Here is a 115,343-nt window from a genome sequence, read left to right on the forward strand (position 1 = left end):
ACAGCACGCCAAGATCACCAGCAGCTCTTCCCCGACCGGAGAGCGGTGATTAGGGTGTTGCGATGCCTATGGATCACTTCGCCTGGTCGTCGATCGCCGCCGAGGGCTTCCCCTTTCCTGAAGGCGTTCCGGCATCCCGGCTCAGTGATGAGCTGTCAGTCATGCTGGTCTCCCCTGACCCCAAGGTCCGCGATGATCAGGCGTATACCGCCGCCGCGCACTGGATAGACGAAGGCCATCTCGATGAGGTCCTGGAGGACCTTGGAGACACGGCCGCGGGTCGCTTCAAGCATCCCGAGATACAGGCGCGGACGTTCGCGCCGCTCGTCTTGCGATGCGTGCTGGCACGCGCAGTGGAAGCGCCCGGCGCCGCGCCGAAGGCCGCCGCTGAGCGTTGGTATGCCCCCTTCACCGCCTGGTATCCGGCTGAGAGCGACACCCGTGGCTGGGACGACTCCCTGGGCTGGCTGCACGCCGTCGCGCATGGCGCCGACGCGGCCGCGGCGTTCGCGCAGGCGTTGCCGGGTCGGCGCGCGGAGTTGCTGGAGCTGTGTGCCCGCCGGATGACGGCTGCGGTCGACTACCGGTATGTACAGCTGGAGGATGCCCGTCTGGCCCGTGCGATCGGCCGCATCCTGCTCGTGCCCGGCCTGTCGGCTGAGCAGGCCACGGGGTGGCTGAGCGTGGTGACCAAGGCGCTGGAGGCCGGCGGTTACGGTCCGGTGCCTCCGTGGGCGTTCAACACGATTGCGACCCTGCAGTCGCTGCATCTGCATCTGACCCGCGGCCTTGCCGAGGGAGGGGTTCCTTCCCACGCTGCCGTCGTTGCCGAGGAAGTGGCCGCCATCCTCCGCCTGCCCTATCACTGGCTCGCGTGACAGGGACCGCAAGCTGGTTCCGGGCTACCGATGATCCCGGCATGCTGCCGCCGGAGAAAGACAAGTCCGCGCAGTTCAGCGTCCATCTCGTCGCGACATCACGCCGCGAATCTCAGTAACAGCAGGAGGGCGTGCGCGGGCTGTTCGGAGGTGTGCGCATGCGTGGTGGCCGGCCCAGCGCCCTTCTGCACACCCGTGCCGTACGGAAGATGTCGATGGTTCGTCATCGGCCATGTGTTTCGGCGCCCGGCCCGCTGGTCGTCTACCGCCCCATGCCGGGCCGTCCCCCGGCGCGGCAGTGAAGATCTCGCTCCTCGATCTCGAATCGGTGAATCCTCAACTGATCAGGCGTCAGCAGCATCAACCGGCTTATAGCCTGCCGATCCATCTCATCCCTGGGGGGATCATGACGGACACCATGCCGCCGCTGCCCGACACTCCGCCGCTCCCGGCTCAGCCGCCCGCGCCGCCCCGCAGAGGCCTCAGTGCGGCCGCCGCCGGCCTCCTCGGACTGGCAGCCGGGGCCGGCCTGACGGGCGCCGTCTGGGGCATCACCGCCACCACCGGCACAGGGCCCGGCACGTTCACGCTCCATGGAGCCTTCGCCCTCACCGAGGACGCCTCCGACAACGGCAGCGGCTGCCAGGGCACCGGCGGTTACGACGACATCGCGGAGGGAACCTCCGTCACCGTGTACGGAGCAGACGGAGACGTCATCGCCACCGGCCACCTCGGCGACAGCAAGTCCCCCAGCTACGGCACCTGCACCTTCGACGTCTCCGTGCCCGACGTCCCCAAGGGCGAGAAGTTCTACAAGGTCGAGGTCAGTCACCGCGGCACTCTGCAACTCACCGCGGAAGAAGCCCAGAACGGCGAATTCGCCGGCACCCTCGGATAAACCACACCCCCACCCGGCCGGCCCACGCATCCCTGCCGCCCCCACCCGCGGCGGCGGCAGGGATGCGCCGCGGACGGTGCGCCCGCACCGATCTCCCCTCACCACGTGCGGGCCCTGCGTGCCGGTCAGGGGTTTCCGGGACTGCCCGCCAGGCCCAATGGCCCGTCCCCCTGCCAGGTTCGGCGGTATCGAGGGCCTGCCCCACACGATGCGGACAGCCGCCAGACCGTCACCGGCGGACAGAACGCAGGCACGTGCTGGGCGGCGACGGAGGGCATACAGCCCTCGGGCGCGTACCGCCGCGACGACGCGCAGCGCCCGACATAATGGGAGTAATGGCAGCCGGCCCACCGCCCCACGCTTCGTCCCAGACACCGGACCTGTCCGGCGCGTACGCCGACGATCTCACGCTCTACCGGGCGAAGTTCGTTCAGCGCCTGCCGACATCGCTGGAGGAATTGGACGGACCGGCCCAGGGGGTCGTTCAGCTGCCGCTGCACATGGCCTGGTCCGGGCTGAGCGCCTACGACCTGGGCAAGCCGCGCCAGCGCATGGGCCTGTACCGCACCGTCCTGCACGAAGGCCTGCGCGAGGACCTGCCCCGCTACCTCAACCAGGAACTCCTCCTGCAGATGTGGCCCCTCCTGCGCACCCTCGCCGGCCGCACCGTGCGCACGGTGCGCACGGTGCGGGAAGACACCTTTCCCCAGCTCGCCGCCCGGGCCCGGGCAGCCGCGTGAGGGACATGCCGCAGCTGCACACCCGGCTCCTGGCGGATGTGATCGACCTCGGCTCCCCCTAGCAGCGAATCGAGCGCAGTAAGGTCCGACCACACTGCGCTGTCGGACCGCGCCGTCCGTCGCAGATCCCGCGCAGGAAGGACTATGCGCAGCTCCCGAAGCCTACTGCTGCCGCCTCTCCGGCGGCGTCCGCAGCACCATCGCAGCCGGTACGACGAAGTCGCGCATCCGCCGGCGGCTATCTGGTGCGGGCTGTGGTGAGGCGTCCCTGTTGCTGGGCCTGGTTGCGCACGTCGCGCAGGGACAGCCGCAGGCCGTCGGTGGTGGTGATGTGCCAGAAGGTCATGCCGGTGCAGCGGCGGGTGCCGCAGACGGTTTTCCCGGCCTCGTCCGCGCTGGTGAAGCGGTCGCCGCTGGGCAGGGTGATGACTCCGTCGGCGTCGACGGTGGCCGTGTGGTGCCGGCCCGCGTGGTCGGCTTCGATACGGGTGCCAGGTGCCAGGATGTCCTGGCGCATCAGGCGGGCCAGGTCGGTGCGCAGCGGGCGGCGGCGTGGTGCGGGTGCCGCAGTGGCCGGCGTGGTCGGGGGTGGTGGGCCGGCGGGTGCCTGGAAGGCGGGTGGGTGCAGGCCGAGGCGGTGGGGGTCCCAGATGCGCAGGCACAGGCGGCGGTAGAGTTCGCCGCGGATCTCGACGGCCTGCCCCATCGTGGCGTTGCCCAGTTCCCGGAAGTGGCCTTCGATGTCGTTGTCCGCGATGAACCGTCGCAGGGCGGGGTGGTTCTTGCGGTAGTCGGGGGCGAGGATCGCGGCCAGGGCGTTTTCGCGGGCGTAGTGGCGGCGTTTGGTCTCCAGGGGCAGGTCGTTGTAGCTGGCGTTGTCGCTGCGGCGCAGCAGGACCAGCACGCCCAGGCGGGCGCGCCAGGCGCGGAAGGTGGCCTCGTCGGGGGCGTCGTGGGGGACGTGGCGTTCGGGGTGGTTGGCGTAGAGGTGCTCGATCTGCCAGTGGCGTTCGGCGCCGAGGTAGCCGGCGCTGAGGTCGGTTCTGCCCAGGCCGGTTTCGACGTAGGCGGTCAGGCGGGCCAGGAGGTAGCGCACCTGGGCCTTGGTGTTGCCGCGCATGCCGAAGGTGACGACCTGCTGGAAGGTGGTGTCGGGCAGTTCGGCCGAGAGCACACCGGCGACGTCCGCGGTGGTGGCGCAGCGGCGCAGGCGCGGGATGAGGCGGTGGATGTCGTGGTGGAAGTCCTTGGCCTGGACGGGTTCGTCGTTGAGGATGCGCTCGACATAGAGGCGGTCCAGGAAGTTGGCGATCAGGGCCGCTTTCTGCTTGGCGGGTGTGTCCGTGTCGTGAGGCTGGATCGCCGCCAGGATCATCGCCATCTGGCCGCCGAGGCCGTTGGTGTCGTTGTAGTAGAGCGCAGACAGTCCCTGGTCGGGATAGGGGCGTTTGCAGGCCTCAAGGAAGGTGCGGTGGTGGCCGGCCAGCCGCAGCAGGTCCTCGACGAAGCGGAAGTAGTCGTCCGGGTGGCGCAGTCCGATGCGCTCGCGGTGCTTGCGTACCCAGATGTGCAGCGCGGCGTCGATCTCCGGCCCGTCCCCGGTGTCGCTGTCCCCGTCGAGGTCGGCGTAGCGGGCCAGGAGGGCGGCTTTGAGGAAGGTGCGGGGGGCGTCGGTGTCGTCGCGGACGCTGGTGAGTTCGGCGAGCATGCGGCGCCATTGTTCGTTGAGTTTCTCCTCGTCCCTGCGCGCGTTCGACAGCAGGAAGCTCTTGACCAGGTCGACCGGGGTCAGGCGGGCGCCGCGGTCGTTCATCGACTCGAAGATGCGGAAACCGCTGTCGCGGCTGGGTGCGCGGATGCCGACCAGCACGACCTTCGACAGCAGCCAGTCCACGAACTGCGGACAGTGCTCCGCCTCCAGCCGCTCCTCCAGCAGATCGGCGATCTGCCGGCTGCGCTCGTGCAGGTTGCGCACCGACAGCGAGGCCTGCGGCGGCAGTTCGTAGGACCGGTCGCGGTAGAGGGCCTCCAGCGCGTCCTGGCGCTCGTCGATGTCGAGGCGGAACATCAGGCGGTTGCCGGGGCCGAAGTCGGTGATGACCCGCTCCAGTTTGCTCACCGCGTCGCGCTGCCTCCACTCGACCGCGGCCCGGAACAAGTGCAGGAACAGTAGGTGCAGCGTGGTGAAGCGCTGCTGGCCGTCCACCAGGAACCGCTCGCTGTCAGACTGCTGGACGTAGACGAACGGGCCGAGGAAGAACGCCTCCGCGTCCCCGCTGTGCAGCCGGCCCTGGCCCAGGAGTGTCTCGAAGGCCTCGAACAGATCCTCCACCAGCGTGCTGACGTCCTGCGCCGACCACGCGTACTCCCGCTGGTAGTACTCGATCTGATAGCGGGCCTGCCCGAACAGCTCCTTCAGATCAAACGTGTCGCCCTGGATCATCCCAGCCGCCACCACACCTCACCCCCGAGCAGATGCCTGTGCGCCCCAACTCGTCCTGCTCCGTAGGCATTTACCCAGCGTAGGCAGTCACGCAACCCACCAGACCCACACCAGCACCCGGCCGATCCCCCGAACAGCCACGCTCGGCGGGGCAGGGCTTACTGCAGCAGCCCAACTCCACACCAACAACGCGGAGCTGTCCTGACTCCTGGACCGCGGACGGACAGCGCGCAGGAGGACCTGGCCGACAGCCGCCCCTGTCCAGGGGCCGGGGAACCCGGCATCGCCGCGTGAGCCTCTGAGCGATCCGCAGGACGTTGCCCAGGCACATGAGGGGCTCTCGCCTGGCCTCAGCAGCGAAGCTCAGAGGGCGGGAAACCCTTGCACCCCTTGGAGGTCTGCGCCGTCGAGGTTCGCCTGCGTGAGCCTTGCATCCGTGAGGTCTGCGTCCTCAAGGATCGCGTCGGCCAGGTTCGACCCCACGAGGTCGACACGGGTCAGGTTCGCTCTCCACAGATTGGAGTGCGAAAGATCCGCACCGGTCAATTCCGCGTCTGTGAGGTCGGCTTGGGCAAGGTCCGCGCCATGAAGGTCCGCACCGGCAAGGTCGGCGCCACCGAGATTCGCTTCCGCAAGATCGATGCGCCGGTCGGGGTGGTCATGGGTGACGTCGCGGCGGCCGACCACGCTGACCGCCGCCTGTACGTCCGCCCGGAGTCTGGGTCTGCCCCCTTGGCCAGGCCGGGGTGAAGGTACCGAGGGCGTGGCCAGGGGCGGGGTTTCGCGCACGAAAGCGGTGAGGACCTCCATCACGGTGGCATGATCGCGGGCCGAGTCGCGGGCGATGCGTTCGAGTGCGTAGATGCCGCCCAGCCGGATGGCCAGTTCGGGCGAGCCGAGTTGCTCGATCGCCTTGGTGTAGCGGTCGGCGACGTGCCCCTGCTCCGCGAGAGCCAGCGTTCTCTGGCTCACTTCGTAGGTGCGCCGCGCGGTGTCGGCGTTGCGGGCGGTGTAGTACACGGCCACCAGCGCCGCCACCCCGGTGGCCATGGTCAACGCGCGGCCCCGGATCGCGTCCAGCAGCTCGGCGCGCTCCTTGCCGCTGACTCCGGTGACGCCGTCGACGTGTTCCAGTACCCAGCCTGCCCCGGGGCCGAGGAGCCACAAGAGGCCCCCGAACAGGAGCAGGCCCGCTGTCGCCAAGGCCACCTTGGGCCGCGTACGAACATAGGCGACCGCTCGCGATCCCCCAACCCGTGCTCGGAGTGGCCGAGCCAACCGCGATCTCACATCCCAACAGTGACCCGCTCTCGGCGATCAGGCACCTAACTCCCATGAACCGACGGCGAACTGTCACCGTTCCACGGTCTGCGGGAACGGGCCATGTCCCGAGACGCCCTGTCGGCCAACTCAACGTTCTCCAGGCAGGAGGTGTACCTGGAACCGCCTCAGGAGGCACTTCCCCGCAGCTCCACACTGATGTCGAGACCGGGCTGGCCGGCTATCTCTGAGCAAAGTGGCCAACTGCCCTTGAAAGCAGCCCGGTTACCAGCGGTCTTGCCGCCGCTTTGGCCAACTATCGCTGAAGGTCACACTTGTTCGGACGTGCTGTTTCAACGCCGCTGCGACAACACTGAGGCTCTGCCGGTGAGTGCGGATACCCTCACCTGCTCGGCAAACCGCTCGTCAGCGGGGAGTGCTTGCCGAATACGTTCGGCGAAGGCAGCGCGTTCGTCCGGTCCGGGCAACTGGTCGGCGGAAATTGCCGAGCAGACTCCGCCGAACAACTGATCGAAGGTCAGTTCACCACTGTATTCGACTACGATTTCCCGCACATCGACGAAGCCCGCGGACTCCAGCGCCTGCGCATACCTCAGCCGGTCGCGGCTGCTGGTGCCGCAGGATGCTTCCAGCGCGGTTCCCAGCCACTCTTCCAGGCAGCCACGCAGGGCTCGGGACCATGCGCTGTCCTGCAGCCACAGCGGCGTTCCGTTCGAAATCACCGCGATACCTCCGCCTGCGCGGAGCAGCGGCGACACAGCACGGAAGAGTTCTTCGTGCTGCATCCAGTGAAGAGCCTGTCCGATCACCGTCAGCGCCAGCGACCGCTCTCCCATCAGCGTTCTCAGCGCCGGAACGTCGGTGTCGGCGCCAAGGATCCAGGTCGCGTTCCTGATTCCCTGGTCGCGGGCTGCAACGCTGGCCAGCCGCAGCATGTCCGGCTCGGGGTCCACTCCCACCACGGAACGAACCCGGGAAGCGAAAGGAAGGGCAAGCTGGCCAGTGCCACACCCCAAGTCGAGTACGACATCGGCTTCGGACAACTCGAAGACTTCCTACAAGGCGTCGAAGACCTCGGAGGGGTACCCGCGCCGGAACTCTGCGTAGTACTCGGCCACTGCGCCACTGAATCCCACCGTCATGTCCCCACCCTGCCGGGTATCCGCCACACCGGGAACCTCTCGCACCCGATGATCGCTATCCGCTGAACCTGAGACAGACCCCGGACGACCCGAGCCGGCTCACGCCTCCCCCAAGGTCATGTGCTGCCCAGCCGTGTCTACGACGCCCCGGCGCTTCGCGCCCGGGGAATGCTCTCCGCTGGGGCGTCCGAGTGACATCGAAGGTCACCGATATTCCAGGCCTCACGGGCCCTCGGATGACATCCGAGTTCATTGACAAACGACACTCGTTGAGAGCGATGCAGCCAACTGGGGTTATGGACGTGGTCAGCACCGCCGCGGTACCGATCGGCGAGCGGTTCGCCTTCTGGCGCGAGGTGAACGCGAAGCTCTGGGGTGCCCTACGACGTACGCTGCGAACCGGAACTGGAAAGCGGATTTCGGGCACGTCCTCGACCGGGCCCGTGACCTACACCGGGCCGAACTCGTCGAACTCCTCACCCAGCCCCGCCGTCGGTAGGCCTGCCCAGCCAGGACTGGCAACGGAGTTGATCGGGGGCAGCAGATTGTCGCCGGGCCACAGGGAAGATCCTGCTTCCGCCCAGGCCAGTTGCCAGCCGACCTCGACGAGAACCTCGATCCGGTCGGTGGGCCCGTACGCCCGATGCCCTCCAGCCGTCGGGCCGACGGCTCGGACCTCGCTGCAGGGGCCGGCACACATCAGAGCACGGGAGATGTCCGGCAGTCCCAGACCGAGGGCGTCGCAGTCACGGTCGCGGACGAGCTGCAGCAGGTCTTCGGTGACGCCCTCCCAGTCCCCGACCTCCATCCAGCGCGCGCCGCCGTCCAGTTCGTGGGTGAGCGTGGACAGCGGCACGATTTCGCCCGGCCGACGGCCGTGGACGAGGCAGTGGTGGATGCGGGCGCCGTCGGGCTGCCGTACACGCGGGTGCAGCAGGGAGGCGGCCGACACCACAGTGGTGTTGATCTCCCGGGCGGCGGCCGGGTAGTAGGGGGCGTGCGCGAACAGCAGGTAGACGTTGGGGACGGCCTGGCTGGGGTCGGGATGAGGCATGAGGAAGGTTCCTTTCTGCGGCGGCGGGGTCGGTGCGTGAGGGGGTACCGGAGGAGTCGTCGTCCGGGCGCCTGCCGAATGCGGGACCACGGTCCGCGCGGGGGCGGTTGCACGGTTCCCGCCGGGGATGTTGTCGCCTGCGGCGGGCGTGAGGATCTGGGCGACCTGGTGGGCGAGTTGGAGCATCAGTTGCTCGCGGGCGATGAGGTCGGCGGAGGCCGCGCGGGTGTCCTGGGTCTGGAGCAGGCCGGCGGCGTCCCACAGCAGCTGCCGGCCGACCTCGGCCGAGCGGCGCACCTCGTGGCGGTCGCTGCCGGCGGCGGCCCGGAGGAGACCGGTGTGCCAGGCGGCGAGGCGCTGCAGGTACCCGGTGGCAGCTGCTCCTTGTGTGACCCGGACACGCCGTCGGGCGCACATGTCGAGCCGGTCGGGCAGATGGTCGGCGAGCAGCGGGGCCAGCAGCGCCAGGGCAACGGCGATGCCGAGGGGTACTCCGCGGGCGATCGCGCCGACGGCGGCGAAGCATCCGATGACGGCGACCACGACGGCGCAGTAGCGCAGCGAGCCACGGCTCGTTGCGTGCAGGGCCATGCGGCCGGCCGGGCGCCGGGCGAGCCAGCGGGCCGCCAGGCGGTCCGCCCAGGTCGCGGCGGGCGGGAGAACACCGATCCGGTGGGGCTGCTCAGGCATGCTGCCGTCGGCGGGAACCGTCCAGGCCAGCCAGCCCCAGCCGGTGCGCTCGTGCACCAGGTAGGGCTCGTCGGCCGCGCTGGAGGATCCGGTGCCGTCCGCGATCCGCACCGTCTGCAGGGCGCAGGAGCGTTCCGCGTCCCAGCGGGCCGGGTTGTCGGCGAAGGGCCGCAGGCGTGCCGCGGCCGGGGGCGGTGTGCGCAGCGGGTCCGTCATGAGGTGCTTCCTTCCATCAGGTCGGTCGAGGCGGAGGTGCACGTGGTGCAGCGGCCGTCGCCGTCGGGGCGGGCGCGCCGTGGGGTGGGGCCCGGGCAGGTACGGCAGGGCGGCCAGCCGAGGCAGGCCGGGCAGCAGTCCTCACCGGGAGCGGTTGCGGGTACACCGCAGCCGGCGCATTCGACGAGGGCGCGGTAGGTGAGGGCCTCGGGCACGGTGCGGGCGGCGGACCCCGCCGACGACCTTCCGGTGTCCGCCGTCGCGAGCGGCTCGCCGAACGCCGGCTCGGTGTGGTTGTCCGCCGCGGTGGTGGGCGGCGGGTAGGCCTGGGCGGCGCGGAGGCGGGCGGCGATGATCGCGCCGACCGTGGTGCGCACCGGGTGCGGCAGAGGCCTGCCGGTGATGACGTGGCGCAGCTGCTCGCGGCTCCAGCCGGCCTCCGGCATCACGGTCGCGACGCGGCCCTGGCCGGTCAACGCCTTCCCGGTCAGCAGCAACTCGGGGCACGCCGCCCCGAGTTCGAGCAGCAGTTGGATCCCCGGGTGCATCTCATCCGCCACGGGCGCTGCCGGAGCGGATGCCGGCGTGCGTACCGCCCGTCCCGCTGCCCGTCCCGCTGTCCGCGACGCTTCGCTGCGGCATGGACGGAGGGGTCTGGTGTTCTGCTGGTCGGTCTTCTTAACGATGGTGTTCTTAGTGCGGGGATCAGCCAACGCAGGCTCAGCCAATCCTGGAAAACCCGACTCTGGTGGTGCACTGGGGTGTTGCAGGGCGGGCAGGTCGGTGATGACGTACAGCGCCTGGCCGAGCGTGCCGTCGGGGTTGCGCTCGCGGGTGCGGTAGAGGAATCCGTTCCGCTCCAGCTGGTGAAGCCCTGTGGTGACGGCGTCGACGCCCTCGCGGCCGCGGCGCACCAGTTCGGCGACGGTGACCTGCCAGCCGTCCCGGTGGGTGGAGACGTACCCGAAGATCCCCTTCGACTTGAAGGACAACTCGCTGTCCCGGAACAGGCCGTTGGCGATCTGCGTGTACCCATCGGCCGCCATTACGCCCCGGCGGATCCCCGCGCCAAAGCCGCGGTGGTGTTCGTCTTCGATGGCGAGGCCGGAGGTGGCCTCCGGCAGTGCCGCGTTGAGGGTGGCGGGGTGGTCGGTGATCGAGTAGACGATCTCGCCGAGTGTTCCGTTCGGGCGGCGCAGGCGTTCGCGGATGAGGTAGCCGTGCCGCTCCAGTTCCGTCAGGCCGGCGCGGACCGCCTCGCGTCCGTCGGGGCCTACGGAGACGAGGTGGGCGAGAGTGACCTGCCAGCCGTCGCGGTGGGTGGAGACGTACCCGAAGATCCCCTTCGATTTGTAGGACAGCCGGCTGTCCCGGAACAGGCCGTTGGCGATCTGCGTGAACTGATCGGCCGCCATCACGCCCCGGCGGACTCCTGCCCCGAAGCGGCTCACCGCGGTGTCTCCGAGGTGGGCCGGGTCCGGTGTCCGGGGCAGCGCTCCGCGCCCGCCGGGACGGGGCGGGTGGCGGGCCCGGGTGCGCGGCCGTGCGTGTCTTCCATGGCGTCAGCTCATCCGCCGGCCCCGACCAGACCGGCGGCCATGGGCCCCGACCATCGGTCACGATCCGGCAACGCGGCGCCTGGCTGCCGTGGTGGGGCTCGTGGTCGGGCCGACCACGCATCGTCAGCCGGGTACACCGTCGCGCCGAGGTCCCGATTGCGCAGCCTCGGAACGGTGTTGCGCAACCGGGCTGCGCAACCGGCCGGGGATCGTGCGCAGTCGCCGCGCGCGGTGTGGCTGCGCAACCGGCCCGCGAATTCTGATCTACGGCTGCGCAGGGTGCGGGCGGCGCACTGCGCAGGTGCCCCACGAGGTCCGGGTGCCCTCTGTCTGCGCATCGGTGTGTGGGGGCTGTTGTCCGTGGGGTGTGTGGTCGCCCAGCCTCGGCCCGGGGACCGTGGGCGGACGCGATGTCCAATCCCCGGTCAGCCCGTGGTCGGGCTCGTGGTCGGGCCGACCATGAGCCCGACCACGGGGTTCGTGTCTCCATCGTGACCGTGGTCGGGGTCTTGTGGTCGGTGGTCGGGTCGGGGTCGGCGGGTTTCCTCAAGTCAGCAAGCACACCTTCTGACCTGGGAGTTTGACCATGTCTCCTGGCAAGCAGGCCTCAGAGAGCGAGGCTGCAGCTCCGATGGCGGCCGGCGCCCGTCTGGAAGCGATGCGGCGCCGTGTGCGCCTCTCGCGCCTGGCGGTGTGGACCGTCATCGCGGCCGGCCCCGTCGCCCTGGCCGTCGCCGTCGCCTCCACCCCGACCACGGTCGAGGCGGCCACCCCGGACACGCCCGCCTCCGTGCGCACTGTGGCGGCCGCCGCCGAACCGGGCGGCTATGCGCAGGTGTTCGTCAGTGCGTGGTTGCGCAGCAGCGCGGACGACGAGACGAGTGCGCAGGCGCGGCTTGCGCAGTCGCTCGCGCCCGGCGTCGAACTGCCGGACCCGGCCGCGGGCGCGCAGCCGGCTCCGCTGTCCGTGACGGCGGTGCGCAGTGCGCAGCGCTCCGGCGGTGCGTGGTCGGTGACGGTGGCTGCGCAGTACGCCGACGGGTCGGTGCGCTACTACGCGGTGCCGGTTGTTGCCGGCGGGGCGGGGGCCTCGTTCGCGGTGACCGGTGCGCCGGGTGTGGTGGCGGGTCCGGACCACATCGAGGCGGCGAAGTCGCCGTACGGCGTGAGCGTCCCTGACGGTGATCTGTCGTCCGCGCTCGGGGAGTTCTTCGCCGCCTACCTGACCGGTTCCGGAGAGGTGAACCGCTACCTCGCTCCCGGCGTGACGCTGTCGGCCGTCTCCCCCGCCCCGTACGCGTCGGTGTCCGTCCAGCAGATCTCCGCCGCCGAACAGACGGCGGCCGCCGAGCAGGTACCGGCCGACGGCACGACGGTACGTGTCCTCGTCCAGGTGGAGACCCGGGACACCGGCGGCCGGTGGCCGCTGGCATACGAACTCACCCTCCGGGCCCGCTCTGGCCGGTGGGAAGTTGCCGCGCTGGAATCCGGAGAGTCCGGGACCGCTCAGATCGGCGGTGCGCGGTGAACACGGTGCACAGCGTGCTGCTCGCCGGGCTGCTCAAAGACTCCGGCAACAGCTGGATCAGCATGTTCAAGGAGTGGGCGACCAACGGCCTGCAGGCCGGTCTGGTCTGCCTGGTCGTCGCGACCATGATCCAAAAGTTCAGTCTCAAAGCCGGGATCGGCGCCCTGCTGCTGATGGTCATCGCGCTGGGGCTCTACAACTCCCGCAACGACCTGGCGAACATGTTCCAGGACGAGGTGAAGAACCCGTCCAACGGCGCACCCACCGTCCCCGCCATCGTCCAGTCCCAGCTCCCGGCCGTCCGGGACCACTCGCCCAGTACGGAAGACCGGCTGTGACCGCGGCCGCTCCCGCGCGGGTGGGACGCTTCTACACCACCGCCCGCCGCCACCCCTGGGTACTGGGCAAGGTCGCCGACTGGCGCATCCCCCTCGGCCCGTACACGCCCGCACAGATCACGCTCGCCGTCATCGGCGGCTTCCTCCTCGTCAAAACCATCGCGTGGTGGTCGTGGACGGGGCCGGTCCCGATCGCGGCCTGGCTGCTGGCGATCTGGACCGTGCGCCGCCCGAAGATCCGGGGGCGTGCCCCGATGCAAGCAGCCCTGGGCTGGCTGCTGCTCGGCCGGCAGCCGCGCGGAGGGCGGATCGGCGGCCGCGCCGCCCGCGACCGCGCCGCGCACCCCCTGCTCGGCGGCTTCACCATCGAGGGCCCGCCCGCACCCGCTACCGGCGGCGCACCGTCTCGCGCGGCTGTACAGCGCACCACCCGGTCACCGCACGCGAGCACCGCTGCCGCCCGCTCCTCTGCACGCCGCCGCACGGAGCCGGCTGCGCCGGTGGGTCCGGTGTCGGGTGTGCAGCAGCTGCTCGCCCTCACCACGCAGGGCGGGGGTGTGCGGTGAGGGTGCCGATCCGTCACATCGCCGGACACCTCCTCTGGTCGACGCACGGCAGCGTGTGGGCGATCTACCGGCTCCACCCCGGCCCGGACGCCCGCGGCCGCAGCGAGGAAACCGTGCAGGGCACCTACGTACCCGCCGCGGTCCGCGACGAACAACTCGCCAGGATCACCCACCTGATCCGCTCCCTGTCCGGGGCTCCCCGCCTGTTCGGGCTGTGCGCACAGGTCGACCCGGGGGAGATCGCCCTGCGCATGATCGAGGGCATCGAGCCGGCCGACACGTCCCCACACGGCGGTCCGCATCCGTGGGTGGAGAACGTCGACGCCACGCTGGATCTGCTGGACGGTCAGGAGATGCACCGCCGCACCCTGTGGCTGGCGGTCCCCCTGGAGACCGAGAGCGCCGGCCTGCGGGTGTCGGCGTCGCTCGGCGTGATGTGGGCGGAACTGTCCCCGGCGCTGGGCATGCGGCCGGCTCCCGTGGCGCGGCGTGAGGTGACCGCGTATCGCGAGCAGGCCTCCCGGGTCCAGTCCGCGCTCGCCGGCGGTATCGCCTTCCGCCCCGCCCGCCCGGCCGAGATCGTGTGGATGATCCAGCACGCCCTCCATCGCGGCCTTGCTGAGCCGCTGCTGGCCGAGGCCGAAGCGAGCGAGCTGTACGGAGGGCAGATCCGTGAGGGGGTGCTGCACTCCCCCAGCTACGCCGACCTCGGCCAAGTACGCCTCCAGGAAGGCGGTATCGACCCCGGACTCGACGACACCAACGGCATCGACGACCTGGGGCGTGCCGGACAGATAACGCGGTCGGGCCGCACAGCCTGGTGGCGGCTGAAGGCGGCCTCCCCGCTGCGGCGGCGCTGGCTTCAGGTCGAATCCGACATCGGGGTGGGCTACCAGGCGCAGTTGGCGCTGGCCGAGTGCCCGCCCGCCGTCAGCCAGGACGCCGCCGACCTTTTCGCCCAGCTGGAAAGCCTGGACTTTCCCGTCGACTACACCATCGACCTCACCCTGGTGCCCGCAGAGAAGGCGCGAGATCAAGTACGGCGCAAGAAGAACGAGTTGATCGACCAGGCCGACCAGTACGACGCCCGCCCCACCGGCATGCCCGCCTCCCTCTCCGAGGCCGCACGGGATCTCGGCGAGCTGGACGCCCGCCTCTCCCGCACCAGCGTGGAGGTCGAGGTGCAGTCGGTGACCGTACTGACGGTGTGGGGACCGACCGCCGCCGTCTGCGACGCCCGCGCCCGGGCCCTGGCCGCGCGGCTCGGCGGCGCCGACTACCGGGCCGTCCGCCCGGCCGGTCTCCAGGAGGCCCTGTTCACCCTCGGCCTGCCCGGCACCGTACGGCCGGGCGTGGTGCGGGAGTTCACCCAGCACCAGGTCTCCGAGGACTGGGCACTGGGCGGCGCCTTCACCGCTTGTGAGGTCGGCGACCCGGGCGGCATGTTCCTCGGGATCGACCTCGACTCGGGCACCACCCGCCCCGTCATGATCAACGTGGCGGATGCGCCGAAGCAGGACGCGTCCGCGTCGATGGGCATCGTCGGCGACCTGGGCGCGGGCAAGTCCGTGCTGCAGAAGCTGATCGCGGAGGCGGTGTGGGCGCGCGGCGGCTGCGCGATCTGCATCGACCGCACCCCGGTCCGCGAGTGGGCTGCTTTCGCCCGGACCGCGGCGAAGGGACGCGTCCAGATCGTCGACGCCGCCCGGGCCGAGGTCTCCATCGACCCGCTGCGCATGTTCACCGGCCCCGAGGGCCGGCACTACGCCCTGTCCTACCTCACCCTGCAGCTCGGCATCGGCCCGATGAGCACCAACGGCGAGGTCCTGCACCACGCCGTCGAGCAGGCTGCCAGCGGCGAGCAGCCGTCCATGCACCGCGTCCTTCAGGTCCTCGACCAGATGGCCACGAGCGAGGTGGGGAAGCGGCAGGACGCGGCCGCCACGCTCGCCGGTCTCCTCCGAGTCGTGGCCACCAACACCTTGGCCCGGATGGTGTTCGACCCCACGCTGCCACCGGTGCGGCTGGACGCCTCCAGTACCTCCGACATGATCGTCATCACCACGACCGGCCTGAAGCTGCCGCCGAAGGCGGCGTTCGACAATCCAGAGGTTCTCCTCCAGCAGCCACTGGAGGCCCTGATCGGTCGTGCGGTGCTCTACCTGATCGCCGCGATCGCCCGCCAGACAGCGTTCGAGGACCCCGAACGGTTCACCGCGGTGGTCGCGGACGAGTTGTACTGGCTCACCTCGTCGGCCGAGGGCACCGCCCTGGTCCACGAGATCCTCCACGACGGCCGCAAGCACGGCGCGGGCCTGCTCGCCGCATCCCACGACGCCGAAGAACTCGGCCCCGACCGCGGCCTCATGGCCTACCGCGCGCTCGCCCGCACCACCGACCGCGAACGCGCCCGCCGCGGCCTGGAGTTCGTCGGCCTCGACCCGCACGACCCGGAGCTGCTGCGGCTGGTGACCACCGGCCTGTCCCCCGTCGGACGCAAGGGCCGCGAGGGCGAGTTCCTGCTGGCCTGCCCGCGACAGAACACCGGCCGGGTGAAAGCCGTCATCCCCCGCATCGCGCGCATCGAGTCGTCCATCACCACCACGCCGGGACACCGCCCCAGCAGCGCCTCCCACCACACGGGTTCAGCGGCCAAGCCGCTCGCCGGTGAGGCCGTCGCCCGTCCGAAGGAACACATTCAATGATCTCCGCTTCCTGGGACCGCTCCCGTCGTATCCGTGCGGCTGTGGCCGTCCTCACCGTGATTGCCGTGACCGTCGGCGTGCTCGTCCTGGCCCTCGGGGTGGGCGTGCCGGATGGATGGTGGCCGCACACCGGGCAGGCCTTCGCGTCCAGTTCACCGTCGACGCACGATGATCCGTGCCGGCTGATCGTGGGACGGGCCAAGGCGTACTGCGAGCGCGGCACCACGACCACCGCCTCGGCCGAGCACCACAGCGGGGCTTCGGCAGCATGGCGACTGCTGTCGGTCGGCGCGGGCCTGACCGGTCTCATCGTGTGGCGGCTGCGCAGCGCCTCCGGTCAGAGGCGGCGCTGACATGTGGCGTCCAGACCGCGGCACCCTGCGCTCGACCGGGTTCGTCCTGCTGCTCACCGGCGTGTTCGTGATGGTCAACACCCAGGTCGTGTACGCGGCGAGCAGCAGCAGCGAGACGGGAGATCTCCTCGCCCCGCTGAACATCACCTCCTCCGAGGGCGTGCCGATCAACGGCTACGACCTGAATGCCGAGGGCGGCTCCATCCTCGACTTCAAGGGCCAGACCCTCGCCTTCGCGTTGTCGGGCTTGTTCACCGTGATCCGTCTGCTGGTCGGGCTGGCCGGCTGGTCGGCCGAACTCGCTTTCCGCTTCCCGCTGTTGAAGATCCTGAACCACCCGGCTCAGAAGGTCGCCGACGCCTACGACCATGTCGTCGTCGACACCCTCGGGCTGAAAGGGCTGCTGCTGGCCTGGGGTTTTGTCTTCGCCGGTTTCATGATCGTGCGCGGTCGGGTCGGCCGCGGGCTGGGCGAGATCTTCCTGACCCTGCTGATCGGTGCGCTGGCCGCCTCCACGTTCGTGCGCCCTGACTACCTCCTCGGCCAGGACGGGCCGCTCGGCCAGGCGCAGCAGGTGGCCGCTTCCGTCGCGCAGCAGAGTGTCAACTCCTACGACTGGGGCGGGAAGATCGCCTCCACGGACCCCTGCGCGGGATTGGCCGGCAACGCCGAGCTCACGTGTCTGCAACGGGAGGACGAGGCGCCCGTCTCCGCGGCAGAGGTGGCCCGCCCCTTGCAGGACTCGATCACCAACGCGCTGATCGTCAAGCCTTTCATGTTGCTGGAGTACGGGCGCATCCTCGACCCGGGCAAGGCCTCTGACCGCAAGGCGTACGCCGTCCATCTGAAGTGGGTCACCGGCGGATACCTGCCGAACCCGGACTGGACCCCTTCCGACGAGGCGAAGCACGCCTGCAGGCTCCTCATCGGCGATGCGAAGGACATCTGCGAGAAGGATCACGACAAGGCGTGGCTCGGTTCGGACGGCGACTCGAATCTCCCGCCGCTCACCTCCGGCAGCGAACTCCTGGACACCTCCTCCCCTGCGCTCGTCACCGACGAGGACCGTTCGTTCTCCCTGTTCCTGGACGACATGAAGAAGGCGGGTCCGGTCGGCAAGGCGTGCGCGGCCTACGCCCAGAAGCCCACCTGGTGGCGGGTCGGCGGTGCCGGACTGCTGCTGGTCGCCGCGCTGTTCATCTGCGGCATGCTGCTGTCCGCCGCCATCGTCCTGCTCGGCACTCAGGGCATCTGCGCTGGGGCAGCGGCCGCCGGCGGTGTCACCTTCATCGCGGGCATGCTGCCCGGGCCACCGCGCCAGAGCGTGTGGAAATGGTTGTCGGTGTGGGGGATCTCGATCCTCGCGCTCGAAGCGGAATGCGCGTTCATCCCGTTCTTCGGCATCGCCGTCGACGCCACCATCACCAACGGCCCCGACCTCATGGTCGAGCGGATCCTGCTGATCGACGTGCTGGCGATCGCCGGCGCGGCCGGGCACCGCCGCATGCTGAGCGGCATCACCTCCTTCGGCCGGCGCTCGGCGATGCGGATGCGCTACGCCAAGGTCGGCGGCACGCACCTGCCCGGTGACACCTCCGAGCTCGGTGCGGCCCTCGCGATGAACTCCCCTGCCGCGATGGGTGGTTACGGTGGTGGGCTGCGCATGTTCGCCGGTGGCGGGGGCGGCCGGTTCGGGCTGCTCGGCACCCGCTACCGGCTGCTGGGCGCGCTCACCTCCCTGGCCGACGGCGTCGGCATGCCGATGGACACCGGCGGGATGCTCGCTGACGCCACCGCCGAAGCCGGACGCGGTCTCGCCCCGCTCACCGCCGCGGCAGTCGTCGGCGGTCTGGGGGCACGCCTCGGGCTGCAGGGCTCCCACTGGCTGCTGATCGGCAGGCGGCCGGACAGAGAGCAGCTGGCCAGGTGGCGCAGGCTCACCGCAGCGGGCGGACCGCAAGACGGCGGCCCGCCGCCCGGCGGACCAGGAGGTCCGGGCGGTCCGGGCGGGGGGCCGCGCAGGCCCGGCGGCCCGCCCGACCGGTACCGCAACGACCAGGGCCAGATCGTCAACCCCACCACCGGGCAGGTGCTGCACGACCAGAACACCGACCGCACCCTGCTCTCGACGCGCGCCCACAACCGGCTGGTCCGCTTCCGCGGCTACCGCATCCTCAACCGCGGCGGCCGGGCCGCGTACGGAGGGACGGTCGGGCTGCCGGCCAGCGTCCGCCGCGCCCGCGAGGGCGGCTCGCGCTACACCCAGGACGCACAGCAGCAGGTACGGGTGTGGGCCAACACCGTGCGCGAGGACGCCCGCGTCTGGGGCGACACCGGCCGGCACGTGGCCCGGGCCATGCGGGACGCCGACGACAGGGGCGGCGCAGGACCCTTCAGCGGCCGCCGCCTGCCCGTTGGACGGCCGACACCACCAGGCGGCACGCCCCGGCCGGCTCCTCCCCGTCCAGCCCCCGCCCCCGCACGGCCCGCACGACCGGCGGCCACCACGCCACCGCCCCCACGCCGGAGCGGTCCTGCACCCACGCCCCGGTCCGATCCCGGCGGGGCCGCTCTTCCCGGCGGCGGAAGTCCGCGTAGCCAGACGCGTGAGGAGGCGCGGGCCCGGATGCAGGAGCTGATGCGGCGGACCGCGCCCGACGCGGAACGCCGGCGACAGGAGCGGGCCCGCCGGCGCAACGAGGACGGTGAGGACGAGTGAGCGAGCCCGGGCATCGAACGAAACGGATCAGGCGGTGGGCGTGTGTGATCGCGCTGTTGATGTTCGCCGCCGTGTGCTGCGCCGCCCCGGTGTCGGACGCGATCGGCGCCTACGCGGCGCTGAGGACGGGGGTGAGCGACGACGGCGGGATCGCCGAGGGCGGCAGTGCCGCGGACATCCCGGCGCGCATGCTCACCGCCTACAAGAAGGCCGTCCAGCAGATCGGCCGGTACGTGCCCAGGTGTCAGGGCATGCGCTGGCCGATCCTGGCCGGGATCGCCAAGGTCGAGTCCAACCACGCCACCGGTCACAACATCGCCGACAACGGCGACATCCGCCCGAAGATCTACGGAGTCCTCCTCAACGGCTCCGGTACCGGCGGCAACACCAGCGCCGTCGCGGACACCGACGGCGGCAAATGGGACGGCACCGCGAGTGGGGAGCGTGCCGTCGGGCCGTTTCAGTTCCTGCCCTCCACCTGGGAGTCGACCGGCAAGGACGGCAACGGCGACAAGGTCGCGGACCCGCACAACGCCGATGACGCCGCGCTCGGCGCCGCCGTCTACCTGTGCGGAGGCGGACGTGAACTCACCCAGAGTTCGCAGCTGAAGGCCGCGATCCTGCAGTACAACCACTCGGATGCGTACGTCACGGACGTGCTCGGGTGGATCGACCAGTACACGGCGGCCGCCAAGGACCCGGACCTGAAGAACGTCACGGGCACCGTCCGCACCGTCATCGAGGCGGCACTCTCCCAGCGAGGTGTCCCCTACTCCTGGGGCGGCGGCAACGCGAACGGCACGTCCTACGGCGTCTGTTGCTCGCCGAGCGGCAAGAGCGGCACGAGCGTCAAGGGCTTCGACTGCTCCGGGCTGACCCAGTACGCCTACGCGAGGGCCGGTATCCGTCTGCCGCGCGTCGCGGCCGCCCAGGCCGGTGCCGGTCAGCGGATCCCCGCCGGCCTCGGCCCGCTCGTACTCAAGCCCGGGGACCTGGTCTTCTTCGCCACCGCTCCCGGGCGTGATTCCACGATCTATCACGTCGGGATCTACCTGGGCAGCGGACAGATGGTCAACGCCGCCCGCCCGGGCACCGTCGTGCGCCTGGACGCCGTCAGCACCATGTCCGGCTACGCGGGGGGAGCACGATTGCTGTGACCACCGCCCCGCGCTCGCCGCGTCTTCTGTTGTTGAGCGCCGCCGTGCTCGCCGTCGCCGGCATCGCCCTGCTGGGCATGCCGCACGGTCAGGAACCCCGGGCCACGACGACGACGGAAGCGACCGTCGCTCGCGCCGCCACGGATCCGTCGTCTGCGACCGCGGTGCCTCCTGCCGGCAAGCCGACCGCCGGCACGTCTCCCGCAACGGCGCCCGCCACATCGGCCCCCTCGGCCGTCGAGTCCGCTCTGCCGCCGCACGGCGAGGGCGCGGCCGGCGACCCGGCCGTCCAGCGGAACCTGGAGACGGCCTGGCCCAGCGACCTTCCCGCCGCCGACGAGCGGGGGTTGCTCCCCGCCGGCCGGGCACTGCTGCGCGCGGACGCCACCGGCATCGGCCGCACCCAGTGGCCCACGGTCTTCCCCGACTCGGGCGGGGCGGTGGCCCCGGCGTTCGCCACCGCCGGTTTCCGTATCCAGGCCGCGATCGCCCGCCGCGACCACAGCCCCGACAAGGCAGTGGTCCATCTCGTGTGGGCCGGCACCGACCGCGGCGGCACCTTCACCGACCTCCGCATCACCGACTGGCACTTCACCCGCACCGCCAAGAAAGGAACACCAAGGTGGACTCCGCAGCCCCGCACCTGACCAGCCGGGCCGACGAGACGGCTGCCGGTCAAGTCCTCGGCCTGCTCACCGGCCTGATCGACACCGTCGACTGGCTCTACCACCACTGGTATCTACTCGCCCTGGCCATCGCCACCTGCTGGGGCGTGGGCGAACTGGTGGTCCGCCGGCTCGCGGAGCGGGCCTCGGCGGAGCGGATGGCCTTGGAGCTTATCTCCAACCGGCACTTCGACCCGGGCCTGGAGGAGATCTTCCGGCGCGGCGTCCAGCTCGCCCGCGCGTCCACAGCGATGCCCTGGTGGGCGCCCCGCCGGGCGAAGACCGTGCAGATCCGGCTGCGCGCGGACGGCAGTACCCCGCTGCGCTACCGCGTCGAAGGCCCGGTCGGCGGTGAACGGCTGCTGTCCATCACCCCGTTCGGCCCGGACATCACCGTCAACCGGGCCCGCCCGATCGTCGATGAGCCCCGGACGCACACTGTGCGGGCCGAGTTCATCCTGCGCGGCAAGCTCATCTCTCCGCTGCGCGAGGTGCCGCTCGCCCCCGACCCGCTCCAGCCGCTCGTCGACGCCGTGTCCGACCTCCGCGCCGAGCTCGGCGACCTCGCCGAGATCCGCCTCGACATCCAGCGCGCCCCGAAGTGGGCCCTGCGGGCACGCCGCCTGCAGCTGATGAGCGCCGCGCGCCGGTCCGAACGAAGGGAGGCCCAGCGGGCGGCGCACTGGCTGCGGCAGGACGCCAGCGGCATCGAGGACTCCTGGGGCGGACAGTTGCAGCAGCTCCTCAGCGACCGCCCCGGATCAGGCGCCGGCCGACGGCTGGTGATGCCGCCCGTACCCCGCCGAGTGGAGCCGACGGAGGCGCTGGGCAAACTCGCCGAGGACGACCACCTCGTCCGGGTGCAGCTCCTCGTGATGTGCGCCTCCAACATCGAGGGCCGCGCGCAGGCCCGACTCTCCCAACTCCAGGCCGCCCTCGACGTGTTCGGCGGCCGCTCACGGTGGTCCCTGCGCGGATGGCGGCTGGGACCGTGGCGGATCGGCGCCGACCACTGGCCCACCCGCCGTGGTTTCGAGCGCCGCTGGAACCTGGGGCACTGCCAGCCCCCGCGCGCGAACTGGGTCCGGCTGGAGGAACTGACCGGCCTGCTCAAGCCCCCGACCGTCAACTGCCGTCTGCCGGTGCTCGCCGGGGACCTGCCCACCTTCCAATTCGGCGACCCCGAACTCCTGCTGCAGGGCATCTACCGCGGCCCCGACGGCCGACAGCGGCTCGTTGCCACCTATGCCGAGGAAACCCTCTTCGAGGTCGGGACGGGCAAAGCCGGCGGCGGCAAGACCGAGCGGGCCCTGGCACAGGCAATCGCCTGGGCACACGCCGGCGGAGGACTGGTCTTCGTCGACCCGCACCGCGACTCCTGGCCGCGGTCTCTGCCGTTCCTCGCCCACGACCACCTGATGCCGCGGATCGCACTGGTCGACCTCAACGGCCTCGGCCCCAACCCGCAGGTCAGTTCCTGGAATCCGCTCGGCATGCACCACGGCCAGGCGGCACACGAAGTCGTCGAAGCGATCACCGACGCCTACGCCTCCGCACTGGCCTGGGACGACGCGACCGCTCCGCGCGCACTCACCATCCTCACCGCCACGCTCACCGTCCTGGTCGCCGTCAACGAGGCGGCCTGCCAGGCCGGCCGGCCCGAGGACCAGGCCACGATCTTCCACGTCCGGGCCCTGCTCACCGACGCGGCGTTCCGCACCGCGGCGCTCGCCGCGGTGGCGGACCGGCTGGACGAGGAAACCCGCGCGTGGTGGAAGGTGGTCTTCCCGACCCTGCCGCCCGACGCGTTCGCCGTGGTCCTCAACCCTCTCGCACGCCTGGCCGCCAACCCGGTCACCCGCGCCTTCCTCGGCCAGCCGGCCGGCGTCTACAACATCCGCGCGGCGATGGACTCCAGAATGATCGTGTGGGTGTGCCCGGGAGGCAACGGGCCCACCGACCGCCTCCTGACCGCACTGCTCGCCCGCGATCTGCTGCGGGCCGCACGCTCCCGACGTGACACCCCCGAACACCGGCGGGTGCCGTTCCGCCCGTACTTCGACGAACTGATCACCCTGACCGGCGCGGCCCCGGAGACCATCGCCGCGATGTTCGAGGACCTGCGCAAGTACCGCTGCCACGTCCACGGCATGACCCAACTGCTGTCCCGCCTGCCCACCCCGGTCCGGCTGTCCCTGGTACAGAACGCGTCCACGCTGGCCACCACCGCCGGGTCGACATCCGCGATCGCGCCGATCACCGCGGAGTGGGGCGACAACCCGAGCCCGGACCGGGTCGCCACCATGGAGCGCTTCGAGCACTTCGTCTCCATGAACGTGCGCGGCCATCGCGTCGGGCCCATCCAGTTGCGCGGACCGCACCTCGACGACGTCTTCGCCGCCCAGGCACGCCCGAACAACGTCCCCGCGCTCGAACGGGCCGCCCAGGCGAACGCCGGGGCTCTCCCCCTGGACCACCTCACCGCTCGCGCGGCCGGGCAGCTCGGCCGCGTCACCGCCTTCCTCACCGCACACACCCCTGCCGGCGCCGCCGTCCACCTGTCGAAGGACAACGAATGGAACTGACCATGGAACGAACCACCGCCCAGCCCACGGACCGTACGACGGCGGGCTTCACGCCCAGCCCCGTGGAGCCTCTCGTCCATCAGCTCCTGGCCACGCTCGCCCAGCACCGCATGGCCTCCACCCGTCAACTCCACGTCCTGCTGCGGCCCGACCGCTCCCGCCAGTCAGTCTCCGAGCGCCTGAACCAGCTGCTCGGCGAACGCCTGGTCGACTTCGTCGAACTGCCCCGGTCCAACCGCACCCGGGTCTGGTACCTCACACCGAAGGGCGCCCGCCTGACGAGGGGCTGGCCCGCGCTGCGCGGCCGCCCGCCGTATCCGATCACCTCGGCCACGGCCGCCTCGCTGAAGACCCCGCACACCCTGACCGTGCTGCGCACCCACCTGGAGTTCGTCGCCGATGCCCGCCGGCGCGGCGACGAACACGGTCACCTCGACTGGACACTGGAGGTGTTCCACGCGATCGGCGACGGCGAGAAAGCCGTGGCCGACGCGTTCCTGCACCACACCCTCGTCGACGGCCGACAGCGGCGGAAACTGCGGGCGTTCGTCGAGGTCGACCGGGCCACCATGAGCAGCGAGCGCCTCGCGGCCAAGCTGATCGAGTACGCACGGCTGTGGTCCTACGAACCACAGCCGGTCGGCCGGCGCCGGCAGCAGACCGGGCCCGGCCGGCTGCGCTGGTACCCCGTCTTCCCCCGCGTCCTGTTCGTCCTGACCGGCGCCGGACGCCAGGCGATGGACAACCGGATCAACGACCTCAAGGCCATGACCGCCCACCACCCGCTCGTGGCCGACCTCGCCCGCGAGGTCCCGCTCGGAGCCGTCGTCCTGGAAGAGCTCGAACAGCACGGCGCCACCTGCGACGTGTGGACGCCACTGGCCGGCGGCAGCTCGCGTCCATGGACCGAGCTGTGACACCCCATCACGCCCGAGGCCGAATGTCGCAGCTCTGCAACCACCACAGAAACCGCTTGAAACTTTGCTCACGCGAAGCAATAGTTTACTACTGCACAGCGCGGCGTCAGCGTGAACAGGCCGCGTGTGCACCGAACTTAGGGGAAGTCGGATGACATCAGCTCCTGGCGACATTCGCAGCAACGAACTGTGCGCCGTCAGCACGTGGCCCGTCTCGGCCCAGGCCGTCACACACATCGGAAGCGCCTGCGTGGTCGAGGGGACCGGCGACTTCGACCCGGCCGATCTGCAACTGGTGCGCCGCCAGTTCCCGGACCGGCTCGTCACCCTCGACGGCAACGTGATCACCGTATGGCCGCCGCCCACACCCGCCCCGTGAACCCACTCCCCCTCCGAACAAAGACCACCCCGGCATACCGGGACCGGGCACCGCAACCAGCTCACCCCAGGACCGCTTCACGGAAAGGACGCACCTCATGAGCACATGGATCACCGCAGCGCCCGGCAGGCACCTGGCCACACTGACGCTCACAGCCGGGCTGGGCCTCGGAGTCGCCGGCTGTTCGGACGGCGGACCCCAGCAGGACCTCCTGGCGGCCGCGTCAGGGTCCAGCGAGGCCTCTCCCCACGAGCAACTGGTCCGGACCGGCGAGGCGCTGGCCGATCTCCAGGGGCAGAACGGTCTGTCACTGACGATCACGTCGGCCGAACGGGACCCGTCCATGTACCTCACCGTCCGCGGCGACCTGAAGAACGACGGAGCCGAAACAGCCGTCGTCCCCGCCGAGTTGCGCGGCGACGAACTCGCCGTCCTCAGAACTGGACCGTCACTGGCCGGGGCCACCGTGACCGACTTCGGCCGGCACAAGCGCTACTACGTCCTGCGCGACACGAGCGGCCACCCCCTCACCACGACCGGCCTGTCCACACTGAAAGCCGGCGAGAGCGTCCACGTCTTCATGCAGTTCCCCGCACCGCCCACGACGACAAACACGGTCGGTTTCCAACTGCCCCTGTTCGACACCGCGACCATCAAGATCTCCGAATGAGGTGAGAGACCGCATGCGCCCGATCCGATCCCGCTTCACGGCCCCGCTCTTCGCTCTCACCCTCCTGGGCGCGGCCCTCAACGTGGCCGCAGGCGGCATCCAGCAGGCAGCCGCCGGCCCGTACCAGAGCGGCCCGGGCCTCGCGCTGCGCGGCGGTGCGACGCTCGCCCCGCCCAGGATTCTCGATCTCGGTTCGGACCCTGTCGCCATCAGTCAGGTGGTCGGAGACCAGGACGGCTCCGAACGGCGCCAGAACACGAACGCGGAGGTGACATACGAACTCCAGACAGAGGTGCTGTTCGCCAAGGACAGCGCCCGGCCGAGCAGCTCGGCGCAGTCCCACATCGCCGCGATCACCAGGGAGATCAACCATCAGCGGCCAGCATTGGTCCGCGTCTCCGGCTTCACCGACGATCTCGGTCCCTCCGCCCACGGCGACCTGCTGTCCCGACAGCGGGCCCAAGCCGTGCAGACCGTCCTGGCCGACGGGCTCCCGCCAACGGTCAGCTTCGCAACCCGGGGATTCGGCGAGCGGCATCCGATCGCCTCCAACACCACAGAGGCCGGCCGGAGAGAGAACCGGCGCGTCGAGATCTCATTCCAGCCAACAGGAAGATGACCCATGCAGCACCAAACGCAGTGCACGCCAGACCGTCCGCAGGCAGAACGAGCGAATACACAGCACACAAGTTCCGAAAGCGACCAGATGCGACCAGAGTTAATTGAGTCAACTCGATCAGGCTACCGGGAAGTCCGCTGGCATATGCGTAACCTTGCGGCCACGCAAACGCATCACCACAGCTCGACCAGGCCGCAGGCTGCGCATGGACATTACAGAGCCCGGTGCTGCGGTCTCCACGCATCGCGTTCGTACGGGGAGACAACGTGACACGAGAAGACCGACGCATGCCATGGCTCACCACTGTTCGCATCCGAAACCGCGTAACAGCGCTCTTGATCGCTGGCAGCCTGGTCGCGCTTGCCGGTTGCAACGACAACAAAATCTCGTCGCAAGACAATGCCAAGAACACAGCGTCGGCATCGACTCCAGCTTCATCAACACCGGATGCTTCGTCGGCCTCCCCCAGCGTGGACCCAGGAGCCCCGATCGTAGCGGCGTATCGGCACTACTGGGACGAAAAGGTCGCCGCGTACGCGAAGGCCAGCGTTCAGGGGACGCAGCTGAAGAAGTACGCCGTTGCCGATGCCTACGCCGCCGCCGAGACGGAAGTGAACTCGCTTAAGGCCAAAGGGCTCGTGGCCACTGGTCGGCCCACTCTGTCGCCCAAGGTCACGTCCGTCGACACCAACCGCAAAGTGCCGCAGGGTTCCCTGACCGATTGCACAGACGTCTCGCAGTGGAAGCTGGTGAAAGCCTCCACTGACCAGGAAGTCGCGCTGCCCAAGGGCCGCCGGACGAAGTACGTCACCAATGCCGTCGCAGAGAAGTGGTACGGCCAGTGGGTGATCGTCAAAGTGACGCCGGAGGACCAGGCATGCTGAAGCGTCCCGCCGCCATCAGCCTCATGGCCGCCGCCTTAGTGGCTGCAGGCTCGGCCTCCGCTCATGCGGGCGATGACCCCAACATCAGCACTGGCAACTGCGACCTGATGTCGTTTTGTGTAGGCGTGGGCACCGATGGCCACGACGGCAAGAACAGCCAGGGCACTGGGAAGGGACACAACGCCTCGAACGGCGGCAAGAAGTCCGACTGCACGGTGCGGCGTATGGCCCCCCAGCCGCCCCCGGGCAGTCTCTTTTACCCAGGCGAAGGAAAGATCGCCTATGAACGAGCCTGCACTGGCGGAGGCACCACCTTCTTCGGAGCAGCCCCGGGCGCCAATGTGCCAGCCGTAGACCCCGCTGTCCTTGCGCAGCAAGCCGTGGACAAGATGAAGCTCGCTGGACCCGACGTCGTCAGTCCACGCGCGGCCGGCAAATACACCGTCGGCGTCCCGGTATGGATGTGGGTCAACCAGAGCGCCACCACATACGGGCCGAACTCGGCATCAGCAACGGCAGGCGGTGTAACCGTCACTGCTACTGCGCAGGTGTCCCTGATCGTGTGGCACATGGGTGACGGTACGACGGTGACGTGCACTGGCCCCGGAACGCCCTATGCGGCGTCCGCCGGTATGGCCGAGTCGCCGACCTGCGGACACATGTACTCCACGACGTCGGCCAGTCAGGCGTCCGGCAAGTACAAGTTGACCGCCACTTCGACGTGGACGATCAACTGGCAGGTCGCCGGAGGCGGCCAGACGGGCCAGCTCACCGAGAACCGACAGACCCAGACGCAGGTGGCGATCGGCGAACTCCAGGTCGTCAGGTAACGCCACCGGAAGGGATGCAGCTTGAGCAAGACCCAAGAACGCACAGGGACAACCAGCGCGAGCGGAGTCCCCCAGCAAGGGCAGGTGGCCGCACCGGTCGCTCCGCCGAGAGTGTCGGCCCGCAGGCGCCGGCCGGGCGTGATTGCCCTGTCGCTGGCGCTGATCGCCGCCGGTGGAGCGGGTGTTGCGGTCCTGCTGCTGCAGGTGGGCCACCGCACGGAGGTGGTCACCGTGGTCCGCGACGTCCAGGTCGGCCAGGTCCTCACCGAACAGGATCTGGGGACGGCCTCGATCTCCCTGGACCCGGCGGTGAAGGCCGTCCACGCGGATGACGTGAAGGCGGTGGTGGGCAAGCGGGCGGCCGTGGAGCTGCAGCCCGGCTCGCTGCTGACGCCGTCTCAGGTGACCAAGGACTCTCTGGTAAAGGCCGGTGAGCAACTAGTGCCGATCGGGCTCAAGCCCGAACAGGTTCCCGCCACCAGTCTGGTGCCCGGCCAGAGAGTCGAGCTGGTCCACGTTCCCGCGCAGGGCGACACGGACACCGACAAGACATCCACCGCTCCGGAGACGATCACCGGACGCGTCGTGAAGGCCTCCAAGGCCGCCCCTGGCACCGGGATTGTGGTCGTCGACGTCGCGACCTCCGCCACCGACGGCCCGACCGTCGCCGCGTGGGTGTCGGCGAGCGCACTGCGCCTGGTCCTCACCGCTCCGGACGGCAACTGATGGCCGTCATCGCCCTGGCCGGCTGCCCCGGAGCACCCGGGGTGACGACCACTGCGCTCGCCCTGCTGCTGTCGTGGCCGCTGGAGCCGGGCCGGAAGATGATCCTGGCCGAGTGCGACCCGGACGGCGGGGCCGTCCTGCACGGACTGCTCCAGGGCACGCTCGGCGACCGGCACGGGCTGCGCAACCTCTCGGTGGCCGCCCGCAAGGGCGAGTTCGGCGATGCCTTCTGGCGCCAGCTGATCGCCCTGAACGGCAAGGACGGCAAGGACGGACAACCCGAGTCACCACGTGACCGAATCCTGCTGCCCGGCATCACCGACCCCGCCCAGGCGGCGAGCCTGGGCTCGGTGTGGAAGGGTCTGGCGTCCATGTTCCGGGGCATTGAGACCGACCACGGCCACGACGTCCTCATCGATCTCGGCCGCAGCGGCGCCTTCGGTCTTTCCGGGGTGCTGGCCGAGCAGGCGGATGCCGTAATCGTGGTGGTGCGCAACACTCTGCGCTGCCTGCAGGCTGCGCAGGCCCGGGTGACGGCACTGGAGGAACGCGTCGGGGACGTCGGCCTGTTGGTGATCGACGAAGGCCCCTACCCGGCGGGCGAGGTCCAGCAAGTACTCCAGGTTCCGGTCGTGGCTACCTTGCCGCATGCGCCGGAGGACGCCCGGGTGCTGTCCGACGGCGCCGAACAGCCCCGCCGCTTCACCAAGTCACCGCTGATGAAGGCCGCCCGCACGAGCAGCGCCCTCCTGATGCAGCGAGCCGCCGTACGCCGCTCCCGCCTCGATCAGCGCCGCGCCTTCGCCGGCGGGGAGGCGAACCGTGGACGCTAAGCCTCTGCACCCCGATCCCTCCGTCACTCCCTTGCCCGGCCGCCCTCAGCAGACGTACCGGACTCCGGCCGGAACCGCCTCAAGTGTGCACGCGGTCGGCGCAGCAGCACCGCAGGTCACCGTCGACTACCAGGCCGCCCGGGACATCGCGGCCCAGGTCGCCCGGCAGCGTGAGGAGTTGCTGAAGAGAGTCCCGAGCATGGACCGGGCCAGCGAGGAGCAGCGCTGCCTGGACTGGATCAACGAGGCGGTCGCGCTCTGGTCGGACGCGCACGCGATGACACCGTACGAGGACGGGGCGCTGCGGCGTGCCGTCTACGACCGGCTCTACCGGGCTGGGCGGCTGCAGCCGTATCTGGACGACGAGCGGGTCGAGGACATCATCATCCAGGGCCCGGACGAGGTGTGGCTCGACTACGGCGACGGCGAACGCCGCATGGTCGGCCCGATCGCGGACTCGGAAGAAGAACTCCTCGAACTGCTCAGGGAGTTGGCCCGCGACTCCGGGCACAACGAGCGCACTATCTCCACCGCGAACCCCACCCTCGCCCTCTCGCTGCCGGACGGCTCCCGTCTGCAGGCGATCACCGGGCTCGGCCCGATGACGTATGCGGTCATCCGCCGCCACCGGGTCTCCCACGCAGGCCTTGACGATCTGGTGCGGCTGGGCACGATCGACCCGATCCTGCGGGAGTTCCTCGGCGCCTGCGTCCGCGCGGAGAAGAACGTCCTGATCGCGGGCAGGCAGAAAGCCGGGAAAACCACACTTTTGCGGGCGATGCTCAAGGAGTTCGACCCGGACTGCCGCTTCGCCACCATCCAGACCGAGGACGAACTGTTCGCCCACAACAACGGCTACCACCGCCAGGTCGTCTCCCTGGTCGGGCGCGAGTCCAACGGAGAGAAGGACGTCACCGGCCGCGGCGCGGGCGAGTTCAACCTGCTGGACCTGATGCATCCCGCGCTGCGGATGTCGCTGGAGCGGATCGTGGTCGGTGAGGTCCGCGGCCCCGAAGTCGTCGCCATGATGCAGGCGTTGACGAACGGGTCGGGCGGCAACCTGTGCACCATCCACGCGCGTCGCCCCGACATCGTCTTCGACCGGATCGCCGAGCTATATGCGCTCGCCCAGGGCAACCTGTCCGAACAGCTCGCCTACCGGCAGACCGCCAACGGCCTGGACTTCATCGTATTCCTCGACATGACGGACGAGACGCAGATCGGCGGCTCCCGGCACCGCTACGTCTCCCACGTCCTGGAGGTGACCGGGCTCGGCGAGTCCGGTCGCCCGGCCACCAACGAGATCTTCGCTCCCGGAAGGGAGTTCGGGGAGCTGCGCGCGGTGCCGCGCATGGACCCGGGCTGCGTGGATGACCTGCGCCGCGTGGGCTTCGACTCCGGCCTGCTCCAACTGCCCTACGGGGCCTGGGAGCAGCCGCTCGCCCTGAAGGTGGAGGCCGGCCGGTGATCCTGTTGTGGGCACTGCTCAGTGGCATGGCCGTCATCGGCGGACTGATCGGCGTCATCGCCGGTGTAGTGGGGACGTCGGCGCCGCGCCGGGCCCCGCTGCGCGAGCGGTGGAAGGCGATGCGCGGCGGCACGGAGCAGGGCGAGGGGGTCCGGCTGCGACGACGCACGCTGACCGTCGCGGCGCTGGTGGTGTTCGTGGCCGTGTGGCTGCTCTCCGGGAATTTCGTGGCCGGTGCGGTGGTGGGTGCGGCGGTGGTCGGGGTGCCATGGCTGATCTCGCCGGCGCAGATCGCGCAGGAGCGTATCGGGCAGTTGGAGGCGCTGAGCGAGTGGACGCAGCGGCTGGCCGGGCTGCTGCGGCTGGGCATGGGACTGGAACAGGCGATGATCACCAGTCGTCGGGGTGCCCCGGAGGAGCTGGCCGGGCAGATCGTCAACCTCTCCGACCGGCTGCGCCTGGGATGGCGTCCCGAGGAGGCGCTCCGCGCGTTCGCCGACGAGCTCGACGACATCACCGCCGACAAGGTGGCGGCCGCGCTGATCCTCTCGGTCAACGACCGCGGCCCGGGCCTCGCCCAGGGCCTGGAGGACCTGGCGGCCACCGTCCGCGACGAGGTCGCCGGCAAGCGGAAGGTCGAGGCAGACCGCGCCAAGAGCCGGACGACCGTACGGTGGATGACCCTCATCACTCTGGGCATCGTCGTCGCCGGATTCTTCGTGCCGTCCTTCACCCGCCCCTACAACACCCTGCTGGGACAACTGGTGTTGGCGTTCCTGACCGCCGGATTCATCGCCACGCTCGCCCTGATGCGCTCGCTGGGCACCTTCCGGCACATCGCCCGATTCCTGATCGCCGACGCGCGCAGCACCGTCCGCCTGCCCACACCCGCTCCAGAACCGGCCGGGGAACGCGCGCAAGGAGTCACACAGTGAGCCTGCTCCCCGTCCTAGCGGCCGGAGGCACCGTGGGCGCCGGCGTCGCCCTCCTGGTGCGTGAACTGCTGCAGCCGCAGCCCGCGTTGGCGGCAGCCCTTCGGCGCACCGGCCCCGCGAGCCTGAGCATGCCGGAGCCGGAGCTGGATCAGGAGGAACGGTGGGGCAGGTGGCTGCTGGCCCGCATAGAGCACCTGCCCGGCGTCCGGATCCCCACCAAGAACCTTGCCCTGCTCGGTCAGGGGCCCGGCCAGTTCATGCTGAGGAAGACCGCGCTCGCCGCGCTCGGTCTGCTCTGCCCCGTGCTGGTGTCCGTCCCGTGGATCATCGCGGGCGTCTCCCTGCCCTTCTACGTGCCCGCGGCCGCCGGACTCGCCATCGCTGCCCTGTTGTTCATCACGCCTGACCTCGCCGTGCGCGACCAGGCCAAGCGGGCACGGGAGGAGTTCGCCCACGCCCTGTCCGCCTACCTGGACCTGGTGGCGCTGAAGCGGGCCGCGGACGCCGGGCCTGCCGAGGCCCTGGAGAAGGCCGCTGCTGTCGGGCGGGGCTGGCCGTTTCTGTATCTGCAGGGCGCGTTGCGCCGGGCCCGGCTGGAGAAGATCCCGCCGTACCAGGCACTGTCCGAACTCGCCGACGAGTACGACCTGCCCGTCCTGACGGACGTCGCCGACATCATGCGCGGCTCGGCCACCGACGGCGCCGCCGTCTACAAGGCCCTGCGGGCCCGCACTGCCGCACTCAACACCGAACTCCTTGCAGACCAGGCTGCCGAGGCCAACGCCGCCAGCGAGAAGATGACCGCCCCCGGCGCTCTCCTCGCCGTCTTGGTCATGTTGTTGATGGCTTTCCCTGCAGTGATCCGCATGCTCACCGTCTGACCTGTCTCGCCCATCGCACTCGCTGAATCTGTTGGAGGAGCACGCCCGATGAAGTACACCGCATTCCGGTCCTACCGCGCCGCCCGCTGGCTGGCCACGCGCATGGAGGAGGCCTCCCGTCAGCCGGACCGTGGCGATATCAGCATCACCACCGTCATCATCTGGGTTGCCGCCGTCGGAGGCGCCCTGGCGATCGCCGGCACGATCGCCGTAGTGATCGCGAAGTACAACCTGAGCCTGAGCGGGATCTGATGCCGAGCGGCGCCCGTATCCGGGCCTGGTGGGACGGGCGGCGCTGGGGTGATGACCGCGGCGACGCCTCGATCCAGATGGCGATCGTCTTCCCGGTCATCCTGCTCACCACTATTGCCGTCATCCAGGCCTCCATGTGGTACTACGCCCGGGAGATCGCCCTGACCGCCGCCCGCGAAGGCCTCACCGCGGCGCGCGCCTACCAGGCGTCCCCCGCAGACGGTACGGCCCGCGCGCAGGAGGTCCTCGCCCGGAGTGCGGGAGACAGCCTGCGCGGCTACGGCGTCACGGCCACCAGCGACGGACAACGCGTGCGCGTCCAGGTGTCCGGTACGGCCCTGTCGATGATCCCGGGCCTGTCAGGCCTCACGATCACGCAGTCGGCGTCGGGTCCCGTCGAACGCTGGACGACGGCAGGGGGGTGAATCCGTTGCGCATCTGGGCTCGTTGGAAGCGGCCGGCCGGCCGGGACGAGGGCAGTGTCGCGATCGAGGCCGCCATCGTCCTCCCGCCGCTGATCATGTTCCTGTGTCTGGCGATCGCCGGCGGACGCCTCGTCATGTCCGGCGCGAAAATCGACGCGGCGGCCGAGGACGCGGCGCGCGAGGCGTCCATCCACCGCACCGCGGCCGCCGCCCAGGACGCCGCGCACGCGGCCGCCCTCGAGTCTCTGGACGATCAGGGCATCAAGTGCGCATCCGCCAGCGTCAGCGTGAACACGGGCGGGCTCAACGTGCCCGTCGGGCAGGTGGGAACGGTCACCGTGACCGTGAACTGCACCGTCAACCTGTCCGATCTTCTACTGCCAGGTGTGCCCGGCGCCAGGACGCTGACATCGACGGCGACGTCGGTCGTCGATCAGTACCGGCAGCGGGGGGACTGATGATCGCGTGGCTGGCAGCCAGGTACCGGGAGCGGTGGGACGACCGGGGCGGTATCACGATCTTCGTGGCCGTGTGTGTGGTCGCGCTGATCGGCATCATCGGGATCTCCGTCGACGGTGGCAGCAAGATGCGTGCCACCGAACGCGCCGACTACATCGCCGGTGAGGCCGCCCGGGCCGGCGGGCAGGCCATTGACCCGGCCCAGGCCATCACCGGCAAGGCGATCGTGGTCGACCCGCAGGACGCCCAAGCCGCGGCCCAGGCCTATCTCCGCTCGGCCGGCGCCACGGGATCAGTCAGCGTGTCCGGGGACGGCAAGACGCTCAGCGTCACGATCACCGACAGCTATGCCACGAAGTTCCTGCCCGTGGTCGGGATTGGCAGTCTCGCGGTGACCGGCCACGGCGAAGCGACTCTTCTGCACGGCGTCACCGCACCTGAAGGAAACTGAATGCGCACTCCCCACTCCCTCGCGGCAGCTCGTTCCCTCCCGGCCCGGATCGTCACCGCGGCGGGCAGTCTGCTGGTCCTGGCCGGCGCGGTCGCCGGGCTGCCGCTGCTGCTGGCCTGGGTGACCCCCATCTTGTGGGCGTCCAGCCGCGACGACCTCGCCCACTTGCTGGACCGGCAGGACACCGGCGGGGCGTTCCTGCTGCTGCTCGTCGCCGTGGGATGGATCGGGTGGGTGCAGTTCGCGTTCTGTGCCGTACGGGAGTTGAGCGCGCAATTGCGCGGCCTGTCCTGGCACGCTCCGCGCGGGCTGGGGGCCTCGCAGCGCGCCGCGGCCGTCCTGATCGGCGGGATCCTGGTGCTGCTGCCCACCGGTTCCGCGTTGGCCACCCCCGCACAGGCCGCACCCAGTGCCACGGCCGTCCAACTGCCGGGTCAGGTACGCACGGAGAGCCCGGACGCGGACCGTGCGACGGCGGCCAGCGATAGCACGCAGGATGCGACGTACACGGTGCGGGAGGTACGGCCGGCGGAGAGCCTGTGGAGCATCGCCGAGAAGGAACTCGGAGACGGCGAGCGGTGGCGGGAGATCGCCGCCCTCAACGAGGGCCGCACCATGGCGGGCGGCGAGGTCTTCCGCGCGAACAGCTTCCTGCAGCCCGGCTGGCAGCTCAAGATGCCCCACGCCGACTCCACGGCAGAAGGCTTCCATGCGCAGTTGGGCGACGACGCCCCGGCTGTCGCCGACGAAAGTGAGCATGTCGTCACGGTCCACTCGGGCGACTACCTGTCGAAGATCGCGGAGAAGGAGCTCGGCGACGGCAACGAGTGGCCGAAGCTGTACGCGGCCAGCCGCGGCAAGGCTCAGCCCGGCGGGCTGCCCGCCATCACCGACCCGGATGAGGTCTTCGCGGGCCAGGAAGTCACGGTGCCCCGCGTCCAGGCCGACCAGCACGCACCGCCGCGCGACAGTGGCGACGGTGAGAAGGCGGGCAGCCAGGAGGCCACTCCCCCGGCCACCCAGACGCCCGGGGGTCAGAAGCCGGGCGATGCCGCAAGGGATGAGCAGGCTCCGACGCCGGGAACCACCACGGCGCCCGCTCCGGAGTCCACGCCGTCCAGCATCCCGAGCAGCCGTCCCGCCGAGCACCCCGGCCAGGAGCAGTCTCCTTCCGCGACGTCCACGCCCAGCACGAGCTCTGCTCCCTCTGCTGCCTCGCCGTCAGCGTCGTCCGAGGCATCGAGCTCCACTGCCTCCTCCCCCGCCGCCACAGCGTCCGCGACGCCCGTGCCGCCTGCGCCGAGCAGTCCGCTGAACCTGCGCACCGTGCTCGGCGCCGGCGCACTGCTGGCGGCCGCCATCACCGGCGCTCTGGCCCTGCGCAGGACGCTGCAGCGCCGCCGCCGCAAACCGGGCGAGACGATCGCCATCGCGCCGGAACCGTCATCGGCCGAGGCCCAGTTGGCGGCGGCCGCCGAACCCGGCGGCGCTGTTCGCCTGGACGTGGCCCTGCGCACGATGTCCCACCAGGCGGCCCAGGACGAGGCGGACCTGCCGGCGCTGCGGGCCGCGCGGATCGGTGCGCACGCGGTGGAGGTGCTGCCCGAAGATCTCGCTCACAAGCCGCTGGCGCCCTTCACCTCCGGGAAGGCCGGCTGGTGGGTCCTGGCCGACGGCGCCGATCTCCTGGACGAGGAGACGGCCCGTCAGGTGCCGGCTCCGTATCCGGGGCTGGCCACGATCGGCAGCACCGAGGCGGGCGACCTGGTTCTACTCAACCTTGCCCGCGCGCAGGCGGTACTTCTGGACGGCAACCCGGTCCACATCACCGAGGTGTGCGTCTCGATCGCCCTGGAACTCGGGATGAGCCCGTGGGCGAGCGACATCGAGGTCGTCGCCGTCGGGTTCGGTGAGGATCTGCCCCGCCTGCTGCCCACCGCACGGATCGCGCACATGCGGCAGCCCGCGCACGCGCTGCGCGATCTGGGCGAGCGGCTGCTGGAGGCGCACCAGTTGCCCGAGACAAGTCATCAGCCCTATCTGCTGCTGTGCGCATCCTCGTTCGACACGGACACGGCCTGGCAATTCGCCGAGGCCATCGACAAGGCCGCAGCACTGCCCGTCACCCTGATCGCGCCGGCGAGTACCACGGCCGCGCACTTCCCCGAAGCAGAGATCCTCAACGCCTCACTCAGCACACCCCAGCCCCTCGACTCCGTCGGTGCCGACATCACCGTGCAGCGCCTGGAACACGCCGCCTACCAGCAGATCACTGACGCGCTGGCGTTGTCCGCCCAGTCGGCCCACCCGGCCGAGGGGCCCTGGCAGGACGTGCCGGACGAGCCCGACACCGTGGAAACACCCCAGCAGACCACACCCTCAAAGTCCCCGGCCACCCCCGCGGCCGACGACGCCACCACGAGCCCTCCCGTGACGCTGGCAGCGGACAGCGACAGCGGCTTCTTCCCGGCACTGCTAGCCGCCACCACCGACCCATCCACACTCCGACTGCTGCCCACCGCCGGCACGCCGCCTCAGACCAAGGCCGACGAATCGGGTGCCAACTCAGCGGTGTCCTGCGCCGTCCAGGTCCCAGCGACTGACGACCGGGGCGGCGGTGACGGAGCCCCCGTGCCGGAGACCAAGGAGGACTGCGAGGTTCATGACCTGCACGCGCCCGAGATTCGGGTGCTGGGTCCGGTCCACGTGACCGGCGTCGAACACACCGGCCACGGCCCGCGGATGGCACAGCTCGCCGCACTGCTGCACTTTCGGCCCGGCCGGGGCGCCGATGTCCTGTGCTCCGATATGGATCCCATCAGCCCCTGGTCGACCGCCACCCTCAACGCCCGGATGCAGGGACTGCGGGGCGCGTTGGGCAACGACTCCGCTGGCAACCCCTACGTGCCGCGCCGCAAGGCCGGCGACGACCCCTACCGAATCTCCCCCGCCGTGCGCTGCGACTGGAGCCGCTTCCTGCAACTCGTCGAACGCGCCCTGCCGTTGGGACCGCCCGGCCTGGCCGATCTGGAGAAGGCGCTCACTCTGGTGCGGGGTCGGCCGTTCGGCGGCCGCCCCCTGCCATGGGCGGAGCCCTACCAGCAGGAAATGATCACGCGCATCGTCGACGTGGCACACACCGTGGTCACCTACCGCACTCCCGCGGGCCCGCACCACGATCTCAGCGCGGCTCGCCAGGCCGTCGCGACCGGCCTCGAGGTCGACGACACGGCGGAGCTGCTGTACAGGGACTGGCTCCGGATCGAGCACGCGGCAGGTAACCGGCAGGGACTGCACACCGCCATCACCCGTGTCCAGCAGGTGAACCGAGCACTGGACTGCTCACTGGAGCCGGAAACCGAACAACTCATCAACGGCCTCCTCGGCCTACCGCACCCCGACCGGACGCAGCAGTGATGACCACGACCCGACCGGCACCACCGCCCTCATCGCCGACCTACATACCCCCACCAGCCTCTCCTACCAGGCCCAGCCCCAAGCCGGGACAGGGACCGGCCGACGATGCAGCGCAGGCCGACGTCCTCCCACCAGAGCCACGCAGTGCCCCGGCCGCCCTCAGCCGCACCCAGCGAGGACTCATCGGTGTGGTCGTCTCCGGTGGGATGGTCATCGCCGGTATCGGCTTCGCCGGTTCGTACGCCGCCGTGCGCGAGCTCGCCCTGAAGAAGGGCTTCGGGAACTTCGCGTACGTCTTCCCGATCGGCATCGACGCGGGCATCTGTGTCCTGCTCGCCCTCGATCTGCTCCTGACCTGGATCAGGATCCCCTTCCCGCTGCTGCGCCAGACGGCATGGCTGCTGACGGTCGCGACGATCGCGTTCAACGGCGCCGCGGCCTGGCCCGATCCGCTCGGTGTCGGCATGCACGCGGTGATCCCGATCCTGTTCGTGGTCTCGGTGGAGGCGGCCCGGCACGCGATCGGCCGCATCGCCGACATCACGGCCGACAAGCACATGGAGGGCGTCCGGCTCACCCGCTGGCTGCTCTCCCCCATCCCGACGTTCCTGCTCTGGCGCCGCATGAAGCTCTGGGAGCTGCGCTCCTACGAGCAGGTCATCAAGCTGGAGCAGGACCGCCTCGTCTACCAGGCCCGCCTGCACTCCCGCTTCGGCCGCGCCTGGCGCCGCAAAGCCCCGGTCGAGTCCATCATGCCGCTGCGCCTGGCCCGCTACGGCATCCCCCTCTCCCAGAGCACCCCCACCGGCTTCACCACCACCGACATCGAACCCGAACTCCAACCCCCCACATCACAGTTGGAGGCCATTCCCCCCAACAGCACGGTCCCGGTCGACCCCGCCTCGGACAGGTCCGTCACTCAGACAACCCCACCAGAGGCGACGGCACTGCGAGGAGAACAAGTTCCCGGGCCCGAGGACGAGGACAACACGCCTCCCCAACAGCTCCAGCACGTCCAACAATCCAGACCTGACACGAGTTCGCGGTCCTCCGGCATACGGCAGATGGCCGCCCACGACCGCTGCTACAGCCCCGGGGAAAAGGACACTCTGACGGAGGACGCCCACGAGCGCGAAGAGCGGGAGCAAAAGCAACACCGAGAGCAGGAGCAGATGCGCGACGAACCGACCGTCGTAAACACCGGCTTGGACGAAACAGCGTTCGCCGCCACTCTCTCCCGCGCCGCCGCAGAACCACATCAGCCCGGACATTCCCTGCCCGTGGACGCCGTGTCCCAGCCACGACATACGCAGCCCCCGGCCTCCGGCCAGGAACCAGAACCCAACACCCCCGTGCCGCCTACCGGGTTGACGCACGGCCAGTCAACGTCAGGCAACGAGACAGCGCCCCCACGGCACAGCCTCACGCCTGTCGACCGCTACTACCTGGCCTGGCAGAACCTCCACCAACAACTGCACAAGGAACCAGACGCGGCCCAACTGTCCGCATGCCTCGCCACCCAGGGCATCCTCGACCGCAACAACCAGCCCCTCAGGCCCAAGACACTCGCCCGCTACTTCCTACAGTTCCGGATCTACACCATCTGGGCCCAACACCGAGCCCTCGACGACCATCCAGCCCCCGACCACGTTGCCAAAGACCTCGCAAGACACGGCATCACAGCCCAGTACAACCAACCCATCCACACCAACGACCTCGAAAAACACCACCACACCTTCGAACACCGGTGGCAAGCCCTCACCCACCAGGATGCCCGCCGCGAAGATCGTCGCGGGACCATCCCCGCGGGCGCGGGGAGCACACGGCGCCCGTCTTCCGCTTGACGGTCTTCCAGGGACCATCCCCGCAGGTGCGGGGAGCACTGCCCCGACAACCCGAACATGACCAGCCAGTGGGGACCATCCCCGCGGGTGCGGGGAGCACGCCTGTTCGCCGGAGCCGCCGAACATCAGCGTGGGACCATCCCCACGGGTGCGGGGAGCACCCGGCGGTGACGGCCACGAGCACCTTGAGCCAGGGACCATCCCCGCGGGTGCGGGGAGCACGCCGCGGCCTGGCCCATGAACTGCTGGGCCATGGGACCATCCCCGCGGGTGCGGGGAGCACATCACGGCGTCGGCCGCGTTCTTCGCCATCATGGGACCATCCCCGCGGGTGCGGGGAGCACGAATCGACCGTGTGATGGGTCTTGTATTGGCCGGGACCATCCCCGCGGGTGCGGGGAGCACGCCGCTCGGCATCAGATCCCGCTCAGGTTTCCGGGACCATCCCCGCGGGTGCGGGGAGCACCCGGCCATTCAACGAGCCCCCGGTGCCGTCCTGGGACCATCCCCGCGGGTGCGGGGAGCACGTCACTCGTTACCGTAACGCGTGACGATAGACGGGACCATCCCCGCGGGTGCGGGGAGCACGGTGTAGAGCATTTGGTGCCTCCGTCGTTGTCGGGACCATCCCCGCGGGTGCGGGGAGCACTCGTGAATTTCCCTGCTGGCCTGGCCGTCCACGGGACCATCCCCGCGGGTGCGGGGAGCACCATCTCTCTGAACCTCAACGAACCGGAAGCTGGGGACCATCCCCGCGGGTGCGGGGAGCACGACTACCGCGAGGCGATGGGCCTGGACGGCAAGGGACCATCCCCGCGGGTGCGGGGAGCGCAGGGCGGCTTCGTATCCGCGGAGTGCGTCGACGGGACCATCCCCGCGGGTGCGGGGAGCGCTTCCTCGAGCAAGTTCGGCCGGCAGGTAGCTGGGGACCATCCCCGCGGGTGCGGGGAGCGCGGAAGCCGGGGGTGTTGCCCATCCGCTGCCTGGGGACCATCCCCGCGGGTGCGGGGAGCGCCAGGTCGTTCGTGGTCGGCGTGTTTGTTATTCGGGACCATCCCCGCGGGTGCGGGGAGCGCTCCCTTGGGCCGACCCTGGGGGCGCCGGTTGGGGGACCATCCCCGCGGGTGCGGGGAGCGCGGGAAGAAGCCGACACGCTCTGAACCGTCGACGGGACCATCCCCGCGGGTGCGGGGAGCGCACTTCTCGACCTGCTGCTTTACCCGTGACCTACTGGCTTCTCTAGCACTTGCACTGGTTCCGGCATCTGCCGCATATCCCGCTTATTGGTCCTCAGCTCTTCATGAAGCGACGCCGTTTGGCGGCGTTGCTCCAGCCGGGTTTGGGCGTGTTGTTGGTGGAGGGAGTGTTGGGGTCGGGGCGGCGAATAAGGGTCAGGCCCTCGTGGTCGATTGGGTGCCAACTGTGGTCGTGGGTGCGGAAGGTGAAGCCCTGTTCGTTGTTGGTGGTGTGGGCGAGGAGGGCGCGGCCCTGTCCGGCGTATTGCTGGACTTCGTTCCAGAGGGCGTCTCGGATGCGGGCGGAGGGGTTGCCGATGAAGACGCCGGCGGAGATTTCGAGGAGCCAGCGGGTGAGGAACCCGCGTAGTCCAGGCGGGCAGTTGGTGAGGACGATCACGGTCACCAGGGCACCGCCTCCACGTCACTCGCGTCCGCGCCCCCGTAGTTGTATCCCGAGGCCACTTCCTGGCCTCGGTCGCTCTGGAGCGTGACGCGGTCCTGTTCTTCGTCGGCGCGGTGGGCGTCCGTGCCGGTGGTGTCCGACACGAGGAGGCCCTTGATGTCGTCAACGCAGCGGTCCAGCAGGGATGTTGCGTTGATGCGGTCTCGTAGGGCGCGGCGGGTGCGGGCGCCGACGTCCTCTTCGTCTTCCGCGGCGATGTCGAAGGCGAGGGGGATGCCGATCTCGGTTTTGTACAGGTCGGCGATGTCGAGGACGAAGGAGAGTTCGTGGCCGGAGTGGACGAAGCCGAGTGCGGGGGTGCAGCCGAGGGAGGCGACGACGGCGTGGGCGATGCCGTACATGCATTGTGCGGCGGCGGTCACGGCCTGGTTGACGGGGTCGCCGCTGGTGAAGTCGCCGGGGGTGTATTTGCGGCCTCGCCAGGGGATGCCGGTGCGGGCGGCGTGTTCGCGGTAGCAGTCCTTGACGCGTCGGCCTTCGCGGCCCAGGAGTTCTTGCCGGGTGAGTCCGGCGGGGTCTTCGTCGGGAAAGCGCAGGCGGTACATGGCGCGTGCGACGGCGAGGCGGGTGCGGGGGTTGGCCCATTTCAGGGCCTGGGCCTCGGCGAGTGCGGAGGAGCGGGTCAGTGCGCGGCCGCTGGCGTAGTAGCGCACTGCGTTCTCGCCGACCCAGGCGACGGCTGCTCCGGTCTCGCCGAGGACGCTCATCGCCTGGTGGGTGATGCGTGTGCCGGGGCCTAGGAGGAGGGTGCCGATGGTGGCGGAGGGGATGTGGGTGGTGCCGTCGGCGTCCTCGGCGGTGATGGCGTTGGCGTCCCGGTGGACGGTGCAGCGTTCGAGGTAGATGAAGGAGAGGCGCTCGCTGGTGCGGGTGAGGTGGCGTGGGGTGAGGGCGGCGCGGCGGCCGACGGTGCTCACGGGGTGCGCTCACTTGTGGTGGGGAGTGGGGCGAGGGTCATCAGTCCGCAGCCGTAGGCCTTGGCCTTGCCGAGGCCCTGGGCGAGGGTGCGGCGCAGCAGGTCGGGGTCGGTGATCTGGAGGCGGCCGTCGAAGGTGACGGCGACCAGGGTGACCGGCTTGCGTCCGGGCGTGTTGTCGCTGCGGGACTTGGCGAAGGACAGGTTGCGCTGGTCGCGGACGGTGAGTTCGTAGCGGTCGCCGTGGTGGACGGCCTTGTGGTGCGTGGTGCCGCCGGGCAGCAGTCGCTTGGTGTCGGGTTTTTCGCAGATGCGGAATCCGCAGCGTTCCTGGCGGTCGAGGAGCCATGCCATCTGATGGACCGGGGTGAGGTGGGCGGTCCTTTTGATCGGTTCGTCGTCCTTGCGGCGGATGTGGTGCAACGGGTTGGCGGTGAGCCGAAACGCCCAGGTGGTGTCCCGGCTGAGGCGGTCGAGGAAGGGGGCGTAGGGCCGGGTCTGCCAGCCGGGTTTGTCCGGGTCGGCCGCCGCGGCGGCCGGCCATCCGGCCTGTTCGACGAGGTGGGTCAGGTCGGGGCGGTCGGGACTGACCACGTACAGGAAGACCTCGGCGGCGGCGTTGTGGTCCAGGCGCCACAGCACCCGCGGGCCCTCGGACGGCGGGGCCGGGTCGGCCGAGGTCGTGGGCAGGATGTGGGGGAACGACGACATCACGGCTGCGTGCAGGGACTGGGGGGAGGCGAGGAGGCGCCGGGCGCCGGGGCGCCTGGTGTTGATACGGAAGCGGGACAGGTACATCAGGCGCTCTCCTCCAAAGCGGCGAACGGGTCGTGCCGGGGTACGGACCTGGGTGTCGAGGCGGTCCTGGCGCTGGGGTTGGGCACCTCTACGGTCGTGGTGACCACGGTGCGCAGGGCGTGTTGGCGGTGTTCGGCGGCGAAGCTGAGGGGCTGGTCGCGCAGCAGGTCGGCGTCGGGTTCGCCGGGACGGGCTTCGCGCAGCACGGTCAGGGAGACGGTCGCGTCGCGGCGGCGCTGTGTGCGGTACCAGGCGGAGGCCTGCCAGGGCTCCGCCTGGAGTGCCTGGGCGAGGTCGGTGCCGTGGTGCAGGCCGAGGCGGACCGGGTGGGCCGGTGGGCAGGAGCGTCGGCCGAGGTAGGGCGCGTGGACGGGGTGGTGCAGGGCGGCGTCGAGTTCGTCGAGGAGTGCGTCCTCGCCCTCGACCGCGGCGACGAATGCGGCGTCGGCGAGGTAGTAACGCTCGGACAGCGGCATCGACTTGCCGGTGTCGGCGTGGTGGGCGGTCTGGAAGTCCCGGATCCGGGTGCCGGGTTGGTCGATGCGGACGCCGAAGCGGAGCTGGGCCAGGTGGGCGAGTGTCTCGTCGTCGCCGCGGTCCATGCCTCGGGCCGCGGCGAGCATGCCGATCACGCCGCTCTTGGTGGGGGCGGACTCGGTGGTGCGGCGGGCGAACCGGGCGGAGGCCCCCCATGCTTGCAGGGGGCCTGCCAGCCGCAGGGTCAGCACGCTCATGCGGGCTTGTCCATGCGCTCGGCCACGGCCTGGCCGACCGTCTCGACGAGGGCGGAGAGGCTGGGGGTCTCCTGGCCGATGCCGGCGAGCTTGTCGGTGGCGGCTCCCACGCGCAGGACCCAGGTCAGGGTGGACTGCTCATCGCCGTAGGCCCGTTCGATCTCGGGGATGTACTCGGCCAGGCGGGTAGAGGCCTCGCGCAGATGTCCGCCGCCCGCTTCGGCGCTCACCGGTTCTTCGAAGGCGGCGACGAAGCTGATGGGCCGGGTGGTGCGGAGTTTGACGACGACGGCGTCCGGCAGGGTGTGGTGCCCGAACGTGTTGATTTTTCCCTTGGGCAGGGAGGCGACGAAGGCGTGCACGAACGCCTCGACGGCGCGGCGGACGGGGGTGGTGACGGGTTCGTCATCGCGCAGTCCTTCGCCGAGGTTGGCGGCGAGCTGGTGCACGCTGACGGCGGCGTAGCGGTAGAGGGTCGCGGAGTTGAAGTCGACCGTTCCGATCATTCCGGCGCCGGTCTCGGCGTCGGTGTTCTTGTCGTCGACGGCCGTGTAGTAGTCGGACTCGTTGTCCACGCGGTGCACGCTGATGGCGTGGGCGACCTGGGTGGCTGCGTCGACGTTGAAGTCGGTCGAGTCGGCGACCATGCGCCCGAACAGGGCGATGTCGACGGAGTGGCGGGTGTCCGCGATCTGTTTGGCGCGCGCCTTGTTGTCCTTGTCCTTCAGGTACGCCGTGATGTCGGCGGCGCCTTCGATCGCGAGCGCGGCCAGGCCGTCGAGCTGCCGGGCACTGAGGAACATCAGATACTTGGACTGCGGCGCCACCTCCTCCACCTTCTCGCCCGCCGCTTCGGCTTTCGCCGTGCGCGCTTTGCGCTCCGGTACCACCATCTTCGAGCCGGTGGCCGTCTCGATCACCTCGACCGCCAGCAACAGCGCGTCAGCGTCCTTGATCGACGCGTCGAGAGTGGTGATGCGGTCCGCGAGAATCTCTGCGACCTTCTTCGTCCTCACGCCCAGTTCGCTCGGGTCGAGCAGGTTCTCGGCGCCGAAGTACTCGCGGGTGACACGCTTCCAGGCCTGGCTGGAGACCCTGGCCCGCGGGATGCCGCCGTAGACGGCCGACTTCGGGGCGCCGGTGTCATCGCGGTTGAGGTTGCTGGGCGGCACGGTCTGCAGGGCGTGCACGTCGAGGAAGATGCGGTTCACGAGGCGTCCTTGGTCGTGTCGGAGTCAGAAGCAGGGCCTGTGGCGGGAGTTGATCCGGCCCGGTCACCGGGATCGGGCTCGGAGTCCTTGGCCGGGCGGTAGGCGTGGAAGGAGCGGCCCCATGCGCGGCGTACGTCGTCCCGGCCGCCCGGCCGCTGCCAGTGGCACAACTGCCCGGCGAGCAGGGCGTAGTCGAGGGGAATGTCCTCGCGGCGCAGGAGCAGCACGATCTCCCGCAGCCGTTGTGCCAGTGAGGGAAGGTCCGGGGCGTGGCCGGCGCGGACGAGGCGTTTGAGGATCGTCTCGTCGATGTCCCCCTTGGGCATGAGCCGGCGGACGGCGGATCCCAGACCGGTGGGTGCGTCCTTGCGGTCGGTGCGGTGCATGCCGGTTCCGCGGGACTGCTGGTGCAGGGCCCACAGGGTCAGAGCGACGTGCACGGCGTCTTCGGCACGGGCCAAGTCGTCCTCGCGCGGGGGCAGTCCGCCCTCGTGCGTCGGGTCGTGCAGGGGGCCGGTGTCGATCAGTCCCCACAGGTCCGGAACCTGGTGGACGTCCTTGCCGGCACCGCGGCGCAGCCGGGCCAGGGCCGCCACCGCGCGCGGCTGGTCGCTCAAGTAGCCCCGCTGCAGGCCGTTGATGTTCGTGGCGGTGATCTGCCCGACCCGTTCCGGAAGAGCGACGAAGGTGGGAGTGGTCACGAGCGTGCCCTATCTGTGGGGAGTCCTGCGTCGGCTGCGTCGGAGTCGGTGCCGGAAGGCTGCTGCTCGTCGGCCTCGGGACCGGCAGAGTCCGAAAGGCCCAGGGCGTCGCCGAGCCGATACCGGAACCACCCTTCGGCGTAGGCGGAGTTGAACCACACGGCACCCTTGGGGGTAGTCACGATGCGGCCCTCCCACGCGGCGTCTCCAGCCTCGGCCAGCAGCTCGTCGCCGAGCCGGCGGATGATGCGACGGGTCCGGCGTCGCCAGAGCGTGCGCTGCTCGTCGGGGTCCGCGGCATCGGCCAGCGTGCGCAGCCAGAGGCGGTACGGATCGTCCAGGGCCGCGAAGCCGCGTTCGCGGGCCCTGCTGCGGGGCCCGTCCGTCTGCGTGCCGGCGGCCCGCGCCAGGTCGGTGGCGAGGTCTCCGAGAACGGTGACGGCGCGCTCGGCGTCCCCCACTGCGTCGATCGCCTGCTGCGCGTACTCCCGGTCCTGACGGTGCAGCAGCAGGACCGCCATGGCCAGGTGGTCGTCGACGATCTCGTCGATCACCGACTGCTGGGTGCCGTACACCGCGCCGACCACCCGCGTCCGGATCAGGAACCCGCGGGGCAGTTCTCCCTCGGTGACCAGCCGGGCGACCCACTCCAGGATCCCGGGACGCAGCGCGGACGCGGCCTGCGCCCCCTGGCCGGCGACCTCCCGCTCAGCAATCAGCGAGGCCAGACCGCGCCACACGGCCCGCGAGGGATCGTGCTCCCGGGGCAGGTAGACCAGAGCCTCGCCGCGCTTCTTCTCCTGCGCCTTGCTGCGCCGCCACGCGGTCATGGGCTCGCGCGTGTGCAGGTTGTGCGCGGTGAGCGGGTCACCGTAGCCGAGGACGACGCCCTGGGCGCCATGCTCGTCGAAGTGAAGCCGCAGCCGGCGCGTCTGCCAGGTGTACAGATCCCGTACGCCCGAGGGGTGCCGATCCGCAGCGGCTGTGGAACCGCACGGCTCGCGTCGCCAGGCCGGACGGTCGTCGCCGTCGATGCGCACCCCGGTGGTGTCCGCGGCGACCAGGTTGAGCAGCAGCGTCTCGCGCAGGGTGTCGCCCTCGACGAAGACCCCGCCCAGGGCGCCCGCCCAGCCCACCCCGAGCGGGTACACCTTGCCGTTCTTGGCACGGGCGTCGCCGACGGTGCCGGTCTTGATGCCTGAGGTGTCGTAGGCGTGGGCGTGCACCACCCAGCGGGCGGCCTCCGCGAAGGCGAGCCGGTCCACCGCAGGCATCCGGGAGGTGAAGAACGGATCCCCGTTGGGGACGTCGGCGACGATCCGGTTCAGCGAGAACACCTCGTCGCGCGCTGTGCGCAAATCCGCCACCTGGAAGAACGGGGTACGCGGATGCAGCAGGTCGAACCGGCCGAGGTGCGTATCGAAGTACGCCGGGAGCGGCGCGAAGCAGTCGTCGTCCGCCCACAGCTCCGCCCAATCCTCGGTGTCACGCGGGCCGTCCAGGGCGTCGTGGACCACGGCCAGCAGCAGCCGCAGCAGGGCGAACTCCTGGGTGGGCACATCGCCGACGATCCGGCGCAGGCCGTGGGCCTGGGCGAACACTTCCCGCAGGGACAACTCGTCCGACGTGCCGTCCCGCCGCAGAACCGGGATCCAGGGCCGCGAAGTCAGGTCGAACGATAACGGGCCGTTCGCACGACTTTCACTGGTGTCAGACACGCGTCACCTCAAGGCCGTCGGAGGGGCTGTAGCGGAGTTGGAACCCTGCCAGACGGGTCTGACAATCGGCGTCCAGCGCGAGAATCAGCTGGCCGGCCAGCCAGTGACTGTCCTTCACCTGCCAGGCGGGAACGTAGAGTTCCTCCAGCTCGGCGATGGCGCGGTCCATCACCTCCGCATACGAGAACTGGGTCGGCAGCCGCAGCCCGCAGGCCGCCGCTGCTCTCGCCGCCCCAGGCGCGGGAGGCCGGTCCAGGGGTAGCTCCAGGCCGGCCTTGTCCGGGGCGATCCAGTCCACGGTGGCCAGCGACCCGTCGGGGCGCCGCTGCACGACCACGACCTCCAGACTCTCCCTGCTGTCACGGACCTGGGCCCGGCCCGCACGCGTGTCGTCCGCGTCCCCCACCCCGGCCGCCACCCAGCCGATCAGCGCGCGCCCCGGCCGGCCCACCGCGTCCAGCCGGAACGCACCGGCCCGCTCGGCCTGGTCCTTGCGATGCTCCTCGTACCGCTGCCACGCCGCGTCCATCGCCTCCGCCCAGCCGGCCGGAGCGGCCGCGCCTTCCGTATACGCGCTCTGCACCAACGGGCTGATGTCCTGCGGCAGCCGCACCGGCCGACGCGGACCGTCGAGGTGCTCCAGCAGGACAGCGGCCGAGCGCAACAGCCCATAAGCGCCGTACACGGCAACAGAGCCCCGTACCGGAACCGGCACCTGCCCCGTCCAGTCGACGCCGGTCACCAGGCAGCGCGCCGTACGCAGTCGCCGTGGACGCTCCACCTGGCCCTCGCCCCGTTCATGGCGGTGCAGACGCCCCATGCGCTGCAGCAACAGGTCGACCGGGCACAGATCGCTCACCAGCAGGTCGAAGTCGACGTCCAAGGACTGCTCGGCCACCTGGCTGGCCACCACGACATGCGGTCCGCGCGGACGCTCCCGGCTCTTGCCCGGCGGCCCGAACCGGGCGAGCAGACCGGCATCGTTCGCCGCCCGGTCCACGTCGATGAAGCGCGAATGGGCGACCGTCACGGCGTCGTCGCCGAACCGCTCACGCAAAACCCGCGCCGTCTCCAGAACGCGGTTGACGGTGTTGCGCACCACCAACGCGCAGCCCCCGCCCTCCAGTTCGACGGCCAGCCGGTCCGCCAGGACACCGAGGTCGTCATCGAAGCGCTCCAGATGAACCGATGTCCCGCGGGCCGATGTCTGCGGGCACTCGACGACAGGGGCGCCGCCCGGCGCCACCACGGTCAGCAGCGGATAGGCGTCCGCCTGCGCCACCGCCTCGAACTCCTCGACACCGACGGCGCTTTCGACGCCCGCATACGCTTCGGCCAACTGCCGCCTGCGCCCGGCGGGCAGCGTCGCCGACAACACCACCACCGGCACCCGGTAGGCCCCCAGCCACGACAGCACCCGGTCCAGATAGGCACTCATGTACGTGTCGTAGGCGTGCGCCTCGTCGATCACCACGACCTTTCCCGCAACAGCCAGGTGCCGCAGCGCCAGATGCCGGCTCTTCAGCCCCGCGAACAGCAACTGGTCGACCGTGCCCACGACGAACGACGACAACATCGCCTTCTTACGCCCCCGCAACCACGCGTGCGCCACGAGTTCGGCCGACGCGACCCGCTTCTCATCCGCAGGCCGCCAAGGACGTTCTTCCCCATCCACCTCGACGGCGGCGATCCGCTGCGCGCCCTTGCGCATCAGATCCGCGTAGTCGTCGTTGAGAGCCGCCTTCGAATGCGCCAGCAACGCCGACAGCCGCGTGCCGTCCGCCGCAGGAAGCCGCTTCAGCCAGTCCAGCAGCCGCGGAAACATCGCATTGCCCGTGGCCATCGTCGGCAGCGCGAAGAACACCCCGCCCGCACCCGCCCGTGCCGCGAACACCTCCGCCACCGCCAGCGCCGCCTCCGTCTTCCCCTCCCCCATCGGCGCCTCGATCACCATCAGCCCCGGGACAGACATCCTGCGCGCCAGCCGGACCGCCGCCTCCTGCACCGGCCGCACCACGGCCCCCGGCGGCAGGTCGAACCGCGTACCGAACAACTCCCCCACGTCCGCCGGTGGTTCCTCGGCGTGCCACGGCCCGGGCAGGCGAAGCCCTTCCCACGCAGCCGCCACCCGCTCGGCACCCGAGCGATGAACCGCCTGCGGAAAATACGGAAACAGATCAGGGTTGCTGGCGATCCAGTCGGCAACGATCACCAGCGCCGACAGCAGCACCTGCACCGGCTGCGGCAGCTTTACCGCCTGCCACACCGCAAGCCGCTCCCGCACACCGAACTCATCGGCGCACGCGTCCAACAACTCCTCCTGCACCCGCCGCCACAACGCCCGGCTCGCCCCCGGCGTCCGCAACAGATGAGGGCGGTCGTCCAGACCTTTCAGCTGCCCGTGGGCGGGCATCACACCGTGATGCCCGCCCACCACCACCGCGAACTGAGCCGACTGCCGCCCCGCCCAGCCGTGCCGCTCCTCCAGCCACTGCGCCAACAGCACCTGCCCGGCCATGCCGTGCGGAGCCAACCGTCGGTCCGGCCCGAACTGCCGCCGCGTCCTCATCTCCAGACCCTGCGCACGCATCACATCGGCGAGCTGGTCGACCTGGCACGCGAACGCCGGCGTCGCCTTGCCGATGTCGTGCACACCCGCCAGCCACACCGCCAGCCGCCGGCCATCCCGCTCACCACCCGGCAACGCCCCGGATATCAAAGCCCGTACGTTCGCGGGCAGCCACCGGTCCCACAACAGCCCCGCCACGGCAGCGCTGTCGTCCATGTGCCGCCACAACGGCAACCAGCCCTCACTGTCCCGGTCATGCTTCGCCCACACCGACCGCACCGGCCCCACAAGCCGATCCCCCAACCCGCACTCCCCGTCACCCGCCATCCCAGATACATACAGGCCGATACCGCCCGCCAACTCCCCCTTCGGCAAACCCGACTCCCACCGCGACCGGAATTCCCCGGCTCCACACACCGGTGGGCTTGCCGTCGTACAATCCGCTGTCGGCCCACGAGTTGACGACCAACAACCAACAGATCCACACCCCATGACCGAAATGACCGACTCGGTGAAAGTCCCTCAGAACCACGCTCGACAGCCATGACACTGCAGGTCACCGAGTCTGCTCCCCGCACCCGCGGGGTTGGTCCCTACATCCGCTACGTCCGAGCACTTCAGACCGGCTGCTCCCCGCACCCGCGGGGTTGGTCCCGGGTAACGCACGGCAAGGGCGACCAGGTGGTGGCTGCTCCCCGCACCCGCGGGGTTGGTCCCAGACCTGGCGGGTCTTCGAGGCCGTCGACTACCTGCTCCCCGCACCCGCGGGGTTGGTCCCCTGCGGTAGAACAGGCCCTCGTGCATCGCCTTCTGCTCCCCGCACCCGCGGGGTTGGTCCCTACAACAGCGCGCCGTACCGCACCACGACCCTCTGCTCCCCGCACCCGCGGGGTTGGTCCCTCCGCCTGCTCACCCAGATCCAGAGACGCCGTCTGCTCCCCGCACCCGCGGGGTTGGTCCCATGTGCAAGAACCTGTCGATCGCCGTCCAGGACTGCTCCCCGCACCCGCGGGGTTGGTCCCGACATCGTTGATGCCCTTCTGCTTCGCCTCGGCTGCTCCCCGCACCCGCGGGGTTGGTCCCGATCAGCGACCTCGAGGCGTGGCTCACCCCCGCTGCTCCCCGCACCCGCGGGGTTGGTCCCTACGAGGACATCGAGACCTCCGGCACCGACCTCTGCTCCCCGCACCCGCGGGGTTGGTCCCTCCCCAGTCCAGGGCGGGGTGCTGACGGTGCGCTGCTCCCCGCACCCGCGGGGTTGGTCCCAGGCTGATCTGTGTCATCGCCACCGCCTTTTCCTGCTCCCCGCACCCGCGGGGTTGGTCCCTCCGGTCCCGTGCTCCCCGCACCCGCGGGGATCTGCTCCCCGCACCCGCGGGGTTGGTCCCCGAAGAGATGGGACACCGCCGTGAGCCACGGACTGCTCCCCGCACCCGCGGGGTTGGTCCCGACACCCCACCTGCGCACCCGCCCTCGAGACCCTGCTCCCCGCACCCGCGGGGTTGGTCCCTGGGCGTCGCTGCGCCGGTTGCTGCCGGGGTCCTGCTCCCCGCACCCGCGGGGTTGGTCCCACCCCTGGCGGGCTGCCGCTCACCGCGACGGCCTGCTCCCCGCACCCGCGGGGTTGGTCCCAACAGCAAGACAGCGACGATCTTCTGCGTACGCTGCTCCCCGCACCCGCGGGGTTGGTCCCTCGCGGATGCAGCCCGGGTAGAGGCAGTTCCGCTGCTCCCCGCACCCGCGGGGTTGGTCCTCCGCCGGACAGATCCAGTGGGGCGGCCTCGTCCTGCTCCCCGCACCCGCGGGGTTGGTCCCGTCATCGTGCTGCTCACGCTGCTACCTTCTTCCTGCTCCCCGCACCCGCGGTGTTGGTCCCAACATGCGCGGCAAGGTCTCCGGCCTCCAGACCTGCTCCCCGCACCCGCGGGGTTGGTCCCGCAACGACAGCTAGGACCGAAGAGGCCCAGGACTGCTCCCCGCACCCGCGGGGTTGGTCCCGTCAACCGCAAGCTCGCCAAGGACGCGCTCGACTGCTCCCCGCACCCGCGGGGTTGGTCCCGTCAACCGCAAGCTCGCCAAGGACGCGCTCGACTGCTCCCCGCACCCGCGGGGTTGGTCCCGCTGCCTTCGAGGCGCTGTAGACCTCGAGGTGCCTGCTCCCCGCACCCGCGGGGTTGGTCCCGTGCCCAGGGCGGGCATCAGTTCGGTGCGGATCTGCTCCCCGCACCCGCGGGGTTGGTCCCGCCCTCGTCTACGCCCAGCCGCAGATCGTCAACTGCTCCCCGCACCCGCGGGGTTGGTCCCTCCCGCACTACATCGCCTGGCGTCATCTCTTCCTGCTCCCCGCACCCGCGGGGTTGGTCCCCGCGGACTACGCATGATCCAACTCCGCCCGACCTGCTCCCCGCACCCGCGGGGTTGGTCCCCGGCGCTGCGCTGCGTGTGCGGCGCCCCCGTCCTGCTCCCCGCACCCGCGGGGTTGGTCCCCCCCGGGGAGACACGCCATGACCAGCCTGTTTCTGCTCCCCGCACCCGCGGGGTTGGTCCCGCGGCCGCGTAGACAAGATCGTGCTGCATCTGCCGCACCACATCGGTGAGATCGTCCGGATCCACACCGCACGCCAGGATCCGTTGCAGCGCCGCAGCCGATGCACTGCCGGGAACGTTCTCCTGCCCGTGACCTCGTAGCCAGGACTCGATCCAGGACGGGTAGCCGTCGGTGCAGGCATCCTCGTCGACGACCATGTCCCACACGGAGGTGAGGAACGACGTGCGTGCCTGCGCCGGCCAGCCATCGGGATGGGGATCTTCGTCTTCGGCCATGTGCCAACACTGCCATCCGTTGGTGGGAACATCGCCGACGGGATGAGCGGGTTGCGGCACAGTGCGGCATCGGCCCCAGGGGCTGCGTGGCGCCGCCATCCGGCGCTGGGCGAAGAACCACAGGGCCGAACTGTGCTTCACCCCGGCCTGCGCCTCCCCGTCCAACCTCATCGAGGCACACTTCGGCCCCTTGCGTCAGGTCATCCTCGCCAACTCCCACCACCCCAGCCACACCGTGGAGAGCCGAGCCCTGCACGCCTACTTGCGCCGGTGCAACACCAATGCCCGCCACCCCGGCACCGTCACCGCACAACGCCGGGAACGCGTCCGTATCCGCAGAGAGAAAGGCACCCGCTGGGGCGGACGCCCCGTCTTCGACGCGGACTGGGCTGTCCTGCACATGCGGCGCCCCACACACGTTTTCCGGATCACGGCCTTGGGCGGGGGCCATCGTTGTCGAGGGCTTCGGCGAGTTCGGCGCGCAGCCGGCTACGGGTGCGCACCAGAATCCGCCCGAGCATGTTCTGGCCGTTCCCGGTCCTGCCCCGACCCCAGTAGTGATCGGTGGTCGTGTCCTCGACGATCTCTTCGTCACCGGTGGACAGCAGAATGTCACGGATGTCGGCATGCGCGTGGAACTTGGCTGCCACCGCACGGCGCATCACGTCGTCCTTGACCCGTTCCCAGTCCCTCCGCAGAGGCTTGGACGAGTCCCGGCCCAGCTCCGCTGCCCGCAGCGGCGTGCGAGCGCGCCGGACGGGGTCCGCGTGGCGAGTGCCCTTGAACTTCTGCGCCTGGAAGTAGTGCTCCGAGGTCGGCCACCAGACCCCGTCGAGGTCGAAACCATGATCAGAAAAGTTCGAGAAGCATCCGTAAGGTACTTCGCCGGCGCCATAGAAGTAGATCGTCATGGGAACCTCACGGAAGGGACGGAAACCCGCACCCTGTCAGGCATGCCCCTGCCCCGCAATCAAAATTCTTCGCCAAGCCCGGCCCTTCACTACTAACGTGCCCGCGTGACGACGCACAGACATCAGAGGGCAGGAACGATGGGATCTGTGCCGGACCATGCCCGGACCGTGCGGAACGGTTCGCTCGCGATGATCGCGTTGGGGGTCCTGCTGTTCGTCCTCAGCGTGTTCTACCTGATACCGCACGACACGGGCGTGACCTCGGCCCTGCGCAGCCGTGGCGTCCACGCCCGGGCGGTCGTCACCGCATGCACTCCGGTGAGCCGGCCCGAGGACAACCCCGCGGGGAACGCCTACTGCCGGGTGCGCTTCGCGACATCCGACGGGACGACCGTCGATGCCCAACTGGCCTACGTCACCGGCACCATCGCGGCACGTGACACCGTGAGCGTGGTGTACGACCCCCGGCACACCGGCACCGTCGCCCTGCAGTCGAGCATCGGCTTGTGGAACTCACTGGTCCGCAACACCCTCGACGTGGTCGCCCTGGCCGCCTCGGTCCTCATGACCCTGCTGGGCCTCGCGGTCCACCTCACCTACCGCTGGGTCACCCGGGCACATACACGGCCGGCGCCGTCCGCGACATGAGGTCCGGCGGGGACGGAGGTCCCCGACCGGCCGGTCTGCGGGCCTTGACCGGCGCCGCGACTCCTGCCATGTCGGGCCGGCAGCCAGTCCGCGAGGTCGTCCGTGACCCATTCGCCCACGCCGGGGCTGTCGATGTCGTTGTCACCCGCCCCGAGATCGAGGCGGTAGACGGACGCCCCGTCACCGCCGCCGCGCCGCACGAACAGGCCACGCCCCCGCTGTCATCGCCGATGAGAATCCAGTCCGGCTGGTACTCGCCCACCTTGTAGGTTTCGTTGCGTTCGAGGATGTCCTGCGGGCCGTAGATCACCACACCGCCGGGGAGGTGGACACCGGGCGTCGACCGCCACAGCCGGGCCAGCGAAGGAGTGGGCCCATCACCGACCCCGGCGACCCGCGCCACGTGTCCGGTCAGGAAACCCGCGAACGACTCGGCGGCCTCCTCCTCAGCGCCGGTGTGACCGTCCCGCCGGATCACCGCATGCTCCGTGCCCGGTCCCGCGGGACGGTCCAGCAAGAGGTGGTATGCATCGCTGCCGGCGGGTTCGGTGTAGAAGCAGAGCCAGCCCCAGTCGAGGCGTCCCCGGCGGTCAGGTGCTCAGCAGCACACTCGCCGGGCGGAGCGACGCTCGCGAGCGGTAGGACGGCGCGAGGGGGCCCACGACCGGCTCGGCCGAGCGGATCCACGCATCCGGCGCGCCGAGGCCGGGCCGGGTGACGATCGCGGGCGATGCATCGACAAGCGCCCGGAGGAGGACAAAATCGGGAGTCACGACGGTGACCCAGTCACACGGCCGCGCCCAACGGACGCGAGCGGCCCGGGAATACCTGATCCAAGATCGCCCCATGGGCCTTCCGCCGCGCAGGGCGATCACGGGCGGAACACCCGTGTCCCAGTGATTCTCCCCAAAGGCCAACGCCAAGGCTGAGTCACAGGTCAGCGCGCGGGTGATCTTTACGAGCGAGCGGCACCGTCCTGTAAGGGATGCATGAGGCCGCCGGCGGGCAGGGCGCTGTCGTAGCGGGTCCGTTGAAGGTATCGAAGGGGCGACCGCCGAGATCGCTTCGGCCGCTCCCTGACCTCAGCGGGGCACCTTCGTCGAGCGCCCGGGCTTGGCCGCACCAGCGTGCGCCGCAGACTTCTCCCCGACGCCGGACAGACGCATCAGGCGGCGGCCAACCGCGCGTTCGCCGACCCGCAAGACCTGATCACCGCCATCCGGCGGGGCTTACGCCAGCTCCAGTACCGCCACGATGTGCTCGACGGCTGTCTCACCGGCACCGGATTGTCACTCGCCTCACCATGACGACATCACGCATTCAAGGTCAGTAGGAGCTTCTCCAGCGGTGCAAGGCGACTTGGGAAGGTCACCTCGTTCAACTGGAGCTTCGATGCATACGTGACGGGCCGCCCCGGACTCTCCAGGCCGCTCTGGCCTGGAGAGTCATGTGATCACCGGGACTTTGAAACGCCCCTGGAGGGGTGGGTTCGAGCAAGTCACCCATCGCACGGTGCACTTGCCCTCTTTTCGTACTCGTGCGACTAGCTCTCTCCGTGAGCACAGCCCTACCGGTCAACACCCTGCAGGCTGAGATCGGCAAAGTCGGACAGCCATGAAATAAGCCCCTTCATCCGACCCAGAAACTCTGGGTCTGTAATCTCCTTCTCCAGTAGCCATTGCTCCCAAAGGCCACGGCTTTTGAGCAGAGGGTACAGGTAGGGAGAATCCGCCTTCGCGTCAATTACCGACAACGCACCCATCGCCCATCCGCAATCAGAGCTCATATCGGGCTCACGCAGAAAGACGTCCAGGTAAGATTCGAGCGCATGGGCATCTTCCTCGCTTCCGAATCTCGACAGTGCGAAACAGTACCCCTTGCCGGAGTATGGATCCTCGGCAGATTGAAGTAGGTTTCTTATTACCTGCGCAAACTGGAGACGTCGAGAGAAACCCACTAGCCATGCGGCTGTAAGGCGTCCTCGCCAGCCCTCGCCCATCAGGAGCGTAATTTCCTCATCCGAGACAGCGAGTGAATCCGCGGCCAGATCATTCCCGAATGACACCATCCTCTCCTCTGGGAGATCTCTGAAGTTCGCGGCAATTAGCTTTCTGTAACGTCCGTTCATTCTTGCGTAACGTGTGAAAGCTTCAGACGCTTCGCTCATTTCACCCAATTCCCTCACGCCCCTATTGAGGCAAACCGAACGGTCCGTAGTTGCAGCTGATCTCGCATCCAGCGACTGCCCCCCTTACGAGGATTTCCAGCTCCAGGAGACCGTCTTGACCAGCGACAGACATCTGACCGGAGCTGAATTCGCTGAAGGGCTTGCGCAGGATCAGGAGATCCGTGTCGTATCCATCACCATCCTTCGCGAACTCCTGCGCAGTCTCCAGATCGGGCGTCCAAGACGTGAATTCGCTGTTCATATCACCATCCTGATGCGCCTTGGGATCGCTATGACCACCCCTGGGCTGGGAAATACCCTTAAGAGCCGACTCTCGCTGAACGTGAGGATTTGTAATCCCTCGGTATAGATACTGACCGTCCGCATCGTGATATGCCCTCGCGCGAGCGACCACATCGGCGGCGGTAGGACCGCAAGTGTTATGCACCAGCACAGGCGTATTACCCGCCAGCACATAGTACGTGTGGAGGCTGGCGACCGTGAGGTTGTACATGGCGGCCTCGCCGGGCCGCACCCGAACAGCGACGAGAAGGACGTGCCGGTTTCGGGCCGTGTTCAGCAGGTGTCCAGGCTTGAGCTTGCCTGCCGATACCCAGGCTTTTTTGGTGTCGTCCCAGAACGGGTGCTTGGACGTCGTGTGCAAGGTAGCCGTCTTGCCGCCCCGAACACTTACGGTCAGGTCGATCAGGTCGTCGTCGTGATTGACGAAGGTGGCGGTGACAGCGCGGGCACCCGACTGCTTTCCGGTGTCAGCATCACCTGCCTCCACCCTGTCACCCGGTCTGATCTTCTTGATCGGCTTCGTTTTCCCGTGTTCGAGAAGTACGAGCGTCGAGGCGGCAAAGCTGCAGCCGCCCCGTATAGAGAACACCCCGAGAGATCCTCCGAGCATTCCCGAGACGAGGGCCGTTTTGAATAGGGAATTTCGAACGCCGCAGAGACCATCGTCTTTCGCGCATCCCAGGTCAGGGATTTGGGCGGATTCCGCGTCTCCTTCTGTTGAACTTCCGCAGTTTCCAGCCGCCGCGTAGACACAGACCCCATTTACGTATGGGGCGTTGCCTTTGTGTTCGATCGGATCAGGCTTGGGCCCTTTCTTGAAGGCTATCGTGATTGTTACCTGCGAGCCGTAGCTCGTGACAGTTACAGAAAGGGTTCCGTTTATTTTTCCGGAGTAGATCGTTTTGGCGTAGGTGGCGGTGGAGCTGTACTTCCAGCCGCCCTTGCCGTTGGGTGAGAGGTGGTCTCGGTAGGTGCCGCCGTGTCCGTCGCTGCAGCCGTTTTCACATTCAGTAATGGGGCGCAGGCCGGTGGGGTCGCTCTTGGTGACGGGAGTGTTGTCGGCGTAGGCGTATCCGTTGAGGGATTCGTGGTCATCGGCGGAGAAGTCGGGGTCGCCGGACAGGAACCGCCCGATGGCCGGGTCGTATTCGCGTGCACCGATGTGTGTCAGGCCGGTTTGGGCATCGGCTGGTTTTCCGAGGAAGCCCTTGTCGTCAGGCCATGGGGCGAGTGTGCCGCCTCGGGCTTCTCCGAAGGGCTTGGTGTAGCGGCGCGTGATGGCCTGTGTTGCCGCGTCGACGACCATGGTGGCCGTTCCGTGGCGGTCGTTGACCATCCAGTACAGGCCGGTGTTGGTGCGCAGCGCGGTGCCGTCGCCGGCGCCGTAGTAGCGCTGCGCGGTGAACTTCTTGGCTGTCGGGTCGTAGTGGAGTTCCTGGCCGCCGAGGTAGAGCACGGTCTCGGCGGTGCCTCGGCGTAGGAGGAGCTGGCCGTTGGCGTCGTAGAGGTAGCTGGTGGTCTTGCCGCTCTCGGTGAGGGTGTCGAGTTGTCCCTCGATGTTCCAGGTCAGGCTCTGGTCGCCGGAGGCGCCGGGACGCCGGGTGGTGTTGCCTTGCTCGTCGGACTTGTACGCGCTGGTGGTGGTTCCGGTGGTGGTGGAGGTCAGGGTGTGCGGCTGGCCGGCGCCCTGGCTGCTGACGGGCGGATAGGCGTAGGAGGTCTTGGTGTCGCCGGCGCTGGTGTGGACGGTCTGGGTGTCCCGCATTCCGCCGGTGGTGTAGGTCCAGCTGTTCCAGTACGGTGCGGGCCCGCCGAGGGTGGATGCCGACGCAGGGGCGGAGCAGTCGCCGGATTGCGGTGTCCAGGCGTCGGTCAGACGCTGGTGGCCGTCGTAGGTGAAGCACTGGTTGTCGGCCGGGCCGACCTTCTGCTTGATCGACAGGACATTGCCGCTGTCGTCGTAGTTGTAGTCGACGTCGCTGGTGGGACCGGTGTTGGTCTGGTCGAAGGTGTGGCTGTTCAGCAGTCGGCGGGTGCCGTCCTCGTAGCGGTCGGAGACCTGTAGCTGCTTGGCAGTCGAGGAGGTGGCGAGTGTGGTCTGCTGCGGTTCGCCGTACTGGGTGTAGCCGATGCCGCGGATGTAGTTGGTGTTTCCGGAGACGGTGTCGACGAGCCCGAGGTCGTTGTACGTGTACCTGACCGTCTCAACCGGCAGTCCTCCCGCGGCGGGCAGGATGGTGTTGTTGACCGTGCCATCGAGGTTGTAGGCCGTGGTGCTGGTGAAGGTCTGCGGTGCGCCGGCCTGCACGAGCGGATCGGCCGCGGCCAGGATGGTCTTGGTGGTGGTGGGCTGGTAGAGGCTGTTGTAGGCGGTGACCTGGGTAGCGTAGATACGGCCGGTGGTGCCGCCGACGTAGCGGATGGCCGCGGTCAACTGGCCCTTGGCGACTGTGTCGTAGGTGAACTTGGTCAGCTGGTGGGCGTCGTCCTTGGTGCCGTCCCACGTGCCGATCTTGCGGCCCAGGGTGTCGTAGTCGCTGATGAGCGTCCTGGACGTGCCGTCCTTGGTGACCGTGGCGGTCAGGGGCTGATCGGCGTCGTCGTAGGTGAGGGTGGTGGTGCCCTTGTCCGGGTCGGTGGTTTGGGTTTCGCGTCCGCGGATGTCGTAGGAGTGGTGCCAGACGGCGTTGTCGGGTCCGGTGACGGTGTCGAGGTTGCCGGTGGGGGTGTAGGTGTACGTGGTGCGGGTGTAGTCGGTGCCGGTTGGGTTGGGGGCTGCGTACTCGCGGCGTTCGATGACGCGGCCGCGGGCGTCCTTGATGGTGAGGGTGCCGGAGCCGCCCTGGGCGGCGGTGGCCGCTACTTGGTCGCCCTGGTCGTTGGTCTTGGTGCGCCAGCGTTCCTGGCCGTTGACACGGAAGATGCTGTCGGTGGGGCGTCCGGCGCCGTCGTAGACGGTCTCGGTGGAGGCGGGTACCGAGCCGGGCAGGGTGTTGGCCAGGGCGCTGGTGGGGCTGGTGTTGTCGTAGACCTGGTCGTTCTTCAGGTAGGTCAGACCGCGGTCGTCGTAAAGGGTTTCGGAGATGACCCGGCCGCCGCCGACCGCCGGGATCTGCGTCTGCCGCTTCCTGAGCAGGGCGTCATAGATCTCGTAGGAGGTGTTGTAGGTCTTGCCGTCGGCCTTGAGCGTGTCGGTGCGGACCCAGGGGGCTTTGTCCTTGGCGAGGCTGTAGGCGTAGACGACGCTGGGCGCATCGTTCAGCGTGCGGGAGCGGTTCGGTTTCCAGATCGAGGTGACGCGGCCGAGTGCGTCGAACTGCCATTCGGTGATCTTGCCGTTGCGGTCGGTCTGCTTGGTCACCTGGCCCCAGGCCGGATCCACGTCCGTGGTGACGGTGTACAGCTTGGGATCGGTGACCGTGGACTGGGTGAGCGGCCCGTAGCCGGTGTCGTCCGGGACGTAGGCCGTCGTGGTCGTCCGGTTGTCGGCGTCCGTCGTGCTCTCGGGTCGGCCCCAGTCGTCGTAAGTGGAGGCGGAGACCTTCTGGTAGGTGGGCTGGTTCTGTGCGTTGTAGCCGGACACCCGGTAGGACGAGGTGGGCTCACCCGTGGTGGGTGCCGTCCCGACGGCTTGGTTGTCGTATCCGGTCGTGACATCGGAAATGGTGTCGTCGGGCAGCTTGGGCGTGGTCGAGCAGCCGACCGCGTAGCTCTCGACGCGCGAGGGGAACTGCACCAGCCAGTCGGTGGTGTTGCGGGCGTAGCTGGTCTTGGTGCAGATCTCGTCGCCGGTTTTGGCGATGTCGCCCTGATCGTCCACCGTCTGGGGCATGCCGTAGGTGGGGTCGTAGGTGGTGGTGGTTCTGGTGCTGCGGGTGCCGGTGGAGGTCGTGGTCCGGTTGGTGATGGTGGCCGGCTGCATGAAGTACGACTCGGTGGTGCCCCAGTCGTACTTGTGGCTGCCGGTCCGCAGCGACCAGGGCGTGTTGATGGTGCCGCTGACTTCTGCGGTGCCGTTGTAGGCGATGGTTTCGCGGACGAAGCCGGCGTACTGGCGGTCGTCGTTGATGCTGGTGCCGGTGGAGTCGGTGACCTTGGCGACACGGGGTGTGCCGTCTTTCTCCTTCTCTCCGTTCAGGCCCCGCATGTACAGGTTGACGGTCTTGCTGGTGGGGCCGGTGTCGTCACCGCTGGTGGTGGTGACCTTGCCGTAGCCGCGCCATTGGTTCCAGGTGCGGTACTTGGCCTTGGTCAGGCCGTCGTCGTCGGAGTAGCCCCAGCCGGCGCCGCCGTCGTAGGTGTAGCGGGTTTCCTGGGAGTCGCTGCCGTAGAGGTCGTCCTGGAAGACGGAGGTGACGACGTATTTGTGGAACCAGTCGAGTTCAGGCGTGGCGCCGGACTGTGACCAGTAGACCGGGAAGCAGCGCAGGGTGTTGTTGTCCTCGGAGGAGGGCATGGTGGTGCCGCGGATGCACTGGGGGTCGGAGTAGTTGACCGTCAGGACCCCACCGGTCTCGCTGATGATCTTTCGCACGCGCCATTTGATGTAGCGCAGTGTGTCGCCGCCGCCGTCGACGTGGTTGGAGAGCTGGATGCCGTCGAAGGTGATGGCAGGCAGGCTGGTATTGGTGGTGTCGGCTTTGCCGGTGTTCTGGATGGACTTCAGCCACAGGCTGGGCGAGGAGGCGTCTCCGGAGTCGGGGAAGCTGTGTTCCAGGTGCCAGTTGTCGACGTTGCGGCGGGTGGTGCCGGTGCCGGTCCACACCGAGGTCGTGACGTCGGTGAGCATGTAGCGGGTGAAGAACGACGGGCCGATCATCCCGGTGCAGGTCTTGCCGTCCGCGCAGATCAGGTCGAAGGGGACGTCCGGCCAGTTGGCCTTGGTGTCGGAGGTCAGGCTGGAGCAGTCGCTGGCGACGCAGCGCTGGGCGTAGTCGAAGGAGACCTGCTGGGCGGCGGGTTTGGTGTAGATGCTGGTGCTGCGCAGGCCGTAGTCGATGCGCTTGAGGTAGCCGGCGCGGTCGTAGCCGGTGGCGGGGTCGGCGACGCCGTTCTTGGCGTAGTTGTTGGTTTCCTTGCCGTACCAGTAGCTCATGGCGTTGCCGTGGGTGTCGACGACGTAGTCGAGGTTCCACTTCCATGCCTGGGTGCAGCTGGAGGAGGCGTAGGTGGTGTCGTGGCAGGGCTCGCCCGCGTCGTCTCCGAAGACGGGCGCGGTCCAGGTGGAGTTGGTGACCGGGTCGTCCGCGTCGGTGCCGTGGTCGCTCCAGCCGGGCAGGCGGTGCTTGCCGAAGTAGTACTGGGTGCCGTCGGTGGTGGTGACCTTCCAGTACTCGCCGTTGTCGTCATCGTTGCTGGTGTTGCCGGTCAGGTGCTCGACCTTGGTGGCGTCGTCGTTCTTCAGCCGCCAAGTGCCGCCCGCCGCCTGGGACTTCTCCGCGTTGTCGCAGGTGGCGGTGTCGGTGCAGGCGTTGACGAGTTCGGCTGCCTTGCCGTTGAGGACGAGGGTGGCGTTGGCGTACTTCCAGCACAGGTCGCCCTTGCCGTCGTTGCCGTCATCCTTGCAGGAGCCGTACTTGCGCTCGATGTAGGACTCGGTGATGCCGAAGCCTTCACCGACGGCGGTGGTCTGGTTGTTCTCCGAGGAGGTGCGTCCGTCGACCGAGGCGGAGCTGTAGGAGATGGCCAGGTTCGGGGCGGGACCTGCGGTGGCCGGTGGGACGCGCAGCGGGTAGTTCCAGTTGAAGTCGCCCGTGCTGCCGCCGGCTTCCCAGGTGGCGGACGGTCCCAGCGGACTGGCGCTGAAGTCGCCGCTGGGGCCGGAGCTGGCGGCGGTGGCCGCGAGCAGCATCGGTGTCTTCGCGCTCGTGCCGGCGGTCGCGGACAAGGTCGCAGAGACGGTCTTCGCGGCCGGGTCGTTGCGTGATGCCAGGGGCTTCTGCACCTGGCACCTGGGCGCGGTGGGTGTGGTCAGGGCGCACTGCGGAAGCTGGACCAGGCGCAGACGGGAGCCGTAGGAGCCGCCGTAGGCATCGGCAAAGGAGGCGTAATTGAGGTGGAACTGCCAGGCTCCGTCCAGTGCCTGATCAGGCGTCAGAGCGATGAGGGTGCCGTTGATGCCGGCCTTGTCCGCCGCCTGATGGCCGTAGACCCGTATGCCCAGGGAGCCGGTGGCAGCCTTCTGGCCGCTCTTCGACGTGAGCTTCTTCTTGGTCTTCGCGGGCGTCAGGCTGACGGGCAGGCTGCCGGCTTTGGCCGTGGAGGTCCCGGATGCGGGCACGGTCAGGTGGGTGTTTGCGGCCGTGGGCCAGTGCACGTTGGCCAGGCGGCTCTGCGTGGTCTTGGCCGCGGCAGCGGCCTTGTTGGCCGTGGTGCGCTTCTTGGCCTTGAACGGCAGGACCTTGTTGACCTTCGGCTTGGGCGGCGCCGGGAACGTCGTGGAACTCGCCTCAGCCGCAGTGGCGGGCAGCGATCCGGAGGGGATTGCCATCTGCGGGATCAGGGCCAGGCTCACGGCGAGTGCGCCGCGACCCAGCCAGCGGCGCAGGACAGCCTGGGGCCGTCTGGCGCGTGATACGGGATTCACAGTGGTGGATTCCTTGCCTGATGGCGGACATGAGCCCCTGCCACAGGCAGGGATGACTCGAAAAGGAGAGGGACAGCTGGCGGGCAGCCGGAAGACGCATCAGTTCCGGCTGCCCGTGCCCGGCAGACGGGCTGGCTACTGTTCGGCGCCGTACAGGTTGCCGATCTGCGTGGCGCTCATCGCGCCCGCCCACACCCGCACACTGGCGAGGTGGCCCGGGAAGTAGCGGGCCGCCGCGCCGTCGATCCTGGCGCGGCCCACCTCGAACTGGCCACTGCCCTGCCACGGCGCGGTGTAGGCGACACCGTGATCGCCGTCCACCTGCGTCGTGTTGACGTAGAGGAACACCGCGCCGCGGGTGCTGGTGTCGCTCTCGTCGCCGCTGGCCTGCTGGGCGTCGTAGACGAGGGTCAGACGCACCCAGGTGTCCTTGTCCGCGACTTCGGACTGGGCCCGGGTCCAGGTGGCGCCGGTGGCGTCCTTGTTCGGACGGCCGAAGTACCACTTGCCCTGGGCGGAACCGGCAGGCTGCTCGTACCACACACCCCAGGAGGACTGGGTGGCGCCGGACTGTCCGAGGACCTGTACCTGGTAGTTCTTGGACGTGTCCGCGAGCTTGCTGCTGTCCAGGCGGACCCACGCGGTGGCGGTGAAAGAGCCGGTGTCGTCGGTCAGCGGTCCGGCAACGTTGGCGTAGTTGCTGCTGCCGTTGAGTGCCAGAACCTGGCGTGCGGTCAGGCCCAGGCTGGGATCGCCCGGGTTGTCCGGGTCGACACCCAGGGTGGCGCCGTTCAAGGTCATGGCACGGCCGTAGCCGGAACCGTCGGGTAGGGGGCCGGTGGAGGCGGTGGTGGCATCCCAGTTTCCGAGCATGGCCACGACCGGGTCACCGGCCGTCCCGTCGCTGGCGTCCTCGTCCTCCAGAGCGGCGTCCTGGACGACCTCGGTGTCGGCCAGCGCACGGGACCACACATGGACCTCGTCGATCTGTCCGCCGAAGTACTCACTGTAAGCAGAACCGGCGCGCAGGCGTCCCACCTGCAGGGCGCCCGTCGCATTCCACGGTGTGGTGAAATCGACCGGATTCCCCTGCGGGCGTCCGTTGACATACAGCTGGACCGTGCCCGCGGCTGCGTCGTAGACACCGGTCAGGTGTGTCCACACGTTCAGGGTGGGCGGCGCTGTCGCGATCGAGCGGGTGATGGTGGGGCTGGCGACGTCGCTGCCATGCCGGTTGAAGATCCACGCCTTGTAGGCGGAGGAGTAGTAGAGCTGGAACCCGGACGCGTTCGTGCCCGACTGGGACAACGCGGTGTAGTTGCGGGATGCGTCCTGCAGCCGAACCCACGCCGACACCGAGAAGCTCTTGCCCGTGTCCAGGACCGGTCCGGCGGTCGCGGCGTAGCCGCTGGTGCCGTCCAGCTTCAGCGCGTGCGACCCGGCCCGTGCGAGGGCGGAGTAGGAGGCACCGCCCCCGGAGGTGAGGGGATGCGCGGTCGCCGCGGTGCTATCAGTGCCGTTGTTGTCCAAGTGCCAGATACCAGACGCCAGTTCGGCGCCCTTGACGTTGAAGCTGTAGTAACCGGTCAGCGACGCATTTCCGGCGTCGTCGTAGCCCGACACCTGAATGGTGTTCTCCCCCGCCTGGTCGGGGGTGATGGTGCGGGTCAGAGAGGCACCCTTGGCCACCTTGACCGGATCCGAGATCTTGCCGCTGTTCAGCCGCCACTTGTAGGAGGTCACATCCGACTGGATCCCGATGGTGTGCCAGTCCTCGTCGGCGGGAGTGAACGTGAACTGGCCGCCCTGCCCCACTCCCCCGGACGCCGGGTTGGAATCAGCAGGCGGGTACGTGCCGTCCGCACTGGTCACAGTGGGCGCCCCAGGGCTATGGGTATCAACCCGGAAGTAGCACCACGACGACCACGAAGACGTCAGCGTGCCCGTCGCGCCACGATCAGTCTTGTAATACGCCTCGGTACGGGCCCGCATCCGGTACTCGCTTTCGCCGAGCGCGCTAGTGGCGGCAGCCCGCTTGGCGTTGTCGGCCACCCACTCGCTGGCAGGCGAGTCCGCATCCCATACCTTCGCCGACCCGTCCGCCCGCCACACCTCGAACTGCGCCCGCAGCTGCGCGTTGGCGGCATCCGCGGACTGCACCGTGGCGTACATCTTGGGTGTGGTGACACTGGTGGCGAACGGCTGGGCGGAGGCGTTGCACACCGAACCCGTCGTCCCCTGCTGCACACCTACCGGTGTCGGCACGCCCGGCTTGGAGATGTAGGTGACCGACAGCGTGGCGTCGTCGCGGAAACGGGCCCACGACGCGGTGGAGGTTTCATCGTGGGCGGTAAGCGAGAAGGTGATCTGCGGCTTCTGCTGATCCACGTGGTCCCGCACCGTGGTGGTCAGGTTCTCATTGCTCTCCTCAGCCACGTTGTCGCTGAAGCGCACCGAGTTCGCCGGCTGCGCGGGACTGCACAGGCTGCCCCGGCCGTAGGAGACGTTCCGGTCGACCATCAGGTCAACGGCCTTGGGGCGGCTCGACCACCGGGTGCTGGAGGAGATCCCCTTGTCAACCAGGCTCAGGTCGTACCAGTGCGCATCGCAGGTGAACGTCCATGTCTGGTACGCCTCGAAGGTGACGTCCAGGACCTTCTTCCCGTACAGCGACGTCAGCGGGTACTCGTAGTAAAGGCGCTGAGTGTAGGGCGAGTTGGAGCAGAGGTAGCCCGCGTAGTTGGAGCAGTAGCCAGTGCCCTTGTCGCCGTCCCACTCCCAGAAGTGGTCCCCGTCCGAAGACAGTGCCGTCCAGTCGTTGTGGACCACGCCCTTCACCGGCGGGTCGATGTAGACGGGGTATGCCGTGTTCTTGCCGCGCAACAGGTCCAGGTCCGGGACGAGTTGGAGCTTGTCCGCCGATACCTTCACATCGACATCAGCCGTCTTGTCCGCCCCGCCGGGACCCCGTGTCGGATCCTGGGGGCCGCCGTCGTCCGGCTGGATGCCTTCGTCTGTGGTGAACGCAGCCGTTCGGGCCGCACCGGCTTTGGTGCTCACGCTGGAGTCGACACTGTCGCCGGTTGAGTCCCACATCTGCCCGCCGGGACCTTCGAAAACGTTGGCCCCGTTCTCGTCGACAGCGACAAGTCCACCATCGCGGCCCGGCTCGACCTGCAAACCCTGCGCCGCAACCGACATCTCCAGACGGTCCAGGGCGGGATTGGCAGCCGCCGCAGCATCCTTGACGATCAGCACCTGAGAGAAACCGGTACCGACCGCGGTGACCTTGAGATCCACCCCCGGCAGCACATCCGGATACGTAGCGGAACTACCCGACACCGCCGGCTTCGGAAGGACCGAGGGCCACGCAAGTGACAACGATTTCCCGCTCTTCGTCAGAGTGACCAGGTTCTTCTGACCACCCCCGGAAAACGTCATGTCCGTCGTCGTCGACTTGGCATGGATGCTGCCGTCGCCCGACTCCTCCAGCGTCGTGTCGATCGGCGCCCACGAACCGTCAGCCCGACGGGCCCGCACCGGCGTCGCACTCGTCTCCTGCGTGAACGTGCCATCAGGATTGGCGAAAACCTGCGCCGTCTCGGTGCGCTGCGCCGTGACCTCGACCCGATCCCCCGACGCCGCTGCGGCCGCCGACGCCGCAGCCTCCGCACTCTTTGGCAGCAATGCTGCGGATTTCGCCGCCTGCCGCGGTACGGCCAACGCCGGTTCTACCGCTGCCAGTCCTGTGACAACTGATGCCATCGCCACGACCGCACACCATCTGCGACGCCGATGGCGCCGCCCCCGTTCCCCCACAGCTACACCCCAGAAAGTTCATGGCTTACCCACAGATCGGTCAAGTGTTCTGATCAGTGCATGCCATGGTCAAGAGTGATGATGATCACGCGCTCTGGAATCGTCGCAGGCCGGATATCGGGTAACCCCCACAAAACAGGTTGAATTGATCACTCGCCATCAGGTGCACTCACGCCGATTACGACGTCACGCAGTCCGCAAGCCAGGCAGATCCAAGACGTGTGCGTAGGCCGCTTGCACACCCCCGGACAGTGCGCAGCTCGCCCGCCGACTCTGCGATCAGCTCCTCGGGCACCGACGCACTCCACCAGCAGCTACGATCGCGCCCACATCAATCGGGAGGAAGATCACTATGGCAATGGGGCTCGCAGGTCTGCCGAGCAGAGAATGGATGATCAAGGACGCGAAGGATCGAAAGTACAGTTACGACTCCGAGGAAGAGGCGTTCGAGGAACTCCCCGAATACGGGGCAGGCGCCACGGTCTGGACCCGCGAGGTTTATCGCGTCCTGTTCGTGACCAAGTCGATCGATGGGTGGAAGCAGATTCCCAGTGCCCGGGCTTACTGATCGTTTCAAAATGGTTGGTGTTCACATAGCGGCCTACGGCGTCCGAGGTGGTGGTGGCAGAATGCCGGGGTGGAGTCGATCTTGCGCGCCGCCGGCGAACTGTTGGATGTCGAGTTGTCCGGCCCGGTCGACCTGGGTGGCAGCTCGCGTAGCACCGTGTTGCGTTGTGAAACGGCCGGTGGCGGCAGTGTGATCGTCAAGGCGTTCGGCAACGAGCCGGAGTCCCTGCGTGGCTTCACGGCTGAGGCCGCTGGGCTGTCTCTCGGGATCGCCGGTCCCGAGGTGCTGGGTGTGGACCCCGAGGTTCCCCTGCTGGTCATGGCGGATCTCGGGAACGCGCCTACCCTGGCGGACGTTCTGCTCGGGAGCGATCCGACGGTCGCGGAGAGCGGGTTGCTGGCCTGGGCCCGCGGGCTTGGGCAACTGGCCGCCGCGTCGGTGCACCGGCGTGCCGATCTCGCGCGGCTGTGGTCCCGGTACGACAAGGGCATGCGGTCCTGGGGGGACGAGCCGTGGATCGCGCAGAGGGCCACCGATCTGCTCGCGCTGCTCGACGGCGCCGGAATCGCAGTTCCTCCGGGCCTTGCCGGGGAGTTGGCCCGGATCGGGACAGCGGGTGGGGAGGAGTATCCGGCCTTCACCCCGGGTGACACGTGTCCCGACAACAACCTGCTCACCTCACAGGGGCTGCGGCTGATCGACTTCGAGGCGGCCTGCTACCAGTCGGTGTTCCTGACGGCCGCGTACTGCCGGATGCCGTTCTCCAGCTGCTGGTGCGTCTTCACCCTGCCGGCCGGGATCGCCGCGGAGATCGAGCAGGCGTATCGCGCGGAGGTCGTCGGTGTGTACCCGGCGCTGGCCGAGGACGAGGTGTGGCAGGCCGGCATGCGGCAGGCCATAGCGGTCTGGACGATGGACGCGACGGTGAGGATGCTTCCTCGCACCGTGGAGGACGAGCCGCTGCACCGGACTCGGCGTCCGGTCCCGACGAGGCGTCAGGTGCTGAGGCATCGCTGGGAGGTGGCGAGCACGCTGGAGGAGTTCCCGGCGTTCGCGGAGACGATGCGGTTGTTGTTGCGTGAGGTCGCCGGAGGCTGGGAGGTGGCCCCGCTGCCGGGGTATCCGGCTTTCGGGAACCGAGGGGAGAGTCGGTCGTTTCAGGCACCGGCCGATGTAACGACTCCCGGCTGACGGTACGTCGGGGCAGGATCTGCCGAATGTCTGCCGATCTTGTTCCTGATGACCTGTGGGAGCGGATAGTTCCGTTGCTCCCGCCGCGGCGTTCTCGGCGGTACCGCAATCCTGGGCGGTTGCCGGTACCGGACCGAGTTGCTCTGGCCGGCATCGTCTACGTGCTGCGGAAGGGCGTCGCGTGGCGGGATGTTCCTGCTCAGGTCGTCGGCTGCTCAGGGGTGACAAGTTGGCGTCGGCTTCGGGACTGGACCGAGGCCGGTGTCTGGCCCCGCCTCCACAACGCTCTCCTCGGTGAATTGAGAGCATGGGGACTGCTCGCGATGGACGACACCGCGATTGACGGCTCTCACGTCCGCGCTCTGAAGGAGGGAGACCATGTCGGTCCCTCACCTGTCGATCGTGCGCGTCCTGGCTCCAAGCGCCATGTGATCGTCGACCAGCACGGCACTCCACTGGCCGTCTCCGTGACCGGGGGAAATCGGCACGACGTCACGCAGCTGATCCCGTTACTGGAAGCGATCCCACGTATCCGGGGATTGCGCGGTCGCCCCCGCAATCGGCCCAAACGGCTGTACGCCGACCGCGGCTACGACTTCGACAAGTACCGCCGCCTGTTGTGGGCGCGCGGGATCAAGCCCGTCATCGCCAGACGCGGGGTCGCACACGGCTCGGGCCTTGGGCGCACCAGGTGGGTAGTCGAGCGCACATTCGCCTGGCTCCATCAGTTCAAACGGCTGCGGATCCGCTACGAGCGCCGTGCCGATCTCCACCAGGGGCTGCTAGAGCTGGCCTGCGGAATCATCTGCCTTCGCCGACTCCGGAAGGCATTCTGAAACGATCAGTTAGTGCGCGGAGCTCTCCATTGATGCTGACCAGAGGGCATTGCGCACCTTCCGATAGCCCGGGTTACCAGTAGACTCCGGGGAATTGCACCCGATGCACGATCCCGGATCGTCCGAGCTGGGGAGCTGCGACATCAACCCACCTCCCTGGGTTGGAACAGGGCCCTTGGAGTCGTGCTGGTCGCTGAGGCGTTGAGCACCGTCTCACTGCGGTCCAGCGCGGTGGAGAGGTCTCGATACGCTTCTTCTGGCAACGTCCTCGCGCCGAGCGCACAGGCCCGAACCAAGTCCTTGCAGTCTCGTGCGTGGCTGTCTGTGGCGAGCGCGAGGAACAGAGGGTGTGCCAGGACCTCGCGGGCCGCATACCCGTTGCGGGCTTCCGTAGTTCGTCGGACCAGATCCTCGACGACAAGACCGGCCGCAGGTTGATCGGCAGAGTCGATCACGTCAAGGACGGTGAGGCCGAGACGGATGTCGAAGACGGTCAGCCCCGGCTTGGCAGCATGCCTCAGGTACATGTTCACGAGCCCAGGTAGGCGGACGCTCACATCCTGCCCTGCGGCGCGGCAGCACAGCGCGGTCAGGCAGTCAGTGACGGCCTGCTCCCACTGGTCACCCGGCGCTGTCGTGGTGAGCAGGTCCGTAGCCCGCTTTGTGTCACCGACGGTAAGGGCCCCGACGACGGCAACTTGGCGTCCATCCAGCATGCGTGTGCCGACGCCCCGGTGCTCCTCGACGTGTGTCAGGGCCTCACGCCAGCGGCCCGTGGTGGTGAGGGTGCGTGTGCCGTCGGCGAGCAAGACGCGCCAGAGCCACGTTCGGACGTCGTGCCGGTCCTGGTTGGTGTGGGTGAGGTCGGCAGGCACGGTGATGTCTTCGAAGGTGACCTCGTCACCGGTGCCGACGGCTTCGTACAGGTCCAGGAGCCGACGGCGGCCGTCGTCGGTGTGGCCGGCGCGGATCTGCAAGCGGGCGAGATTGACCAGGGGCTCCAGGCCCCGGATGGTGCTCGTCGCAGACAGGGGGCAGGCCCGCAGGTAGGCGGTGGCGTGGCGGTGGCACATCGACCGGGCGAGGTCGGGAAGGCCGAGGTCGGAGGCCAGGAGCGCGGACTGGTTGAAGACCGTGGAGGCCAGTCCTTGTTCGCGTTGCTGTTCCGCCCTGTCGGCGAGGTCGACCAGTGCCTGTACCCGGTCGGGCAGCGGCGGGCAGGAGGGCCGGAAGCGGGCAACGAGCGGGAAGCGCCTTGCTATCGGGCCGTGCGGGTCCATGGGGCCCCCTGGGAGTGACGGTATGGGTAGGGACTGGTGGAGCCCGTCGGCAACCGCCACGGGCTCCACCCCCTTCACGTCCGGGCTGGCGTCAGCGCCAGTCGACGACGATGCGGTTCAGCGGAGTGTCGAGAGAGAAGAGGCCGGGCTGCTGCTCGATCGCAGGTGCGTCGAGAGGCTGGATGGTGAAGGAGGCTTCGCGGCCCCGGTAGTTGTGGTCCCAGGTGCGGATCGCCTCGGCGACCTTCGCGGCCAGTTCGTCGCTGCCGGGCCCGTGGCCGATGACGCCGAACTCCCAGAGCTTGCCGCCCTCGGGGGTCTTCTGCTCCGAGAGGCGGCGGGCGAGGTAGGTGACGGCGCCCTTGTCGACGGCCGCGGTGGACGAGGGGTAGGGGTCGTCGGTGAGCAGTGTGCCCTTGGCGTCCTGCGGGAACAGCATGCGGATCAGGCCGCTGGGCATCGAGCAGGTGACGAACAGTTCCATCCAGTCCGGTGATTCCATGGCGCGGACCGTCATGCCGGTCCACTCCTCGGTGCGGGGCTGCTCCAGCATTCCGGCCAGAGCGTCGGCGTCGATGGGCTGCCCGGCGGGGGCTTGGAGCCGTACGGTGCCGTCCTTGCTGAGGGGGATGACGCGGCGGTCGTCGTCGGCGATGCCGCGGCGCAGCGGCATGAAGGTGTTCATCCTGCTGCCGATGCTCGTCCACTGGCCGTCGCGCTGCTCGTAGGCGATGGAGCGGGACACACTGCCTTTGAGTCGCTGGGGAACGACGAGCCGTCCGCCGGGCGCGAGCTGGTCGAACCAGGCGTGCGGGACGCCGTGAGCGCCTACGGTGGCGATGATCCGGTCGTACGGGGCGCCCTCGGCATGGCCGACGGCCCCATCGCGGGTCAGTGCCTCCACGTTGGAGAACCCCGCCGCGCCGAGGTGTGCGCGGGCTCCTTCCACGAGGTCATCGTCGACGTCGATCGTGGTCACGTGTCCAGCCTCGCCGACCAGGTAGGCGAGCAGGGCGGCGTTGTAGCCGGTGCCGGCGCCGAGTTCGAGGATGCGTTCGCCGGGCTGGGCCTCCAATTGGTCCAGCATGAGGGCGACGACTCCGGGCTGGGAGGCGCAGGAGATCGACGTGCCGTCGGTGTCGTACTTAATGTTGACCGGCACGTTGGCGTACGCGTCTTCGAGCGAAGCGTCGGGCACGAACAGGTGTCGAGGCATTGTGCGCAGAGCGGCCTCGACGGCGGGCGTGCGGGCGTACCCGGATTCGCGGATCTGGTCGACCAGAGCGTTGCGGAGTCGTTCGGCCTCGGCCCCGGGGGTGGCGATCGTGTCGGTATTCACCGTCCCGACGCTAGTGGTTTCCGACGTGCCCTCGGCGGACGACGCGGTGTTGTCACTCGATCCCATGACTGCCTCTCGTGCGGTGTTGAACAGGGCGCTTTGGTCGTCCGGGCGGAGACCTGCGCGGTTGGAGTGGAAGATCACGTGGTGGGCGATGAGGGCTCGCACTCCGCGCGCGAGCCCGCCCCCGGTGGCGAGGTAGGCGAGCGTCGTACCGGCCCGCTCGAAGGCGGCCACCCACGCGGCGTGCCCATCGAGCGGGCCGTCCGTTCGGCAGAGACTGCGAGCGTCGACGGTCATCAACGTGCGCATGGCCGGTATCAGGGCGGCGGCCCGCTCCGGGGTGAGGGCTTCGGTCGCCGGTCGCAGCAAGGCGGCTTTCGCCCACACGTCGCCTTGCTCGAACCAGTCCAGATTGGCGGCCCGCATCAGGGAGCTGAAGAGGAGGACGGCGGTCTCCCGGCGCCCCAGTCGCCCGGGGCCGGGTTGATAGGTGACCAGGTGCCGACTGTCCTCATGGAACAGGTCATGGGCGGCTTCCATGGCCTCTGTGCCGCCGAAGGCAGTGGTCTCCGGCTCGTAGATGCCGTACGTCCACGACCGAACCGTGCGTTCGACGACAAGCTCCCTCAGTAGGGACTCAACCAGCGGGGATGGCTCCGCAGCGTGGTACCGCAGTGGCCAGGGCTGCTTGTTCATGAACCACCAGCCGGTGAGCTGGCCCTCTTCCTCTGCTGCAAGCAGGGTGGGGCCGAGGCGTTCGGCGATAGCCCGTTTGCCGGTCGCGCGGTCGGCGAAGGTGACGTTGTGCTGGTGCCAACGGTCCGGGGGCATGGCGGTGGTCCTTCGATCGGGGGTCAGGCGATGAGCAGGCAGGAATCCCAGGCGGATTGGGACGGCGTGGCGGTGGCAGGCGCAAGGAGCGCCAGGGCTATACCGGCGGCGCCGTTGAGGAACCCGGGCCCCACTTCCTCGTCCCGCACCAAGGCCGCGGCCGCGGTTGCTGGGTCGGTGCCCGGAGGACACACCGCGGTCAGGAGTGCCGGGATCGTCGCCTGGAGCTGGCCAGCGGTCGCGGGGTGCGCGTCGGTGCCAGTCCGGGCGGCGATGTGGGCGAGGCCAGCGAAACCGTGGCACAGGCCGTTGTCCGTGGTGGCCTTGAGCTGTGTGCGCTCGGTGAGGGCGGCCACGAGCGCGCTCCCCGTCTCGACTTCGCGGAGGGTGTCATCGAGGACGAGGGCGGCGAGCTGCTGGGCGCGGACGAGGCCAGCGGTGCCGTAGCACCATGAAGGGCGGCGCGGTGCGGAGGGGGCGAGGTGCCCGTGCCTAAGTTCGGCGCGCGTGACCCAGTACGGCCAGGCAACGCCGAGATCGGTCTTCTCCTGCCAGCGGTCCAGCCACGCCAGGATGATGCGCATGGCGTTGTGGTGTCCACCGACGACGGTGCCGTACCGAGCGGCGAGTGCCAGCAGTGCGAGCACCCCGCCGATTCCGTGCGCGAGACCGCTGTTGGCGTGCCCGCCGGGGAACCGCTCGTCAGATCGGCCGGATGGTCCGGTCGCCGTCCACCACCCCGGCAGAGTCTCGCCGTCGACGCTGAGCGGTTCGGCGAGGCGTACGCAGTAGCCGAGGACCGCATACAGGTCGGAGCTGGACGGGTCGCGGCGCAGCAGGTAGGACCCGTAGCCGGTGAGTCCACGGATCACGTCGAACTCCGCCAGTTGTGGCAGGTGGCCGGCGTCGATTCGGCGGTGCGCGGCGTCAAGGCGTACGCGGATGTCGGTGGCGATCCGTGCGTCGAGGGTGTCCAGGGCGCGCTCGTAGGTACCGGGTAGGTGGTCGGCGGCGCAGGCCACGGTGTGGGCGAGGGCGGGGGCGCCGTAGAACGGGTGGCTGTCCGGCCCGCTGGTGAACGGTTGCCGAGTGGCAGCGGTGAGCCAGTCGTGGGCGCGTTGCCACGGTCCGATGCCGCGCGCGGCCCGTTCGATGTGCAGCAGCGCGATTCCCAGCGGCCCGTAGGCGAGTTGCTGCCGTTCGGTGGTGGTCGTGCGGGGACTCACGGGGGCTGTAGCGGGGTCGGCCAGGTGGTCGGCGACGGCGTCCGCCATCTTCAGCGCGGAAGGGTGGGTCACCGTGTCCTCCGGGAAATCCAGGCCAGCGCAGCAGCGCGGGTGAGATACAGGCAGATCGCTTCCTCGGGGAAGTCGACCGCCAGGTGCCGCACGAAGTGGACGTGCAGGAGCGAGGAGAGAACGTCGTCCAGGCGGATGCCCTGGGTATCCGGGCCAGGGAGGTGGGGGCGGTAGGCGGCAAGCGCCGCGTCCCGGTCGGCCCACGCCTCCACGATGGCCTCGCCGCCGGGAACGTCGCGCAGTGCGGCCCAGTCGCCGGACGGGTCGGCCAGCCGTACGGTCTCGGTGAACTGCGGACGCGCCACCGGTGCGGGCGCGTTGGGCGGAATGTGGTCGATCAGCCAGCGCATCCCGGCCTCGTGGCTACCGAGGAACGCGGTGGCGATGGCGATGGTGTGCGTGGCGACCAGCGCACGCGAATGCGGCCGGAGGGGTTGGGAGAGCTGCGCGACGACGGCCCGGGAGTCAGCGCGGAACACGTCTTCAGCCGCATCCCAGGCAGTGCCGGAGCCCCAACGGCCCATCTCGCGGTAGGAGGTGGGGAAGCGGACGTCCGACAGCAGCCCGGCGCTGCGTAGCTCGTTGGCCCAGGTGCCGACGGCGTGGGCGATCTCGGCAAAGGCTTCGGGATCGGGCAGGGCGATGCGTACCCGGAGGTGGTGGTCGGGGTCGCGGAAGCGGATGAACCACCATGGTGGGCTGCCGAGTTGGTCCAGCAGGTCGGGGATGTGCTGGGCGAGGACGGTGTCTTGACGGCGACGGTCGCCATACAAGGTGGCCAGCAGCAGGGATGAGACGCCGGGAGTCTGGATCTGCGCTGGAGAGAACATGCGGGCCGGTGTGGGGGTCGGCAGGAGCGGCCATGCCGGGGGCCGTGTGGCCCTGAGAGGGACGACGACCTCGTGCGCGCGGCCCTCGCACCAGCCGTAGGCGTCGACGTCCGGGCCCTCGACGAGGACGGCGAGGCGGGTGCGGTCGAGGTGCTGGCGCAGCAGGGTGCGGTGGGCGGCCTGGTCGAGGTCGAGGAGCAGACGACGGTCCTCCTCGGCCAGGGCGACCCGCTGAGGCATCCTCCGTCGAGTCCGCCACTCCTCAAGAGCGGTGTCCCACTGCGCCTGGGGACGGTCGCGGCCAGGGAGTTCGGCTGCTTCCAGCCGCCACCGTGCGGGGGCGAGGACCGTGCGCCCGTAGCGCAGTCGGGGCAGGAAGGGCATCGCGTTCGCGGCGCCCCAGTTGAACTGGGTGACCTGTGCGCACTGGGCGCGCGCGAGTTCGGTGAGGAACCGGACCAGCGGCGGGGTGTGTTCCTTGAGGTTCAGGGCGTGCATCCCCACGGCCTCGATCCGCTGCCCGCGCTCGGGGGCGGCCAGATACATGCGGCGGCCGTCGCAGGCCACCGCCAGGTCGTCGGGCGTGAGGACGTCGCTGCTGGTGGAACGGTGCTCCTGGACGCTGATCACGGTGGACAGGACCTGCGGAGCGCGGGTGACGTGGGCGCTCGTGGGCAGCAGCGGCGGGAACGACAACTGGGCGGGGGCGGTGCCGTCGTCCGCGGTCGGGAGGTCGGCCAGTTCCGCCAACAGGTGCCCGCGGTCCTCGGGGGCCAGCACGCCGAGGAACCGGCCGGTGGTGACCCCGATGCCGCGTGACACGCTCGCGACCTCCAGCCGGAACCGCCCGCGCTGCAGTTCCTCGGTGCTGGCCGCGTGGACCTGGACCCCGACCTCCAGGTGCGGCGGCACCCTGGGGCTCTCGGGTCCCAGATCCATCGCCGCGATCAGTTCATCGGTGAGAACCACCTCGTGGCGGCCGTCGAGGACGGCGGCCTGCGCCAGCCGCACCAAGGTGTCGTCGCGTGCAGAAAGGCGGGAGCGGCGCCCGTCGGCGGGGGCACCGGGATACCCGTCGGGGAAACCTGTGCCGCTGTCGGCGACGACTTCGGTCAGCGGCACCATCGTGCCGATGCCGTACCGCTCGTAGAAGCGTCGCTGGTACGCCTTCCACGCCGCGGTCCCGTACGGGAGGGCGCTGACCCGGGCCAGGACGTCGGCTGCCCGCTCGACTTCGCGGGCAACCTCTTGCGGCAGTTCTACCTCGGCGTCCAGACGCAGGTCGAAGGCGAGGGGGTGACGGCGCAGGCCCGGGACCAGAGCCCGCATCCGCGCGGCGGCGCGGCCCCTGCCGCTGCGAGAGCCACAGTCGCGCAAGTCGCTCTGGACGGCGCGGAGTTCACGGATCGTATCGGCAACCTGGGTTACACCGTCGGCCTCTACGGCATCGAGCGGCGCCAACAGGTAGTCCAGGGCGTCGGTCTCGGTGCTCGGTGCGCGCAGGCTGGTGATCAGTACCTCGTTGCGGATCAGTCCCTCCACGAGCCTCCGCGCCTTTCCCGGGCCTGCTCCGGGGAAGTCCGCAACCAGCTTGTCCGCGAGAACTCCGGCACAGATGGGCTCGCGGGCTGCCTCCAGGACCACCCGCACCGGTTCGGTCAGGGCCACGGATGCCTCAACCGCACGCCGCCGGTCACCTTGGGCGTCGGCCTGGTACGGCACGATCAGCCGGTCACCGCGTCGCATCGCGGTGTTGTTGAGGACCACCGGAAGGCGTGCCAGGAGTTCGGGGCACGACTCCAGCCGTTCGACAACGGCCGTCAGCCACTCCGCGCTCGCCCTGCCGATGACGACATGCTCCGAGCCCCACGTCGTGCATGCTCGTGCGCCGATGGTGGCCGAGGCCACTCCGGCGAACAGGCCGAACGGCGTTGCGCGCTGTTCGGCACGCAACACGTAGCGGGCAACAGAGGAGACAGTGCGCAGCACCTCATGCGCGGCCGGGGTGTTGGAGGAGCACAAGGCCCGCGCCTGGGAGGCGAGGACAGGACTGGCGTGCTCCAGGGCCTCGACCACGTCCTCCTGGGACCACACCTCCCGCAACCATGCGAGCCGGGCCGCCGTGCCACCGGGGGAAAGGTCGTCGAGGTCGGGACACGGGGAGACAGGAAGCTCCGGCCGAGCGACCGCACGGACGAGCGCGGTCGTACCAGCGCGGAACGCGGTGCTCGAAGCCATCACAATCTCCTGGTCCAGAGGGGCGGCCGGTGCCTTCGCACTGCGGGTCATGAAGACACCGGCCTGGGTACCGTGCGCCTTAGGTCAGGCCACGTTGGTGGTGCAGGCGCCGCAGGTCTCGCCGCACCCGTCGTCCGTCAGGTTGATCAGGCCGGCGGAGTCGCCGACCTCGACCAGCCTCACGTCGAGGTCGAAGCCGTCCGAGGCGGTCGCCGGGATCGCCGTGGTGGTGTGGTTGATGGTGGGGCTCATGCCAACTCCTGTTCGTCGAATGCGAGTTGTGAACGGTGGTACGACCGGGCGTCTTCGTGCGGAGCGTCTTGAGGCAGCTACGCCACGGAGGCAGTTCCCGGCCACCGGCCCGAGGCGCTATGGGCGCCTACCTCGGGCCGGCGTGCCGCCCCAATAAGCCTGGTTCGAAGCAGCCAGCTCACCAGGGCGGACGTCAACTAGGCGGCGGCCTCTGCGACTTGCTGGTTGAGAACGTCTGAGAAGCAGTCGCCATCGAGCGTGACGCGGACGATGTGGTGGTCCGAGTCGTCTTCGGACACTTCAATCACGTCCACGCCGGTCACCGCGGGCAGCAGGTCGTTGGTGCCGTAGACGCGGTCGACGCGGGAGTCCGGGCCGTGCGTCGCACAGGCGTTGACCGTTCGGGACACTGCCTGTTTGTCTCCCTGTCTCGCGGTCGCCCAGTAGCGGGCCAGATCCTCCAAGCCGGCGGTGCTCAGCGCCTCATCCGGGCGGGTATCCATCACCCGGGTGTCGTTCGCTCCGACGTACGAGCGATGCAGCCTGTGGGTCTTGTCCTCTATCTCCTCAAGCACCGGCAGCGCCGGATCGCCCTCGACGCCAGGCACCGGATAGCTGTTGTTGTCTCCACCAGCCAGACACGGCATCCGTACGACCTCGCCCTGCGGTGTGGTCCACCTCTTGTCGGCCCAGGTCGAGAGCCATTCCGCTTCGGCCACGCGGGTCGTGCCGGACGCGTAGTTGAGGTGGTAGGAGACCAGGGCGAGCGGCATCGCCTCGGCTCCGGCAGGCAGGTAGCGCATGATCAGCGCGGTGGGCGGCAGCACCCACATGGGGGCAGCCGTGTCCCACTCCCGCACCGGCTGGAACACGCTCGGGTCGGCGAAGACCGCGGTGCACGATTCGGGCCCGAGCCAGCCCCGCAGGCCGAGCACCTGCTCCAGCTCGTAGAGGATCGTGTTGCCGTTGGTGCCCGCTCCCCACATCTCCTGCCGGAACACGAGGTGGGGGTTGAGGGAGACCAGCAGTTCGTGCGCCTTCAGGCGCTTGGCCGGGTCCTCTTTGCCGTTGTTCTCGAAGTTCCAGGACAACAGAGTGATCTTGCTCATGGGTTCCTCGCTTCGTCGCGACTCGGTGGCGTTGCTGTCGGTCCCGGTTCAGGTGGCGGGTACCGGTTCGGCGGACAGGGCACGGCGCAGTCCCGAGAGGCTGAAGGTGGCGAGCACCGGGGGGTGGTCGGAGGCCTCGATGACCTCCTCGGTGACGATGACCTCCAGCCCAGTCAGGGCATCGGCGACCTGCGGGGTCGCATAGATCCGGTCGATCTGCTGCCTCGTCCCCTGGTCCGTGCGCCACAGCGGCGAGGTGGGTTCGAGGGCACCCGCCTGGCCGAGTTCGGTCGCGGCGTAGTGCCCCAGTTCCACGAAGACGGGCGGTCGCCCCTCGTACTCGCCCGCGAGGATCTCGTCCGGCAGCGTGTCGGAGATCCGCTTGCCGTCCCGTTCGATCGTGCGCGCCTCGAAGTGGGACCGGTCCTCGATCCGGCTCCAGTCGGGCAGGGGATGCCGGTTGCTCGGGCGGTGCGGGTAGGAGTTCATGTCGCCGCCGACGATCGCCGCCATGCCGGGCCGGCCCAGCGTGGCGATGCGTTTTGCTTCGCTCGCCCGCGTGGCGGGGTCGAAGGAGCACAGATGGACGGACGCCAGACTCAGCTTCTTGGCAGCGCCCTTGAGCCGGACCACGGGGTTGCATACCGGGTGCCACATTCCGGTGCGGTGCTCGAAGAACTCGGTCGGCCGGCACAGGTTCCGGTCCACGTAGACGCCGGTCGGGTTGGCGGACTCGGGGGTCGCGCCGGCAAGGAAGGCGGCGTGGCCGCCGAGCCGGGCGGCCTCCGCCCAGACCGCGCGAGCGCCGAACATGTCGGCGCGGGTCAGTTCCTGGCGCAGGAGTACGTGGGGCTTAAGGGTGGCGAGAACGTCCATGGCCAGGTGCCATCGTGCGTCGTCGCCGTCGTTGTTGATGCCGTTGTGCTCAATGTTCCACGTGACGACGCGGAATTCGTCGTCCTCGGGCGGCTTGGTCATGGGGTCCTCCGTAGGGTGCGGGTCTGCTGGTGGGGTGCTGCTCTTTGCCCGGCGGTTGGGGGCCGGGGCCGCGTGGTGGATCTCGCTCTCGTCAGCGGGCGGTGCTCAGGGTGCGGTCGACTGCGGCGAGGTCGAAGCGGGAGATGGTGAGGGCGTGGTCGGTCCACCGCTCCACGTCGGCGGTGTCGATGACCTCGAAGCCGATCAGGGCTGATGCCAGGTCAGGGGTGCTGAGTTGGACGTCGATACGCCGCCGGGGGCCTTGGTCGGTGCGGTGGAGACTGGCAGTGGGCGTCAGTGCCTGGCGCTGGCCCAGAACGGTGGCCGCGTGGTGGGCGAGATCGGTGAAGACGGGCTTCGCGCCGCCGGTGAGGATCTTGCTCGGAACGGTGTCGGAGACGCGTCGGCCGTCACGCTCGATGGTGCGGTGCTGGAAGTGGACGGGGTCTTCGACGGTGTCCCAGTCGATGGGGTCGGCGATCTCGTCGTCGGTGCGGTGGGGGTAGCTGTTGCGTCCATGCCGATCAGGACGGCGTGGCCGTGGTCGGCGTACGTGGTGAGCCGACGGGCTTCGGTGGCCCGCAGATGGGGGTCGTAGTGGCATAGGTGGGCCGAGGCGAGGTGCAGCGTGCGGGGACAGTCCTTGCGGCGGACTTCGAGGTGGCAGATCTGCTTCCACGCGAGGTCATCGTTGGTGTGGGCCACGATGTCGAAGAGGCGCGGGTTGGCCATCACCCCGACCGGGTTCTTGCTGCGTCCCGCATGCTCCGCGCCCATGAACGCGATCAGGCCGCCGAGCGCGTGGGCCTCCGCGTACAGGGCGCGTTTGCCGTGGGCGCCTGCCCCGCTCAGCTCCTGCCGGAAGACGATGTCGGGCTTGTAGGCCGCGAGGATCTCCTCCGGGCGAGGGGAATGGTCCCTGCCGTCGAGCGGAGCACGTCCGTTCTTCTGGATGTTCCAGGACGCGACCACGAGCACTTTGGGCGTCATGCGGACTCCTCGTTCCGGGGCAGTAGCGGTAAGCGCATGTCAGGGACAGCGGGATGGCCAGCACTGCCGACCGAGTACAGACCGCACCGACGCGGCCATCGGGAAGGCGGGTTTCTCGGAGCCAAGGGGGTGGTGATGGCCCGTTCGACATCCCAGCCGCCGGTGCGGATCCGGCTGTAGAGGCGGCCGGATCTCACTCGCGGCACCAAGGCGAAGGTCATTGGATGCTCACCGCGTCCGGATGGGCCGTCGAATTCGGAGTGCCGCCGTCGGAAGTAGTTGACGGGGACGGCGAATCGGGATCAACGGGTTTGGCTGTTTTCGCCAAGCGGGCCCCGGTCCAGGAGACGGCTACGCCGAGCGGAGGGGCCAGGAGAGGCCGGTAGTAGAAAGGGAGCCCGTGAATGAGCATGAGGCAGCCGCCGACGAGGTCGAAGGTGAAGTGGGCGGCCATGACGGGGAGGAGACGCCCGTATTGCCGGTACAGCCAGACGCGGCCTGCGGCGAGGAGGAGCATGCCGATGGCGGGGAGTCCGAGGTAGGCGTGCAGGGGGACTTCGGGCACGCAGACCAGGGTGTAGATCTGCCAGGCGGGTCGGCGTACCGCGGTCAGCAGTGCGGTGGCGGCCGCGACAAGCACCACGTCTTCGAACGCCACCGTGGAGACGGCGCTGATGGTCAGGGTCCCGAGGTTGTCGATGCCGAAGGCGGACATCTGGCCGCTCTTCATGACGGCACGTCGATTCCGGTCCAGCGGATGAGGTGGAGCAGGAGGAAGGAGGCAACTCCGCCGGCGAGACAAGCCAGGAAGACCAACCATGTGATCTCCCAGTCACGGAGCCGTTCGACGGGCGTGCGGGGAAGGGTGATCCTCAGGGAGACACCGTGTGCGCGGCACAGTTCGAGGGCCAGCCACGCTAGGCCGCATGGGAGAGCGGTCTGGCCGACGAGCCGTGCGAACGCGCTGGGGAAGGGAGCGGTCCCGAACATGGCCGCCGCTCCGGCAAAGACGGCTGCGCCGCGCTGGACCAGACGCTGTCCGGGCGCGACCCGGCTGAGTGGGGTGCGGGCTATGACCAGCCAGGAGAGCCATCCGAACACAACTGCCGCGACAGCAAATTGGGCCCAGAAGAACATGTAGCCGACCCGTGTGGGCCATGTCGACGGCAGGCCGTACAGGGAACCGGAGACTAAAGCCTCTGAGATCAGGGGCAGACCGCAGGACAGGATCAGGAGCGCGATCACGTGCCGCGTCACGGTGCGGGAGGACGCGTCGGTCAGCTCGGTGGACTCCGGCTCCGGCCGGTCGACGAGGCCGTACAGGGCGGCGCGGAGAGAGATCATGCGCGTCCTCCCCCGGTGAAGGACGCGAAGTCGTCGGTGTCGTAGGCGGCGAGCGATGCCCAGGGCTGCGGGCCGGTACTGACACGGGCGGCCTGCTGGGTCAGGTCGAAGAGCAGTTCCAGCACGACGGCGGTGATGCGGTCCATGCGGCATGAGTTGTCGAGTCCGGCGGAACGAGGCAGGAGATCAGGCACGGGCGAGCCCCCGCTCGATGCGGTAGATCCAGGCAGCGGGGTCGGTGATCTCCTCCTCGGCGGGAAGGAGGGTGAGGTTTTTCCAGATCTGATTGACCAGGGTGGTGCCGAGTTCAGCGACGGCCTGTGCGATGAGGCGGGAGCGCTGCTCATACGCGGTGGGGCTGGGGCCGAGGCGGCGGATGCCGGGGAGTGCGTTGTGGAGGCGGTAGCGCCAGGACTTCGGCGCTGCGCGGTGATCGGCGGGTGCCCCGAGCAGTCGGGTGGTGGCCTGCTGGTCCGCCCAGGCGGCGTGTCCTTCGAAGGCCGCCGTGACGCCCATCGCCGAGATCCCCCGCTGCTGGGGGAAGAAGGTCGCGCTGACCGCGCCGGCGCCTGCTTCAGCCTGCATCGCGTGGACGAGTTCATGGATGACGAGCTGGTGGAGAGCGGCTTCGTCTTTCAGCAGGCCGCCGTGGTGCAGGGCCCTGGGAGCGATGACCGTCTCATGCAGTCCGTCGGCGGCCTCCAGCGTGCTGGCGAGCACCAGGGGCCAGACGAGCAGCGGGACGAATCCCGTGAGCTTGAGCGCGCCCTGAATGCCGCTGATCTCCTGTGCGGTCAGCTCCAGATCGGCGATGTCGCGGGCCAGGATGCGCTGTTGGCCCGCGCGCGACTCCTCCCGCCACCCCCTCGGGGTCAGCAGGCGGAAGCGGACCTCCGCGGGGAGCGGGAGGCCAGTTATCTCGTTCACCGTCGGTGCCACCTGGCGAAGGATCAGGGAGATCCCTTTGGCCAGGTCGGGATGGCGCTGGGTGTCGTCCAGCACGGTGAAGCGGGTGTCTATCACAGATGGTCCTGTCGGAAAGTCATCGGTTGGTCGTCTTCGTCCGGCCCTTCGTCCCCCGGGCCACCGTCTGGTCCCGGGGAACGAAGGGGTCCGCCTCTCCGTCACCGACAGCACAGCCGGGGCTGTGTGCTCGGCGGCGAAGTGCGGTCCCGCGCGCGGCAGTTGGCGACGACGGGGCTGCCGTGCGCGGGGGTCGGGGGGCTCTCAGGCCGGGCCCAGGCCCAGACGCCAGTCGAGGTCGGTCACGGTCGTGCGGTAGAGGTCGAGTTGGTGTCGGGCCGCGGTCGTGTAGTGCGCGGCCACCTCCGGGGTGAGGAGATCTTTCGCGGGCAGCGGGCAGTCCCGGAGAGCGGCGAGCGCCTCCTCCAGCGAGCCGTGCACCGGCAGCGCCTTGACGTCCTGGAAGGCGCTGCCGATGTACGGCGGGGGCGGGTCGAGCTTGTGGTCGAGACCGGCCAGCACGGCGGCGAGGACGGCCGCGATCGCGAGGTAGGGGTTGGTGTCGGCGCCGGGGAGGCGGTTTTCCAGGTGGAGGCCGTCGCCGTGGCCGACGGCGCGGATGGCGCAGGTGCGATTGTCGCGGCCCCACGTGAGCGTCGTCGGGGCGAACGTTCCGGACACAAAACGCCTGTAGGAGTTGGGAGTTGGGGCATACAGCAGGGCCAGGTGCGGCAGGACATCGAGCAGCCCGGCGATGGCGTGGAGGGCCCTGTCCGGCATGCGTCCGTCGGTTTCGGCGAACAGCGGTACGCCGTCACGGTCCAGGAGGGAGAAGTGGATGTGGCAGCCGCTGCCGGTGCCGGTCTGCGGTGCGGCCATGAAGTTCGCCACGAGACCGGCCTGTTCGGCGAGAGTGCGGGCCGCGTGCTTGAACAGGAGGTGGACGTCGGCCGCGCGCAGCGGATCGCCGTAGGGGAAGGTGACCTCCACCTGCCCCAAGGCGCTTTCCGTCTTGATCGCCTCGATGGGCCAGCCCATCCCGGCGAGGGATTCCTGCAGATCGTCGAAGTAGCGGGTGAGCACCGGCGGGTGGTCGAGCGCGTAGTCGAGATTGCGCTTCGCGACCGGCTGCGCCCCGCGCCGCCCGGTCTCCCCCGTGTCGGCGTAGCTCAGCACGAACTCGGTCTCCAGACCGACCTGGGCGGTGATGCCGCGGGCGGCGAGCCGTTCGAGCTGGTGCTTCAGGATCCGCCGGGGTGCCACGCTGACGGGCTGTCCGTCGTTGGCCAGGGCATCGGCGAAGACCAGGGCGGTGCGTTTCATCCAGGCCAGCTGGTAGACGGCGTCCGGGTCGGGGAGCACGCTCATGTCGCCCCAGCCGGTGTCGGCGGAGGCCAGGGCGAAGCCGTCGAGCGGGCGCATCTCGGCGTCGGTGGCCAGGATGTAGGCGCACATGTCGCTGCCCTTGGGCACGACGTGATCGATGAAGTGGCCGGCGTCGAACCGCTTGCCCGTCAGGCGGCCCTGCATGTCGGGCACGGCCAGCAACACGGTCTTCACCGTGTCGCCTTCCACCAGGCCGAGCAGCGTCTCGAAGTCGGAAGCTGCTGGGGCCTCCTGCTGGGGAGGGATCTGGTTCATACGAGGTCCCGTCCCATCTGGTCGCGCTCGCCTTCGGTGCCGTACTCGGGGATGCCGTAGCTGCGCCGCCCCCAGGTCAGCCAGCCGATGCTGGCCAGGACCAGTACGGCCGCGAGCGCGACGGGGGCGTAGTTGAAGGAGTCCTGGGTGACCGGGGAGACCTGGGGGAGGCAGAACATCACGGTGATGAAGGCGACCCAGATGACGGCTGTCCAGCCGATGGGTTTGCTCCAGCGGCCCAGGCTCCAGGGGCCCGGCTCGAAGTCGTCTCCCTTGCGCAGGCGCAGGTAGACGGGGATGGCGTAGGCGGGGGTGATGCCGATGACGTTGATCGCGGTGACCGCGTAGTACGCCGTCAGGGAGTACAACGAAGGCAGTGCCAGGCAGAACGGGACGACCACCGAGAGCCACACAGCCGGGACCGGGGTCTTGGTGCGGGGGGACAGCCGCCGCCAGGTCGAGGAGAAAGGAAGGGCGCCGTCGCGGGAGAACGCGAACACCATCCTTGAGGCGGAGGCGAGGCCTGCGTTCGCGCAGAACAACTGGGCGACGATCACGACGAGCAGGAGGACTTTGGCGCCGGTCAGGCCGAGGGCGTCGAGGAAGATCTGCGCGGGCGGCACCGCGCTGCCCACGGTGCCGGCGTAGTCCTGGATCGCGAAGAGCATCCCCGCCAGCAGCACGAAGCCCACGATCCAGGACCAGAAGATGGACTTCACGATGCCCTGGGGGGCAGATATCTGGGCCTTGGTGGTCTCCTCCGAGAGGTGGGCGGAGGCGTCGTAGCCGCAGAAGGTGTACTGCGCGAGCAGCAGGCCAAGGGCGATCACGTAGAGGGGGTTGCCCCACCCGGTGGTGTTGGCGAAGTAGGTGAACACGAAGCTCGCCGACTGATGGTGGGCGGGGACCAGGGCCAGGGCACCGACGATCGCCGCGACGCCGCCGACGTGCCACCACACGCTGACCGAATTCAAGACGGACACCAGCCGCACCCCGAACAGGTTGAGCACCGCGAGCAGCAACAGGATGACGCCGCAGATGGCCATCGTCTTGCCGGGGGTGGGGGTGAAGCCCCACTGGAGGTTCAGCCAGGCGCCGACGAACAGCGACATGCCGTAACTCCCGCCGGCCATACCGCCGAGCAGGCCCAGCAGGTTCAACCAGCCGGTGATGTATCCCGCTTTGGGGCCGCCGAGTTTGTCGGCCATGAAGAACAAACCGCCGGCGACGGGGTAGGCGCTGGTGACCTCGGCGAGCGCGGCACCCAGACACAGCACGGTCAGGCCGACCGCGGCCCACCCCCACAACATGACAGCAGGACCGCCGGTGATGAGCCCGAACCCGAACAAGGTCATGCACCCGGACAACACCGAGATGATCGAGAAGCTGAGCGCGAAATTCCCGAACGGGCCCATGCGTCGGGCCAGTTGGGGCTCGTAGCCGAGCCTCCGTACGGTGTCCTCATCGCTCTGGACGCGATGGGCGGTTCTTGCGGAAGACAACGGAAGTACCTCCAGGCACGGGGAAGTTGGAGTGTCGAGGCCCTACGGCGCTCTGGGCCTGGGCCGTGGTGGGGGCGACGGCGGGGTGGGGCCCGGCAGGTGCTTCGGCGGCCGGTCACCGGCGTCGCGCCGCGTGCAGCCGCCCACTCGGCCTGACCGGAAGACAGCGGTCGCGTGCGTGCTCGAACTGCTCCAGCCACCGCTCCGGCACGTCGGCCACGTGCCTCCACGGCTCGGGGGTGACGAACGGCCCGATCGCCTCGAAGACCACGCCGGCCTGCGGGATGAACCCACTGGAGAACAGCGCCTGCGCCAGGACATTGAGGTCCAGCGCCGACCAGGAAGACCGGTCCGCATGCTTGAACCACCGGTCGAACGCCCGCGCCGTGTAGTACGAGATCGGGTCCGTGGTCCAGTACAACGAGGTGACCTTCCCCAGCGCCCGCTGCCGTGCGTAGTGCTCGGCGTGCACATACAGGGGCAGCAGCAACAGTGGCGAGCCCTCCGGCGCCCAGCTCGACACCCACCGCACCAGGTCGAAGGCGTTCTGCCCGTACGCCTGGATCGCCTGGACCATGCGATGCCACGCCTCACGGTTACCGTGATCGCGCCGGTCAGCCTCGTGCAACAGACCCCACGGGCCGGACGGCAGCATGTACTCCGGGGACGGCATGCGGTGCTCGTACCGGCGCCGCTTCTCATCCGGCCAGTCCAACTGCGCCAGCACGAGCAGGCACACCCAGGGCACCGGATCATCGGGGTAGTACCGTGCCGCTTCCCAGCATGCCGCCCGGGCGCGATCCACCAGCACTCCCACATCGTGCTGCTCGGCGTGGTGGGCGTTCAGCGCCCGCTGCACCCTCACCCGCGCCCACATCATTACCGCGTCAGCGCCCGGCTCCTCCTGCAACCACGCCTCGACCGCGTCCCCTTGAGCCGCAGCCGCCGCCACGACCTGACTCCGCGAGGTCCGCACCCTCCACGTCGGGCAGTCCCGCAGCAACTCGCTCGTCGTACGCCACCGGCCCGCGCGGACATCGTCCAGCGCCGTACGGAGCGCGTCGTCGAACCCGGCCGGATGGAACTGGGGCTGAAGAGCGGCGCTCATCGGCATATCCCGTACCTGCGAGGACACTTCGAGGTGGCTCCCACCACACCCGCTCGTCCGATGGCGAGCGGGACTAACGTCTTGGGACCGGGCACGAGCGCCCGTAATGGGGACATCGGGACCTCAAGGAGAGTCGGTCAGAGGGGAGTTGGCCGCCGGGACGCGGGCCTCGACGGGGGAGGCAAGGCGCACGGCACCCCGACGGCCAGTCAGGGGGACGGTGTTCGGCAGGGGTCAGACGGGCAGTGCGCGGGGCTTGATCAGGGCTTGGACGATCTTTCCTTCGGCCGTGGGGGCGTAGGAGATCTCGGCCCCGAGCCGACGGGCGGTCCACAGGCCACGGGGTCGCTCGCCCTCGGCCGGTTCCCAGCTCACGGCCTTGTCGAAGTCCGGGAATTCGGTGCGGCTGTCGTGCACCTGGAAGACGAGTTCCCCGCTCTGGAGCAGCGCCCACCGCATGGTGAACTGGGCGTACTCGGGCACGCAGGTGTGCGCGACGGCGTTGGCCATCAGCACACGCCCGATCGTGGCCAGATCCTCGATGTCCACGAAGCCGTGCTCCGGGGGCAGGTACGCGTAGAGGTACAGTCGGGTGTAGCGGTAGGCGTTGCCGACGACGTGGCGGTCCGCCCGGAACTCCACTTTCTGGATCCAACTGGTCTCTGCGCACCCGAGATCGGGGATCACAGCGACACCACCGTGTTCCATGTCGTCGTTCCTTCTCACAAGAGGGAGGGAGCACCAGGTCGTCATGCCGTCAGAGCTGACACCCCAGGCATCGGCGACCGCATTGACGAGGAAGAGGCCGCGGCCATGCTCGTCATCGGCAGTCACCTCGCGCAGCACGGGGGCTGAATGGGAGCCGTCGCGTACCTCGATCAGGAGATGCGTGTCGGTGAGGTATACGCGAAGGCCCACATCACCCAGCCCGTGCTCGAACGCATTCGTGACCAGCTCCGTGACAAGCAGATCAGCGGACGCGATCAAACCCGGCCGGCCCCAATACCGCAGCCCGGCCCGGACGATGAACCGCGCGCGACCCGGCACAGCTCGATCCCTTTCGGCGATGGACCCGGCCGTGGAGCCCTCGTCCCGCTCGAACGACACGTCAAACCCGGGGCGCACGCGGAGACAGGAGCCTGCGGCGGCGTCCGCCCCAACAATCGCTGCAGCCGGTGCCAGGCCCGCGACTCCGCCGGCCCCATGGATCGGAACGACGGATGCTACGTACGTGGGACACGCGGCTGCTCGGCCCACGTGGCCAGCGGCTATGGGGGGCATGATCGTCACCTGTTCCGTCTCGTCGTGAAACAGTGGCGCGTACGGCCCGGCCTGGCACTCCCGCTGTCCACGCCCACGGGGGCGAGCGGTTTCCAGCGGAGGCCGAGCCGTACGCGAGGCGCGGATCTTCGCTGGGCCGCTCACCAGCCCGTCACACGAAGGCGCTCACCAAACGCCCCGTCCTGAACGTGACGTCCGATCCGGCGCGCCCAACTAGAGTGCTGCACGCCCTAATTAACATTCAAGGGAACATCCGAAGAGGCGTGAACTGGCAATTGCCAGTTAACCGACAGGGGATGTTGCACGGAGGACAGGCCATGCCAGACTCCGGACAGCACCCAGGATCTGACTGGCTGACGAGCACTGCCGATGGACAGACTCCAACTGTCGACGGACAGGAGACTTCGGACAGCCAGCAGGAGACTGAAGTGAGGAAACCTGTGGCCGCACGACGAGGCTCGACATACATGCGCGTAGCGCTCGGCAAGGAACTCCGCGCGCTACGCGAGCGGGGCAAGACATCGACTGAAGCCACTGGGGGTGATTCGTCCCGATGGACCGCTGAAGCCGTGTCCACCCGGCTCGCGTTCTCCCGATCGAAACTCAGCCGAGTCGAAGCAGGGGAAATCCCGCTCCCCAAGCTGGCCGATCTGGAAGCTCTACTCAACGAGTACGGCGTCACCGACGTCGATGAGCGCGACGACCTCAAGCGCATGCAACTGGACTCGCTGAAGGTTGACCCAGTCACCTCGTACCGAGCCTTCCTTCCCTCAGGCATGCCCCGCTACCTGGGCTTGGAGCGCGATTCCACACGAATCCGAGGCTTCGAGAACAACGCCGTCCACGGCCTTCTTCAAGCTGAGATCTACGCAGCGGCCCAGATGAACTCGGCCAGGGTCGTCGAAGAACGAACCTCGGAGGCCGTGGAGCGCAGCATCCAGGCCCGCATGCAGCGGAAGCAACTCCTAGTCGCGGAGGACCGTGAAGTCCACATCATCCTGACGGAGAACACGCTTCGGACCTGCGTCGGCAGCCCTGAAGTGATGCGCGCACAGTACGCGGAGATCATCCACCTGTGTGATCTGGACAACATTGACGTCCAGATCATCCCTGAACAGTTGGCGATCTACCGCGCTGGTTGGAACTTTACGGTTCTGGAGTTCGAGGAGCTGGACTCAGTAGTGCAGTCCGACGGCTACCGATCAACGACCATGTTCTCCAAGCCAGCCGATGTCGGTCTGCTCGCCAGGCAGTTCGACGCGATGGCAAAGGCGGCTCCCGGGCCATCCGAGACGCCGCGCATACTGAAAAAACTCGAAGAGGAACTCTGGAAATGACTCGATTGGGTACAACCATCCGCTCCACCGGCATCGCTTCGGAGGGCACATGGTTCAAGTCGTCCTACAGCAGCCAGGACGGCGGCAACTGTGTCGAGATCGCGGCCCAGGCCGACGGTGTTGGCGTGCGCGACACGAAGAGCACAGACGGCCCAGCCGTCTTCGTCTCGGGAGCCGCGTTCACCTCGTTCATTCAAAGCCTCTCGGCCTGATCTACCAGCACAACCGAACGGTGGCCCTCCTCTGGCGATTAGAGGAGGGCCACCGCGCTCGGGATGCCTCGGAGGACGTGAGTGATCCTACGAGGATCTGCGCTACTGCCAGCGGCCCTTCGGTGATGCGAAACCAGTACGACGAGGTTCTCCGTATGGCCGCTTTACCAAACGTCACGATCCAGGTGCTGCTGACGGACGCTCCGGTCAAACGCCTCTGGAGCAACTTCACCATCCTCGACCTCGGCGGAGACCGCCCTACCACCGTGCAGGTCGACACCGGCCTGGGCAGCGCCATGTCGATGTCCGACAGGCCTGCCACCGTCGCCCGGTTCACCCGCTGGTTCAACACCATGACCGCCTCGGCACAACCGCCCGAGGAAACCCCCACATTCGTTGAGACACTGAAGCGAGAGAAGACATGATCCGTCAGCACACCGTCTCCACCGACCTTGCCCCCGAGGGAGCCTGGTTCAAGTCCTCCTACAGCACCCCCGAGGGGGCAACTGCGTCGAGGTCGCCGACTTGAACGCCGAGGTGGGGATACGAGACTCGAAGAACACGGCAGGACCTGCGCTCGTCGTGCCCGCCGGGGCTTGGTCCGCCTTCGTCAGCCTGGCTCGTTCACCTTCAGCCGAGCTGTAGTCCGTTCACCAACAGAAGCGTCGCCGCTCCTCCCCTGGCCCATAGAGGAGGAGCACCAGCGCTACTCGCGCGCCGACCCCACGCAGGGTCGGCGCGTTTTCGTTTGATGAAGACGCCGACCGTCATTACGACTAACGGCTGTGACGTCGACCTACCGCTGTGGACGGACGCCGCCGGGTGCGGCCCCTGCCACCCGGCGACGACTCGCATTGGCCGAAGGGTGCGTCGGGGTGAGATTCCCCGGAACCGGCTCAGCGCCGGGCCCCGCGCGCCAGGATGGTGCGAGTGACAGCCGTCTCCTCAGACCTCTGGCACCACTACGGCCGCACCCGCGCCCAGCACGACCGGGAAGTTCCCGACACCTTTCGCTGGGTCTTGAGCCAGGGCACCGGGCCCGGCCCGGAGATCCGGGGAGACCTCTCCGGCCACATCGTCGGCGACCTCGGCGCCGGAACCGCCCGGCACGCCGCCCATCACAAGCCGGCCCGCGTCGACGCTGTCGATGCCTCGCCAGGACAGCACGAGATGGCTGCCGACCTGTTCGTCCACCTCGAACCCCGTCTGCGCATCGTGTCGTGTGACGCCCTGTCGCATCTGAAGGCGACGGCCAACACCTACGACGTGCTCTACAGCGTCTTCGGCGCACTCGACTTCACCGATCCCCGTGAGCTGCTGCCTGCGACGGTCTTCGCTCTCAGGCCAGGCGGACGGCTGGTGTTCTCCACCCTTGCGCACTACGTGGGCGGCGCCCACGCGCAGCCGGACGTCGTGGCCGCCTCTGTCCCGGCAAGGACTCCGGAGGGGGAAGCAACCACGATGCACCGGTGGGTGCTCCAGGAACACGTCTGGGTGAAGGTCTTGGACGAGGCCGGATTCACCGGGATCAGCTTTGACATGCTGCCGTCGGCAGTCCAGGGACCGCGCACCGCGGACACACAGCTGCTGACCGCAACGCGCCGACCTTGATCGTATTCGCCCGTGCCTCTTCATCAAGCCGGCCATGCTGGAGGCTGCGTCGTATGCGAGGCTGCCCTCAAGGTCCCAACTCCTTGGCGACCAGTCCGCCTGACTAGGCTGCAGCATCGATCGAGTCCCGCACGCTGCCCGGACTCAGCTCATCAATGGTCACTGCCGTTCCCCCTTCGGCTCCCCCCCCGTTACCGTTTTCGTGGCTCCGCAATCCGCGGCGAACAGCCCTCCCGGCGGGGAAACAAGCAGCTCAAACGGGCTTTCTTCCTCTCTGCGTTCGCCGCTCTGGGCGACCCCGCATCGCGGGCCTACTACGACAAGAAGATCGCCCAGGGAAAGCACCACACCCAGGCCCTGCTCTGCCTCGCCAGACGCCGGGCCGACGTCCTCTTCGCGATGCTCCGCGACGGCACCTTCTACGAACCCCAACCCGCCACAGCCAGGTGAGGAGTTCAGACCACTCGATCAGTCCTCCGGCCGAAGCCTCTGACGAGCCGCCTCAAGCCGCTCGTCATAGTCGGATGCGAACAGCTCAGGAAGCATCTTGTCGAGCGTTCCAGCGATCCTATGGATCGGCGCCCACACCGCCGGATCGTCGACAACCTGGCCGAGGTCCGTCATCTGGAGTTTCTCCAGCCAGTGCGACAACACCAGTGCCTCGTCACTCGACAGCTTGATCGTGACCTGGCTATCACTCATGCCCACCCCTACGGCTCAGCCGAGCCATTGTCAAGAGTTGTGGATCGAGTCGTTCGCATCGGTGGTGCTGTCGCTTGAGTTGAGGAGGTAGGAGCCCCTCGCGACGCCTTGCAGGATGCTGTCGGTGGTTGCCTCAGCGGTCAGGGTGGTGGAATCCAGGACGTGGGCCTCATAGAGACCCAGGTTGCTGAACTGGTCGTGCAGTGAGCGAATCGGCTCGGGGTCGGTCAGAGCGTCGTCGGCCCGGCTCGTTGCCCGTTCCAGTGTGGTGTGTTGGTCCGGCCGAAGGATGACGTAGCTCAGCGGCAGGGCCCGCTCCCGAGCCGTCACGCGGAAGAGGTCGATGAACCAGGGCCCGACGATGCCGTCGCAGATCACGTGGTATCCGCCCTCGGCGTAGCCGAACGCTGCTGAGACCAGTACCTGCAGGACTACTTGGTTCTGCTCGTGTGCTTCGGGCAGGTAAGGCGCGATCCAGCCCTGCTTGATATAGCGCCAAAAATCGTCGCTGTGCAGGTGGACGCTGGGAGTCAGGTGATCTGCCAGCAGCTGCGCCACGGTGCTCTTGCCGGCTCCGGGCGGCCCGGTCAGGACAATTACCTGACCGCGGTGAGGGGACGTCCGAGACAGGGGCGGCGGGTTCATGCCGCCACCGTGCCACGTTCGACCAGCACACCGCTTTCGAATTTGGCTCCCGCACGGACAAGGGGCACCAGGTGGGCGCCGGTGATCGCGCGCCAGTGGGCCTGGGCGGACTCGATGAGCTTGAACACCATCGCGAGTGCGGCGGCGGGGCTGCCGGCCCCGCGGGTGACCTTGGTGCGGAGCTTGACCGTGGAGAATGTCGACTCGATGGGGTTCGTGGTCCGCAGGTGGATCCAGTGCTCGGCAGGGAAGTCGTAGAACGCCAGCAGTTCCTCCCGGTCGTCGGTGATCTTCGCGACGGCCTTGGGCCATTTAGTGCCGTAGGTGCGGGCGAACACATCGATCGCCTTCTCGGCGTGGGCGCGGTCCTCGGCGTTGTAGATCTCCCGCATCGCCTTCGTCGCGCCCGGCTGTGCGGACTTCGGCAGGCAGTTGGTGACATTGCGGGCCTTGTGAACCCAGCACCGCTGATGACGGGCGGCCGGAAAGACCTCGGCCAGCGCCTTCCACAGGCCCATCGCTCCATCGCCGACCACCAGCTCGGGGTCGCGCATGCCACGCCTGCGGCAGTCACGCAGCAGGTCCGCCCACGACTCGGTCGACTCGTGCATGCCCTCCGCCAGCGCGATCAGTTCCTTGGTGCCGTCCAGGCGGACGCCGAGCAGGACCAGTACGCACGAGTGCGTCTGCCCGAGCCTCACCTTGGGGTGCACGCCGTCGGCCCACACGTAGACGAAGTCGCGGTCCGACAGGTCCCTGGTCTGGAAGGCGGCATGGTCATCGCCCCACTGCCGTGTCAGCCGGGTCACCGTTGCCGACGACAGACCGGCCGTCGAGCCGAGGAACTGCTCCAGCGCGGGCACGAAGTCCCCGGACGACAGTCCGTGCAGGTAGAGCAGAGGCAGCACCTCGGAGATCTTTGGCGACTTGCGGCACCACGGCGGCAGGATCTTGGAGGAGAACCGCTCGCGCTCGCCGGTGGCCTCGTCCACGCGGCGGTCGTTCACCCGCGGTGCCCGCACCTCGACCGGGCCGGCGGCAGTGACGACGGTCCTGGGCCGGTGATGGCCGTTGCGGACCACCAGCCGTCGGACTGCCTCATCGGTTTCGGCAGCCAACTCGGCTATGTACTGCTTGACTTCTGCCTCCAGTGCCGCGGCGAGCATCCGCCGGGCGCCCTCACGGACGATCTCGTCGATCAGGGAACCGGACTGGGTGGAGCCATCCTCGGTGACTACGCTGAGCACGGACGTACCTTCCCGACCCGCGCGCCAACGCGGGCCTACTCGGTGACCATCACAGGATCATTCGGGAAGGTACGCCCTCCGCGTTCCACCCGGGACTGATCCACAGGTATCGAGCATTGCTCGAGCAGTTGGTGCGGCCCGGCCGTCGGTACTGGCGCGATCTGGCCTCGTCGAAGGCGAAGGCCCGCAAGCGGCATGCGCTTTCTCCGCGGCAGGAAGACTCGCGTGCCAGGTCCGCGGACCGTCCCGCCCGCGTGCAGCGGCCGGTGGGCATCTCGTCTCACGGGCATGGCCCGGATCTCCCTCTGAGGCCGGTTCGTTCCAGCAAGCCGTCGTCACCGTCCGCACCGTCACCGGCCGCTGTTCCCCCGGGCATCTGGCTCCTCCCTGGTGCAAGGGCGGTCCTTGCCCCCGATCGACCGTGACCTCGACAGACCGCCGACAGGGGGACAGCACACTGTCCCCCTGGCTCCGCTGAAGAACCGGTTCCACGAACGTGTGCGCAGCGGAACTCAGTGCCGCAGGGTGATGATCCACCACCGGGCCCCCTTTCTCGGGCAAGCCCGCTGGTGTGCCCCGGCATGCGCGCCTGTGCATCCTGTCGGCGGTACCGGGCGCCGTCTGCCGATGCCGAAGTGCCGTAGCGCCGGACAGCTGTTCAGCACGACCTGGTTGTCACAGGCAGTTGCTACGGTCCGCCCATGCCGAAGAAGCGCAAGCAGCCGAGGAAGGCGTCTCGCAGCAAAAGGGACCCGAGGTCTTCGCCGACACGGCCTCCTGAGATCAGTCTCGGAGGACCTGTATGGCCGTCCAAGGGATGGGCCTACAGACGTCTGGTCGAGTCGGCGGCGGAGAGAGGAGAGCCGTTCCCTGAACTGACGGGCGAGGCCCCCGAAGGGTACGCGAGCGACTTCGTCCCTCGACGGGATGCGCCTCGGGCGCCCCTGCAAGCGGGCTGGTATCTGCGCACCGATCTGGAAGTTCCCGTCTACATCTGGGTCTATCCCGTCGAGGATCTGGCCGACGACCTGGACGAAATGGATCTGCGAGGGCGCGGATACGCCTTCTACCAGGCACATTCGGTGCTCACGCGCGACCGCGCCGACGCCGCCCACGCGGTGCCGGACGAGATGGCGGCGTGGGTGCCGATCGTCGCGCCCGACCCCGAGATCGTCGCCGCGGACCGCTACGGGGCGCTCCCCGCCGTCTACAGGACCAAGGTGGCCGGGCCTCTGCCGGATCCGCTGCCCTCGACCATCGCTGTGGTGGACGTCGACTACTCCCGCGTCGCGGGCCAGTCCCTTCCTGAGAAGTGGGACATTGACCTGGTCGGTGTCCTGGTCGTCGAGCGGGTCGCCGACGGAGTTCCGCTGGGGCACGGTCAGTGGCAGCAAACGGCGTTCCACGTACTGCGTGACGACCAACTCGGTGACTTGCCGGCGGTTCTGCGCGATGCTGATCTGATCCTCGGGCACAACCTCTTCGACGGCGACTACCGGTGCCTGCGCACCTACGACGACCGGCTGGACCTCGCGCCCCTGGTGGGCAGGACGGTCGACACCCTGTACGCGGCACGCCAGGTGCTGTCGCAGGGCTTCATCCGCGGCGGCGGGCTGGGCCTGACGGCCCTTTCCGAGTTGCACGGCCTGCGCCCCCGGGCGAAGCAGCGGTCGCGGACAGAGGCACACCGCGGCATTGTGACCGTCGATGACGCGGAGGACAGGTGGTCGTTCCAGTCGATCGCCGACGACTGTGAGCTCATGCTCGAGCTGTGGCTGACGCTGTTGGAAGGCCGCTGCCTGCGTGTGCAGCCGAACGTGACGGAGCCTCCTGTGACGCATGATCTGGATGATTCCGCGCTGTCCTGGTTCCTCCGTCCGCCCCTGTCCCATGAGGAGTACGTCCGTCGTCTCACAGCCCGCGGCACGGTCTACCGGCTGGAAGGGCAGGCCCGTAATGAAAGCGTCGCCCGGATCCACCGCAACCTCGCGGATCCCCCGCCGTCGGGCTCTGCGACTGCGGAACCGCGTCATCGCGCACGGTCTCTCACCCAGCGCTGCATGGCACCGGTGCAAGAGGATGACGGCCAGTGCCGGGTCCTGGTCCATGACGGGCATTCCTACTGCCGGCAGCACCGGCGCACGCGGCTGTGCCGCGGGAACCCGGCACTGCACGACGCCTGCACGGTGCTGGTGCATGGCGACGAGGCGCATTGCCGGTGGCACCGGATGACCGCCCTCTATCTCCCACCTGGGACGCGGATCTGCGAGGACTTCACACTGCCGCTGGCGCTGCCAGGGTGGGACGAGGCCAGTGACTGGGGATTCGACACCGGCACGATGTCGTTCTTCGCCCGTCTGTACCGCAACGGCACCGACGCGTGGGGCGATCCCACGGTCTGGCTGAGCGGGATGTCTCCGGATCTGGCCAGCTCCGCCGATCTCAAAGACGCGATCGCGCTGGCGACGCGGCGTCCGCCCGCCGAGGTGGCGCTTGCTCTGACGGCCGAGCGTGCCGTTGACGACTAGTCACGGGCGCCACTGCGGGGTTGGCGGTACGTGTATTCCTTCCCGCCCCGGTCCGGGCCGCTTGCCCGCTCGCGGTAGAGAGCTCCGGCTTCGACGAGCTTCTTGAGCCGGTTGTTGGCGTTGGGCAGTGAGATACCCAGCGCCTCCGCCAGCTGGGTTGCCCGGAAGTCACCCAGTTGGCGTGCCTGGGCATAGGTGTCGGTGAGGAGGGCCGCATCGCCCAGCAGTTCGTACGTGTCGCCGTCCACGGCGATCTGTTTGCGGCGCTCAAGGCAGACCGTGACGCCTTCGCGGGTTTCTTCGTCCAGGCCGGCGAGGCGGACACCGTCGGCGTGTATATCTCCTGCGGCCAGCAGGAGATAGAACTTGCCGAGGAATTCGTCGACGAAACTGTTGGTCATCGCTTCGACGCCGCCGAAGTCGATGATCAGCAGGGCGATGGGAACGGCATCGACAAGTTGCCCTTCCAGGGCTTGGCGTGTCTCGGCGCCCTTGGCCCGGGTGGCGAGAAACGTGCCGTGCTCTTTCACGGGGTAGCTGAGCAGCGTTTCGCGTTTCTGCGGTTTCATTTAATTGATTGAAGCACAGCGCGGTCAGGAGCGATACGAGACTCTCAGCCAGGACCAGGTTCCCTGCACGGGGACGGATGTATCGGCGGGGAGGATCAGTTCGGATCCGCGGAGCCGGCTGGCGCGCAGCAGGCCGTCTCCACTGCGCAGGACCAGGCGTGTTGTGGCACTGCCGCCGGGCCCGGACAGCAGGTCGGGCAGGCCGTTGCCTCGTTTGTCCTGCGTTCCGCTGACGCCGGGCCGCAGGGCGTGTTTGAGGGCTTCGGCGCTGGTGACGATGTGGGCATGGTCGGGATTGCGGCGCAGATGGGAGAGGACTCCGATGCCGGTGTCGCAGACCGCTATCTCCAGCCGGCGGTATCCGGTGGTTTTGCCGCTGTAGGCCTGGGCGGCGGTGAACGCGCCGCAGGTGCTGGCTCCGTGGCTGATGGCGTTGTCGATCAGCTCGCCGACGCCTTTGAAGACTCTGCGCCCGTCCCGGGGGCCGAGATGGCGGATGGCCATCTGCCCGAGTCTTTCGCCGATGACGTCGGCGGTGTCCGCCTGCAGGTGCGCGATTTCGAGCAGGGTGGTGGAGCGGTCGTAGCGGGTTTCGTCGGGAACATCGCCTTCGACCCGCGTGCCGTGCGGCAGGGCTTTGAGAAGGTCCATGCGCTGCATGTAGGCGGTGACGTCCGGGGAGTCGGGCAGGACCAGTGTGGTCTCCCTGCCCGCAGCGGCGTGGGTGTGCATGGCGGCAGCCGCGGCCGTCAGGTCGAGGGGACTGGCGAACATCAGGCGGCGGGCGTCCAGGACGAGTCGGCCGGGTTCCGCGCCGCGCATGACGAGGTTGCGACGCAGCAGCGGGTGATGTCCGGGAAGTTCCAGTCGCACAGCTGACCAGCATGCCAGGTGCCAGGCCACGCCGGGGGGATCACCCGTTCGGGCGTGTCCTCGCACTACCCGGCCAGCACATGCTACGGTTTCACTGTAGTAAATGAAAACGATTCGGGAGGGGTCGTCCCCTGCCCGGCGGCTCGGCTATGGCTGGGCACGAGCGCCCGTACAAGATCGCCGTCAGCGGCGAGGAAACAGGAGCCCCCCATGACAACCACGCACGGATCTCCCGAGGACATGGCGGCGGAAGACCGCTCGCGCGACCGCACCCGCGTCGTGACCATCGACAACAAGGACAGCGGAGACACCATCAGGATCCGGCGCAAGGTCACCGACACGGTCGGATCGGTCATCACGGCGATGTACGAGGAGTTCCGGCGCTCCCGGGACGCCGAGGATCGTCTGGTCTGCCGGCACAACGGGCAGGACGTGTTCCAGTTCGCCGCGCTGACGCTGGAGGAGTACCTCCACCGAGGCCACTGCCAGGACCTGCACTGGACCTTCGCCGGCGGAACCGGCGGGGCGTGATGTCCTCGCCGTCCCCCGCCGATCCGCAGATCGCGGCCGCCGTGTTCGCGGACCACGTCGAGCGGGCCCAGGCCGGCGAACTGGCCCGGCACCACGGCTGGACCTTCACCTGGCTTGACCCCCTGCACGTGGTGGTCGAGATCGGGCCTGGCCGGGCAGCGGACGGCGGGGACCGCTTCCACGTGAAGGTGGGTGCCGAGTACTACGACCTGCATCCGCCGACCGCGGTGTTCGTGTGCCCGCCGGGGGCGGCGCCCGACGCCTCCGCGCCGGTGTGGTCTACCGCTCCCCCGGGCAGCCGATGGCTTCCCGTTCTGGAGCCTCTGCCGTGGTTCGCGATCCACGGCGCCTATCCCTTCGCTGATGGGCCGGGGCAGTTGGTGTGCTGCTCGATGACGTTCGACTACTACGTCACCGGACACAGTCCGACCGCGGGCCAGCAGTGGCGGCAGGGACACCACACTCTGGTGGCGACACTCAGCCGGATCCAGGACGCCCTCGACAGCCCGAACTACAGGGGACCCCACTGATGCTGTCCATCCCCGAGGCGGTCTGGGGCGAACTGCTCGATGCCTTCGCCCTCGCTCCGCCCGGCCATGAACGCGTGGCCTACCTCGACGGCTTCCGCTTCCGCGATGCCGACGGCGTCCTTCACGGGGTCGCGACCACCGTCACCGTTCCCGACGCGGCGACCAGTCCCGGCCGGTACACGGTGACGTCGGCGGCCATGAACCGGGCCGGCAGCCACTTCGAGCGCCTCGGCCTGGTGCGGCTAGCCCAGATTCACACCCACGGCGGCCGTCATGTCCGCCACTCCTGGGTGGACGACCAACAGGCCTACAGCCAGATGGACGGGGCGCTGTCCCTCGTACTGCCGCATCATGCCGCCGGCCGGCCCACCCCCGTGCACGCCGGCGTTCACCTGCGCGGCCCCGAAGGCTGGACCCGGGTGCACGGCGCCGGGATCCACCAGGTGCTTCGCCTGGTCCCCAGTCTCATCGACCACAGGAGCACTCCGTGGACAACATCTCCGACCGGCACGAGGGAGATCTCCAAGGCCGGCTCGCGCCGTTCACGGATCTTCAGCCGGTGGCCGTGGCGGTCGTCGTCGATCCGCGCTCGGCCCACCGGGCCGGCCACCAGCACACCGCCTGGATGCTGATCAACCTGCTGGCCCGCGCGGCCGGTGTGATCCGGTCCGTCCATCTGGTGTGCCCGCCGGACGTGCCCCTGGCCGGACGCATCGTGCCCCTGGCGCCGCGCGAGGTGCCCCTCGACGAGGCCCTGCTCCAAGGAGCACAGGTGATTGGCGCCGTCCGCGTGTCACCGGCTTCCACCGCAACACCGGCGGACACCGTACTCGTCGTCGGGTCCGGATACGGCGCCAAGGACCGCAGCCCGCGGTTCGTCGCCGGGTACGGATGGTGGGGAGGCGTCAGCAGCCGCCCCCTTCCCGTCCCCGAGGCGTACGGATCCAGCTCCCTGCCCTTCGGCCCGTATCTCGCCGCCACGCTGGCCGTGGCCGAGGTCTTCCTGGCCGTCCGCCTTCCCCGGTACACCGCGCCGACCGAACCCTACGGCTGGGACTGCTGGAGCCAGACCATGAGTCGTACGCCCGTGCCGGGCGCTCCGGCCGAGCTGGAGAACCTGGACCTGTCCGGCACGGCGCTCGCGGGTGTGGGCGCTGTCGGCAGCACCTGGGTCCACGCCCTGTGGGCAACCCCCGGTCTCACCGGAGAGGTGACCTTGGCCGATGCCGACAGCAAAGGCATCACCCTCACCAACCTCAACCGGTGCCCGCCCTTTGGCCACCAGCATCTCGGCTCGTCCAAAGCACACTGCGCGGCACACCTCGCCGCGGACGCCGGCCTCGTCTGGCACCCGCACCACGCCCGCTTCGAACGGCTCGGCATCACCCCGAGCCTGCTGGTCTCCGCCGTCGACACCAACCGCGCGCGGGCAGAACTCCAAAACCGGTACGCACCCAGGATGCTGTCGGCCAGCACACTGGACCTGCGCGCGGAGACACTGCGCGTCGGACCGCCCGGCACCGGTGCCTGCCTGCGCTGCTACAACCCGCCCGAAGCCCTCACCGGCGACGACGAACTGCGCGCCCGGACCCGGGCAGGCGGCACCGCAGCCGTAGGGGCCCTGGCGGCCGAGGCCGGCGTCCCGGAAACCGAGGTCCGGCGCTGGCTCGAGCGCGGTGAATGCGGCGAGGTGGGGACACGGCTTCTTGAATCTCTGCGCCGGCAGGCCGAGCCCGTACAGGCCCGCTTCGCGGTGGGATTCACCTCCGCGATGGCAGGGACCCTCCTCGCCGCCGAAACAGTCAAGACACTGATGCAGCAGCCGATGCGGGAGACGGAACCCTCGCACAACAACGTGACCTTCCAGTTCCTCAGGCTCACAGCCCACGTCAACGCCACCAGTCTCCTCGCACGCGACCCGCAGTGCCCCGCGTGCGCACCGGCGCATCCTGCCCTGGACGCCTGGCGGCGTCGCGCCGCCGCGCACGATCGGCGGTGAAACAGCAAGGAGCGGCCGGGAACCGGAGGCGGATACACCCGTGCGAGGGCCGGACCCGAGCCATGCCGCCCGCGATGCCGTCACGGCGTACACGCCAACGGCACGGTGACGTTCCATCACCTACGTCGGGCACCGTCACAATGGAGAAAGCGGACGACAGACAGGGGCGGGGATGAGCGGGCAGCCGCACACGGCAGACGGCAGGCGTCCCGACGGGCGGGAGGCGGATCCCGCGACCGTTCGTCTGCGGGCAGCCGCACGGGCCTTGCGGCTGCATCTTGACGGTCTGCCGGCGGTGTTCCACTTCGACGGGGCGGACGACCAGTTCCTGGCCGAGTCGGTGTTCCCTTTCGCCCGGTGGCGTTACGCATGTGCGGACTCGCTGCTCGGCTCGGGGATGGGCGGCACCGTCGTGGGGGCGCTGGCGCGGAGTCTGTTCGACGACGGTCTGCGCTGGCAGTGGATCGCCCAGGACCCGGCAGAGCGGCGGGCCGCGCTGGTGGGCAGCATGCTGGAGGAGCGCAACCGGATCTGCGGCTACCTGGCCGACCACGACGCTAGCTGCCCGAACCTTGCCCGGTGGTTCGTACCGCTGAGCGGTGTCACCGACCTGACAGGAGCGTCCCTGGCGGCGCTGTCGGCGCCCTCGCTTCCGGATGAGCAGGAACTGCTGGACCTCTTCCTGGCTTCCCCCGCCCCGCCGCTCCCGCCCACGGTGGTGGGCGGGAGCGTCGAGGATCTTCTGGATGCGGCACGCGGCATGCTGACCATGTCCGGGCTGCGGGGTGCCGTGATGGTGCTGGGACACGCCGGCCACGGCAACTTGCTGGGGCTGCAGAGCAGCGTGGCCGCCGACGGTGTCCCCGGCCATGATCTGCGCGCCGATCACGAAGCGCTCTTCGTGCATGTCGCAGCCGTCGGTGTCACCGTCACGCTCCTGGGCGTGTCCGCGGCGGTGCCGGAGTGCTGGCCGCCCGAGGTCGATCAGGCCGGTTTCCTCGGCCAGGCGATGCGGCTGACGGAAGCGGTGGTTGCTGCGGCGGGCGCGGTGCACGGCCTGGGCGATCCCAAGGCCGTATCCCGCGCTCCCGCCAAGGTCAGAACCCGTCCTCAGCAGCTGCGTCTTCGCCCCGAAGTCCTCGTGGCATCCGGAAGTCTGCTGCCGGACATCGCCGACGCCGGTCGCGTCGTCGCGGCCGCCGAGGAGTACGACGCCTTCCTGAGCAGCTGGCACACGAGCCCCTGGGCCCACGGCAATCCCAAACTGGCCAGTGTGCTGGCCTACGCCGGAGCCCACTCCACCTTCGCCACCGTGATGGCCACCTACGACCAGCACGCCGCCGTCACCGCGGTGTTCGGCGCGCGGATGCTGCTGGAGGAAGCCGCCCGCTTCACCTGGCTGACCCAGGAACACGACGACGAAGACGCGTTCGTCCAGCGCTCGACCCGCTACTTCGACGAGTTCCGAGCCCGCAAGAAGAAGACGATCGAGCTGTTCGCCGGCAACGGGGTGGCCCTCGCCGCCGCCAAGAAACTGTTCCAGCTGCCCGACACGGTCCTCGAAGGACCGGAGACGATATCCAAGGGCCGCAAGCCCCTGCCGCCGATCGACGAGATGCTCCTGGCCATGGCGGCGCCCTACCCCGAGCCGGGCTGGCTGCCGGTGGCGTACTCGCTGCTGAGCCAGGTCACCCACAGCACACCCATCGGGCTCGTCCACATGGCCCGCTACAAGGACGGCGTCCTCCACGCCCAGGACATCTCCCCCGAGATGCTGGCACTGGCCCTGGATACGGCCTGCCTGGGCAGCGCCCGGCTCATCAGCCTGTCCGCACTCCTGCTGACCCACGGCAGCGACGACGCACAGCAGTACGCGCACGGCCTCGAAGAACGCGCCCTGGCCGTACACGACACAGCACGCCTCGTGCACTGGCTAGACTGACTGACCGACTGCGATATCGAGTTGGTGTTTGCGGTGTGGTCGGGTCGTGCTGGACCACGTGTGATGTTCCGCTTGAGGGCGGACGAGGCACCCGCAACAGCCACACGTCCAATTCGGCCGATGCGTGGCAGTGCTCTTCCACCACGCAGTGCAGAGACTTACCGTCGATTGCATGGCCAGCGGGGTGATTCACACCGGATACGGCATAAAGATCAATCTGACACGCGAGGACCTCAACCATCCGGGCCATAAAGGTCTGCTGGAAGAGATCACCCAGCCCGTCGGACAGCGGCCGCGAAACTTGCTGCAGTGCGTGACGGACTACGAGGGCGGGCAGTGCCAGTGTGCGCTGGACGGCAAATCGCCGTGGATGTTCGTGCGGCGGCAGCGCAACAACGGCCGAGCGACGTGGGTAGCAGCGCACCTGCCCCTCACTCACGCGGCAACGCCGCAGGAGAGCGACAAACACAAGGCGATGAAGGAACGGATCGCGCGCACCGCTGCGCGGCACGGGCTGGACGTGCAGACCGAGGCGCGGTCGGAGGACGGCCGCGTCATCACCGATGTTCTCGTGACCGGAGCCGGCGCCCGCGTCGGGTGGGAGGCCCAGTACTCCCCTATCACCGCCAACACCGTACGCAGGCGCTCCGCCAAAGCCCGCGAACGCAACATCGCGCCTCTGTGGGTCACTGCGGATGGCACGTCCGCTCTGATAGACCGTGCCCCCTGGACCCGCGTCGACGACGTGCCCTGGAAGCGCATCGTCTCCCCGCTCGCTCTCCTCATCCGCGGTGGGGTCCGGCACCTGCAGATCTGGAAATGCACTCCCAGCAGCGAGCGTCCCTGCCCGGAAACCGGCAGCGCCTGCAGGAAGTGGCACAGCGGCTGGTTTCTGCCTGCTCTGTGCCTGCCCCAGGAACGTGCCACGCCGCTGGACGAACTCGTCGTCACCAGCGCCGACGGAGAGCATCTGCCCATGCGCTCGCGAAGCCTGCACGATGCCCGGCGCGCCTCCTACCTGTGGGCCCTGGACCGTGACGTCCGGCGCTGGCGCGAGATCACCGGCGAAACCAATGACCCGCCCGAGTCCGGCACGGCCGACGACGAGCCGGTCACCTACACCGAACAGGAACTCGACAGTTCCTGCCGCTACGGAGAAGAAGGCCCCCACACCAGCAGTTCGCGCCCGCACCGGGACTTGAACTCCGCGACCGGACTGCACACCTTCGACCATGCCCCCGACCACACCCTGCTCCAGCCCAGCAGACCCATCGCTCTGCACCTCACCCCGCGCGAACGCCTGGCAGTCGCCGCGGACCTGAAATGCCCGCCCTGGGAGGTCGGTCCCTGCATGCTCTGTGCCACCCCCATCCACCGCTACGGCCCCCGCAGCCCCAAGGCCTGTCCCGCCTGCCGCTTCAGCTCCCGAACCCAGTGAATCTGTACCTCAACCTCCAGTTCGGTGATGGTCTCGGATCTTGCAGTCCCTTGTACACCCTGCTCGTGGAATGCCGCCAGCCGATCGAGGAGGGCACTGCGGAGACCTGCCAGTTCACGAGCTGGGGCTGCTGCGCGGGGCAGGGGAGAGACGCGAGAGATCGACAGCAAGTTGTTGACCGCCGGGCAGACGGCCAGCCTGAAGGCGGAGCAACGTGCCCTCGATGACGGCGTGTTCGCCAGTGTGGTAGATCCACGCACGCACTCTGCTTTCCGACGTTAACCTGACGTGATCTCAGGTCGCTCGATGCCGGGGGGTACCTGTGCCTGATTCCGACGATGCGGCGAGCGCCCAGCAACTCTCCCGTGAGGCCGCCAAAGCGCGACAAGCCTTTTTGTCCGGGGCCGGCGAGGCACACGAGGAACGCGCTCTCGCACTGGCCGGGCGCGCCCTAGAACATGCTGACCGGTCGGGGGACGTAACTCTGGCTGGCATCTGCCACCTGGACCTTGGGGCGATGCTGTCCTACCGGTACGACCGCCATGGCGGTCTGACGACGCTTGAGACAGCACGAGATCACGCGCAGCATGCGCTGCGGTTCCTGCATCAGGGGCATGCAGATCGGCCTGGTGCGTATGCCATTCTGGCGGGCACAGAGTTGCAGTTCTACCAGCTGAGCGGGGAGCTGGACGTGCTCGACCGCGCGGTGCGGCATGCTCGCCGGGCCGTCGCGGAAGGGGTCCCGGAGGATCCGCGGATGGGCGGCTTCCGCTCCAATCTGGCCACCTTCCTGATGATTCGCTACGCCCGGACGGGGAGCGACGATGACTTGGACGAGGCGGTGGAGCTGGGTCGCACCGCAGCCGCCACTTACCAAGGGCCACAGCGTGTCCTCGCGCTCGGAGCACTGCTTGGCACCCTCACGCACCTCGTCAACCGCCGTTCCGACATGGCTGCGCTCGATGAAGCGCTGGAGGTCGTACGGGAGATCCTGGAAACCGCTGGGCCTCGATCTCCCCACCGCGTCTCTGTTCTGGGGAATGTCACAGCTGCGCTCCGTGTCCAGCATCTCCTGCGAGGCGACGAGGACAGCGCCGCACTGGACCAGGCGCTGCCTCTGCAACGCGAACTGCTCGACGTTATGCCGCCGGCTCATCCTGAGACCGCGATCCACGTGACCAACCTGGCTGAACTGCTCATCCTGCGCTGGCGTGCCCTCGCCGCACGGGAAGATCTGGAGGCTGCGGAACGCCTCATGCGAGAGAGCGATACAACCCCGGCGACTCGCTATTCCGCCCAGCTCGGTGCCACCCGGGCCCACGTATTCCGGGCAATCGCCGAGGCACAGCTCGATCAAGGCGAGCTTCAGGACGCCGCCAGGACAGCGCGGGACAGCATCACGGCGGCCCAGCGGCTCAGGACCGAGGCGACGGGGCACCCGCTGCTCGCCGGTCGGGCGGCCATCTTCGAAGGGAACGCGTGGATAGTCCTCCACGGTGCCTCACGGAATGCCGAGTCCCTGGCCAAGGCCGAAGAGTGCTTCCGGGAGGCAGCGCTCCTGATGCAACCCGACGACCCACAACGCGGCGTCGTGCTAGGCAATCTCGGCTTTGTCCGACTCGACTCACTGCCGGATGTGCCGACACCCGGCGATCTCAACCCGGTGATCGCACTGCTCCGGGAGGCCGTGGAGGCGTTCCCCGGCCAAACGAGGTTCAGCGAAGCGGGTGCCCGCGCGGTGACGAACCTCGGTGCAGCCCTTCTCATGCGATACGAGGCGGTGCGCGACCCAGCGACCCTAGGTGAAGCGTTGGACTTGTCCTTGGAAATCGTAGGGAGCGAGCGGGTTCCCTGGCGAATGCGGCTGGGAAACTGCACGCTGGCCGCTGACGCCCTGATGCTCACCGGGGATCCGGTCACAGCCGCCGAGTGGTACGAACGGGCGGTGCGTCTGCTGCCGTTCACCGCATGGCGCGGCGCTGACCGCTCAGGCACCGAAACGATGCTCGGACCGTTTGCCGGTCTGGGGCGCGATGCTGCCGCTGCCGTGCTCAGGGCCGAAGGCGAGCCGGCGCGGGCGCTGAGCCTGCTGGAGGCCGGACGGGCTGTCCTGTGGGCGCGCACGGTCGAACTTCAGGGCCGTACCACGAGCATTCAACGCTCCGACCCTGAGGTCGCTGAGCGGTTGACAGAGCTCGGCCGCCTCCTTGAGGCGGTTGACGATCCGGCCGGTGAGGATGGCGGGCTCCTTGATGGCGCGTCCCGTCGCACCGACCGGCGCACCGCGCTGTCGCAGGAGTACCGCCGGCTCACCGCCGAGGTGGTCGCCGCCGGCAATGGGGGATTCCTCGAGCCCCCGGCGATCGCAGACCTGCTGGCCGCGGCGGCACACGGACCGGTAGTGGTCGTGAATGTCAGCCAGTGGGGATGCGACGCATTCGTTGTGACATCCGAGCAGATCACATCAGTCCCTCTGCCGGGTCTGACAGTCGGCACCGTCGAGCGCTGGGCACGCCAACATCTCTCGGCGCACGCCGAGTTGCAGGGCGCCAGGCACGAACGGCTGGCGGCACAGGCTGCGAACGCACGCGTTCCGGGTCTCGCGGGAGCCCGACGGGAGCAGGCGGCGCGGTCCACGGAGGTCGCGGCCGCCCGTGCATGGAGTGAGCTACTGGACGCGATCCTGCGTGACTTGTGGGACATCGTGGCCGAACCGGTGCTCCACATGCTGCCCGTCACAGAGGACGGCGCCCGCTTGTGGTGGTGCCCGACCGGTCCCCTGGCGCTCCTGCCACTGCACGCGGCCGGCCACCACGAGCAGCCGGACGGATCGGCCGAGGCAACGGCGGGCGCGCCGCGGACTCTGCTCGACCGGTTCACGTGCTCGATCATCCCGACTGTGATGAGCCTCGCCCGAGCCCATCGCGATACGGCTGCCGCCTCGGTGACCGCCCGAGCGGACGGGCCGGAGATGCTGGTCGTCGCGCTGCCGAACACCCCGGGCCAGAGCCCGCTCCCAGATGTCGAGCACGAACGTGACGTGCTGCGCGGCCTGTGGCCGGCAAGCCGCTTGACCTGTCTGGAGGGGGCCGGGGCAAGTCGTGCTGCTGTGGCCACAGCTCTGCGCAGCCATCCGCGGGCGCACATCGGCTGCCACGGAATGCAGAACGCCGACCGACCGTCAGCGGGTGGGCTCGCACTCCACGACGGGCTGTTGACGGTACGTGATATCGCGTCAGCCCGGCACTTCGGTGATTTCGTCATGTTGTCCGCGTGTCAGTCCGTCACCGTCGGCAGTGCCCTCCCTGATGAGGTCATCAGCCTCGGCGCCGCCCTGCATGTCACCGGATATCGCCACGTCATTGGCGCGCAGTGGTCGGTCGACACGCTCGCGGCCTCCAGAATCGCCGAGGACGTCCACCAAATCCTGACCGGCCCCGGAGGCACCTTCGACGCGGCACATTCCGCCGAAGCACTCCGCCTTGCCGCCCTCAGGCTGCGTGCTGATTCCTCTCAGTCCCGACACAGTTGGGTGGCCTTCACCCACACCGGACCCTGACGCATCTAAGGAGAACCCGCGCACGATGAGCGCTCATCCACACCGCGCTGAGCCGTTCGAAGAGGTCAGCGAAGCGCACTACGCACAGACATACCTGTCGGGCGACTTCGTCCACAACCTCATGGCCGACTCCGTACACCTCCTGACCGGCCGGTGCCCACGCTGTGGCTTCACCTTCACGACTGAGGCAACCCTGACTGTGGTGCGCTCGGCTGTGACAACGGCACCTTTGGCAACGGCGAGTACGCCCCCGCGCACCGAGCTGTCGATCACCGTCTTCTGCCCGTGTCCCGGCGAGCACTCCGGGCGGCCGGACGACATACCCGACGGATGCGGCGCCTACTGGGCGGTGCTGATGGAAGAGCGGTTGCCGTGATGTTCTCTTTCCGGCCGGCGGACCAGCCGCCGGGACCGGCCGACCTCCAACGGGCCCGCAGAGAGCGCGAACTACTGCGCTCCGAACTACCTCGGGTTCGGGAGGCTGCTCTGGCCTGGCGCAACGGGCTGGCCGCACTTCTGGCCGGACTCATCGGTTTCGGACTGGTCAAGGGCCGCTCCGACATCTCCGACCTCGCCTCCGGCTGGGCGGCCACAGTAGGTGCACTGCTGCTGATGGCACTCGTCGCAGGGGCGGCCGCGGCAATGTGGCTGATGACAGCAGCGCACGGATTGCCCAAGGTCTTCTCTCTGGGCGACGGACCGCCGCCATCCGATCACGGAGAAGCCGTCCTTGGCGCACGTCGGCTCTTTCGAGGCATTGCCGCCACAGCAGTGTGCACCGCCGCCTTGGTCGCCGCCGTAGGCGCCACCTGGTACGGCGCGGCCGCCGACGGTCCGGGCATCCACGTCACCTCCCCCAACGGCGTAGTCTTCTGCGGCAGTGCACTAACCGCTGACCGCAGCGGCATCCGTCTGACTACAGAGCATGGCAACATCGCCCTTCCGTCCGGAAGCATCGTCACCGCCCGCGCAGGTACACCCTGCCCATGAGGCGCCACCTCAGTCAGTACTCCCACGCCGCCTCCATCCGCCGGCTCCGATATCCGCCCACTGGCGGTCCTCATCACAGGGAAGGCGGCAGTCGGTCAAAACGCTGCACTAGGAATGAAGCTGATGTCCGGCACCAGGAAATCTGCACCAATCGGCCTGTGTGGTGTGCTGGTTGTGATGGGCTGTCCTTACTCCACACCGCGGGTGAACGTGCTGGCCACTGCCCCACTCTGACGGCCACCGGGAGTGGGGGCACAACCGCGGTAGCCCTCAGCGCTGCGGGACTTCGGTCCCGGCGCCGGTGCAGCCAGATTTCCGGGACCGTCAACTCTGGACCCGTTCAGTCGGTGTGACGTTGGGTGGGGTCGAGGCGGCTGAGGACGGCGCGCACCAGGTCCCGGTTGTAGGCGGGGAGCGGTGCGGCCTCGCCGTGTGGCGTGGGCTGATGCGATGGACCTGCGGTGTGGGGGCCACCGTGCTCTTCCTGGAGCAGGTAGGTAATTTTAGCCCACTGGCGGAAGTTGCCGTGGCAGGCGGCGTCGTCGATCCACAGCAGTTCGTCGGTGGGTACGTCCGCCCAGAGCGGGTGGTACTGGGGAATGACGGTGAGGACTTCTGCGGGGGTGAGGGGTTTGTAGCGCTGCCAGATGAGGATGCGGGAGTCGAGGGCCGGCCGGTTCTTGATTTTCTGGTAGCAGGTTTCGGCTCCGACCAGGACGACGGCGAGGCGGGTGTCCTCGTCGTCCCAGAGTTCGCGAATGAATTCGAAGGCCCTGGTGTCCAGCCACTGCGCTTCGTCGACAACCAGGACGCGCGGCGTCTGGGACAGTGCCTCTTTGAGCATGGCTTCGCAGCGGGTGCTGTTGAGGGGTGCCTCGCCGGGCAGGTCGAGCTTTTTGTACAGGGCGGCGCGCAGGGCCTGGATTTTGGCGGAGCCGACTTTGATGCGGAGGGTGGTGTGGGGGGCGAGGTCGTCGAGGTGGCTGTTGACGGCGAAGGTCTTGCCCAGGCCGACGCCGCCGTGGACGCACATGATGGCGCCCTTGCCGGCGTCGGCGTTGAGGGTGGTGTGGAGGTTGGCGTAGGTCTCTGCGCTGGCGTCGGTGAGCATGGCGCGGGCGCCGGGCAGGCCCATGTAGTGGTAGTTGGGGGCGGTGGCCGGCTGGCCCTCGGGCGTGGTGGTCGGGTGGGTCACTCGGTGTCCTGGGGCTCGGGGTCGGAGAGGGGTTTGGTCCAGCGGGTGGAGGAGGGTTGGGGCCGGTTGAGGAGGTCGGTGTCCGCGTACTCTCCGATGCGGCCAGTTCGGTACGAATGAACGTCCCCGGCTTGTCGGCTGGTTGGGTGGTGGAGCGAAGGCCACGCTCCTTGTGGTCAGGGCATAAGGGGACCGATGATCGGGTTCATGGTCATGGCCCGCGGCTCCCTCGATGCTGTCCCTCTGGCGACGCTTTTTCCGCGGCTCTCGGCTGTTGAGGTGGAATCCCTGCGATGTTCAGCTCTGGTCGTCGATGCTGCAAGGGGCAGAGAAGCCGAGCCGACGTGGCTGTGGGAACCAAGCCATTCCGTGTTCCCCGGTGCTGGGCCGGGGGCCGCAGTGCTCCTTCTCGCGGAGATCACCGAGCAGGCCGAGCGGGGCGATCAGCTGGAGTTCCTGCTGGATGTGGCCTGGACGGACCAGGCTGAGCTGTCGGTCAGCGCGGCAGTGAACGTGGCCTGTTGGTGCGACACCGACCACGCGACCCATGATGTCGATGCACTCCGCCTGATCATCAACGGCGAGACATCGCTGGGCCAGGCATTCCGAGCCGGCGCCGATCGGCTGGTGGGCTGGCTGGCAGACCCTCGTGATGCGGATTACTGGCGTTTGCGGGCCGGTCTCTCCGCCCGCCAGGACAGGGGCCCGCGTTCCTCGGTCAGGCGACGTTGGTGTCGCGCTCGATGGCCTTGAGGCGGTTCTTGAGCCGGTAGCTGGGCCCGTTGATCGCGACGACGTCGCAGTGGTGCAGGAGCCGGTCGAGGATCGCGGTGGCCAGGACCTCGTCACCGAACACCTGTCCCCATTCGCTGAAGGTCTTGTTCGAGGTCAGGATGATCGAGCCCTTCTCGTAACGCTTCGAGATGACCTGGAAGACCAGGTTGGCCTCGGCGCGTTCGAGGGGCTGGTAGCCGACCTCATCGACCACGAGAACGCCGGGCCGCAGGTAGGAGCCGAGTTTGCTGGTCAGCCGGCCTGCTGCCTCAGCAGTCTTCAGGTTGCGGACCACTTGTACTACCTGCTCGAAGCCACTGAAGGCATCGAACCGTGGCTGCTGAACGCCCAGCACATCAAGACCGTACCGGGGCGCAAGACCGACGTCAGGGACTGCGAGTGGATCTGCCGCCTGGTCGAACACGGGCTGGTGAGGCCCAGTTTCGTACCGCCGTGCGACATCCGGCAGTTGCGGGATCTGACCCGCTATCGCACCGAGACCGTCCGGGACCGGGCCAGGGACGTCAACCGGCTGGCGATGTTCCTGGAAGACGCAGGCATCAAGCTCAGCGCGGTGGTCTCCGACATCACCGGCCGGTCCGCCCGGAGCATGCTCGATGCCCTGGTCGCCGGGGAGCGTGATCCGCAAGTACTGGCGGGGATGGCGCTGGGCCGCATGCTGGAGAAGGTGCCGCTGCTGACCCGCGCGCTGACCAACAGCTTCACCGGTCACCATGCGTTCATGGTCGCGGCGATGCTGCGGGCCATCGACCAGGCAGACGCCCGGATCGCTCAACTGAGCCAGGAGATCGCTCGTCAACTGCAGCCGCTTCAGCGCGAGGCCGAGTTGCTGACCACGATCCCCGGTGTCAGCCTGGTCCTGGCTCAGGTGATCATTGCGGAGATCGGGGTGGACATGAGCAGGTTCGCTACCGCCGGCCACCTCGCCTCCTGGGCGGGGATGTGCCCGGGAAACAACGAGTCCGCCGGCAAACGGATGTCCGGCCGGACCCGACACGGCGACACCTGGCTCAAGACCGCCTTATACATGGCCGGTTCGAGCGCCGCCCGGATGAAGGCCACCTACCTCGGCGCCCAGTTCCGGAGGCTGGTGCCACACCGCGGCGTGAAACGGGCGACGGTCGCGGTCGGGCACTCCATCCTCGTCGCCTCGTGGCACATCTTGCACGACGGTGTCCCCTACCGGGACCTGGGAGCGGATCACTTCACCAGTCGACTGGGCAGGGAACGGCAGACCCGACGCCTGCTCGCCCAACTCGCGGCACTTGGCCACGACGTCACCATCGCGCCCCACCAGGACACTGCTTGACCTGGGCTAACACGGGGGCCCGCAGCTGATTTTCAAGAGAGCTGATTTTCAAGAGAGCTCCGGTTGATGCCGGTGACCGATCAAGTCGCCTGCACCGCTGGAGAAGCTGATCGGAAAATCGATCTTCGGGAGGGCAGGCGGTGGCATCCGGGCCGCTTGCGGCTCGGATGCCGGGGTGGGGCGGGTCAGGCGGTCGCGGGTTCGAGAGTGACCTGGTGGCCGAGGGCCTGGAGTTGGCGGACGAGGTCGCGGGTCTTGCGGGCGGGGTTGAGATGGCGTTGGTGCCAGTCGGCGCCGAGTTCCTGGTAGGAGGCGTCCGGGTCGTTGATCAGGTGCCAGGTGATGACGAGTATCGAGCGGGCGACGGCGACCAGGGCTCTGGCGTGGCCGCGGCGTTTGACGATGCGCCGGTAGCGGGCGCCGAGGAAGGTGTCGGTGCGGGCGGCGGCGTTGGCGGCCTCGCCGAGGGCGCCCTTGAGCCAGGGGTTGCCCTTGCCGGCCGGGCCTGCCGTGTTCTTCGCGCCGGACTGGATCGTGCGGGGGCACAACTTGGCCCACGAGACGAGGTGTTCGGGGGTGGGGAAGCGGCTCATGTCCGCACCGATCTCGGCGAGGATGATCTGCGCGGTGGCCGGCCCGATCCCCGGGACGACGTCCAGCTTCTCGGCCAGGGCGCGGGCGTTCACGCCGCCGGCGGACGGTTCCGTTCCTGGGCCGCCGTGCGGGGTGGTGATCTCCTCCATCGTGCCAGTGATGAGCCGGTCGAGTTCCTGGATCTGGGCGGTGAGATGGTCGACGGTGCCCAGCAGCACCCGCAGCAGCCGGGCATGGTGGTCCTCGAACTGCCCGGTCAGGCCCTCGATGAGGGCGGCCTTCTTCTTGACCAGGCTGCCCTTGGCGAGGTCGGCGAGGGTGCGCGGGTTGCGTTCGCCGGAGACCATCGCGTCGAGCATGGCCCGCCCGGACATGCCGAACAGGTCCGAGACGACGTCGGACAATTTGATCTGCGCGTCCTGGAGAGCTTTGTCCACCCGGTGCTTGTGGCGGGTGCGTTCCTGGACGAACACGGTGCGGGTGCGAGTGAAATCCCGCAGCTGCCTGACGGCCTTCGGCGGGACGAACGAGGCCCGCACCATGCCGCGTTCGGCGAGCTTGGCCAGCCAGATCGCATCCAGCTTGTCGGTCTTCGGGCGCCCGGGGACGTTCTTCACATCGCGCGCGTTGACGAGCCAGCAGTCCAGGCCGCGGGCCTCCAGCAGGTAGAAGAACGGGCGCCAGTACGAGCCCGTCGCTTCCATGACGACCCGCTCGATGCCCTGGCAGACCAGGCGGTCACCGAGTTCCAGGATCGCGTTGGTGGTTGAGGCGACGTTCCAGACCTGCTGGACGCGCCGACCTTCGATGGTGTCGTGCGGGACGCGCAGGCAGACCATCCCGGATGCCTTGGCGATGTCGATCGCCGCGACCCGCGCGACCGTCCCGTCGTCGTGGTCTTCTCTCAACTCCTCCATCGGTTGCCCCCTGTTGTGCTGGTGTTCGGGCAGGGGCTGCCCGGGGAGCCTGAGGGGGTCGGAGAAGCTGATCGGCGTGCTCAAGGCGACAGTGTGCGGCCCCTCGGGCGGCTCCCTCACCAGACTCCTATGCGGGCTCCCAGCCCAAACATCAAGCGGTGTCGGCGGACAGCCCCTGTACCGATTTTCACGCCTGCGGGGCGTCACCGCAGGTGAACGGTCGACTCCTATCTCCTGTCAAGCGGCCTGTGCAAGGTCGGCCTTTGTGATGTTTGTGCAGGTCAAGGTTCTGAAAACCTCGCGGGCTATGTAGCGTTTGAGGCAGCGGATGATGTCCTTCTTTTGCAGTCCCTGTGCAGTGCGTCGGGCCACGTACTCGCGGGTGCGGCGGTCGTGCTGCATGCGGACGACCGCGATGCGGTAAAGGGCCGCGTTGGCAGACCGGTTGCCTCCCCGGTTCAGCCGGTGGCGGTCCCGGCGGAGGACCACGGCACCATCATCACTGCTTCGATGTGCTGTCAGTCTGCCACCGTCTGTCTCGTCAAGTCGCCCGCTCTGGAGGATGTAGCAAAGCTCTCGCTGGCGGAACGTTTGCGGGTGCTGCCCCCGATCCGCGTCGGCGACGCGGTGTGCGTCACCCGTTCGTGGCGGTGTTGCTGGTTGCCGCCTCGGCGGTGGTCGCCGGCGCGCGCTCGTATGCGGCGATCGGCCCGTGGTCTGCGAATGCTCCGCAGCAGGCCCTGGCCCGGCTGAGCGCTCGGGTGGCGGGCGCGTTAGAGCTGCGCATCGGGCCCAGTGCGGCAACGATCCGACGGGTCGTCAACCTGGTCTGTCCCGGCGGTCTGGCCGAGCTGACCGGCGCTGATCCCGGTGGTGCGGACTCGGTGGCCGTGGATGGCAAGGCCGCCCGCGGTTCCCGGCACGGCACATCGCCCGCCGCCCACCTGCTGGCCGCGATGACCGCAGATGGTCGGACCGTCACCCAACTGCGGGTCCCCGACAAGACCAATGAGATCACCTGCTTCGCGGCTCTGCTGGCTCGCCACGACCTGGCCGGGGTCACCGTCACCGCTGACGCCCTGCACACCCAGCGCGCCCACGCGCGCTTCCTGGTGGAGGAGAAGAA

At 68.9% G+C, this 115,343-nt stretch carries 91 protein-coding genes, 6 pseudogenes and 2 CRISPR repeat arrays (1 of these 99 only partly in view); of the genes and pseudogenes, 54 read left to right on the top strand and 43 right to left on the bottom strand.

The genetic code is table 11. The annotated features are described in order from the left end of the window. Positions 1–68 precede the first annotated feature (68 nt). The 3 genes from OG496_RS00555 to OG496_RS00565 all read left to right on the top strand — a co-directional run bounded on the left by OG496_RS00555 (position 69) and on the right by OG496_RS00565 (position 2,516). Positions 69–878, top strand: a complete 810-nt coding sequence (locus OG496_RS00555) for a DUF2785 domain-containing protein (protein ID WP_405969050.1) — start codon at positions 69–71, stop codon at positions 876–878. Positions 879–1,284: 406 nt separating this feature from the next. After that, positions 1,285–1,776, top strand: coding sequence for a hypothetical protein (locus tag OG496_RS00560; protein ID WP_405969051.1), 492 nt, complete (start codon positions 1,285–1,287; stop codon positions 1,774–1,776). Positions 1,777–2,111: 335 nt separating this feature from the next. Beyond that, positions 2,112–2,516, top strand: a complete 405-nt coding sequence (locus OG496_RS00565; RefSeq protein WP_405969052.1) for a hypothetical protein — start codon at positions 2,112–2,114, stop codon at positions 2,514–2,516. Positions 2,517–2,754: 238 nt separating this feature from the next. Here OG496_RS00565 and OG496_RS00570 read toward each other — a convergent pair whose 3' ends face one another. The 5 genes from OG496_RS00570 to OG496_RS00590 all read right to left on the bottom strand — a co-directional run bounded on the left by OG496_RS00570 (position 2,755) and on the right by OG496_RS00590 (position 10,793). Next, entirely contained in the window at positions 2,755–4,971 is a 2,217-nt protein-coding gene (locus OG496_RS00570) for a DUF262 domain-containing protein (RefSeq protein WP_405969053.1), read from the bottom strand. A gap of 351 nt (positions 4,972–5,322) precedes the next feature. Beyond that, entirely contained in the window at positions 5,323–6,126 is an 804-nt protein-coding gene (locus tag OG496_RS00575) for a pentapeptide repeat-containing protein (protein WP_405969054.1), read from the bottom strand. 446 nt (positions 6,127–6,572) lie between these two features. Then, positions 6,573–7,283, bottom strand: coding sequence for a class I SAM-dependent methyltransferase (locus OG496_RS00580; RefSeq protein WP_405969055.1), 711 nt, complete (start codon positions 7,281–7,283; stop codon positions 6,573–6,575). A gap of 547 nt (positions 7,284–7,830) precedes the next feature. Then, entirely contained in the window at positions 7,831–9,342 is a 1,512-nt protein-coding gene (locus OG496_RS00585; RefSeq protein ID WP_405969056.1) for a hypothetical protein, read from the bottom strand. Continuing rightward, positions 9,339–10,793 carry a hypothetical protein gene (locus tag OG496_RS00590; protein ID WP_405969057.1) on the bottom strand — a complete coding sequence of 485 codons (1,455 nt, stop codon included), beginning with the start codon at positions 10,791–10,793 and terminating at the stop codon, positions 9,339–9,341. The genes OG496_RS00585 and OG496_RS00590 overlap by 4 nt, the downstream gene beginning before the upstream one ends. A 694-nt stretch (positions 10,794–11,487) precedes the next feature. Between OG496_RS00590 and OG496_RS00595 the strand changes: the two genes are divergently transcribed. The 26 genes and pseudogenes from OG496_RS00595 to OG496_RS00720 all read left to right on the top strand — a co-directional run. Further along, positions 11,488–12,429: a conjugal transfer protein gene (locus OG496_RS00595; RefSeq protein ID WP_405969058.1), complete on the top strand. Its 942-nt coding sequence runs from the start codon at positions 11,488–11,490 to the stop codon at positions 12,427–12,429. Next, positions 12,426–12,767 (top strand): hypothetical protein, encoded by a 342-nt coding sequence (locus OG496_RS00600; RefSeq protein WP_405969059.1) that lies wholly within the window; start codon positions 12,426–12,428, stop codon positions 12,765–12,767. The genes OG496_RS00595 and OG496_RS00600 overlap by 4 nt, the downstream gene beginning before the upstream one ends. Continuing rightward, the gene (locus tag OG496_RS00605; protein ID WP_405969060.1) at positions 12,764–13,333 is read left to right on the top strand and encodes a hypothetical protein; all 570 of its coding nucleotides are present in this window, start codon (positions 12,764–12,766) and stop codon (positions 13,331–13,333) included. The genes OG496_RS00600 and OG496_RS00605 overlap by 4 nt, the downstream gene beginning before the upstream one ends. Continuing rightward, entirely contained in the window at positions 13,330–16,038 is a 2,709-nt protein-coding gene (locus OG496_RS00610; RefSeq protein ID WP_405969061.1) for an ATP-binding protein, read from the top strand. Before OG496_RS00605 ends, OG496_RS00610 begins: the two co-directional genes overlap by 4 nt. After that, entirely contained in the window at positions 16,035–16,391 is a 357-nt protein-coding gene (locus OG496_RS00615; protein WP_405969062.1) for a hypothetical protein, read from the top strand. Before OG496_RS00610 ends, OG496_RS00615 begins: the two co-directional genes overlap by 4 nt. Before the next feature lies 1 nt (position 16,392). Next, complete coding sequence (locus OG496_RS00620) at positions 16,393–19,110, top strand: hypothetical protein (RefSeq protein WP_405969063.1); 2,718 nt, start codon at positions 16,393–16,395, stop codon at positions 19,108–19,110. Positions 19,111–19,154: 44 nt separating this feature from the next. Next, positions 19,155–20,267: a C40 family peptidase gene (locus OG496_RS00625; protein WP_405969064.1), complete on the top strand. Its 1,113-nt coding sequence runs from the start codon at positions 19,155–19,157 to the stop codon at positions 20,265–20,267. Then, positions 20,264–20,914: a hypothetical protein gene (locus tag OG496_RS00630; RefSeq protein WP_405969065.1), complete on the top strand. Its 651-nt coding sequence runs from the start codon at positions 20,264–20,266 to the stop codon at positions 20,912–20,914. The genes OG496_RS00625 and OG496_RS00630 overlap by 4 nt, the downstream gene beginning before the upstream one ends. After that, the gene (locus OG496_RS00635) at positions 20,890–23,517 is read left to right on the top strand and encodes an ATP/GTP-binding protein (RefSeq protein ID WP_405969066.1); all 2,628 of its coding nucleotides are present in this window, start codon (positions 20,890–20,892) and stop codon (positions 23,515–23,517) included. Before OG496_RS00630 ends, OG496_RS00635 begins: the two co-directional genes overlap by 25 nt. 2 nt (positions 23,518–23,519) lie before the next feature. Beyond that, the gene (locus OG496_RS00640; RefSeq protein WP_405969067.1) at positions 23,520–24,434 is read left to right on the top strand and encodes a replication-relaxation family protein; all 915 of its coding nucleotides are present in this window, start codon (positions 23,520–23,522) and stop codon (positions 24,432–24,434) included. Positions 24,435–24,585: 151 nt separating this feature from the next. Next, positions 24,586–24,813: a hypothetical protein gene (locus tag OG496_RS00645; RefSeq protein ID WP_405969068.1), complete on the top strand. Its 228-nt coding sequence runs from the start codon at positions 24,586–24,588 to the stop codon at positions 24,811–24,813. A gap of 97 nt (positions 24,814–24,910) precedes the next feature. Further along, positions 24,911–25,483, top strand: a complete 573-nt coding sequence (locus OG496_RS00650) for a hypothetical protein (RefSeq protein WP_405969069.1) — start codon at positions 24,911–24,913, stop codon at positions 25,481–25,483. A gap of 13 nt (positions 25,484–25,496) precedes the next feature. Beyond that, a complete protein-coding gene (locus OG496_RS00655) occupies positions 25,497–26,102 on the top strand; it encodes an OmpA family protein (RefSeq protein WP_405969070.1) in 606 nt (201 codons plus the stop codon). Positions 26,103–26,389: 287 nt separating this feature from the next. Beyond that, positions 26,390–26,986 (top strand): hypothetical protein, encoded by a 597-nt coding sequence (locus tag OG496_RS00660; protein ID WP_405969071.1) that lies wholly within the window; start codon positions 26,390–26,392, stop codon positions 26,984–26,986. After that, on the top strand, positions 26,980–27,816 hold the full coding sequence (locus OG496_RS00665; RefSeq protein WP_405969072.1) for an ATP/GTP-binding protein: 837 nt from the start codon (positions 26,980–26,982) through the stop codon (positions 27,814–27,816). The genes OG496_RS00660 and OG496_RS00665 overlap by 7 nt, the downstream gene beginning before the upstream one ends. 21 nt (positions 27,817–27,837) lie before the next feature. After that, the gene (locus tag OG496_RS00670; protein ID WP_405969073.1) at positions 27,838–28,542 is read left to right on the top strand and encodes an SAF domain-containing protein; all 705 of its coding nucleotides are present in this window, start codon (positions 27,838–27,840) and stop codon (positions 28,540–28,542) included. Then, positions 28,542–29,375: a hypothetical protein gene (locus tag OG496_RS00675; RefSeq protein ID WP_405969074.1), complete on the top strand. Its 834-nt coding sequence runs from the start codon at positions 28,542–28,544 to the stop codon at positions 29,373–29,375. The genes OG496_RS00670 and OG496_RS00675 overlap by 1 nt, the downstream gene beginning before the upstream one ends. Beyond that, complete coding sequence (locus OG496_RS00680; protein WP_405969075.1) at positions 29,365–30,843, top strand: CpaF family protein; 1,479 nt, start codon at positions 29,365–29,367, stop codon at positions 30,841–30,843. The genes OG496_RS00675 and OG496_RS00680 overlap by 11 nt, the downstream gene beginning before the upstream one ends. Continuing rightward, positions 30,840–31,778 (top strand): type II secretion system F family protein, encoded by a 939-nt coding sequence (locus tag OG496_RS00685; protein WP_405969076.1) that lies wholly within the window; start codon positions 30,840–30,842, stop codon positions 31,776–31,778. Before OG496_RS00680 ends, OG496_RS00685 begins: the two co-directional genes overlap by 4 nt. Then, a complete protein-coding gene (locus tag OG496_RS00690; RefSeq protein ID WP_405969077.1) occupies positions 31,775–32,659 on the top strand; it encodes a type II secretion system F family protein in 885 nt (294 codons plus the stop codon). Before OG496_RS00685 ends, OG496_RS00690 begins: the two co-directional genes overlap by 4 nt. 48 nt (positions 32,660–32,707) lie before the next feature. Continuing rightward, positions 32,708–32,911, top strand: a complete 204-nt coding sequence (locus OG496_RS00695; protein ID WP_405969078.1) for a hypothetical protein — start codon at positions 32,708–32,710, stop codon at positions 32,909–32,911. After that, entirely contained in the window at positions 32,911–33,336 is a 426-nt protein-coding gene (locus OG496_RS00700) for a TadE family protein (RefSeq protein ID WP_405969079.1), read from the top strand. The genes OG496_RS00695 and OG496_RS00700 overlap by 1 nt, the downstream gene beginning before the upstream one ends. A 5-nt stretch (positions 33,337–33,341) precedes the next feature. After that, positions 33,342–33,794 (top strand): TadE/TadG family type IV pilus assembly protein, encoded by a 453-nt coding sequence (locus OG496_RS00705; RefSeq protein WP_405969080.1) that lies wholly within the window; start codon positions 33,342–33,344, stop codon positions 33,792–33,794. After that, complete coding sequence (locus tag OG496_RS00710; RefSeq protein WP_405969081.1) at positions 33,794–34,246, top strand: TadE/TadG family type IV pilus assembly protein; 453 nt, start codon at positions 33,794–33,796, stop codon at positions 34,244–34,246. The genes OG496_RS00705 and OG496_RS00710 overlap by 1 nt, the downstream gene beginning before the upstream one ends. Beyond that, positions 34,247–37,663 carry a hypothetical protein gene (locus OG496_RS00715; protein ID WP_405969082.1) on the top strand — a complete coding sequence of 1,139 codons (3,417 nt, stop codon included), beginning with the start codon at positions 34,247–34,249 and terminating at the stop codon, positions 37,661–37,663. It begins immediately after the preceding gene. A gap of 206 nt (positions 37,664–37,869) precedes the next feature. Next, a pseudogene (locus OG496_RS00720) lies at positions 37,870–38,520 on the top strand (DUF2637 domain-containing protein); the annotation flags it as partial. A gap of 936 nt (positions 38,521–39,456) precedes the next feature. Then, a CRISPR array of direct repeats spans positions 39,457–40,705; the repeat unit is 29 nt; unit sequence GGGACCATCCCCGCGGGTGCGGGGAGCGC. 92 nt (positions 40,706–40,797) lie between these two features. On the opposite strand, the gene cas2e reads toward OG496_RS00720, so the two are convergent. Genes cas2e through cas3 form a run of 8 tightly spaced genes read right to left on the bottom strand, consistent with a single transcriptional unit; the run spans position 40,798 to position 50,071 of the window. Continuing rightward, the gene (gene cas2e, locus OG496_RS00725) at positions 40,798–41,148 is read right to left on the bottom strand and encodes a type I-E CRISPR-associated endoribonuclease Cas2e (protein ID WP_405969083.1); all 351 of its coding nucleotides are present in this window, start codon (positions 41,146–41,148) and stop codon (positions 40,798–40,800) included. Continuing rightward, positions 41,145–42,125 carry a type I-E CRISPR-associated endonuclease Cas1e gene (cas1e, locus tag OG496_RS00730; RefSeq protein ID WP_405969084.1) on the bottom strand — a complete coding sequence of 327 codons (981 nt, stop codon included), beginning with the start codon at positions 42,123–42,125 and terminating at the stop codon, positions 41,145–41,147. The genes cas2e and cas1e overlap by 4 nt, the downstream gene beginning before the upstream one ends. After that, positions 42,122–42,922 carry a type I-E CRISPR-associated protein Cas6/Cse3/CasE gene (gene cas6e / locus OG496_RS00735; protein WP_405969085.1) on the bottom strand — a complete coding sequence of 267 codons (801 nt, stop codon included), beginning with the start codon at positions 42,920–42,922 and terminating at the stop codon, positions 42,122–42,124. Before cas6e ends, cas1e begins: the two co-directional genes overlap by 4 nt. Continuing rightward, a complete protein-coding gene (gene cas5e, locus OG496_RS00740; RefSeq protein WP_405969086.1) occupies positions 42,922–43,656 on the bottom strand; it encodes a type I-E CRISPR-associated protein Cas5/CasD in 735 nt (244 codons plus the stop codon). Before cas5e ends, cas6e begins: the two co-directional genes overlap by 1 nt. Next, on the bottom strand, positions 43,653–44,867 hold the full coding sequence (gene cas7e / locus OG496_RS00745) for a type I-E CRISPR-associated protein Cas7/Cse4/CasC (RefSeq protein WP_405969087.1): 1,215 nt from the start codon (positions 44,865–44,867) through the stop codon (positions 43,653–43,655). The genes cas5e and cas7e overlap by 4 nt, the downstream gene beginning before the upstream one ends. Continuing rightward, a complete protein-coding gene (gene casB, locus OG496_RS00750; RefSeq protein WP_405969088.1) occupies positions 44,864–45,568 on the bottom strand; it encodes a type I-E CRISPR-associated protein Cse2/CasB in 705 nt (234 codons plus the stop codon). Before casB ends, cas7e begins: the two co-directional genes overlap by 4 nt. Next, the gene (casA, locus tag OG496_RS00755) at positions 45,565–47,286 is read right to left on the bottom strand and encodes a type I-E CRISPR-associated protein Cse1/CasA (protein ID WP_405969089.1); all 1,722 of its coding nucleotides are present in this window, start codon (positions 47,284–47,286) and stop codon (positions 45,565–45,567) included. Before casA ends, casB begins: the two co-directional genes overlap by 4 nt. Continuing rightward, positions 47,279–50,071, bottom strand: a complete 2,793-nt coding sequence (gene cas3, locus OG496_RS00760) for a CRISPR-associated helicase Cas3' (protein ID WP_405969090.1) — start codon at positions 50,069–50,071, stop codon at positions 47,279–47,281. Before cas3 ends, casA begins: the two co-directional genes overlap by 8 nt. Before the next feature lie 349 nt (positions 50,072–50,420). Beyond that, positions 50,421–52,403: a CRISPR direct-repeat array (repeat unit 29 nt; unit sequence CTGCTCCCCGCACCCGCGGGGTTGGTCCC). A gap of 372 nt (positions 52,404–52,775) precedes the next feature. Between cas3 and OG496_RS00765 the strand changes: the two are divergent. Then, a pseudogene (locus tag OG496_RS00765) lies at positions 52,776–53,045 on the top strand (IS630 family transposase); the annotation flags it as partial. Between the two features lie 61 nt (positions 53,046–53,106). On the opposite strand, the gene OG496_RS00770 reads toward OG496_RS00765, so the two are convergent. Beyond that, positions 53,107–53,589, bottom strand: a complete 483-nt coding sequence (locus OG496_RS00770) for an NADAR family protein (RefSeq protein ID WP_405969091.1) — start codon at positions 53,587–53,589, stop codon at positions 53,107–53,109. 147 nt (positions 53,590–53,736) lie between these two features. Here OG496_RS00770 and OG496_RS00775 point away from each other — a divergent pair, with 147 nt between their 5' ends. Continuing rightward, entirely contained in the window at positions 53,737–54,237 is a 501-nt protein-coding gene (locus OG496_RS00775) for a hypothetical protein (protein WP_405969092.1), read from the top strand. Here OG496_RS00775 and OG496_RS00780 read toward each other — a convergent pair. Then, positions 54,197–54,715: a hypothetical protein gene (locus OG496_RS00780; protein WP_405969093.1), complete on the bottom strand. Its 519-nt coding sequence runs from the start codon at positions 54,713–54,715 to the stop codon at positions 54,197–54,199. The two genes, OG496_RS00775 and OG496_RS00780, sit on opposite strands and share 41 nt — an antisense overlap. A gap of 697 nt (positions 54,716–55,412) precedes the next feature. Here OG496_RS00780 and OG496_RS00785 point away from each other — a divergent pair. Further along, positions 55,413–55,544 (top strand): annotated as a pseudogene (locus OG496_RS00785) (DDE endonuclease); the annotation flags it as partial. Between the two features lie 260 nt (positions 55,545–55,804). Here OG496_RS00785 and OG496_RS00790 read toward each other — a convergent pair. From OG496_RS00790 to OG496_RS00800, 3 genes are all read right to left on the bottom strand, one after another. Next, positions 55,805–56,404 carry a DUF6000 family protein gene (locus tag OG496_RS00790; protein WP_405969094.1) on the bottom strand — a complete coding sequence of 200 codons (600 nt, stop codon included), beginning with the start codon at positions 56,402–56,404 and terminating at the stop codon, positions 55,805–55,807. Positions 56,405–56,426: 22 nt separating this feature from the next. Then, positions 56,427–63,293 (bottom strand): polymorphic toxin-type HINT domain-containing protein, encoded by a 6,867-nt coding sequence (locus tag OG496_RS00795; RefSeq protein WP_405969095.1) that lies wholly within the window; start codon positions 63,291–63,293, stop codon positions 56,427–56,429. A gap of 135 nt (positions 63,294–63,428) precedes the next feature. After that, a complete protein-coding gene (locus tag OG496_RS00800) occupies positions 63,429–67,058 on the bottom strand; it encodes a LamG domain-containing protein (protein ID WP_405969096.1) in 3,630 nt (1,209 codons plus the stop codon). Positions 67,059–67,464: 406 nt separating this feature from the next. Between OG496_RS00800 and OG496_RS00805 the strand changes: the two genes are divergently transcribed. The 3 genes from OG496_RS00805 (at position 67,465) to OG496_RS00815 (ending at position 69,707) form a co-directional block, all read left to right on the top strand. Beyond that, positions 67,465–67,680 carry a hypothetical protein gene (locus OG496_RS00805; protein WP_405969097.1) on the top strand — a complete coding sequence of 72 codons (216 nt, stop codon included), beginning with the start codon at positions 67,465–67,467 and terminating at the stop codon, positions 67,678–67,680. A 69-nt stretch (positions 67,681–67,749) separates the two neighbouring features. After that, complete coding sequence (locus tag OG496_RS00810) at positions 67,750–68,871, top strand: hypothetical protein (protein ID WP_405969098.1); 1,122 nt, start codon at positions 67,750–67,752, stop codon at positions 68,869–68,871. Between the two features lie 26 nt (positions 68,872–68,897). After that, positions 68,898–69,707 (top strand): IS5 family transposase, encoded by an 810-nt coding sequence (locus OG496_RS00815; protein ID WP_405969099.1) that lies wholly within the window; start codon positions 68,898–68,900, stop codon positions 69,705–69,707. Between the two features lie 143 nt (positions 69,708–69,850). On the opposite strand, the gene OG496_RS00820 is transcribed toward OG496_RS00815, so the two are convergent. The 16 genes from OG496_RS00820 to OG496_RS00895 form a co-directional block, all read right to left on the bottom strand. Next, entirely contained in the window at positions 69,851–70,987 is a 1,137-nt protein-coding gene (locus OG496_RS00820; protein ID WP_405969100.1) for a hypothetical protein, read from the bottom strand. A 91-nt stretch (positions 70,988–71,078) separates the two neighbouring features. Then, entirely contained in the window at positions 71,079–73,160 is a 2,082-nt protein-coding gene (fxlM, locus tag OG496_RS00825) for a methyltransferase, FxLD system (protein ID WP_405969101.1), read from the bottom strand. Between the two features lie 23 nt (positions 73,161–73,183). After that, entirely contained in the window at positions 73,184–74,458 is a 1,275-nt protein-coding gene (locus tag OG496_RS00830) for a lanthionine synthetase C family protein (RefSeq protein WP_405969102.1), read from the bottom strand. Beyond that, the gene (locus OG496_RS00835; RefSeq protein ID WP_405969103.1) at positions 74,455–77,526 is read right to left on the bottom strand and encodes a lantibiotic dehydratase; all 3,072 of its coding nucleotides are present in this window, start codon (positions 77,524–77,526) and stop codon (positions 74,455–74,457) included. Before OG496_RS00835 ends, OG496_RS00830 begins: the two co-directional genes overlap by 4 nt. Positions 77,527–77,610: 84 nt before the next feature. Then, positions 77,611–77,778 carry an FxLD family lanthipeptide gene (locus OG496_RS00840; protein ID WP_405969104.1) on the bottom strand — a complete coding sequence of 56 codons (168 nt, stop codon included), beginning with the start codon at positions 77,776–77,778 and terminating at the stop codon, positions 77,611–77,613. 197 nt (positions 77,779–77,975) lie between these two features. Then, positions 77,976–78,887, bottom strand: a complete 912-nt coding sequence (locus tag OG496_RS00845) for an endonuclease/exonuclease/phosphatase family protein (RefSeq protein ID WP_405969105.1) — start codon at positions 78,885–78,887, stop codon at positions 77,976–77,978. A 48-nt stretch (positions 78,888–78,935) separates the two neighbouring features. Continuing rightward, entirely contained in the window at positions 78,936–79,865 is a 930-nt protein-coding gene (locus OG496_RS00850; protein WP_405969106.1) for an endonuclease/exonuclease/phosphatase family protein, read from the bottom strand. A gap of 294 nt (positions 79,866–80,159) precedes the next feature. Continuing rightward, entirely contained in the window at positions 80,160–80,855 is a 696-nt protein-coding gene (locus tag OG496_RS00855; protein ID WP_405969107.1) for an endonuclease/exonuclease/phosphatase family protein, read from the bottom strand. 217 nt (positions 80,856–81,072) lie between these two features. Next, the gene (locus tag OG496_RS00860; protein ID WP_405969108.1) at positions 81,073–81,585 is read right to left on the bottom strand and encodes a hypothetical protein; all 513 of its coding nucleotides are present in this window, start codon (positions 81,583–81,585) and stop codon (positions 81,073–81,075) included. After that, positions 81,582–82,199, bottom strand: a complete 618-nt coding sequence (locus OG496_RS00865) for a hypothetical protein (RefSeq protein ID WP_405969109.1) — start codon at positions 82,197–82,199, stop codon at positions 81,582–81,584. The genes OG496_RS00860 and OG496_RS00865 overlap by 4 nt, the downstream gene beginning before the upstream one ends. Next, a complete protein-coding gene (locus OG496_RS00870; protein ID WP_405969110.1) occupies positions 82,196–82,345 on the bottom strand; it encodes a hypothetical protein in 150 nt (49 codons plus the stop codon). The genes OG496_RS00865 and OG496_RS00870 overlap by 4 nt, the downstream gene beginning before the upstream one ends. Before the next feature lie 40 nt (positions 82,346–82,385). Next, positions 82,386–83,222, bottom strand: a complete 837-nt coding sequence (locus OG496_RS00875) for a zinc-dependent metalloprotease (RefSeq protein ID WP_405969111.1) — start codon at positions 83,220–83,222, stop codon at positions 82,386–82,388. A 204-nt stretch (positions 83,223–83,426) separates the two neighbouring features. Next, the gene (locus OG496_RS00880; RefSeq protein ID WP_405969112.1) at positions 83,427–84,803 is read right to left on the bottom strand and encodes a glutamine synthetase family protein; all 1,377 of its coding nucleotides are present in this window, start codon (positions 84,801–84,803) and stop codon (positions 83,427–83,429) included. Continuing rightward, entirely contained in the window at positions 84,800–86,218 is a 1,419-nt protein-coding gene (locus tag OG496_RS00885; protein ID WP_405976528.1) for an amino acid permease, read from the bottom strand. Before OG496_RS00885 ends, OG496_RS00880 begins: the two co-directional genes overlap by 4 nt. A 202-nt stretch (positions 86,219–86,420) precedes the next feature. Further along, positions 86,421–87,413, bottom strand: coding sequence for a hypothetical protein (locus OG496_RS00890; protein WP_405969113.1), 993 nt, complete (start codon positions 87,411–87,413; stop codon positions 86,421–86,423). Positions 87,414–87,647: 234 nt separating this feature from the next. Then, positions 87,648–88,694 carry an ATP-binding protein gene (locus OG496_RS00895; RefSeq protein WP_405969114.1) on the bottom strand — a complete coding sequence of 349 codons (1,047 nt, stop codon included), beginning with the start codon at positions 88,692–88,694 and terminating at the stop codon, positions 87,648–87,650. A gap of 317 nt (positions 88,695–89,011) precedes the next feature. Between OG496_RS00895 and OG496_RS00900 the strand changes: the two genes are divergently transcribed. The 6 genes and pseudogenes from OG496_RS00900 to OG496_RS00925 form a co-directional block, all read left to right on the top strand. Continuing rightward, a complete protein-coding gene (locus OG496_RS00900) occupies positions 89,012–90,031 on the top strand; it encodes a helix-turn-helix domain-containing protein (RefSeq protein ID WP_405969115.1) in 1,020 nt (339 codons plus the stop codon). Then, the gene (locus tag OG496_RS00905; protein WP_405969116.1) at positions 90,028–90,243 is read left to right on the top strand and encodes a DUF397 domain-containing protein; all 216 of its coding nucleotides are present in this window, start codon (positions 90,028–90,030) and stop codon (positions 90,241–90,243) included. Before OG496_RS00900 ends, OG496_RS00905 begins: the two co-directional genes overlap by 4 nt. A 77-nt stretch (positions 90,244–90,320) precedes the next feature. Beyond that, entirely contained in the window at positions 90,321–90,668 is a 348-nt protein-coding gene (locus OG496_RS00910; protein ID WP_405976529.1) for a Scr1 family TA system antitoxin-like transcriptional regulator, read from the top strand. A 112-nt stretch (positions 90,669–90,780) separates the two neighbouring features. Further along, positions 90,781–90,888: a DUF397 domain-containing protein gene (locus tag OG496_RS00915; RefSeq protein WP_405976530.1), complete on the top strand. Its 108-nt coding sequence runs from the start codon at positions 90,781–90,783 to the stop codon at positions 90,886–90,888. Positions 90,889–91,164: 276 nt separating this feature from the next. Beyond that, positions 91,165–91,854 (top strand): class I SAM-dependent methyltransferase, encoded by a 690-nt coding sequence (locus OG496_RS00920; protein WP_405969117.1) that lies wholly within the window; start codon positions 91,165–91,167, stop codon positions 91,852–91,854. Positions 91,855–92,049: 195 nt separating this feature from the next. After that, positions 92,050–92,304 (top strand): annotated as a pseudogene (locus tag OG496_RS00925) (IS110 family transposase); the annotation flags it as partial. 18 nt (positions 92,305–92,322) lie between these two features. Here OG496_RS00925 and OG496_RS00930 read toward each other — a convergent pair. Genes OG496_RS00930 through OG496_RS00940 form a run of 3 tightly spaced genes read right to left on the bottom strand, consistent with a single transcriptional unit; the run spans position 92,323 to position 94,448 of the window. Continuing rightward, positions 92,323–92,556, bottom strand: coding sequence for a hypothetical protein (locus OG496_RS00930; RefSeq protein WP_405969118.1), 234 nt, complete (start codon positions 92,554–92,556; stop codon positions 92,323–92,325). A 30-nt stretch (positions 92,557–92,586) separates the two neighbouring features. Beyond that, positions 92,587–93,201: an AAA family ATPase gene (locus OG496_RS00935; RefSeq protein ID WP_405969119.1), complete on the bottom strand. Its 615-nt coding sequence runs from the start codon at positions 93,199–93,201 to the stop codon at positions 92,587–92,589. Then, on the bottom strand, positions 93,198–94,448 hold the full coding sequence (locus OG496_RS00940) for an IS256 family transposase (RefSeq protein WP_405969120.1): 1,251 nt from the start codon (positions 94,446–94,448) through the stop codon (positions 93,198–93,200). Before OG496_RS00940 ends, OG496_RS00935 begins: the two co-directional genes overlap by 4 nt. A gap of 701 nt (positions 94,449–95,149) precedes the next feature. On the opposite strand from OG496_RS00940, the gene OG496_RS00945 reads away from it, so the two are divergent. Continuing rightward, entirely contained in the window at positions 95,150–96,976 is a 1,827-nt protein-coding gene (locus OG496_RS00945; RefSeq protein WP_405969121.1) for a hypothetical protein, read from the top strand. Here the strand turns inward: OG496_RS00945 and OG496_RS00950 are convergent. Then, complete coding sequence (locus tag OG496_RS00950; protein WP_405969122.1) at positions 96,973–97,545, bottom strand: winged helix-turn-helix transcriptional regulator; 573 nt, start codon at positions 97,543–97,545, stop codon at positions 96,973–96,975. The two genes, OG496_RS00945 and OG496_RS00950, sit on opposite strands and share 4 nt — an antisense overlap. 24 nt (positions 97,546–97,569) lie before the next feature. Continuing rightward, entirely contained in the window at positions 97,570–98,418 is an 849-nt protein-coding gene (locus OG496_RS00955; RefSeq protein ID WP_328674926.1) for a hypothetical protein, read from the bottom strand. Between the two features lie 210 nt (positions 98,419–98,628). On the opposite strand from OG496_RS00955, the gene OG496_RS00960 reads away from it, so the two are divergent. From OG496_RS00960 to OG496_RS01000, 9 genes are all read left to right on the top strand, one after another. Beyond that, entirely contained in the window at positions 98,629–98,949 is a 321-nt protein-coding gene (locus tag OG496_RS00960; RefSeq protein ID WP_328674928.1) for a hypothetical protein, read from the top strand. Then, positions 98,949–99,479 (top strand): hypothetical protein, encoded by a 531-nt coding sequence (locus tag OG496_RS00965; protein ID WP_328674929.1) that lies wholly within the window; start codon positions 98,949–98,951, stop codon positions 99,477–99,479. The genes OG496_RS00960 and OG496_RS00965 overlap by 1 nt, the downstream gene beginning before the upstream one ends. Next, positions 99,479–100,111: a hypothetical protein gene (locus OG496_RS00970; protein ID WP_405969123.1), complete on the top strand. Its 633-nt coding sequence runs from the start codon at positions 99,479–99,481 to the stop codon at positions 100,109–100,111. The genes OG496_RS00965 and OG496_RS00970 overlap by 1 nt, the downstream gene beginning before the upstream one ends. 440 nt (positions 100,112–100,551) lie before the next feature. After that, positions 100,552–101,478 carry a ThiF family adenylyltransferase gene (locus OG496_RS00975; RefSeq protein WP_405976531.1) on the top strand — a complete coding sequence of 309 codons (927 nt, stop codon included), beginning with the start codon at positions 100,552–100,554 and terminating at the stop codon, positions 101,476–101,478. Between the two features lie 172 nt (positions 101,479–101,650). Next, positions 101,651–103,420 (top strand): hypothetical protein, encoded by a 1,770-nt coding sequence (locus OG496_RS00980; protein ID WP_405969124.1) that lies wholly within the window; start codon positions 101,651–101,653, stop codon positions 103,418–103,420. A 172-nt stretch (positions 103,421–103,592) separates the two neighbouring features. Then, entirely contained in the window at positions 103,593–104,858 is a 1,266-nt protein-coding gene (locus OG496_RS00985; protein WP_405969125.1) for a hypothetical protein, read from the top strand. A gap of 517 nt (positions 104,859–105,375) precedes the next feature. Next, the gene (locus OG496_RS00990; RefSeq protein ID WP_405969126.1) at positions 105,376–108,417 is read left to right on the top strand and encodes a CHAT domain-containing protein; all 3,042 of its coding nucleotides are present in this window, start codon (positions 105,376–105,378) and stop codon (positions 108,415–108,417) included. A gap of 25 nt (positions 108,418–108,442) precedes the next feature. Next, the gene (locus tag OG496_RS00995; RefSeq protein WP_405969127.1) at positions 108,443–108,793 is read left to right on the top strand and encodes a hypothetical protein; all 351 of its coding nucleotides are present in this window, start codon (positions 108,443–108,445) and stop codon (positions 108,791–108,793) included. After that, a complete protein-coding gene (locus OG496_RS01000; RefSeq protein ID WP_405969128.1) occupies positions 108,790–109,407 on the top strand; it encodes a hypothetical protein in 618 nt (205 codons plus the stop codon). The genes OG496_RS00995 and OG496_RS01000 overlap by 4 nt, the downstream gene beginning before the upstream one ends. Positions 109,408–109,747: 340 nt before the next feature. On the opposite strand, the gene OG496_RS01005 is transcribed toward OG496_RS01000, so the two are convergent. Then, on the bottom strand, positions 109,748–110,602 hold the full coding sequence (locus tag OG496_RS01005; RefSeq protein ID WP_405969129.1) for an AAA family ATPase: 855 nt from the start codon (positions 110,600–110,602) through the stop codon (positions 109,748–109,750). Positions 110,603–110,797: 195 nt separating this feature from the next. On the opposite strand from OG496_RS01005, the gene OG496_RS01010 reads away from it, so the two are divergent. Further along, the gene (locus tag OG496_RS01010; protein WP_405969130.1) at positions 110,798–111,355 is read left to right on the top strand and encodes a hypothetical protein; all 558 of its coding nucleotides are present in this window, start codon (positions 110,798–110,800) and stop codon (positions 111,353–111,355) included. Here OG496_RS01010 and OG496_RS01015 read toward each other — a convergent pair. Beyond that, a pseudogene (locus tag OG496_RS01015) lies at positions 111,321–111,671 on the bottom strand (ATP-binding protein); the annotation flags it as partial. The gene OG496_RS01010 and the pseudogene OG496_RS01015 overlap by 35 nt on opposite strands. Here OG496_RS01015 and OG496_RS01020 point away from each other — a divergent pair. Beyond that, positions 111,672–112,706 carry an IS110 family transposase gene (locus tag OG496_RS01020; RefSeq protein ID WP_405969131.1) on the top strand — a complete coding sequence of 345 codons (1,035 nt, stop codon included), beginning with the start codon at positions 111,672–111,674 and terminating at the stop codon, positions 112,704–112,706. Between the two features lie 185 nt (positions 112,707–112,891). On the opposite strand, the gene OG496_RS01025 is transcribed toward OG496_RS01020, so the two are convergent. Continuing rightward, the gene (locus OG496_RS01025; RefSeq protein ID WP_405969132.1) at positions 112,892–114,301 is read right to left on the bottom strand and encodes an IS110 family transposase; all 1,410 of its coding nucleotides are present in this window, start codon (positions 114,299–114,301) and stop codon (positions 112,892–112,894) included. 153 nt (positions 114,302–114,454) lie between these two features. Then, positions 114,455–114,688, bottom strand: a pseudogene (locus OG496_RS01030) (IS110 family transposase); the annotation flags it as partial. Positions 114,689–114,729: 41 nt separating this feature from the next. Here OG496_RS01030 and OG496_RS01035 point away from each other — a divergent pair. Further along, a protein-coding gene (locus OG496_RS01035) for an ISAs1 family transposase (RefSeq protein ID WP_405969133.1) crosses the window boundary here: on the top strand, positions 114,730–115,343 show its 5' portion. It continues 538 nt past the right edge of the window; only the first 614 of its 1,152 coding nucleotides appear in the window; its start codon is at positions 114,730–114,732; the stop codon falls past the right edge of the window.

The sequence above is a fragment of the Streptomyces sp. NBC_00988 genome (assembly GCF_045162645.1).
Classification (GTDB): domain Bacteria; phylum Actinomycetota; class Actinomycetes; order Streptomycetales; family Streptomycetaceae; genus Streptomyces.

What these genes read in the sequence shown, in the direction of transcription:
- cas6e (WP_405969085.1), bottom strand. Translation starts at nt 42,922, where the DNA reads ATGTACCTGTCCCGCTTCCGTATCAACACCAGGCGCCCCGGCGCCCGG.
- OG496_RS00960 (WP_328674928.1), top strand. Translation starts at nt 98,629, where the DNA reads ATGACAACCACGCACGGATCTCCCGAGGACATGGCGGCGGAAGACCGC.
- OG496_RS00905 (WP_405969116.1), top strand. Translation starts at nt 90,028, where the DNA reads ATGACTCGATTGGGTACAACCATCCGCTCCACCGGCATCGCTTCGGAG.
- OG496_RS00715 (WP_405969082.1), top strand. Translation starts at nt 34,247, where the DNA reads ATGCGCACTCCCCACTCCCTCGCGGCAGCTCGTTCCCTCCCGGCCCGG.
- OG496_RS00595 (WP_405969058.1), top strand. Translation starts at nt 11,488, where the DNA reads ATGTCTCCTGGCAAGCAGGCCTCAGAGAGCGAGGCTGCAGCTCCGATG.
- OG496_RS00710 (WP_405969081.1), top strand. Translation starts at nt 33,794, where the DNA reads ATGATCGCGTGGCTGGCAGCCAGGTACCGGGAGCGGTGGGACGACCGG.
- OG496_RS00890 (WP_405969113.1), bottom strand. Translation starts at nt 87,413, where the DNA reads ATGAGCGCCGCTCTTCAGCCCCAGTTCCATCCGGCCGGGTTCGACGAC.
- OG496_RS00805 (WP_405969097.1), top strand. Translation starts at nt 67,465, where the DNA reads ATGGCAATGGGGCTCGCAGGTCTGCCGAGCAGAGAATGGATGATCAAG.
- OG496_RS00930 (WP_405969118.1), bottom strand. Translation starts at nt 92,556, where the DNA reads ATGAGTGATAGCCAGGTCACGATCAAGCTGTCGAGTGACGAGGCACTG.
- OG496_RS00675 (WP_405969074.1), top strand. Translation starts at nt 28,542, where the DNA reads ATGGCCGTCATCGCCCTGGCCGGCTGCCCCGGAGCACCCGGGGTGACG.
- OG496_RS00660 (WP_405969071.1), top strand. Translation starts at nt 26,390, where the DNA reads ATGCCATGGCTCACCACTGTTCGCATCCGAAACCGCGTAACAGCGCTC.
- OG496_RS00560 (WP_405969051.1), top strand. Translation starts at nt 1,285, where the DNA reads ATGACGGACACCATGCCGCCGCTGCCCGACACTCCGCCGCTCCCGGCT.
- OG496_RS00855 (WP_405969107.1), bottom strand. Translation starts at nt 80,855, where the DNA reads ATGACGCCCAAAGTGCTCGTGGTCGCGTCCTGGAACATCCAGAAGAAC.
- OG496_RS00850 (WP_405969106.1), bottom strand. Translation starts at nt 79,865, where the DNA reads ATGACCAAGCCGCCCGAGGACGACGAATTCCGCGTCGTCACGTGGAAC.
- OG496_RS00900 (WP_405969115.1), top strand. Translation starts at nt 89,012, where the DNA reads ATGCCAGACTCCGGACAGCACCCAGGATCTGACTGGCTGACGAGCACT.
- OG496_RS00650 (WP_405969069.1), top strand. Translation starts at nt 24,911, where the DNA reads ATGAGCACATGGATCACCGCAGCGCCCGGCAGGCACCTGGCCACACTG.
- cas5e (WP_405969086.1), bottom strand. Translation starts at nt 43,656, where the DNA reads ATGAGCGTGCTGACCCTGCGGCTGGCAGGCCCCCTGCAAGCATGGGGG.
- OG496_RS00645 (WP_405969068.1), top strand. Translation starts at nt 24,586, where the DNA reads ATGACATCAGCTCCTGGCGACATTCGCAGCAACGAACTGTGCGCCGTC.
- fxlM (WP_405969101.1), bottom strand. Translation starts at nt 73,160, where the DNA reads ATGCCCCCGGACCGTTGGCACCAGCACAACGTCACCTTCGCCGACCGC.
- OG496_RS00655 (WP_405969070.1), top strand. Translation starts at nt 25,497, where the DNA reads ATGCGCCCGATCCGATCCCGCTTCACGGCCCCGCTCTTCGCTCTCACC.
- OG496_RS00800 (WP_405969096.1), bottom strand. Translation starts at nt 67,058, where the DNA reads ATGGCATCAGTTGTCACAGGACTGGCAGCGGTAGAACCGGCGTTGGCC.
- OG496_RS00665 (WP_405969072.1), top strand. Translation starts at nt 26,980, where the DNA reads ATGCTGAAGCGTCCCGCCGCCATCAGCCTCATGGCCGCCGCCTTAGTG.
- OG496_RS00615 (WP_405969062.1), top strand. Translation starts at nt 16,035, where the DNA reads ATGATCTCCGCTTCCTGGGACCGCTCCCGTCGTATCCGTGCGGCTGTG.
- OG496_RS00820 (WP_405969100.1), bottom strand. Translation starts at nt 70,987, where the DNA reads ATGGACCCGCACGGCCCGATAGCAAGGCGCTTCCCGCTCGTTGCCCGC.
- OG496_RS00880 (WP_405969112.1), bottom strand. Translation starts at nt 84,803, where the DNA reads ATGAACCAGATCCCTCCCCAGCAGGAGGCCCCAGCAGCTTCCGACTTC.
- OG496_RS00995 (WP_405969127.1), top strand. Translation starts at nt 108,443, where the DNA reads ATGAGCGCTCATCCACACCGCGCTGAGCCGTTCGAAGAGGTCAGCGAA.
- OG496_RS00920 (WP_405969117.1), top strand. Translation starts at nt 91,165, where the DNA reads ATGGTGCGAGTGACAGCCGTCTCCTCAGACCTCTGGCACCACTACGGC.
- OG496_RS00815 (WP_405969099.1), top strand. Translation starts at nt 68,898, where the DNA reads ATGTCTGCCGATCTTGTTCCTGATGACCTGTGGGAGCGGATAGTTCCG.
- OG496_RS00965 (WP_328674929.1), top strand. Translation starts at nt 98,949, where the DNA reads ATGTCCTCGCCGTCCCCCGCCGATCCGCAGATCGCGGCCGCCGTGTTC.
- OG496_RS00895 (WP_405969114.1), bottom strand. Translation starts at nt 88,694, where the DNA reads ATGCCCCCCATAGCCGCTGGCCACGTGGGCCGAGCAGCCGCGTGTCCC.
- OG496_RS00790 (WP_405969094.1), bottom strand. Translation starts at nt 56,404, where the DNA reads ATGAGCGAAGCGTCTGAAGCTTTCACACGTTACGCAAGAATGAACGGA.
- OG496_RS00975 (WP_405976531.1), top strand. Translation starts at nt 100,552, where the DNA reads ATGAGTCGTACGCCCGTGCCGGGCGCTCCGGCCGAGCTGGAGAACCTG.
- OG496_RS00585 (WP_405969056.1), bottom strand. Translation starts at nt 9,342, where the DNA reads ATGACGGACCCGCTGCGCACACCGCCCCCGGCCGCGGCACGCCTGCGG.
- cas3 (WP_405969090.1), bottom strand. Translation starts at nt 50,071, where the DNA reads ATGGACGACAGCGCTGCCGTGGCGGGGCTGTTGTGGGACCGGTGGCTG.
- OG496_RS00935 (WP_405969119.1), bottom strand. Translation starts at nt 93,201, where the DNA reads ATGAACCCGCCGCCCCTGTCTCGGACGTCCCCTCACCGCGGTCAGGTA.
- OG496_RS00970 (WP_405969123.1), top strand. Translation starts at nt 99,479, where the DNA reads ATGCTGTCCATCCCCGAGGCGGTCTGGGGCGAACTGCTCGATGCCTTC.
- OG496_RS00950 (WP_405969122.1), bottom strand. Translation starts at nt 97,545, where the DNA reads ATGAAACCGCAGAAACGCGAAACGCTGCTCAGCTACCCCGTGAAAGAG.
- OG496_RS00555 (WP_405969050.1), top strand. Translation starts at nt 69, where the DNA reads ATGGATCACTTCGCCTGGTCGTCGATCGCCGCCGAGGGCTTCCCCTTT.
- OG496_RS00865 (WP_405969109.1), bottom strand. Translation starts at nt 82,199, where the DNA reads ATGATCTCTCTCCGCGCCGCCCTGTACGGCCTCGTCGACCGGCCGGAG.
- OG496_RS00565 (WP_405969052.1), top strand. Translation starts at nt 2,112, where the DNA reads ATGGCAGCCGGCCCACCGCCCCACGCTTCGTCCCAGACACCGGACCTG.
- OG496_RS00985 (WP_405969125.1), top strand. Translation starts at nt 103,593, where the DNA reads ATGGCCAGCGGGGTGATTCACACCGGATACGGCATAAAGATCAATCTG.
- OG496_RS00870 (WP_405969110.1), bottom strand. Translation starts at nt 82,345, where the DNA reads ATGGACCGCATCACCGCCGTCGTGCTGGAACTGCTCTTCGACCTGACC.
- OG496_RS00835 (WP_405969103.1), bottom strand. Translation starts at nt 77,526, where the DNA reads ATGGCTTCGAGCACCGCGTTCCGCGCTGGTACGACCGCGCTCGTCCGT.
- OG496_RS00840 (WP_405969104.1), bottom strand. Translation starts at nt 77,778, where the DNA reads ATGAGCCCCACCATCAACCACACCACCACGGCGATCCCGGCGACCGCC.
- OG496_RS00770 (WP_405969091.1), bottom strand. Translation starts at nt 53,589, where the DNA reads ATGACGATCTACTTCTATGGCGCCGGCGAAGTACCTTACGGATGCTTC.
- OG496_RS00695 (WP_405969078.1), top strand. Translation starts at nt 32,708, where the DNA reads ATGAAGTACACCGCATTCCGGTCCTACCGCGCCGCCCGCTGGCTGGCC.
- OG496_RS00945 (WP_405969121.1), top strand. Translation starts at nt 95,150, where the DNA reads ATGCCGAAGAAGCGCAAGCAGCCGAGGAAGGCGTCTCGCAGCAAAAGG.
- OG496_RS00860 (WP_405969108.1), bottom strand. Translation starts at nt 81,585, where the DNA reads ATGAAGAGCGGCCAGATGTCCGCCTTCGGCATCGACAACCTCGGGACC.
- OG496_RS01010 (WP_405969130.1), top strand. Translation starts at nt 110,798, where the DNA reads ATGATCGGGTTCATGGTCATGGCCCGCGGCTCCCTCGATGCTGTCCCT.
- OG496_RS00990 (WP_405969126.1), top strand. Translation starts at nt 105,376, where the DNA reads ATGCTGTCCTACCGGTACGACCGCCATGGCGGTCTGACGACGCTTGAG.
- OG496_RS00980 (WP_405969124.1), top strand. Translation starts at nt 101,651, where the DNA reads ATGAGCGGGCAGCCGCACACGGCAGACGGCAGGCGTCCCGACGGGCGG.
- OG496_RS00620 (WP_405969063.1), top strand. Translation starts at nt 16,393, where the DNA reads ATGTGGCGTCCAGACCGCGGCACCCTGCGCTCGACCGGGTTCGTCCTG.
- OG496_RS00845 (WP_405969105.1), bottom strand. Translation starts at nt 78,887, where the DNA reads ATGAGCAAGATCACTCTGTTGTCCTGGAACTTCGAGAACAACGGCAAA.
- OG496_RS00640 (WP_405969067.1), top strand. Translation starts at nt 23,520, where the DNA reads ATGGAACGAACCACCGCCCAGCCCACGGACCGTACGACGGCGGGCTTC.
- OG496_RS00700 (WP_405969079.1), top strand. Translation starts at nt 32,911, where the DNA reads ATGCCGAGCGGCGCCCGTATCCGGGCCTGGTGGGACGGGCGGCGCTGG.
- OG496_RS00885 (WP_405976528.1), bottom strand. Translation starts at nt 86,218, where the DNA reads ATGGGCCCGTTCGGGAATTTCGCGCTCAGCTTCTCGATCATCTCGGTG.